Source organism: Microbulbifer maximicatervae (SeqCode) (genome assembly GCF_052467385.1).
Map to the genome: position 1 here is coordinate 1,786,544 of NZ_CP174311.1, position 115,343 is coordinate 1,901,886.

General features: G+C 50.3%; 96 protein-coding genes (2 of these 96 running past the window's edge). 51 read left to right on the forward strand and 45 right to left on the reverse strand.

What is annotated here, in order from left to right; genetic code table 11:
- The 3 genes in view from ACJJIR_RS07770 to ACJJIR_RS07780 are tightly spaced (each overlapping or abutting the next) and all read right to left on the reverse strand, a layout consistent with a single transcriptional unit that may run on beyond the window.
- Positions 1-659: the 5' portion of a hypothetical protein gene (locus tag ACJJIR_RS07770; RefSeq protein WP_444907907.1), read on the reverse strand. 358 nt of this gene lie to the left of the window's left edge; the window shows 659 of its 1,017 coding nt (coding positions 1-659); its start codon is at positions 657-659; its stop codon lies off the left edge, out of view.
- Positions 656-1,354: an ABC transporter ATP-binding protein gene (locus ACJJIR_RS07775; protein WP_444907908.1), complete on the reverse strand. Its 699-nt coding sequence runs from the start codon at positions 1,352-1,354 to the stop codon at positions 656-658. Before ACJJIR_RS07775 ends, ACJJIR_RS07770 begins: the two co-directional genes overlap by 4 nt.
- Positions 1,351-2,199, reverse strand: a complete 849-nt coding sequence (locus tag ACJJIR_RS07780; protein WP_444907909.1) for an ABC transporter permease — start codon at positions 2,197-2,199, stop codon at positions 1,351-1,353. Before ACJJIR_RS07780 ends, ACJJIR_RS07775 begins: the two co-directional genes overlap by 4 nt.
- A gap of 165 nt (positions 2,200-2,364) precedes the next feature.
- On the opposite strand from ACJJIR_RS07780, the gene ACJJIR_RS07785 reads away from it, so the two are divergent.
- The 6 genes from ACJJIR_RS07785 to ACJJIR_RS07810 all read left to right on the forward strand — a co-directional run bounded on the left by ACJJIR_RS07785 (position 2,365) and on the right by ACJJIR_RS07810 (position 9,474).
- Complete coding sequence (locus ACJJIR_RS07785; RefSeq protein ID WP_444907910.1) at positions 2,365-3,486, forward strand: glycosyltransferase; 1,122 nt, start codon at positions 2,365-2,367, stop codon at positions 3,484-3,486.
- Positions 3,479-4,555 carry a glycosyltransferase family 4 protein gene (locus ACJJIR_RS07790; RefSeq protein ID WP_444907911.1) on the forward strand — a complete coding sequence of 359 codons (1,077 nt, stop codon included), beginning with the start codon at positions 3,479-3,481 and terminating at the stop codon, positions 4,553-4,555. The genes ACJJIR_RS07785 and ACJJIR_RS07790 overlap by 8 nt, the downstream gene beginning before the upstream one ends.
- 1,047 nt (positions 4,556-5,602) lie before the next feature.
- Positions 5,603-6,472, forward strand: a complete 870-nt coding sequence (locus ACJJIR_RS07795) for a glycosyltransferase family 2 protein (RefSeq protein ID WP_444907912.1) — start codon at positions 5,603-5,605, stop codon at positions 6,470-6,472.
- 74 nt (positions 6,473-6,546) lie between these two features.
- Positions 6,547-7,662, forward strand: a complete 1,116-nt coding sequence (gmd, locus tag ACJJIR_RS07800) for a GDP-mannose 4,6-dehydratase (protein WP_444907913.1) — start codon at positions 6,547-6,549, stop codon at positions 7,660-7,662.
- 3 nt (positions 7,663-7,665) lie between these two features.
- Complete coding sequence (locus ACJJIR_RS07805; RefSeq protein ID WP_444907914.1) at positions 7,666-8,622, forward strand: GDP-L-fucose synthase family protein; 957 nt, start codon at positions 7,666-7,668, stop codon at positions 8,620-8,622.
- Between the two features lie 81 nt (positions 8,623-8,703).
- Positions 8,704-9,474 carry a glycosyltransferase family 2 protein gene (locus ACJJIR_RS07810; RefSeq protein WP_444907915.1) on the forward strand — a complete coding sequence of 257 codons (771 nt, stop codon included), beginning with the start codon at positions 8,704-8,706 and terminating at the stop codon, positions 9,472-9,474.
- Between the two features lie 38 nt (positions 9,475-9,512).
- Here the strand turns inward: ACJJIR_RS07810 and ACJJIR_RS07815 are convergent, their stop codons facing one another.
- The 6 genes from ACJJIR_RS07815 to ACJJIR_RS07840 all read right to left on the reverse strand — a co-directional run bounded on the left by ACJJIR_RS07815 (position 9,513) and on the right by ACJJIR_RS07840 (position 16,816).
- Complete coding sequence (locus tag ACJJIR_RS07815) at positions 9,513-11,282, reverse strand: BatD family protein (protein WP_444907916.1); 1,770 nt, start codon at positions 11,280-11,282, stop codon at positions 9,513-9,515.
- Positions 11,276-13,159 carry a VWA domain-containing protein gene (locus ACJJIR_RS07820; protein ID WP_444908410.1) on the reverse strand — a complete coding sequence of 628 codons (1,884 nt, stop codon included), beginning with the start codon at positions 13,157-13,159 and terminating at the stop codon, positions 11,276-11,278. The genes ACJJIR_RS07815 and ACJJIR_RS07820 overlap by 7 nt, the downstream gene beginning before the upstream one ends.
- A 2-nt stretch (positions 13,160-13,161) precedes the next feature.
- Positions 13,162-14,202 (reverse strand): vWA domain-containing protein, encoded by a 1,041-nt coding sequence (locus ACJJIR_RS07825; protein WP_444907917.1) that lies wholly within the window; start codon positions 14,200-14,202, stop codon positions 13,162-13,164.
- Positions 14,195-14,740 (reverse strand): DUF4381 domain-containing protein, encoded by a 546-nt coding sequence (locus ACJJIR_RS07830; protein ID WP_444907918.1) that lies wholly within the window; start codon positions 14,738-14,740, stop codon positions 14,195-14,197. Before ACJJIR_RS07830 ends, ACJJIR_RS07825 begins: the two co-directional genes overlap by 8 nt.
- 127 nt (positions 14,741-14,867) lie before the next feature.
- The gene (locus ACJJIR_RS07835; protein WP_444907919.1) at positions 14,868-15,845 is read right to left on the reverse strand and encodes a DUF58 domain-containing protein; all 978 of its coding nucleotides are present in this window, start codon (positions 15,843-15,845) and stop codon (positions 14,868-14,870) included.
- Positions 15,845-16,816 carry an AAA family ATPase gene (locus ACJJIR_RS07840; protein WP_282932305.1) on the reverse strand — a complete coding sequence of 324 codons (972 nt, stop codon included), beginning with the start codon at positions 16,814-16,816 and terminating at the stop codon, positions 15,845-15,847. The genes ACJJIR_RS07835 and ACJJIR_RS07840 overlap by 1 nt, the downstream gene beginning before the upstream one ends.
- 309 nt (positions 16,817-17,125) lie before the next feature.
- Here ACJJIR_RS07840 and ACJJIR_RS07845 point away from each other — a divergent pair, with 309 nt between their 5' ends.
- Both ACJJIR_RS07845 and ACJJIR_RS07850 read left to right on the forward strand, forming a co-directional pair.
- A complete protein-coding gene (locus tag ACJJIR_RS07845) occupies positions 17,126-22,021 on the forward strand; it encodes an NAD-glutamate dehydrogenase (protein WP_444907920.1) in 4,896 nt (1,631 codons plus the stop codon).
- A gap of 104 nt (positions 22,022-22,125) precedes the next feature.
- Positions 22,126-23,163: a quinone-dependent dihydroorotate dehydrogenase gene (locus ACJJIR_RS07850; protein ID WP_444907921.1), complete on the forward strand. Its 1,038-nt coding sequence runs from the start codon at positions 22,126-22,128 to the stop codon at positions 23,161-23,163.
- Between the two features lie 63 nt (positions 23,164-23,226).
- Here the strand turns inward: ACJJIR_RS07850 and rmf are convergent, their stop codons facing one another.
- Positions 23,227-23,478 (reverse strand): ribosome modulation factor, encoded by a 252-nt coding sequence (gene rmf, locus ACJJIR_RS07855; protein WP_108733677.1) that lies wholly within the window; start codon positions 23,476-23,478, stop codon positions 23,227-23,229.
- Positions 23,479-23,912: 434 nt separating this feature from the next.
- On the opposite strand from rmf, the gene rlmKL reads away from it, so the two are divergent.
- A complete protein-coding gene (gene rlmKL / locus ACJJIR_RS07860) occupies positions 23,913-26,111 on the forward strand; it encodes a bifunctional 23S rRNA (guanine(2069)-N(7))-methyltransferase RlmK/23S rRNA (guanine(2445)-N(2))-methyltransferase RlmL (protein WP_444907922.1) in 2,199 nt (732 codons plus the stop codon).
- Between the two features lie 260 nt (positions 26,112-26,371).
- Here the strand turns inward: rlmKL and ACJJIR_RS07865 are convergent, their stop codons facing one another.
- Both ACJJIR_RS07865 and ACJJIR_RS07870 read right to left on the reverse strand, forming a co-directional pair.
- Positions 26,372-28,762, reverse strand: coding sequence for a bifunctional serine/threonine-protein kinase/formylglycine-generating enzyme family protein (locus ACJJIR_RS07865; RefSeq protein WP_444907923.1), 2,391 nt, complete (start codon positions 28,760-28,762; stop codon positions 26,372-26,374).
- Between the two features lie 17 nt (positions 28,763-28,779).
- Complete coding sequence (locus tag ACJJIR_RS07870) at positions 28,780-29,697, reverse strand: PP2C family protein-serine/threonine phosphatase (protein WP_444907924.1); 918 nt, start codon at positions 29,695-29,697, stop codon at positions 28,780-28,782.
- A gap of 319 nt (positions 29,698-30,016) precedes the next feature.
- On the opposite strand from ACJJIR_RS07870, the gene ACJJIR_RS07875 reads away from it, so the two are divergent.
- Positions 30,017-30,877: an FHA domain-containing protein gene (locus ACJJIR_RS07875; protein WP_444907925.1), complete on the forward strand. Its 861-nt coding sequence runs from the start codon at positions 30,017-30,019 to the stop codon at positions 30,875-30,877.
- Positions 30,874-31,128, forward strand: a complete 255-nt coding sequence (locus ACJJIR_RS07880; protein WP_413662439.1) for a glutaredoxin family protein — start codon at positions 30,874-30,876, stop codon at positions 31,126-31,128. The genes ACJJIR_RS07875 and ACJJIR_RS07880 overlap by 4 nt, the downstream gene beginning before the upstream one ends.
- A gap of 1 nt (position 31,129) precedes the next feature.
- Here the strand turns inward: ACJJIR_RS07880 and ACJJIR_RS07885 are convergent, their stop codons facing one another.
- The gene (locus ACJJIR_RS07885; protein WP_444907926.1) at positions 31,130-33,136 is read right to left on the reverse strand and encodes a transglycosylase SLT domain-containing protein; all 2,007 of its coding nucleotides are present in this window, start codon (positions 33,134-33,136) and stop codon (positions 31,130-31,132) included.
- 156 nt (positions 33,137-33,292) lie between these two features.
- Here ACJJIR_RS07885 and ACJJIR_RS07890 point away from each other — a divergent pair, with 156 nt between their 5' ends.
- Entirely contained in the window at positions 33,293-35,158 is a 1,866-nt protein-coding gene (locus ACJJIR_RS07890; RefSeq protein ID WP_444907927.1) for an ATP-binding cassette domain-containing protein, read from the forward strand.
- Between the two features lie 53 nt (positions 35,159-35,211).
- On the opposite strand, the gene ACJJIR_RS07895 is transcribed toward ACJJIR_RS07890, so the two are convergent.
- Positions 35,212-35,655, reverse strand: a complete 444-nt coding sequence (locus ACJJIR_RS07895) for a universal stress protein (protein WP_282932316.1) — start codon at positions 35,653-35,655, stop codon at positions 35,212-35,214.
- Positions 35,656-35,800: 145 nt separating this feature from the next.
- Here ACJJIR_RS07895 and ACJJIR_RS07900 point away from each other — a divergent pair, with 145 nt between their 5' ends.
- The 4 genes from ACJJIR_RS07900 (at position 35,801) to ACJJIR_RS07915 (ending at position 40,333) form a co-directional block, all read left to right on the forward strand.
- Complete coding sequence (locus ACJJIR_RS07900) at positions 35,801-36,331, forward strand: hypothetical protein (RefSeq protein ID WP_444907928.1); 531 nt, start codon at positions 35,801-35,803, stop codon at positions 36,329-36,331.
- 207 nt (positions 36,332-36,538) lie between these two features.
- Positions 36,539-39,226, forward strand: coding sequence for a type I DNA topoisomerase (gene topA / locus ACJJIR_RS07905; RefSeq protein ID WP_282932318.1), 2,688 nt, complete (start codon positions 36,539-36,541; stop codon positions 39,224-39,226).
- Positions 39,227-39,229: 3 nt separating this feature from the next.
- The gene (locus tag ACJJIR_RS07910; RefSeq protein ID WP_444907929.1) at positions 39,230-39,721 is read left to right on the forward strand and encodes a DUF6586 family protein; all 492 of its coding nucleotides are present in this window, start codon (positions 39,230-39,232) and stop codon (positions 39,719-39,721) included.
- 354 nt (positions 39,722-40,075) lie between these two features.
- Positions 40,076-40,333 (forward strand): hypothetical protein, encoded by a 258-nt coding sequence (locus ACJJIR_RS07915; RefSeq protein WP_282932320.1) that lies wholly within the window; start codon positions 40,076-40,078, stop codon positions 40,331-40,333.
- Between the two features lie 63 nt (positions 40,334-40,396).
- Here ACJJIR_RS07915 and lexA read toward each other — a convergent pair whose 3' ends face one another.
- Positions 40,397-41,002: a transcriptional repressor LexA gene (lexA, locus tag ACJJIR_RS07920; RefSeq protein WP_444893501.1), complete on the reverse strand. Its 606-nt coding sequence runs from the start codon at positions 41,000-41,002 to the stop codon at positions 40,397-40,399.
- A 160-nt stretch (positions 41,003-41,162) separates the two neighbouring features.
- Between lexA and ACJJIR_RS07925 the strand changes: the two genes are divergently transcribed.
- From ACJJIR_RS07925 to ACJJIR_RS07945, 5 genes are all read left to right on the forward strand, one after another.
- Positions 41,163-41,801, forward strand: coding sequence for an LOG family protein (locus ACJJIR_RS07925; protein ID WP_282932322.1), 639 nt, complete (start codon positions 41,163-41,165; stop codon positions 41,799-41,801).
- A 284-nt stretch (positions 41,802-42,085) separates the two neighbouring features.
- The gene (locus ACJJIR_RS07930) at positions 42,086-42,715 is read left to right on the forward strand and encodes a TetR/AcrR family transcriptional regulator (protein WP_282932323.1); all 630 of its coding nucleotides are present in this window, start codon (positions 42,086-42,088) and stop codon (positions 42,713-42,715) included.
- Positions 42,716-42,748: 33 nt separating this feature from the next.
- A complete protein-coding gene (nagZ, locus tag ACJJIR_RS07935; RefSeq protein WP_444907930.1) occupies positions 42,749-43,765 on the forward strand; it encodes a beta-N-acetylhexosaminidase in 1,017 nt (338 codons plus the stop codon).
- A gap of 81 nt (positions 43,766-43,846) precedes the next feature.
- Complete coding sequence (locus ACJJIR_RS07940) at positions 43,847-44,953, forward strand: mechanosensitive ion channel family protein (RefSeq protein ID WP_413662432.1); 1,107 nt, start codon at positions 43,847-43,849, stop codon at positions 44,951-44,953.
- A 299-nt stretch (positions 44,954-45,252) separates the two neighbouring features.
- Positions 45,253-45,468 (forward strand): cold-shock protein, encoded by a 216-nt coding sequence (locus ACJJIR_RS07945; RefSeq protein WP_020413094.1) that lies wholly within the window; start codon positions 45,253-45,255, stop codon positions 45,466-45,468.
- A 512-nt stretch (positions 45,469-45,980) separates the two neighbouring features.
- On the opposite strand, the gene ACJJIR_RS07950 is transcribed toward ACJJIR_RS07945, so the two are convergent.
- Both ACJJIR_RS07950 and mfd read right to left on the reverse strand, forming a co-directional pair.
- Entirely contained in the window at positions 45,981-46,976 is a 996-nt protein-coding gene (locus ACJJIR_RS07950; protein WP_444907931.1) for a CsiV family protein, read from the reverse strand.
- Positions 46,977-47,099: 123 nt separating this feature from the next.
- The gene (mfd, locus tag ACJJIR_RS07955; RefSeq protein WP_444907932.1) at positions 47,100-50,579 is read right to left on the reverse strand and encodes a transcription-repair coupling factor; all 3,480 of its coding nucleotides are present in this window, start codon (positions 50,577-50,579) and stop codon (positions 47,100-47,102) included.
- A 379-nt stretch (positions 50,580-50,958) separates the two neighbouring features.
- Between mfd and ACJJIR_RS07960 the strand changes: the two genes are divergently transcribed.
- The 14 genes from ACJJIR_RS07960 (at position 50,959) to ACJJIR_RS08025 (ending at position 66,309) form a co-directional block, all read left to right on the forward strand.
- Entirely contained in the window at positions 50,959-52,344 is a 1,386-nt protein-coding gene (locus tag ACJJIR_RS07960; RefSeq protein WP_444908411.1) for a glyceraldehyde-3-phosphate dehydrogenase, read from the forward strand.
- A 373-nt stretch (positions 52,345-52,717) separates the two neighbouring features.
- Positions 52,718-54,058, forward strand: coding sequence for a Na(+)-translocating NADH-quinone reductase subunit A (locus ACJJIR_RS07965; RefSeq protein WP_282932329.1), 1,341 nt, complete (start codon positions 52,718-52,720; stop codon positions 54,056-54,058).
- Positions 54,059-54,060: 2 nt separating this feature from the next.
- A complete protein-coding gene (locus ACJJIR_RS07970) occupies positions 54,061-55,275 on the forward strand; it encodes an NADH:ubiquinone reductase (Na(+)-transporting) subunit B (RefSeq protein ID WP_444907933.1) in 1,215 nt (404 codons plus the stop codon).
- Positions 55,268-56,050, forward strand: a complete 783-nt coding sequence (locus tag ACJJIR_RS07975) for a Na(+)-translocating NADH-quinone reductase subunit C (RefSeq protein ID WP_444907934.1) — start codon at positions 55,268-55,270, stop codon at positions 56,048-56,050. Before ACJJIR_RS07970 ends, ACJJIR_RS07975 begins: the two co-directional genes overlap by 8 nt.
- Positions 56,051-56,052: 2 nt before the next feature.
- The gene (locus tag ACJJIR_RS07980) at positions 56,053-56,709 is read left to right on the forward strand and encodes an NADH:ubiquinone reductase (Na(+)-transporting) subunit D (RefSeq protein ID WP_282932331.1); all 657 of its coding nucleotides are present in this window, start codon (positions 56,053-56,055) and stop codon (positions 56,707-56,709) included.
- Positions 56,710-56,760: 51 nt separating this feature from the next.
- A complete protein-coding gene (gene nqrE, locus ACJJIR_RS07985; protein WP_370452159.1) occupies positions 56,761-57,321 on the forward strand; it encodes an NADH:ubiquinone reductase (Na(+)-transporting) subunit E in 561 nt (186 codons plus the stop codon).
- Positions 57,322-57,338: 17 nt separating this feature from the next.
- Positions 57,339-58,562 carry an NADH:ubiquinone reductase (Na(+)-transporting) subunit F gene (gene nqrF, locus ACJJIR_RS07990; protein ID WP_108733652.1) on the forward strand — a complete coding sequence of 408 codons (1,224 nt, stop codon included), beginning with the start codon at positions 57,339-57,341 and terminating at the stop codon, positions 58,560-58,562.
- Positions 58,563-58,576: 14 nt separating this feature from the next.
- Positions 58,577-59,638, forward strand: a complete 1,062-nt coding sequence (locus ACJJIR_RS07995; RefSeq protein WP_282932333.1) for an FAD:protein FMN transferase — start codon at positions 58,577-58,579, stop codon at positions 59,636-59,638.
- A complete protein-coding gene (gene nqrM / locus ACJJIR_RS08000) occupies positions 59,635-59,877 on the forward strand; it encodes a (Na+)-NQR maturation NqrM (RefSeq protein WP_282932334.1) in 243 nt (80 codons plus the stop codon). Before ACJJIR_RS07995 ends, nqrM begins: the two co-directional genes overlap by 4 nt.
- A gap of 147 nt (positions 59,878-60,024) precedes the next feature.
- Complete coding sequence (gene sthA, locus ACJJIR_RS08005; protein WP_108733649.1) at positions 60,025-61,422, forward strand: Si-specific NAD(P)(+) transhydrogenase; 1,398 nt, start codon at positions 60,025-60,027, stop codon at positions 61,420-61,422.
- On the forward strand, positions 61,419-61,883 hold the full coding sequence (locus tag ACJJIR_RS08010) for a thioesterase family protein (protein ID WP_282932335.1): 465 nt from the start codon (positions 61,419-61,421) through the stop codon (positions 61,881-61,883). Before sthA ends, ACJJIR_RS08010 begins: the two co-directional genes overlap by 4 nt.
- Before the next feature lie 83 nt (positions 61,884-61,966).
- Entirely contained in the window at positions 61,967-62,605 is a 639-nt protein-coding gene (locus ACJJIR_RS08015) for a LysE family translocator (protein ID WP_444907935.1), read from the forward strand.
- Between the two features lie 775 nt (positions 62,606-63,380).
- A complete protein-coding gene (locus ACJJIR_RS08020; protein WP_444907936.1) occupies positions 63,381-64,082 on the forward strand; it encodes a YopT-type cysteine protease domain-containing protein in 702 nt (233 codons plus the stop codon).
- A 643-nt stretch (positions 64,083-64,725) separates the two neighbouring features.
- A complete protein-coding gene (locus ACJJIR_RS08025; protein WP_444907937.1) occupies positions 64,726-66,309 on the forward strand; it encodes a bifunctional AfsR/SARP family transcriptional regulator/alpha/beta hydrolase in 1,584 nt (527 codons plus the stop codon).
- A 99-nt stretch (positions 66,310-66,408) separates the two neighbouring features.
- Here ACJJIR_RS08025 and ACJJIR_RS08030 read toward each other — a convergent pair whose 3' ends face one another.
- Positions 66,409-66,744, reverse strand: a complete 336-nt coding sequence (locus ACJJIR_RS08030; RefSeq protein WP_413662424.1) for a hypothetical protein — start codon at positions 66,742-66,744, stop codon at positions 66,409-66,411.
- 1,045 nt (positions 66,745-67,789) lie between these two features.
- Between ACJJIR_RS08030 and ACJJIR_RS08035 the strand changes: the two genes are divergently transcribed.
- Together ACJJIR_RS08035 and ACJJIR_RS08040 are read left to right on the forward strand one after the other, a co-directional pair.
- Positions 67,790-68,743 carry a helix-turn-helix transcriptional regulator gene (locus tag ACJJIR_RS08035; RefSeq protein WP_444907938.1) on the forward strand — a complete coding sequence of 318 codons (954 nt, stop codon included), beginning with the start codon at positions 67,790-67,792 and terminating at the stop codon, positions 68,741-68,743.
- A gap of 104 nt (positions 68,744-68,847) precedes the next feature.
- Positions 68,848-69,297 carry a GyrI-like domain-containing protein gene (locus ACJJIR_RS08040; RefSeq protein WP_444907939.1) on the forward strand — a complete coding sequence of 150 codons (450 nt, stop codon included), beginning with the start codon at positions 68,848-68,850 and terminating at the stop codon, positions 69,295-69,297.
- A gap of 299 nt (positions 69,298-69,596) precedes the next feature.
- Here the strand turns inward: ACJJIR_RS08040 and ACJJIR_RS08045 are convergent, their stop codons facing one another.
- On the reverse strand, positions 69,597-71,564 hold the full coding sequence (locus ACJJIR_RS08045; protein WP_444907940.1) for a DUF3604 domain-containing protein: 1,968 nt from the start codon (positions 71,562-71,564) through the stop codon (positions 69,597-69,599).
- 282 nt (positions 71,565-71,846) lie between these two features.
- On the opposite strand from ACJJIR_RS08045, the gene ACJJIR_RS08050 reads away from it, so the two are divergent.
- Positions 71,847-73,526, forward strand: a complete 1,680-nt coding sequence (locus ACJJIR_RS08050) for an NAD-dependent malic enzyme (protein WP_444907941.1) — start codon at positions 71,847-71,849, stop codon at positions 73,524-73,526.
- A 44-nt stretch (positions 73,527-73,570) separates the two neighbouring features.
- Here the strand turns inward: ACJJIR_RS08050 and ACJJIR_RS08055 are convergent, their stop codons facing one another.
- The 9 genes from ACJJIR_RS08055 to ACJJIR_RS08095 all read right to left on the reverse strand — a co-directional run bounded on the left by ACJJIR_RS08055 (position 73,571) and on the right by ACJJIR_RS08095 (position 86,935).
- On the reverse strand, positions 73,571-74,875 hold the full coding sequence (locus ACJJIR_RS08055) for a patatin-like phospholipase family protein (RefSeq protein ID WP_444893513.1): 1,305 nt from the start codon (positions 74,873-74,875) through the stop codon (positions 73,571-73,573).
- 48 nt (positions 74,876-74,923) lie between these two features.
- Positions 74,924-75,718, reverse strand: coding sequence for a M48 family metallopeptidase (locus tag ACJJIR_RS08060; RefSeq protein ID WP_444907942.1), 795 nt, complete (start codon positions 75,716-75,718; stop codon positions 74,924-74,926).
- A gap of 7 nt (positions 75,719-75,725) precedes the next feature.
- Positions 75,726-79,025, reverse strand: a complete 3,300-nt coding sequence (locus ACJJIR_RS08065) for a type I restriction endonuclease subunit R (protein WP_444908412.1) — start codon at positions 79,023-79,025, stop codon at positions 75,726-75,728.
- A gap of 38 nt (positions 79,026-79,063) precedes the next feature.
- Positions 79,064-80,404 (reverse strand): McrC family protein, encoded by a 1,341-nt coding sequence (locus ACJJIR_RS08070; RefSeq protein ID WP_444907943.1) that lies wholly within the window; start codon positions 80,402-80,404, stop codon positions 79,064-79,066.
- Positions 80,401-82,677, reverse strand: coding sequence for a DUF8426 domain-containing protein (locus ACJJIR_RS08075; RefSeq protein WP_444907944.1), 2,277 nt, complete (start codon positions 82,675-82,677; stop codon positions 80,401-80,403). The genes ACJJIR_RS08070 and ACJJIR_RS08075 overlap by 4 nt, the downstream gene beginning before the upstream one ends.
- A 65-nt stretch (positions 82,678-82,742) precedes the next feature.
- Entirely contained in the window at positions 82,743-83,438 is a 696-nt protein-coding gene (locus tag ACJJIR_RS08080) for a UPF0149 family protein (RefSeq protein WP_444907945.1), read from the reverse strand.
- Positions 83,435-84,661, reverse strand: a complete 1,227-nt coding sequence (locus ACJJIR_RS08085) for a restriction endonuclease subunit S (protein ID WP_444907946.1) — start codon at positions 84,659-84,661, stop codon at positions 83,435-83,437. Before ACJJIR_RS08085 ends, ACJJIR_RS08080 begins: the two co-directional genes overlap by 4 nt.
- Positions 84,648-86,189, reverse strand: a complete 1,542-nt coding sequence (locus tag ACJJIR_RS08090; RefSeq protein ID WP_444907947.1) for a type I restriction-modification system subunit M — start codon at positions 86,187-86,189, stop codon at positions 84,648-84,650. Before ACJJIR_RS08090 ends, ACJJIR_RS08085 begins: the two co-directional genes overlap by 14 nt.
- 485 nt (positions 86,190-86,674) lie before the next feature.
- On the reverse strand, positions 86,675-86,935 hold the full coding sequence (locus ACJJIR_RS08095) for a hypothetical protein (RefSeq protein WP_444907948.1): 261 nt from the start codon (positions 86,933-86,935) through the stop codon (positions 86,675-86,677).
- A gap of 304 nt (positions 86,936-87,239) precedes the next feature.
- Between ACJJIR_RS08095 and ACJJIR_RS08100 the strand changes: the two genes are divergently transcribed.
- Positions 87,240-87,791: a hypothetical protein gene (locus ACJJIR_RS08100; protein ID WP_444907949.1), complete on the forward strand. Its 552-nt coding sequence runs from the start codon at positions 87,240-87,242 to the stop codon at positions 87,789-87,791.
- A gap of 46 nt (positions 87,792-87,837) precedes the next feature.
- Here ACJJIR_RS08100 and ACJJIR_RS08105 read toward each other — a convergent pair whose 3' ends face one another.
- The 3 genes from ACJJIR_RS08105 to ACJJIR_RS08115 form a co-directional block, all read right to left on the reverse strand.
- Positions 87,838-88,584, reverse strand: a complete 747-nt coding sequence (locus tag ACJJIR_RS08105; RefSeq protein WP_444907950.1) for a siderophore-interacting protein — start codon at positions 88,582-88,584, stop codon at positions 87,838-87,840.
- A 5-nt stretch (positions 88,585-88,589) separates the two neighbouring features.
- Complete coding sequence (locus tag ACJJIR_RS08110; protein ID WP_444907951.1) at positions 88,590-89,039, reverse strand: MarR family winged helix-turn-helix transcriptional regulator; 450 nt, start codon at positions 89,037-89,039, stop codon at positions 88,590-88,592.
- Between the two features lie 168 nt (positions 89,040-89,207).
- On the reverse strand, positions 89,208-90,932 hold the full coding sequence (locus tag ACJJIR_RS08115; RefSeq protein WP_444907952.1) for a hypothetical protein: 1,725 nt from the start codon (positions 90,930-90,932) through the stop codon (positions 89,208-89,210).
- A gap of 438 nt (positions 90,933-91,370) precedes the next feature.
- Here ACJJIR_RS08115 and ACJJIR_RS08120 point away from each other — a divergent pair, with 438 nt between their 5' ends.
- The 5 genes from ACJJIR_RS08120 to ACJJIR_RS08140 all read left to right on the forward strand — a co-directional run bounded on the left by ACJJIR_RS08120 (position 91,371) and on the right by ACJJIR_RS08140 (position 95,079).
- Positions 91,371-91,646 (forward strand): hypothetical protein, encoded by a 276-nt coding sequence (locus tag ACJJIR_RS08120; protein ID WP_444907953.1) that lies wholly within the window; start codon positions 91,371-91,373, stop codon positions 91,644-91,646.
- Between the two features lie 301 nt (positions 91,647-91,947).
- Positions 91,948-92,382: a type 1 glutamine amidotransferase family protein gene (locus ACJJIR_RS08125; RefSeq protein ID WP_444907954.1), complete on the forward strand. Its 435-nt coding sequence runs from the start codon at positions 91,948-91,950 to the stop codon at positions 92,380-92,382.
- Between the two features lie 260 nt (positions 92,383-92,642).
- Positions 92,643-92,987, forward strand: a complete 345-nt coding sequence (locus tag ACJJIR_RS08130; RefSeq protein ID WP_444907955.1) for a type 1 glutamine amidotransferase family protein — start codon at positions 92,643-92,645, stop codon at positions 92,985-92,987.
- A gap of 956 nt (positions 92,988-93,943) precedes the next feature.
- Positions 93,944-94,369 carry a hypothetical protein gene (locus tag ACJJIR_RS08135; protein WP_444907956.1) on the forward strand — a complete coding sequence of 142 codons (426 nt, stop codon included), beginning with the start codon at positions 93,944-93,946 and terminating at the stop codon, positions 94,367-94,369.
- Positions 94,370-94,644: 275 nt separating this feature from the next.
- Positions 94,645-95,079 carry a hypothetical protein gene (locus tag ACJJIR_RS08140; RefSeq protein ID WP_444907957.1) on the forward strand — a complete coding sequence of 145 codons (435 nt, stop codon included), beginning with the start codon at positions 94,645-94,647 and terminating at the stop codon, positions 95,077-95,079.
- Positions 95,080-95,161: 82 nt separating this feature from the next.
- On the opposite strand, the gene greB is transcribed toward ACJJIR_RS08140, so the two are convergent.
- Positions 95,162-95,662 carry a transcription elongation factor GreB gene (gene greB / locus ACJJIR_RS08145; RefSeq protein WP_444907958.1) on the reverse strand — a complete coding sequence of 167 codons (501 nt, stop codon included), beginning with the start codon at positions 95,660-95,662 and terminating at the stop codon, positions 95,162-95,164.
- A 39-nt stretch (positions 95,663-95,701) separates the two neighbouring features.
- A complete protein-coding gene (locus ACJJIR_RS08150; protein WP_444907959.1) occupies positions 95,702-97,648 on the reverse strand; it encodes a S9 family peptidase in 1,947 nt (648 codons plus the stop codon).
- A 92-nt stretch (positions 97,649-97,740) separates the two neighbouring features.
- Here ACJJIR_RS08150 and ACJJIR_RS08155 point away from each other — a divergent pair, with 92 nt between their 5' ends.
- Both ACJJIR_RS08155 and ACJJIR_RS08160 read left to right on the forward strand, forming a co-directional pair.
- Positions 97,741-98,766, forward strand: coding sequence for a beta-keto acid cleavage family enzyme (locus ACJJIR_RS08155; protein ID WP_444907960.1), 1,026 nt, complete (start codon positions 97,741-97,743; stop codon positions 98,764-98,766).
- A 247-nt stretch (positions 98,767-99,013) separates the two neighbouring features.
- The gene (locus ACJJIR_RS08160) at positions 99,014-100,480 is read left to right on the forward strand and encodes an alanine/glycine:cation symporter family protein (protein ID WP_444907961.1); all 1,467 of its coding nucleotides are present in this window, start codon (positions 99,014-99,016) and stop codon (positions 100,478-100,480) included.
- 43 nt (positions 100,481-100,523) lie between these two features.
- Here ACJJIR_RS08160 and ACJJIR_RS08165 read toward each other — a convergent pair whose 3' ends face one another.
- A complete protein-coding gene (locus tag ACJJIR_RS08165) occupies positions 100,524-100,898 on the reverse strand; it encodes a SirB2 family protein (RefSeq protein WP_108733614.1) in 375 nt (124 codons plus the stop codon).
- 255 nt (positions 100,899-101,153) lie between these two features.
- Positions 101,154-102,026, reverse strand: coding sequence for a M91 family zinc metallopeptidase (locus ACJJIR_RS08170; protein WP_413662402.1), 873 nt, complete (start codon positions 102,024-102,026; stop codon positions 101,154-101,156).
- A 677-nt stretch (positions 102,027-102,703) separates the two neighbouring features.
- Between ACJJIR_RS08170 and ACJJIR_RS08175 the strand changes: the two genes are divergently transcribed.
- The 4 genes from ACJJIR_RS08175 to ACJJIR_RS08190 all read left to right on the forward strand — a co-directional run bounded on the left by ACJJIR_RS08175 (position 102,704) and on the right by ACJJIR_RS08190 (position 106,916).
- On the forward strand, positions 102,704-103,357 hold the full coding sequence (locus tag ACJJIR_RS08175; RefSeq protein ID WP_444907962.1) for a hypothetical protein: 654 nt from the start codon (positions 102,704-102,706) through the stop codon (positions 103,355-103,357).
- 270 nt (positions 103,358-103,627) lie between these two features.
- Positions 103,628-104,623, forward strand: coding sequence for a zinc-dependent alcohol dehydrogenase family protein (locus ACJJIR_RS08180; protein WP_444897661.1), 996 nt, complete (start codon positions 103,628-103,630; stop codon positions 104,621-104,623).
- Positions 104,624-104,873: 250 nt separating this feature from the next.
- A complete protein-coding gene (locus ACJJIR_RS08185; RefSeq protein WP_444907963.1) occupies positions 104,874-105,830 on the forward strand; it encodes an antibiotic biosynthesis monooxygenase in 957 nt (318 codons plus the stop codon).
- A gap of 138 nt (positions 105,831-105,968) precedes the next feature.
- Positions 105,969-106,916 (forward strand): DUF5996 family protein, encoded by a 948-nt coding sequence (locus ACJJIR_RS08190; protein ID WP_444907964.1) that lies wholly within the window; start codon positions 105,969-105,971, stop codon positions 106,914-106,916.
- Between the two features lie 19 nt (positions 106,917-106,935).
- Here the strand turns inward: ACJJIR_RS08190 and ACJJIR_RS08195 are convergent, their stop codons facing one another.
- The 4 genes from ACJJIR_RS08195 to ACJJIR_RS08210 all read right to left on the reverse strand — a co-directional run bounded on the left by ACJJIR_RS08195 (position 106,936) and on the right by ACJJIR_RS08210 (position 110,002).
- Positions 106,936-107,415: a low molecular weight protein-tyrosine-phosphatase gene (locus tag ACJJIR_RS08195; protein ID WP_444907965.1), complete on the reverse strand. Its 480-nt coding sequence runs from the start codon at positions 107,413-107,415 to the stop codon at positions 106,936-106,938.
- A gap of 41 nt (positions 107,416-107,456) precedes the next feature.
- Positions 107,457-108,185: a hypothetical protein gene (locus tag ACJJIR_RS08200; protein WP_444907966.1), complete on the reverse strand. Its 729-nt coding sequence runs from the start codon at positions 108,183-108,185 to the stop codon at positions 107,457-107,459.
- Between the two features lie 24 nt (positions 108,186-108,209).
- Positions 108,210-108,878 carry a class I SAM-dependent methyltransferase gene (locus ACJJIR_RS08205; protein ID WP_444907967.1) on the reverse strand — a complete coding sequence of 223 codons (669 nt, stop codon included), beginning with the start codon at positions 108,876-108,878 and terminating at the stop codon, positions 108,210-108,212.
- Between the two features lie 212 nt (positions 108,879-109,090).
- A complete protein-coding gene (locus tag ACJJIR_RS08210; protein WP_444907968.1) occupies positions 109,091-110,002 on the reverse strand; it encodes a LysR family transcriptional regulator in 912 nt (303 codons plus the stop codon).
- Positions 110,003-110,108: 106 nt separating this feature from the next.
- Here ACJJIR_RS08210 and ACJJIR_RS08215 point away from each other — a divergent pair, with 106 nt between their 5' ends.
- Entirely contained in the window at positions 110,109-110,408 is a 300-nt protein-coding gene (locus ACJJIR_RS08215) for a GFA family protein (RefSeq protein WP_444907969.1), read from the forward strand.
- A gap of 67 nt (positions 110,409-110,475) precedes the next feature.
- Here the strand turns inward: ACJJIR_RS08215 and ACJJIR_RS08220 are convergent, their stop codons facing one another.
- The 6 genes from ACJJIR_RS08220 to ACJJIR_RS08245 all read right to left on the reverse strand — a co-directional run.
- Positions 110,476-110,919, reverse strand: coding sequence for a YtoQ family protein (locus tag ACJJIR_RS08220; protein WP_444893547.1), 444 nt, complete (start codon positions 110,917-110,919; stop codon positions 110,476-110,478).
- Between the two features lie 156 nt (positions 110,920-111,075).
- Complete coding sequence (locus ACJJIR_RS08225; RefSeq protein WP_444907970.1) at positions 111,076-111,543, reverse strand: nuclear transport factor 2 family protein; 468 nt, start codon at positions 111,541-111,543, stop codon at positions 111,076-111,078.
- Positions 111,544-111,698: 155 nt separating this feature from the next.
- Positions 111,699-112,580: a phosphotransferase gene (locus ACJJIR_RS08230; RefSeq protein WP_444907971.1), complete on the reverse strand. Its 882-nt coding sequence runs from the start codon at positions 112,578-112,580 to the stop codon at positions 111,699-111,701.
- Between the two features lie 12 nt (positions 112,581-112,592).
- Positions 112,593-113,243: a nicotinamide riboside transporter PnuC gene (pnuC, locus tag ACJJIR_RS08235; RefSeq protein ID WP_444907972.1), complete on the reverse strand. Its 651-nt coding sequence runs from the start codon at positions 113,241-113,243 to the stop codon at positions 112,593-112,595.
- On the reverse strand, positions 113,236-113,499 hold the full coding sequence (locus ACJJIR_RS08240) for a hypothetical protein (RefSeq protein WP_444897651.1): 264 nt from the start codon (positions 113,497-113,499) through the stop codon (positions 113,236-113,238). Before ACJJIR_RS08240 ends, pnuC begins: the two co-directional genes overlap by 8 nt.
- Before the next feature lie 61 nt (positions 113,500-113,560).
- On the reverse strand, positions 113,561-115,343 hold the 3' portion of the coding sequence (locus tag ACJJIR_RS08245) for a TonB-dependent receptor (RefSeq protein ID WP_444907973.1). 350 nt of this gene lie beyond the right edge of the window; 1,783 of the gene's 2,133 nt are visible here — the last part of the coding sequence; its start codon lies beyond the right edge, outside the window; its stop codon occupies positions 113,561-113,563.

Genomic DNA, 115,343 nt, shown 5'->3' on the forward strand with positions numbered 1-115,343 from the left:
AAAACTGTGTAGATATTTGGAGTTATATTTCGTTTTTTTCCTGAATAATCCAGTTTGCTAGTTAGGTCGCGTAAACCAATAGCTTGCATGAAATCGGAAATCAATGAGTGACCTATCCATTGCTCACTGCAATAAGGGCGGACTATCATATTCTCTTTTCCGAATACTTTTGCCCAGCAAAATACAAACTTTGGTTTTAATGCCGACCAGTAGACAAAAGGATTGATGATAGCTGGAACCCATTTCACGGCCCGATACAAGCGGAAAAAATCTTGTCTTGACTTGCTGCTTTTAAGTTGTTGCATTATGCCAGACTCTAGATATTGGTCTGCACTTCGGATATATGCGACTATACTGACCTCATGATTAGCAAGCCACTTTTTGAGTAACGCTATTTCTTGCCTTTTAAGAGTGCACAATTTCTCAGAGCTAATAACTAAACATTTTGAGTTACTGTTAAGTGCTGATCGGAGCCTTTGCCAGGCAGGGCCTTGCTTTCCAGCTAGAAGCTCCTCTACTAATAATTCATGATGTACAAACGTTCCAATTTTTGGATAAATCACTTCCTTTTCTTTGAGGATGTCTTGATTGGACGAAAGAGTATTTTGAATGGTTGTTGTTCCAGTTTTATCGGAGCCAATATGCAAAATAACTTTCATGAATGGGCTACTTCTTGAGAGTAACATTCTAGTACAGCCTCAACCGATCCTGACATTTTGATTTGCCCTTTATCTATCCATATAAGCCTATTGCAAAGTTTTCGTAGTGTGTTTGTTGAGTGGGATACTAGCACTACTGTTTGATTGGACTTGATTCTTTTCGTAAGTTCATTATATGAACGCTCTCGAAACCTCTGGTCGCCAACACCTAGGACCTCGTCCAGTAAGAGGATTTCGGGTGCGGTATGCATAGCGATTGAAAAAGATAGCCTTGCCCGCTCCCCCGCAGAGTATGTGCCAGCGGGCTGCTCCATTAGGTGTTCTATCTCACCGAATTTTGCGATACTAGATGCCTGGGACTTCGCTTCCGATATTTTCATTCCTTGAGTTACTAACGAAATTATAGTGTTGTCGTAACCGCTGAGCTTTTTATTGAACCCTAAATTTAGAGACAGCAATTGAGATCTTATGTGTCTGGCTTTAGTAATTTTTCCGCAGTCTGGGTCAATAATGCCTGCCAGCAATTTCAAAAGGGTAGACTTGCCTGCCCCATTATGACCAACTATGCCCAAAGTCTCCCCTTTTATTAGGTCAAAATTTATTTCATGCAGGACCTGCTGTTTTTTTGCAAATGGACTTAAGCTGCGTTTAAGCTTAACACCTACATTTTCAAATGTTATTACCCTATCTGTCACAGGAGCGTCCTTGGATAAAATCGGTCAAATTTCTTTAAGATTAAAATGCCCAGAATGAATGCGCAGAAAGAGAATAGGTATGGATAAATTAGTAGTTCCGCATCCAGTAACTCTCCTCTGAGTAATATGGCTCGATAACTATCGAATATTGTTACAAACGGGTTTAATCGTAAAATGTCCTGTATATGCTCGGGGCGGCTGTTTACATCAAAAAAAATACCAGATGAGAACAGTATTGCGGTCATGCCCAAGCTTATAATATTCCTTACATCTGGAATCAAAGGAACTATGGCTGCAGCGACATAGCTAAACCCAAGGTTTACGAAAAGTTGACAGACTATTAATGGAATGAGCTGCAGCCAATAGATATTTGGTTTGAAGCCGTTGAGTGCGCAAAACATAGCGAGAATAGGTAGTACAATTAAAAACCGTAATAGCATTGACAGGTTGACAGAGGAGGGAAATATCCATTTAGGCAAGTAAAACTGGTTGAGTATCCCTTTATTGTTACTTATCGAAGTGCCGCTAATAGTGATAGATGACGAAGTCCACTTGAAAGGAATAAGCGCGCAAACTAGAAAAAAAACAAAATTTGAGCCTGAATGTCCACCTCGTAATCCGCTTGAAAAAGCAACATAAAATAATGCAGTCAACAGGACAGGTTCTAGCACCCACCATATGGAGCCTAGGTAAGAGTTTTCTGAATCCGCTTTCAGAGCGCCAACTCCGCGAACCCAGACAATGCTCAAGTAATTCTTTAACATCTGATTGATGAGCTCATTGTTGATAGGTCTTACGCCACCAGAAAACTGGCCTCTACCTATATCAGTAGTGACCGTTGTCATAGTCGCTACTAGTTGTTAGTCTTTACCAAACAGCTAAATATACAAGATTTTTAGTTAAAACAGTACCCTGTTGTTGCTGACGTGCTACGGCTGGCCAGTCATCTAGATGCTGGGGCGTTAAGCAGCTCACACATATTTATTGGGCTAGACACGAGAGGTAATTCATTGGATAGCTCGGCCAAGGTCTTACAGTGCTACAGAACATTTTTTCCCGAAAGTCAAGGGGGAGTTGAGCAGGTTATATTTGAACTTGCTCGCAATACGGACGGCGAAGTGCTGACCCTGTCTAGGACTCCGATGTATGGCGGTGTTTTTTTGGGGGTTAAATATGAAGCTATGCGGCGCTGGTTTTCTATTGCTTCATGCTGCGTTGGGCTGGGCTTGTTGCCGAGACTTTTTCAAAAGACTCCGGACATTCTCCACTTCCATTTCCCTTGGCCATTTGGTGATGTAAGTTATTTGCTTGCTGGACGATCTCGACCCTTAGTTGTTACATATCACTCGGATATAATTCGCCAGCGCTTTCTTGGGGCGATTTACCGTCCTTTGATGAATTATTTTCTCCGCCGCGCAGATCGGATCGTAGCGACGTCTAGAGCATATGCGAATACAAGCAAGGTACTCTCAGCATACTCCGATAAGGTGGAAGTAATACCGCTTGGTATTTCTGAAAGCAACTATCCCTGTCCGGACAGTCAGACCATTGAGTCAGTTGAGTCAAGGTTTGGCAGGGACTTCATGCTTTTTGTTGGTGTGCTTCGTTATTATAAAGGCCTCGATTACCTAGTTAGGGCTGCTGTCGGTCAGCCATATCGTGTTGTGATAGCGGGTAGGGGTCCTGAGATGGATCGCCTCATGGCGCTAGCAAAACGTTTGGGAGCTAAAAATGTAGTTTTCGCTGGATTTGTCAGTGAAGCGGAGAAAATGGCCCTTTTTTCACTTTGTCGAGCAGTGGTCTTTCCGTCTCATCTTCGCTCTGAAGCATTCGGGGTGACTCTGCTAGAGGGGTTGATGAGTGGTAGACCTCTAATATCATGTGAGATAGGTACGGGAACAAGCTATGTGAACTCACATGGTGAGACAGGATATGTAGTGAAAGCCGCTGATGTAGATGAGTTAAAGAATGCCATGTGTAAGTTATGGTGTGAGCCCGGTGTTGCTTTTTCAATGGGGTTAGCGGGGAAACGCCGCTTTAAAAGGCTATTCACGGCAGAGAGGATGGCTACCTCTTATCAGCGGTTATATGAGGAGGTGTTGGAGGAGAGAGGGGTGGCTAGTGGTGGCTAGAATAGCTGTGGATGCTCGGCCTCTTGCGGCAGTAACAACTGGAATTGGTCGCTATACATATGCTTTGCTCGAGCGCATGTTTAAAAGTGATCATGAATGGTATCTTTATAGTCACGCACCACTGTTGAGAGATTTCTCGGGCTTAGACAATGTTACCGTACGGTGTGGCAATGTCCCGTGGGGAAGTATGAGCTCGCCGTTTGCGCAAGTTGTTTTTCCAATCTGGGCTCGACGTGATCGAGTTGAAGTTTTCTGGTCTCCCCGCCATCACCTACCAGTTTTTTTGCCAACAAATATTACGAAAGTAGTAACTATTCATGATCTTGTTTGGCGGAACTTTCCTCAGACCATGTCTCGACTTGGGTGGCTGCTTGAAAGTTTGCTGATGCCTCCTACATTGAGGTTAGCTGACTCAGTAATTGCTGTTTCTGAAAGTACGATGCTGGAGTTGGTAGAGTTTTTTGATCACTGCGAAGGTAAAGTTAGCGTGATACAGGAAGCTCCATTCCTAGGTGGGGGTGGTGTTCCTGTAGTTTTAGGGGACTATTTCTTATTTGTGGGTACGTTGGAACCGCGTAAAAATTTAAACCGCCTCCTTTATGCATTTAAAAGATATATCAACTTGGTTGATAATCCTCTTCCTCTTAAAGTTTGTGGCGGTAAAGGTTGGGGTGGGGTTGAGGTTGATGAGATAGTTTCAGAACTGGGGCTTGAGGGATATGTGGAGGTTCTTGGGTATGTTGAGGACTATAAGTTGGCAGAGCTTTATAGAAATGCCAGGGCCCTATTGATCCCCTCATTGTACGAGGGTTTTGGTCTCCCCATCGTTGAAGCTTTTAGTCAGGGAACGCCTGTACTCACCTCCAATCGTGGAGCGATGAAAGAGGTTGGTGGTGATGGGGCTTTCTTGATTGATCCTGAGGCGCCTGAGGCTATAGCTCAAGCTTTAAAAAGTCTTTCTGAAGATATCTCAATTGTTAGAGAATTGCAGAAGTGTGCACTTGTTAGGGCGGGGCAGTTTTCTTGGGGGCGGGCTGCTAAAGATACCCTCTCGATATTGGAAAGGTGATCTTTGCTTGACCGGTAGATTGATTTTGCTACCGTGTATTTTTTCGAGATTGCTTCTGCAAATCTTTTCTTGCGTAATGAGCAATCTCAAATTCTGTTTGATCATACTTTATTGTATTAGATAGTTACTAATGATTTGGTCAGCCATCTATGATGGGTAAATGGCCGAGAAGTGGTATTCTTTCTTCATGCAGGCTTCAAACATCTTTTTCGAATATATTAAGTATCCCAGTAGTTATCCATAATAATTCATGCCCTATCATCTGCTAAGGTCCTGGTTTTTGACGGAGTTGGCTGCCCATATGCCAATCATTACCGGGGTAGAATATATACTTAATACTCCCAAGTTATCTCCGGTGTTGAAGAGTTTTTACTAATGCCCCGGTGGTGACATCTAATGTGGAGCTGCAAGTGAAGTGGTTGGGGGCTATTTTGGTTGATCCTTTTCGGTTTAGGTCTGGTTGATAGCAATAATCAGTTGTATTTAAATATGGATTTGGCCAATAGCCTTCAGCAGGCTGCGGGTACAAGGGGGATAGAGTTCTCTTGAGTCAGGTGGCAAGTACTACTTTGAAGGTGTTGGAATCGGCTGTCCTAGCTGTTAGAAGGCTCTTCAGTCTCTCTTTTGAGGTTACAACTTTTCGAGTTGCGCTTGACTTAGTGTTTGCCCCTGAGATTTTTACTGGCGGCCTAAGCTCTTCGAAGTATGCTTTCAGTCCATTAAAGTTTGGTTATCTACTGCTCAGCGCTTGTTTTGTATTGGAATTTTCTGTTATTAGGTTGAGTAGTGCGCGTAGAAGTTGAGTTAAAATTTAACCGAAAGCATTTTTCTATCAGTATCTGCTGTATAAATTTAACCACTTAAGACCCGCCTTACTCTGAAAGCTATCATAGTTTTTACCAGTTCCTTTTATATCAATATGTTGAAAAGACTGCCGATCCTGCTTGGCAACTGTTGCTGAAGGTTGCTAATTCCAAGTGTTGTGCTAATCGTTTAGTCAGTGCGTGATGATTCAAATGTCTAACAATATCTGCAATTGGTGTTGCTATGCGGGTTAAATTTTCCGTGATTGTTCCGGTCTATCAGCAGTGGCACTTTATTGAGGAGTTGGTTTGTTGCTTGGAGTCTCAAGTCATTTCAAAAGACCTTTTTGAGCTTGTACTGATATCAAATGACGGGAATTCTCCGTCCTTTTTAGGGGGGGGGAGTTTTCAGATTAAGACAGGAAAGTGCAAAAAGCCTGGGTCTTATGCGGCAAGAAACAAAGGGGCAGAGTTAGCTGAAGGAGATTGGCTTATATTTACGGATGCTGATTGCCTGCCGGATTCAAAGTGGATAGCTGGAATTGATAGGGCGATCGGGTGTTGGGGAGGGAGTGTAAAGTTATTTGCCGGTGATGTGCGAAGTCAAAAGCAATATGGATTTTCCAATATCTATGAAGTCTATGACTTTATGAGAGGGATACCACAAGAAGTTTACGTATCTGCAGGAGTTGCGGCTACAGCGAATATGGTAGTTGATCGGTTTTTGTTTCTGAAGTTTGGCGGCTTTAGTGAGAATTTCTTTTCGAGTGGTGATTTTGAGTTTTGCAGAAGGTTGAGGGTGAAAGGGCACCAAGTCTTATTTCTGAAATCCGCTTTTGTCCATCATCGAGTTAGATGTTCCTGGCAATCTGTAGCGACAAAAGCAAGGCGGATAAAGGGAGGGCAGTTTTTCCTCTCTCAAGGGGTAGGGAGGATTAAGCTGATTCTATATACCCTTCTTCCGCCGGTAAGGGTGGTCGTATTTTTTTGGAGGAAAAGGGAAATTTATATTGGTTATAGATTGATGGCAACTTTCGTTCAGATAAGGTTGTGGGGGGTTGAAATACGGGAGATGGCTCGCTTGATGTTAGGGGCGAAACCTGAGCGACATTGATCTTTGTAAATGTTTGGGCGGTATTGATTGTGAAGAGGTGAGCTTGTATACCAATAATTCTAACAGGCTGAGACATGAAAAAAGCATTAATAACGGGTGTAACAGGCCAGGATGGTTCTTATTTAGCTGAATTTTTATTGGCGAAAGGGTACGAGGTTCATGGGGTTAAAAGAAGGTCCTCTTCATTTAATACGAGCCGCATAGATCACTTGTACCAAGGGCCGCAAGATGATAGTAGAAGGTTTTTTCTTCACTATGGAGACCTTACCGATACGAATAATTTGACCCGAATTCTTCAGGAGGTGCGGCCTGATGAAATCTATAATTTGGGTGCTCAGTCTCATGTTGCGGTCAGTTTTGAATGCCCTGAATATACTGCAAATGTGAACGGGCTTGGAACCCTCAGAATACTTGAGGGGATGCGTCTTCTGGGGTTGGATAAAACCAGGTTTTATCAAGCCTCAACATCGGAGCTTTATGGTGCTGCCAAAGTTTCCCCTCAGAATGAAAACACTCCTTTTTACCCTCGCTCTCCATACTCAATTGCAAAGTTGTTTGCTTATTGGACCGTGGTCAATTTCCGCGAGGCCTATGGCTTATATGCTTGCAATGGAATCTTATTTAATCACGAGTCATCACGGCGTGGTGAAACTTTTGTTACTCGAAAGATAAGCCGGGGTTTGGCAAATGTTGCCCAAGGTTTAGAGCGGTGCCTGTATTTGGGGGAGCTGAATGCACTGAGGGACTGGGGCCATGCTAGAGACTATGTTGAAATGCAATGGTTGATGTTGCAGCAAGAAAGTCCTAGGGATTTTATCATCTCTACAGGGCTGCAATACTCCGTTCGAGATTTTGTTCGTAATTGTGCTCAAGAGTTGGGGATAGAGGTAGAGTTTCATGGAGAGGGGCAGAAAGAGGTAGGTGTTGTTGCTTCAATTGTGGGAGAAGATGCTCCAGCAGTTAAGTGTGGAGATGTAATTGTTAAAGTGGACTCTCGTTATTTTCGCCCGACAGAAGTGGTGTCACTAGTAGGTGACGCCTCATTGGCTCGGCAAGAGCTGGGGTGGGCACCTAAAACAACCTTGAAAGATTTAGTTGGGGAGATGGTTAAGTATGATTTGAGGGAAGCGAAGCGGAATTTGTTGTTGGCTGGGAATGGTTATCGCACTGAGCCTATTTTTGAGGAGTAGGTAGTGAAATACTCCCAGAGAGTTTTTGTCGCAGGTCATCGGGGCATGGTTGGTTCGGCATTAATTCAGAGGCTGAAACCGGTAAAAAACTGTGAAGTCATTACCTGCCCTCGAGATTCGCTGGACTTGACAGATGCTGATGCTGTTTCTGATTTTTTTAATTCGGAGTCGATTGATACTGTTTATTTGGCTGCGGCAAAGGTGGGGGGCATATTGGCGAATAGCAAGCTCCCAGCTGATTTTATTTACCAGAATCTGATGATTCAGTGCAATGTAATCCATCAGGCTCACAAGGCCGATATCCAAAATTTGCTGTTTATTGGGTCGTCTTGTATTTATCCAAGGGATTCCCCCCAACCGATACGGGAGCAGGACCTGCTTGGGGGCAGGTTGGAGGCGACTAACGAGCCTTACGCTATTGCCAAGATTGCCGGAATTAAGTTATGCGAGTCGTACTCAAGGCAGTATGGACGTAACTATCGCAGTGTTATGCCGACAAACCTTTATGGTCCACATGACAACTTTGACTCTGCAAATTCACACGCTATCCCTGCATTAATACATCGTTTCCATAAGGCCAAAAATGAAGGGGTGCAGAATGTCAGGGTTTGGGGGAGTGGTGATGTTCGACGAGAATTTCTGTATGTAGAGGATATGGTTGATGCGTTGGTGTTTGTAATGGGTTTGGAAGATCGAGTATATCGATCCGTGACAGAGCCTATGTGCTCCCACCTAAATGTGGGTACTGGGGTGGATTGTACTGTTAAGGAGCTGGCTTATTTAATCGCCGAGATCATTGGGTTTGAGGGAAATATTACATTTGACAGGTCAATGCCTGATGGTGTGCCGCGGAAGTTGCTAGACACCTCAAAGCTATCGAAGTTGGGGTGGGCTTCCCAGACTTCCTTGGGGGTAGGGTTAAAGAAAACATACGACTGGTATAGAAGTATTTTATGTTGATCGAATGTCAGACATTGTAATTTGTACTAAAGTTCTCAGAAGAGGTTTTACTTTTCACGAAACGACAACTTGAGAATTTTTGTGATAAAAATAAGCCTGATAACGGTTTGTCTAAATAGTGCTGACACCATTCGCGACACAATACTATCCGTGTTGGCTCAAGATTATGCAAATATTGAGCATATAATTATTGATGGTGGCTCTACTGATGGCACGCTAGAGATAATATCTGAGTTTAAAGACCAAGTCGCGGCAGTTGTGTCTGAAAAAGACTCGGGTATTTATGATGCTATGAATAAAGGCATATGCATGGCGTCTGGCGATATAGTCGGCACTATTAACTCTGATGATGTCTATTCTGATAATCGTGTAATTTCAAATGTTGTTAATGAATTTTTGGTTTCGGGAGCCCAATCTGTCTATGCAGATCTGGAGATTGTGGCTCGCAACAACTTAAGCCAAAGAGTGCGTTTTTATGGCTCCAGTAAATTTAGGGTGTCTAAATTTCGCTGGGGCTGGATGCCACCCCATCCTACATTTTTTGTGCGGCGAGACTGTTACAAAAAGCTAGGTTTATATAAAACCAACTACCGTGTTGCGGCAGATTTTGAATTGCTAGCTCGTTTTCTTTATCGGGATAAAATCAGCTTCAGGCGCTTGCCAAAATGCATTGTGAAAATGCGTGAAGGGGGTGTTAGTTCCCAGGGCGTTTGGGGGCGGATTCATCAAAACCTGGAAATTGTTAGGGCTTGCAAAGAAAATCATATCTACACAAACTTTTTCCTGATTCTATTTAAAGTACCTCTTAAACTGCTCGAATACACAGGAATTGGCCTTACCCATAGGCGGTGAAGGCCAACCTTTCCCTGTTTGATTTGAAGTGGCTCCTGTTAAGAGAACAGTGAGGGCAGGGCGCTATCCGTTTCACTGGGTTCACTTTCAGGTTTCGCGTTCACTAGTAAGTCGACTATTGCTTTCACCTTATTGATGTCCAAAGGACTAGCCGGTGACTTGTAAATAGCGGCGTCCAGAACTGCTTGGAGCTGATCCAGCTCGGGGATGTTCAGTTGCCTCGCGGTCTCAGCCAAGCTCTTACCATTTACTTGCGGCCACTTTGCAGTAAGCCACTTTAAAGTGGCTTGCTGGATATGGATGGGGTTCTCACTCTCCAGAGCTTTTTTAAGGGCACGGGTTTCACGTTGTAAGTCGGGAGCCTGGGTGTGGTTGCTCGGTATTTGCTGGGCGGGTTTGCGCCTCTGAAAGAAAAAGTACAGGACCCACAGTAAGTGAGAGGCAATCGCGATAATAGCCAGGTTGCGCCAAAAATGGCTCACAGTACCGACTTGTTCGGTGGGTGTAGCTGACTGAGGTACTTTAGCACTGGTTTCATTGTCGCTGGTTACTGCAGCAGCAGTACCGGAAACTGAGAAGCGGAATGCCGGTAGTTGAGTGGTGCGTTGTCGTTGGCTTTTTGTATCCCACCAGGTCACAGTGACGGGAGGAAGCTCGTAGTCCCCGGGTTGTGTAGCCACAATCGCGGTTGTCTCAATACGGCTTCCGGTAACGCCGTTGGGCCCAACCTGGTCTTCTTGTTGCGGTTGATCGGGGTAAGTTTTAAGGCCATCCACGTTGAGTTTGGGAAGTGGGGGCAACTGTGCGGCCCTGAGCCCTTCGGCACGTACGGTAAGAATTCGGGTAATAGGTTCGCCTACGGCAAAGGTGTCCGGGTCCTGGCTCCAGCTTTGAACAATGCCGAGACTGGCAGCGGGCAGCCATTGGCTGCCAGAGTAGTCAGCGGGTTTTGGCAGCACTTCGATAGGCTTCTCTTGGGAGCGAAGTCGAAGCCTTTGGCTGTTGCGATTAAATAGGGAGAAGGGGTCCCTGCGCCCAGCGATGGCCACGTAGGTTAGTGCGGGGATGCTGAGCTTGCCTGAGCTATCAGGGAAAACGGCGTAGGTAACTTCGTAAACCGCATGGCTCACATCATTGAGCTTGCGCTCATATCGCTGCTCATCGACTTTTTCTGCATGAGCGCCGGCAACCTTGAGAGGTTCTGTTGCGATATCGTGTAAGCCGATAGTGGTGTACAGGCGAATTTTTACCAGCAGTTGCTCTTGGACATAGACCTTTTCCTTGTCGAGTGTTACTTCCAGAAAAGCCTGCTTTTCACCGCCGTTAGGTCCACTTTGCGCCTCGGTGACCGTGACGGGAACCGCATCGGAAACCTCTCCTTGATAGTTAAAAGAGGGGATAAACAGTTTGCCTTCCCGTTTGGGGGCTAGCGCCAGTACCCACTCGACAAAACTCTCTGCACGGCCATTGATAACGCGATACTGGTTGGACTGTTGGCGTGAGAGAATATCGAAATCCTGTTCCAACAAGTCAAAGTCCGGTTGTCCACCACTTTTGTCTCCTGAATAGCGCACACGTAAATTGACTGTCTCATCAATTCCAATCTTATCTCTATCGACCGTTGCGCTGAGATCGCTTGCTAAAACCGGTGTCGACAGACAAAGTGCTATTGCAATAAGTAGCAAAGCGAAGGCGTGGCTGAGTGGGAGGCTCCAAAGTTTTATTCGGTTGTTAATGATTGCGTCCATAGGCATTTTTGAAATCAGTGTCCTTGAATCCAGCGACATTGCTCTACTGTTCTTTACCATCTTTGTGTCGCCCCATTTTCCGGTGGCTCCCACTCTCCGCTGCGATAGGCACGGCGCCTTTGCAGGCTCTCGTATTTGAACTTCTCGCGCATCAGGCCGGCTGGATCATCGGGAATTTGACGGAGCCATTGGTCCAGGGCTTGTTGGGTTTCCTGGTCGAGTGGGCTTTCTTCAGCGCCAGTAGGTTGCGATTCCCCTTGCTGCGGCTGTTCTTCACCCTGTTGTTCGCCTTGCTGTTGTTGTTCGCTCTCCTGCTCTTCCTGGCCCTTTTCTTGGGAGCCCTGCTGCTCCTCACCTTGAGGCTGTTGCTCAGAGGACTCTGGTGAACCAGAGGGCTGTTGATTATTGCGCTGTTGTTGCTGCTCGCTGGACTGCTGTTCGTTGTTCTTAGCTTGCTGCTCTTGGTTTTGCTGTTGTTCCTGGCTCTGCTGCTGGCCCTGCTGGTTCTGTTCCTGCTCGCTTTGCTGTTGTTCACCGGACTGCTGTTGGGATTGCTGCTGTTTTTCTTGCAACTCTTTCAGCTTTTCAGCAATTTCCCGATTGTGCTCGGCATCGGCAAACTCGGGCTGCTTTTGCAGGGCTTCATCGTAAGCTTCGATAGCTTTATCGTAGTCCCCCTGTTGCACCAGGCTGTTGCCAAGATTGTACAAGCTCTGTGAATTATTACGTTGGGCGAAATTTTCCTGGGCCTCTGCGTAATTGCCTGCGCGATAGTTGGCAGTGCCTTTCCATTCGGGATTGTGAAATTCTTGCGCGGCCTCTGCCGGCTGTCCCTCTTCTAATAGGCGCTGGCCCTGCTGGTCTTTGCGTTGCCATAAATCCTGCCACTCAATAGCCTGGCTTTCACTTGAAATCCCAGTTAGCAACAGTAAGGGCAGGGCGCATGCCAGAGCTCCCCGACGGAAGAGTAGGGCTGCAAAAGGTAGTATTAAAAGGAGTAATAGCGGCCCTTCATCCCGCCATTGGTCGAACTCCCTTTCAGTGAGCTGCGCTTGTTGCGGGCTGTCAGTTTGAGGCAGTAAATAGTCGATATCGCTGTCATTTACCGTAATTTTGGCAAAACGCCCTCCGCTGGACTGGGCGAGCTGGCGAAGCTCAGCGGCATTGAAATTGGAGATGACGATGGCCCCTTTACTATCGGTCACAAATCCACCGGTATTTCCCCTAGGGATGGGGCTGCCCTCGCCGCTGCCCACGGCGAGTATGCTCATCTCGACTTTTGCGTTGGATAGAGCTTTGGCGACCTCATCGGCGGCCATTGAGTCTATGCCGTCGGTAACGGCAAGTAATTGCCCGCGCCCAGCAGCTCCGTCCTTTAACAGGCGAATCCCGGTATCGACGGCCATTTCGATATTGCTGCCGGGGACTGGCATGATTGAGGGCGATAACGCGGGTACCAGATTGGCGATTGTAGCCGTGTCCTCGGTAAGAGGGGTGACGACATGGGCTTCTCCAGCATAGGCGACGAGTGCGGTGAGGCCGTCTTTTCTCTGGCGCAAAATATCCAAAATTTTAAGGCGGGCGCGGGTTAGTCGATTGGGTGAGAGATCTGTCGCCATCATGGACGGTGACAAGTCTAGCAGTATGACCAGGGCATCCTGGTTGCTGTACACCGGGGTTGGCAGCTTGCGCCAGGCAGGGCCGGCCAGAGCGATAATCATCGCGACCAGCAGCGCAAATATTAATGCGAATAACCAGGGTCTTTTACTGCCACCGCGCAGTAGAAGGTGGGGCAGCAGATCTGGGTCTATGACCTTTTGCAGTTGAGCGCTGTTGAGCACCATCTTTGCTAACCCCCAACAGAGTAGTGCTGCGGGAATTAGCAGCCACAGAACCCCAGGGCGCAGGAAGTGGAAGGATTGGATTAGGTCGAGCATATTCACTGGGCTTGACCTCCATTGTTACGACTTACCTCTTCTCGTCTGGCAGGGAGCTGAAAATTGCTCGCCAGGGGAATCAGGGCCCAAATTCCAGCCAGCAGTAGGGCGATACTAAGGGGCCAGGTGAACAGGGACTTCATGGGGCGGTAACTTTCCGCTTCTTGTTCGACAGGTTCTAATTTATCCAGTTCGGCATAGATTTCTGCCAGCTCCTGCGGATTGAGGGCGCGGAAATAGCGGCCTCCGGTTTTGTCGGCAATTTCCTTGAGTGTCTTGCTGTCGAGATCTCGCGAAGGGTTAATTCTACGGCTGCCAAAACGGCTCCCCAGAAGGCCAGGTTGAACCATTTCGTCGGCACCTACACCGATGGTGTAAACCGTAATGCCCGCTTGTTGTGCCAGCTCGGCAGCTTTGAGCGGGGAGACTTCCCCCGCAGTGTTGGCGCCATCGGTGAGGAGTATCAGCACGCGTTGCTCTGCGGGGCGTTGGGTCAGGCGTTTGACCGATAACCCAATGGCATCGCCGATGGCAGTTCCCTGTCCAGCAAAGCCGATCTGGGCCTCTTTTAGTAGAGTTTCTACCGTCTCTCTGTCGTAGGTAAGTGGGGCTTGCAGGTAGGCGCGAGTACCAAACAGTACCAGCCCCAAACGGTCACCTTTGCGCCGTTCAACAAAGTCACCAACCACTTGTTTTACTGCATTGATACGCATCGCCGGTCGGCCATTAATTACCATATCGGGCGTTTCCATGCTGCCTGAAATATCTACGGCAATAAGGAGATCCCTTGCGCTGCTGGGTTGAGATATCGGCTCCCCATACCACCGGGGGCGGGCTGCGGCGCTAATTAAAAGCAGCCAGATCAGAATCAGCAAAAACAGATTGAGCAGATTGCTTTGTTCGCCGCCGCCGCGTTGGGATAGCTCCGAATAAAATGGTACCTTCAGGGCGCTGCTCATGGGTTTGGAGCGGGGTAGCAGCCAGCGGGCGAGTAGCGGGAATGGGGCTAAAAAGAAAACCCATGGCCAGGCGAATTCAAACATGCGCGGCCTCCCCGCCCTGGTGTTGTGGGCTGTTTTTTGTGGGTTGTCCGTGCTGCTTCACCCATAAAATGGCATATTCCTGTAGCACTCGGTTTTTGTCTGGGTCACAGCTGCCGCGATAGAGGTTTTCGACGAGTGCTTGTTGCGCATCAGAGGGGCACTCGAGTGGGGCTGACTTTTTCAGGAATTCGACCCATGCTGTGCCGATAAGATTGCCGCACTCTGTACGGCTATAGGTTGTAACTGCCACTCGCTTAAGTATTTCATTAATTTCTGGTACTGCATCCGCCTCCTCAGTATTTACTGCGGCGAGCAGTGAAGCTGCTTCGACACGATAGCGATTGCGTTCAACTTTTTTGCGCCGCTGCCGCCACCATAGGACAGCGGCGGCCACACAGACAAGAATTAATACGGCCAACATCCACCAGCCTGGAGCGGGTGGCCACCAATTAACCGCATTGGGCTCTTGTATATCGCGGAGTTGCGATAACAATTCCTGGGCCTCGGGCGAAGGCGCTTGCGGTGTTGGGGATTGCATTTGTTTTGCCAGAAGACTTCCTTTTATCACGACTGGCCCTCAATTAAATTGCCAGTGCGTTTTGCCTTCGCTCCTTGGTTCGCCAAAACATTGGCGACTAGCTTTTTCTGCACTTTCAAACTCATTACTACTTGGGCCTTCTCGTATTTTGCCAGCCATTATTTCTTTGCCGCGAGCCGTAGACGGACATCAGTGCTGGAATAAGCGGTTGGGTGTTATCAAAGTCCAGCAACGGCAGCCGATAACGTCGGCACAGTTGTTCAACCTCGGCGCGGGCTCGGGCTTGCTTTTCGGCAAAATGTTCGTGAACCGGCCGATTGCCGGCATGAAGGAATGTGCGCTGGCGACCGTCAGATATAGTGAGGGATTGGCCGGGCAGATGTTGCTCCAGCGGGTCCGATACCCTCAGCACCTGCAGGTCGGCATGACGGGATAAAAGGTAGAGTGGCTGCGAGCAGCTCTCGTCGAGATCATGGCAATCACTGATTAAAAAGAGCGCACTTCCAGGGCGTGCGATTCTTCGCGCTTCCTCCAGCAATGTTTTTAGTGTTTGGCTGCCCTGTTCGGGGACGGGGCTGCTCAGTTCCGCAGCGCGGGCAACCGTACTGTGAATCATCGAAAGTACGGCGTGGTGGCTGCGGCGCGGGCGCACTGTGTCTATTTCCCGGTCGGAGAAAAGTAGCGCCCCGATCCGATCGCTGTGCTGTAAACCAGCCCAACCCAGCGCCGCAGCGATGCCGCTTGCCGTCACCGATTTAAATGCTCTTTGGCTGCCAAAAAACATCGGCGAGCGCAAATCCAACAGGATAACTACCGGGCGTTCGCGCTCCTCTTGGTAAAGTTTGGTGTGGGTTTGGCCGGTTCGAGCTGTTACGCGCCAGTCAATGGAGCGTACATCATCGCCGGCCTGGTAGTTCCGCACTTCCTCAAAATTCATGCCGCGGCCGCGGTAGCGAGTGAGCAGGCTGCCGGCCTGATCACTGCGGGCCAGGCGCGGTTTGAATAATTGCAACTGCCGTGCGGCGTAGCGCATTTGTACCAACGGCGTTACTTCGGGATAAGCCCCGCGCAGTTCGAGCTCAGTTGGGGATGCTTCAGCGGACATCAGATCGCAGGCACCTGTTGAAGTAATCGCTCAATTACCTGGTCGGTAGTAATTCCCGCCGCTTCCGCCTCAAAACTCAACAGGAGTCGGTGGCGTAAAATATCGGGAGCGACATTCATCACATCATCTGGGGTGACATAATCGCGCCCGGCGAGCCAAGCGTGAGCGCGCGCGCAGCGATCCAATGCAATTGTTGCTCTCGGACTTGCACCAAAATCTAGCCATGACGCCAGCTCGCTGTCATACTTCGCCGGCTCGCGAGTAGCAATGACAAGTTGGACAGTATAGGTTTCCACGGCCTCAACCATCTGCATTTCCAGAATTTGGTTGCGCGCCTGAAGAATGGTTTCTTGGCTGATAATTTCAGTGGGGCGATTTTCGCCAAGGCTAGCCTCGGATCTGGCCAGGCGCAGGATTTTTGCTTCCGCCTCCGCATTGGGATAGGCAAGATTTACCTGCATTAGGAATCTATCTAATTGTGCCTCTGGCAGAGGATAAGTCCCTTCCTGCTCAATAGGGTTTTGGGTAGCCATTACCAAAAATAACTGGGGAAGGGGATAAGTTTTTCGGCCGACACTGATCTGCCGTTCTGCCATAGCTTCGAGCAGCGCCGACTGAACTTTGGCTGGCGCGCGGTTAATCTCATCGGCCAGTATCAGGTTGTGAAACACTGGACCTGGTTGAAAATGGAACTCTCCGGTTTCCGGCCGGTAAATGTCGGTGCCGGTAATATCCGCCGGAAGCAGATCTGGCGTAAATTGAACGCGATGGAAGTCACCCTCAATAGCTTCGCCCAGTGTTTTAATGGCCTTGGTTTTGGCCAGGCCTGGCGCTCCCTCCACCAAAAGGTGGCCATCGGCCAGCATGGCGATCAGCAATCGGTTAACCAATCTCTCTTGACCGATAATCTGCTCTTCCAACCAATCGCCCAAAGCGGCGATATGATCCCTAATAGTCTGGTTTGCTTCCATAGTATCTCTTCTTCTGAGAATTTAGCCGCCGCACGGACCTGGCTGGCTTTCTACCATCTATATATAGTCGCCGCCGAGAAGGTGGCGACTGATGATTTTAGCGGCACCAAATGAAGAGGCAACTCTTGAGACGTAGGCCTCTGCCGAGCCGACTAGATTCTGAGGTGGAATGGACTTCTCCTCACTGTCTGACTGAAAGTGTAATTTTTAGGACTCGACCCTGCAGCTGCGTATGGGCTGAGATGATGACCTTTTCGGATCTACAGTGTTTGGATTCGATGTGACAAAAATGAGATTGGGAGGTTCCCCGTGAATATGGCGACGGTTATTACCGACAGCCGTGAAGAATTAGTTGCGCAGATTTGCGAGCTGATTCGTGACAAGCTGACCAGCGAAGCCGAACCCGTTGTGGCTTTTGCCCAGCAGTTCCTCAATCAGTACCCATTAGAGGATCTGGCCGGTCGTCGTCTTGTTGACGTCTATGGCTGCATATACACCTGGTGGAACTTTATTCAACAACGCCCGGGCGGCCTACCCAAGGTGAAGGTTTTTAACCCCCGCCTCGAAGACGATGGTTGGGAGTGCTCGCATACGGTCATTGGTGTGCTGCAGCGGGATATGCCATTCCTGGTGGACTCCATTCGCATGGAGATCAATCGCCGAAATACAGTGACTCATTCGATAAAGAGTACGGTAGTTCGAGTCGAGCGCGATGCCAAGGGGAAACTGACTCGCCTGTTGCCGCCAGAGGAAGAGTTACTGGGTGAAAAGCCGCAGGCAAAAGGGAAGCGCATTACTAACGAAGCGATGATTTATGTCGAGATTAATCACGACACTTCATCTGAGTTCGCTTCAGGCATGATGACTGGCTTAAAAGACGTACTCGGCGATGTGGAGCTGGTAGTGGACGACTATGTCCCGATGCTGGAAACCTGCAGCGCAATGGAGGGACAGTTACAGGCGGGACTTCCAGACGAAGACACCAACCTATTGGAAGCCAGTGCATTTTTGCAGTGGATGCGCGACGGTAACTTCACCTTCCTGGGGTATCGCGAATACGAGTTCAGTGTTGTCGGGGATAAAAAAATCCTCAATGAAGTTGAAGACCGCAGGCTCGGTATTTTCAAAAAGCTGGAAGAAGCCGCGCCGATGCTGGAAACCTCTTTTAGTGAGGGCAAGCAGCGTTTCTACCAAGGGCCCAATTACCTGACATTTGCCAAGTCCTCCGTTAAGTCCCGGGTGCACCGCACGGCCTATTCGGACTACGTGATGATTAAGCGCTACAACACCGAGGGCGAGGTGATTGGTGAAGCGGCGTTTATGGGGCTTTATACCTCGCCGGTTTACACCGAGAGCCCGGCGAAAATTCCGATTATTCGCCGCAAGATGGCCTCGATCATAGAGTCTAGCGGTCTCTCCGGGCAGGGGCACGATGGCAAAGCCCTGCGCCGGATTCTCGATACCTTCCCAAGGGATGAACTTTTCCAGGGCAGCACCAAAGAGCTGTTTGACGTGGTAATTGGTGTGCTGCAGTTAAATGAGCGGGCTCACCTTCGTCTGTTTATGCGTCGCGACCCCTTTGGTAAATTCGTTACTGCCACGGTATACGTTCCCCGTGAGCTGTTTAACAGTGATGTGCGCGAGGTGATTTGCGCGCATATTGCCAAAGCGATTAATGCGAAGGACTCGGACTTCACCACTTTCTTCTCCGAATCCATTCTTGCGCGGGTTCATTTTGTTTTCCGCGTGTCCCCCGATGAGCCTGTTGATTTTGATGTCGCGCTGCTGGAGGCGCAAATTGTGGATATTACCCGCTCCTGGGAAGATGTTTTCCAAAGATCACTAATTGAAAATAGCGGGGAAGAAGAGGGCAGCCGTCTCTATCGTACTTTTGGCCGCGCCTTCCCGGCGGGGTACCGTGAAGACTTTGAGCCTCGTATTGCGGTGCAGGATGTAGCAGCCGTTCAGAGTCTCAGTGAAGATAACCGGGTAGCAATGAGTTTCTACCAGCCGGTGGGGGCCGCCCAGGGCAGCCTGCGGTTCAAGGTATTCAACTGGGGCAGCGGCCTGACGCTCTCCGACGTGATTCCCGTGCTGGAAAATCTGGGCTTGCGGGTTATTGGTGAATTCCCCTATACGATTCGCCCCCGTGGCTATACCGATGTGTGGATGCACGAATTCCATCTGGAATTTGGTCTGCCCACCAAAATTGATGCGCAAGCATCCCGTGGCCTGTTCCAGGATGCGTTCGCGGCGATCTGGAATCACACGGCGGAAAGCGATGCCTTCAATCGCCTAGTGCTGGCCGCCCGCCTTAACTGGCGCGAAGTATCCATGCTTCGTGCCTACGCCCGTTACCTGAAGCAAACCAAGTCCGGTGCCAGCCAGAGCTATATTGCCGCTACCCTGGCCAGCCACGTGGATATCACCCGCAACCTGGTAGCCTTGTTTAGGGCGATGTTCGATCCCCGTTTAAGCACTGGTAAGCAGGAGCAGCCCCGTGTCGAGCGCTTGATCGCTAAAATTCACGATGGTTTGGATACGGTTGATAACCTGAATGAAGATTTGGTTCTGCGCCGTTATTTGGAATTAATCCTGGCGACCCTGCGCACTAACTTCTTCCAGGTGGATGATGAAGGGCAGCCCAAGGATTATATTTCGATCAAATTCAGTCCCCGGGATATTCCCGGCATTCCCGAACCCCGCCCGGAGTTTGAGATTTTTGTTTACTCCCCTCGCGTGGAAGGTGTGCACTTGCGCGGCAGTAAAGTCGCTCGTGGAGGCCTGCGTTGGTCTGACCGACTGGAAGATTTCCGCACAGAAGTTCTGGGCCTGGTAAAAGCCCAAGCGGTGAAAAATGCAGTTATTGTACCCAGTGGTGCAAAAGGTGGATTTGTCGTTCGACGTCCGCCTACCGATGGCAGCCGCGAAACCATGATGGAAGAGGGAGTCTCCTGCTACAAAACCTTTATTCGTGGCCTTTTGGATATCACTGACAATCTAAAAGATGGCGAAGTTGTACCGCCCAAATATGTTGTTCGTCGGGATGAGGATGACCCCTACCTGGTAGTAGCTGCGGATAAAGGGACGGCAACTTTCTCAGATATTGCCAACGGCATTGCCGGGGAGTATGGCTTCTGGATGGGCGACGCTTTCGCCTCCGGTGGCAGCCAGGGATACGACCATAAGAAAATGGGCATTACAGCCCGTGGAGCCTGGGTATCGGTGCAGCGCCACTTCCGTGAGATGGGGGTGGATGTCCAGAAAGAAAACTTCTCTGTTGTCGGTATTGGCGATATGGGCGGAGATGTTTTTGGTAACGGCATGCTGTTGTCTGAGCATATCTGCCTGAAAGCAGCCTTTAACCACCTGCATATTTTTGTGGACCCCAATCCGGATGCAGAATCCAGCTTTAAAGAGCGTCAGCGTTTGTTCGACTTGCCCCGGTCGAGCTGGAGGGATTACGAGCGTAAATTAATTTCCAAAGGTGGCGGTATCTTCGAGCGTCGCGCCAAGGCCATTGCTATAACGCCTGAAATGAAAGAAGCGTTTGATATCAAACAGGATCAACTGAACCCCAACGAGCTGATTAGTGCCTTGCTCAGAGCGCCGGTGGATCTGATCTGGAATGGCGGTATTGGCACTTATGTTAAGGCTACTGCCGAGACGGACTCCGAAGTTGGTGACAAGTCCAATGATCACTTGCGCGTTGATGGTAGGGAGTTGCGTGCCAAAGTCTTTGGCGAGGGCGGCAACCTGGGTATGACCCAGCGTGGGCGTATTGAGTTTGCTCTCAATGGCGGGCGTTGTAACACCGACTTTATCGATAATGCGGCCGGTGTGGATTGTTCTGACCACGAGGTAAATATCAAGATCCTTCTGGATAAAGTTGTTGCCCAGGGTGATTTGACTGAAAAGCAGCGCAATGAGCTGCTGGATGGGATGACCGATGCTGTCGGTGAATTGGTGCTGCACAATAACTATGAGCAGACTTTTGCCCTCAGTGTGGCGGAATATCAGGTTGCCAAGCGCCTGGATGAGTACCGCAGAACCATCAACACTTTGGAAGACGACGGCCGATTGAACCGCGCGTTGGAGTTTATTCCTGATAACGAGCAGATTTCTGAACGCGAGCACAAAGGGCAGTCCCTGACCCGCCCTGAATTATCGGTTCTAATCTCATACGTGAAGGTCAAGTTGAAAGAAGAGCTGCAAAATGCACAAATCACCGACAATGAGCGGGTGCGTTTTGCGGTTGAGTCTGCATTCCCGGAAAAATTGGTCGAGCGTTATCGCGACCAAGTCTATGACCATCCGCTGTTGCGCCAGATTGTGGCTACCCAGGTCGCCAATGAGATGGTTAACAGTATGGGTATCACCTTCTACAACCGTATCGGTACAGCCACTGGCGCCGATGTGAACGATGTAACTGCCGCTTATGTCAGCGCTCGTGATGTGTACGAGATGCACGACTTCCAGGAGCAGCTGGCTGCGCTGGACTACAAGGTGCCAGCGGAGCTGCAAACAGAACTGCTGAACTCGATGATAGGCCGTGTGCGCCGGGCAACCCGGTGGTTCCTGCGCAATCGCCGCAATGAGTTGGAGCCAGCTACCAACTGCGAGCTGTTCCAGGAGCCGGTACAGCGGGTTATTACAGCGTTGCCGCAGGTCTTAAGTGGCGAGCCCCTTAACGAATGGGAGCAGCGCTACCAGAAACTCCTGGAAGCAGGGGTACCAGAGGCCCTGTCCCTGCTGTCGGCGTCGCCCACCTACCTCTACTCGGCACTGGGTATTTCTGAGTCGGCGCGAGCTAGCGATACGCCCGTAGAGGAAGTTGCCACGGTTTACTTCAGGTTGTCGGATGAGTTGAACCTGCACTGGTTTGGCAATCTGATCGTCGACTTGCCGGTAGACAGCTTCTGGCAGGCGCAGGCCCGGGAGACCAGTATGGATGACCTGGACAGCCAGTTGTCGACACTGGCGGTGAACATTCTCCGCTTGGGCAAGGCTGAAAATCTTGATGTAGAGGGTGCAATGTCCCGCTGGAGCGCTATCATGGCGCCCGCAATTCAACGCTGGCACAATATGATTGCCGAGTTGAAGTCTACTTCTGTCGGTGACTTTGCGATGTTCACTGTGGCTTTGCGCGAGCTAATGTATCTCGCCCACGCCACTGCGGACCGGGAAACTCTGGCAGAACAGTAGCGGAATAGAGCCCAGGGGCCGCTCAAAGGCCCCTGTAGTATCGTCATCACAAGATAGAGCCCTTCGTTTTTCTGAAGGGTTCGCCTCCCCACGTAAGGAAAGGTATGTATTCAACACTGCGTAAAGCCCTGTTTGCGCTTGACCCTGAGCGGGCCCACCATTTGTCGATTGATGCCATTGGCGCTGCAGAGCGCCTCGGTTTGATGTCCCTGTACAAAAAGTCGGTCCCGGATGATCCGGTCGAGTTGATGGGGCTCACTCTACCCAACCCGGTTGGTTTGGCCGCTGGTCTGGATAAGAATGCGCAGGCCTTTAATGGTTTCGGAGCCCTGGGATTCGGGTTTGTTGAAGTGGGCACCGTGACACCGCGCCCCCAACCCGGCAATCCGCTGCCAAGGCTGTTTAGGGTGGAAGAGGCCGATGCGATTATTAACCGTATGGGTTTTAACAACCTCGGTGTTGACTACCTGATTGAAAGAGTGAAAAAGCGCCGTTATAGCGGTGTTTTGGGGATCAATGTGGGTAAGAACTTTGATACTCCAGTGGAAAAGGCCGCCGATGACTACTGCCTGTGTATGGAGAAGGTGTACCGCTACGCCGACTACATCACTGCCAACGTTTCTTCTCCCAATACCAAAGGGCTACGTGACCTCCAGTTTGGTGACAGTCTCAATCGCTTGCTGGGCAGCATCAAAGACAAGCAGATGGAGCTGGCTCAAAAGAGTGATCGCTACGTCCCTGTTGCCGTCAAGATTGCCCCGGATATGGAAGGCGATGCGGTGGCGCAGATAGCCGAGGCGCTGTGTGAGTACGATATCGATGGGGTGATCGCTACCAATACGACGATCGATAAGTCTTCAGTCGCCAAGCTGCCCCATGGTAGCGAAGAGGGCGGTTTGAGCGGAAAACCCCTGAGAGCGCAATCCACCAAGGTCATCGAGCTGTTATCGAAAGAGTTGAGCAAGCAGATCCCGATTATTGGGGTTGGCGGTATTTTTGATGGTGACAGTGCGGCTGAAAAGATTCGTGCTGGGGCGACCGCCGTACAGATGTACACCGGTTTTATCTATCGGGGGCCTGAATTGATTCGTGAGGCGGCAGAGGCAATTGCTTTGGAGCGCCGCCGATCAGAGCAAGGGTAAGCTGTATCAGTTGCTGACTGCTAGGAAAAGGGGGGCTTTTGACGATAAGCCCCCTTGCCATCGCTAAATGGTACTCCACCCGTCAGGGTATTGGATGTCGGTAGAAACGGCGCCATAAATTTCCAGTTTTTGCGCCTTGGTCACTCTGTCGAAGCCATTCCAGTAATCTTCCCGCCCCTCACGCCAACCGTTGATCCACTCCTGATGAGGATCCTCTTCGACAAATGGGCAGCTATCCATAGACTTGTTGTTCAGGGCTGCCAAATAGCCCTTGTAAAATGCCCTGTCGGCGTGATTTCGTTTTTGGCGTTTCATCGTATACGGCACCTCTACTTTGTCGGTCTGTGGACAGTTTGTCGGCAGGTTCGCAAACGGCTCTATTTGGGGGTGTCTCTCAATGAATTTTAGTGAAGGAAATAAGTCTTTGAACGGACCGACCCAATCCACCTTATTAGTAAGAGTAAAGTGGCTGCGTGGGAATCGGAAAACATCTCTAGTTGACAGTATGACTTATGGGGCAGGTAGTAATTAACGGCAGGGCGTATTCTCTTCTGCCACAAAATGGGATAATCGTCCTCTTTTGGGCAAGGCGATAATGCTCAATTTCCCTAGTTGGGGGCGGTAAAGGTTTTGCCTCCAAGTTTTATTTGTGCGTACTGGCGGCGCAGACGTTGCCGGCAGCTTTAAGTGGGCGGTCTTTATTGGCGCACAAAACTTCCTCCACAGGAGGAGCTTAATGAGTAAGTATTTTGACAGATTTACAAACCGAAGAATTTGAGTTTACGGCTACGTGTCCCAAGGGAATAGAGGGACTGCTCGCTAATGAATTACGTGACCTGGGTGCAGGGTCTGTAAGGGAGCAGCCGGCGGCAGTGTATTTTTCCGGCCCCCTGAAGTTGGCTTACCGCTGCTGTCTGTGGAGTCGCTTGGCAAACCGCATTATGTTGCGTTTGTCGCAGGTGCATGTAGCCACCGCTGAAGACCTGTACCGAGCAGTTGCCGAGCAACCCTGGGAGCTCCACATTCGCTCCTCGGGCAAGCTGTGGATGCAATTCTCTGGGACCAACCGAGAGATCCGCAATAGTCAGTTCGGTGCTCAAAAAGCAAAAGATGCCATTGTCGACCGCCTTCGCCGCCAGTCGGGAGCCCGCCCAAGTATTGATAAACATCATCCAGATTTGATGGTTGCCCTGCGCTTGCATCGGGATAAGTTGGATATCGCCATCGATCTAAGCGGTGACAGCTTGCATCGCCGTGGCTACCGAACCCATATCGGTGCAGCCCCGCTGAAAGAGAACCTTGCGGCAGCACTGTTGCTGCGAGCCGGCTGGCCAAAGATTGCTGAGCAGGGTGGAGCCTTGCTCGACCCGATGTGTGGCTCGGGCACTATTCTGGTGGAGGCGGCGATGATCGCTGCGGATATGGCACCGGGATTAATGCGGGATAGCTTTGGTTTTGAGCGCTGGCTAAATCATCAAAGCGATATTTGGAACGAGCTTCGCGAAGAGGCATTGCAGCGTCAAGGCGTTGGCCTGGCGCGCGAACTGCCAGAGATTCGCGGTTACGATGCCGATGCGAAAGTCTTGTTTGCGGCTGAGGCTAATATTGCCCGGGCCGGTCTGGAGCGCCAGGTGCGAGTGAGTTGCCGCCCAGTAGCAGGATTTAGGGTACCGAGCCATAGAGAAGTCAAAGCGGGATTGGTTTTGACAAACCCGCCCTACGGTGAGCGCTTGGGTGAGCAGGAAGCTCTGCGGGAGACCTATTTTGAACTGGGGCGGCAGTTAAAGGCGGAGTTCCCGGGCTGGTTGGTCGGTGTGTTTACCGGCAATCCGGAACTGGGTTATGCCACCGGTTTACGCTCTCATAAGCAGTACCAGTTATACAATGGCAGTATCCCCAGTCAGTTGCTGATGTTTGAGGTTCGCGGGCAAAGCGGAGCGGCGGCGAGTGAAGATACTGGGCCGAAGCTTTCACCCCAGGCGGAGATGGTAGCGAACCGCTTACGCAAAAATCTGCGCACTACGGGTAAATGGGCCGCGAGGGGTGGCGTGGATTGTTATCGCCTCTACGATGCGGACTTGCCTGAGTATGCTGCGGCTATCGATATCTATAAAACCCTGGATGGCGCCGTGTACGCGCATTTGCAGGAGTATCGTCCGCCGGCCACTATCGAGGAAGAGAAGGCTCGGGGGCGCTTGCGCGATTTGTTAAGGGCCCTTCAGTCCGTGCTCGAATTGCCTCGCGCGAATATCAGTATTAAAGAGCGCCGTCGCCACAGCCACAAGGGCGGAGGTAAGGGTGGAAGTCAGTATCAGAAGCAGACCGAATCCAGAAAGGGACTCTGGGTTGGGGAGTATGGTGCTGAGTTGGCGGTAGATCTGTGGAGCTACCTGGATACAGGGCTTTTCCTCGATCATCGCCCGGTGCGCAAATATCTACGAGAGATTTCTGCCGGTAAAACATTCCTAAACCTTTTCTGCTATACCGCCAGTGCGACGGTCCAAGCGGCTCTGGGTGGTTGCAAGCAAAGCACTAGTGTCGATATGTCGCGAACCTATCAAAACTGGGCGGGACAAAATTTCCGTGCTAATAACATGGATCCTTATCGCCATCAGTTGGTCGAGGCCGATTGTTTGCAGTGGCTTGAATCTGCTCAACAGAATAGGAAAGGCCATTACGATTTAATATTTATGGACCCCCCGAGTTTCTCCAATTCCGCGAAGATGAGCGGGGTATTAGATATTCAGAGGGACCACGGGAAATTGATTCGTCAGTGTATGTCCCTGTTGTCGCCTCAAGGTCGCTTGGTGTTTTCCAACAACTTGCGCAGCTTTAAGATGGACGAGGACGTTTCCAGTGAATATTCGGTAGAGAAGCTGAACCTTTTGGATAAGGATTTTCAGCGCAACCCAAAAATTCACAATGTTTGGGAGCTCCGGCTGAAGTAGGGTGGTACTAACGCTTTAGTGATTTATGGCCGGCTTGATTTAATAGCCGGCCTAAAATACCTAAGGTCGAATAGGTTTTGACCATTGAAATTGAGGGATTTTACAAGCTGGAGGTAAATCGCCGTCCAGTGTCAATTTACTTGTAATTCAATTCTAGGTTAATTTGGGCCAGCGGCTTTCAGCTAAAACTTTGCATAAATAAAAAGATAGCGAAAGTTGACGGTACAACCACAGAAACCCGATTCGCTGTGAGCTCGGATCTATTCATTCAGATCCATTACAACCCGTATCCCCACATCCTTTGAGCGCGCGGTTTCATTGAGGCCTTTTCGGTAGTCAGAAGAAATCTTACTAGAGGTATCACGCATTGAGCCGCCCCTTACAGAATGAAGTTGGCAGCCGTTAATCTTTATAGGTGCTGAAGTAGTTTTTGTTGGGTTGTAGCCAGCTTGGTAACAGTCTTCCACCCACTCAGCCACGTTTCCTGCTGTGTCAAAAAGGCCAAAAGGATTCGCCTGATAATGACCTACGGGAGCTGTACTGATGCTGAACAGCTTTGTGAATTCGCTAGAGCAACCTCTGCGACAATTGGCTTTTCCTCGGACGTCGCTGGAAGCCCACCAGTATTGGTGGGTACTGCCTCCCCGGGCTGCGTACTCCCATTCGGCTTCACTGGCCAGCCGATACTGCTTGCCAGACTCCTTTGACAGCCACTTCACATACCTTTGTGCGTCCCGCCAGGTCACATTAATTACCGGTCTATCGCCGCGCCCCCAGCCTGCATCGCTGGGTTTAGCACTACCGGTGGCCTCGGCAAAACGATCGTATTCGGCAAAGGTGACCTCATAGATGGATATAGCAAAGTCCTGCTCTACATTTACTCTGTGCGCAGGGCTGGCCAGTCGCCGCTGGTTATTGCCCATGGTAAAGCTGCCTGCTCCCACTGCGACCATTTTCGGGCCCAGGCCACCTGAGGACAATTCAGATTGAAATCGCTTGCCGATAAAGTAGGCAGGTTCCAGCTCGATCGCCACTTCGAGGTTTTGTTCTTCCAGCAAGACCCACTGGCGAGCTTTACTGAAGCCCCGTTTACTAACTTCCACATCATATTTGCCTGGGCTCAATTCAAGCCCCGGCTGGTAGCGGGGGGCTATGTTCATAATCCGCACACGGGCATCAGAAGGCTGTGTATTAATCGTTAGGCTGTACAGCTTGGGTTGGTTCTCTGCTCTTGGCTCTGCAGGCTCAGGCGTGAGTACTTTTGGGGGCTCAATATTACTCCTGGCAATCAGTGCCTGATTACCACTGAGGGGTAGTTGTGCATCTGCATTGAGCGAGAAAGGTAGATTTAGCTGGGTAACTTGTACCTGTGAGTTTAGGGCATCTGCTGCTGATTTAGTTGGCGCAGACTCTGTATTTGAATTTGGAGCAATATTGGCAGGCTGCTCCGCGGTACCTAGTAGGGTGGCAGCTGTAAAATCGGCAGCGCCGTCCAATATAGGTAGTCCAAGTTGCCAGCCGGCCTTGTGATCAACGATGCTATACAGGCCCCAGGTTGAGGTAAGGCCAACAGCGATAAAGCTGCTCATAAGCCAGGAGCGCTTGTGTTTTGTTGGCTCAGCGAGGAACTGCCGCAGGCGTACAACAGTATCCTGCTCCTTACGCTCTGGCTTCTCGGGCGTTTCCTTCCGTTTCCAACTGGAAGCAACTCTCCCGAGTTGGTCTGCCACACTGCCGTAAATGGTCAGTACAAGTGCTTTTGCCAAGCTGGAAGTTTTTAAAGTTGAATTGTTGAGCTGGCTGATTTGGTTGGCCGGCTTTCCAGCGAGGGCTGCAACCAAATCATCTGCGGCATCGGCGATATCCAGGCCGCGTTGAAATCGCTTATCCGGATCTTTGGCCAGGAAGTGATCAAGTAGAGCCTGATAAAGTGCGTAGCGGGCAGGCAGTCGTGGTATTGGGTCGGTGAGGTGCTTTATTGCAATGGCGACGGCTTCGTCTGCTTGATAGGGAACAGCTCCTGTGAGCATTTCATAGAAAACAACTCCCAGGCTATACAGGTCGGCACGACCGTCAACCGCTGCTCCGCGAGCCTGTTCCGGGCTCATATAGTGAGGGGTTCCCACAACCATCCCACTGTTAGTCATACGGGTGGTTCTCGCGATAGCCCGGGCAACCCCAAAATCGCTGAGCACGGCCGATCCATCTTCGCGAAACAGGATATTCTCCGGTTTCAGGTCTCGGTGTACATAGCCCTTGCTGTGGGAGTGGTCTAGGGCCATGGCTATCTGGCGCACAACATTAAGCGCCTCAAGAGGCTCAAGCCCACCTTTGCTTAAACGCTCTGCAACCGAGCCCCCAGGCATGTAGTCCATGGCGATATAGTTCAGGCTGCGGTAGCGGCCAATATCGTGAATACCGACGATATTTGGGTGTGACAGCTGCCCAACGATATTTGCTTCCCGCTGGAACCGCTCACTGAAGATTGGATCAGCGTTCAGTACTGGCGACATAACTTTTAGTGCCACCTGCCGGCCCACACTGCGCTGTATAGCCAGGTAGACTGAGGACATTCCCCCCTGATTGATCTTCTTGAGGATGCGGTAGCCCGGTATCTGCAGTGAAGAGGTGCCGCTATTGACGACTTCCATGAAGTGCTTTCCCTATCTTAAAGCAGAGTTGAAAGTCCGTAGGCAACTGCGGTGGCTAAGGCGGCTGTGAAGAGGAGAATGAAGGGGCGATACTTTCTGAGTGTGGAGCCGGGCAGGGTGGGCTCGCTAATTGGGGTGAGGGATGCGGTAGAAGAAGGTTGCGCTGTGGATGGGGCATCTATGACCTGAACAGTGACATTATCTTTGCCTCCTGCATCCAATGCTGCAGCGATTAGAAGTTCTGTTGCTCTGTGGGTATCACTGTTTTCCGTCAATATCTGGTTGATTGAGTTTGCTGGTACTTCCGAACTAAGTCCATCGCTGCAGATGAGTAGTCTCTGTCCTGCTGCCCAGCGATAGGAGACTCGGTCCACTTCGAGTTTGGGATTGGTACTACCGCCGATACATCGGGTAATTACATGCCGGTTGGGGTGAATCGCGGCTTCTTCGGAGTTGATAGCGCCTGAATCCATCAGCATCTGTACGTAGGAGTGGTCGCTGGTTAGTTGGGTGAGTTTCCCTATTGTGCCTTCGGGAGCCCAGAGGTAAGCGCGGCTGTCTCCAACCCAGTAGATATGAAAGTAGTCACCTTCTTCAGCAACAACGACCGCAGTAGAGCCCATATTGGCTGTGGTTTGTTCATCGCCCAGTAAAAGGGCGTGCGCTTTTTGCAAGGCACGCTCGTAGTGCTTGTCAGTTTCCGCTGACTTTTGGATTTCTTCAACAACAGTTTTGCTCGCGAGTTCACCAGCGTGGTGACCGCCAAGGCCATCGGCTACAACCCAGATACCTTTGTCTTCCGCAGCCCAATAGGCATCTTCGTTCTGTTCACGCTTATAGCCGGTATGGGTTGCGCCGGCACTGCGTGTAGCGTCTTTGCTATGCTGAACTATCCCGCTGTGCCGTGATACTTCGCGTACTTTGGCTTCACTCACTGGCGTGCAACTACCTGTAATTTATTTAATCTTTCTAACGGTGATAACCCTCCGGTAATCACACGCCTCTTCCCTGTTGTGCTCTCGGCTTATTCAAGTTGCCGATCACTTTGTAGGTCATCGCTGAATCTGTTAAATACTAGACCTTTGGGCCATTTTAAGCTGCAAACCGAATCACACGCTAATGATATCGCCCATGATAAACTCAACTTTATCAATAAAAGTGAGTGTTTCGGCTGCTTTTTAACATTAGTTAAGCTCACTGTCTTCAATAATTGGCCAATTTCACACGGCCATTTTGGCTTTAGGAGCGATTTCGATGCTCAAACTTTGTGATGTCAATGATCTCAGCCAGAGCGTATGGCTGGTATCGCCGGGAGTAACTGTGGGGCGGGCGCAGAGTAGTGACTTGTGTATTACCGATGATTCCGTAGCGAAGTCGCACCTTAAAATTGCAGTTAATGGCGATGTTCTGACTTTGCACAATTTGTCGGGCGCGGCCCGTGTTTTGCTTAATGGTCAGCCAACTGGTACACCGTGCCAGTTAAAAATAAACGATCAGGTCAAAGTGGGCAGCCGTTTACTCCAGGTAATCGACCCGAAGGTAACTAAGCTCAAGTCTGGCCCCCCTAAGGCTGCTTCGAATCAGGGCGTTGCCTGGGCGCTAAGAGCCAATCACCGGGCTATTGCAGGAAAGGTGTTCCCTGTGAAAGAGAGTGCGGTAATTGGGCGCTCCGATGAGTGTGATATAACTTTTTCGCTTTCTCATCTTTCGCGTAGGCACGCTCGTCTCGAAGTAAGGGAGGGCTTACTGTTCGTTATTGACTTAGGTTCGGCAAATGGGACTTTTGTCAATAATAGAAAGGTTAGTGAGAGTCGAGTGCGCAGGGGCGATGAGCTTCGACTCGACACTTTAAGTTTTTCAATTGTCGGCCCAGCTGACGATAACAACCGCACGGCTGTACGCCCGGCTTTGCCGGAGTTCGAATTGCCCAGTTCTACCTCCGTCTCTGGAGAAGCCGATACAGTCCCCTATGCGGTGCAACCCAGTTTGTCTGAGGAGGTACCTGAGGGAGTCGATAAGCCAAAGGCTAAAAGTAAAACGTGGCTTTTAATAGTGGGGCTTGCGCTAAGTGTTGCGGGATATCTCTGGGGCAGCAGCCAGGGGGTTTTTGGATGAGCGATATAAAAGAGCTTTTGCTCTACACCACTTTGGGTTGCGGCCTGTGCGAAAAAGCCAAAATTGAAATTTGGCCTGCGCTGGAAAAATTCAACTTGCGTCTTCGCGAGGTGGATATCGCCGAGGATGAAGCGTTAATGGAGCGCTTTTCTATCCGCATTCCGGTGGTTGGCCTTGGAGACCCCGACGATGTTTGCGGTTGGCCGTTTGACCAGGTGCAATTGCAAGATTGGCTGAAGGAGCGGCTTTAAATTACAGTCGGCTCGCAGCTTCACTCTCCCTTAATAGCTGCAGCTTGGTGCCGCTTCGGTAAGCGTAAATTACTGAATAGGCGAGTACATTTTGCACATAATTGCGCGTTTCCCTGAAAGGAATGGTTTCAATCCATACATCATAGGGCAGCTGTTTTCGGGTCTCTTTTAGCCATCCCGCTACGCGGGTTGGCCCGGCATTATAGGCGGCGGCTGCCAGAAAACGGTTATTGTCAAAGCGGTTAAGTAAGCTACTTAAGTAAAAGCTGCCCAGCGCAATATTGGTGTTGGGGCTCAATAGGTCCCAGCTGCGTCGATAGCGCACCCCCGCTCTGCGCGCAGTAGCTTTTGCGGTCGATGGGAGCAATTGCATAAGTCCCAGGGCCCCGGAGCTGGATTTTGCATCGTGACTAAAGTGACTCTCTTGTCGTGCTACAGCGTAAATCAGATAAGGTTCTAGTGCCGAGCTCTGGGCACCGACCTGTTTGCTCACATCGTGAACAATATCGGAAAAGGCGAGTGGGAATCGCAGTTCCAAGTCGTCGAGGTAGTCAGCCGCAAGCACTGACTGGATTGATTTGTGGTACCAGCCCCAGGCGCTAGCTACTTTGCCGGCCGCAAGCAATTCCTGGTGGTCCATAGTTCTTGTGGCATAGCTCCACTCCCTTCGGGCATGGAAGAGTTCGCCTATGGCTTGTAATTCTCGGGCTCTCAGCAGTTCGGGACGCTTTGCCATCTCCTGCACTTGAATGGGGGTGATTGGTGCCGGCCGGTGCTCAAAGCTGTACTGTTGCCCCAAGGTATCAGCGGCAAGGAAACCGTAGTAACTGCGATTGCGGGCGGCTTTGCGGTAAAGGTGAGAGGAAGCTTCGGAACTTCCTGTGCCATAAAGTTCTTCCAGTGAGCGGGCTTTCCAATATACCCACCGGTCGAGTTGTTGTTTCTCCTCTGGCAGGCGGTCAATCCAGAACGCGACCTGTTGCCAATTTAATTCACGTAGGGATTGTCTGGCTAGCCACTCGATGGTGCGGCTATCGGTCACTGTGTGATGTTCAACCAGCTGTTGCAAGCGCTGCATATTATCCTGGCGAGCAAATTGACGCGCCAAGTGCTTGAACATGGCTTCTTGTTGGGCATCGGAAAACAAGTAGCTGGCCTGATAGCGGTGCCAGGCAGTTTCTGCTTTGATCGCGTCTTTTTTCGCCAATTGGTGCAATCCGTGCAACACGATATCGCGATATTCCAATGGGTTGTAGGCGAATTTGGTGTCAGTGAGAAGCTTCTGTGGGGTGAGATGGACCGAGCGTAAAAGTTTGGCTTTCTCTGCTTGGGGTGGCGTCATTTTTTTGGCGATATAGCGTGCCAAATTGAGGTTGCCTTCTTCGACTGCCAGCAGGTGCCGCTTCCAAGCGAGTTCCTGCGTCAAGCCGCCGTTTTTCATCCAGCGGGCAAAAACGGGGTCGCACTCCTCGACTTGGGACCGTCCAACAAGCCAGAGTTCTGATATCAACTGCTGTGTTTCTGCCTGATAGCCGTCTCGGCGCGATAGGGCATCGGCGTAATAGCAGCGGAGGGAGGTACGACTGTGTTGCGAAGGTTGGTAATAGCGCAGGTAAGTCGAGAACTTTTTTTGACTACCGAGTTGGCGCAACAACCTGACCATCATCCAGTCGCCAATAGCCGTGCCTCTGTTGCTCTCCAGGAATTGATCAACTTCTTTTAAGGGCAGTTGGTACAGTTTTTCACTGAGCGCCCAATAGTCAATATAAGCAGCGAGGGGATAATCTTTGAGCTCAGCTTTAAGTGCTCGAAGTTGCCGTCGATCCCTGTATTTTATCGCCTGCCGGGCCTGGCGGAGCTTTTCTCTCTGCGCCGCACGATCATCTTCGGATACTTCCGGTGCGATAGCGGTTGCCTGAACAGGTTGTGCATTTGTGGGCACGGCTGTGCAGAGACAGGTGATGATTAGGGCAGAAAGAAGCGCGATTCCTTTTGCGTCAGCTGACATCTCAATTACCTCAGTTGGACGTGTGTTTCCAGCTATGACTGACTATACGGTAAAAACGCGTAAAATAGCTGATTTTTCACAGAACCCGAAAGAGCCGACTTCGCTTCTTTCATCAGCGGGATTGAGGTTCGGGTTTGATAATTGTAGTGCCTATTTATGTTGCTTCTATTGGATGGGGTCAGTCTTCGTTACGGGACCCAGGTACTGGCAGACAATGTCAGCGCAAAAGTTGAGCGTGGAGATCGTATATGCCTTGTGGGGCGTAATGGGGAGGGGAAATCCAGCCTGTTGCGCTTGATCGCGGGGCAAGTTGACGCGGACAGCGGCGAGATTGTTCGTGCCAGCGGTATGGTTCAAGCGGTTTTGGAGCAGGAGTTACCTGCCGATTGCGCCGACTCTGTCTACGGATATGTGGCTATGGGGTTGGGCGAAATAGGCGCTGTTTTGTCGGCGTACAGGGACTCCCCCACAGCAGAGCTACAAGCCAAAATCGAAGCGGCTCACGGTTGGGAGCTGCTGCCGAAAGTGGACAGTGTATTAGATCGTTTGGGGCTCGATGCAGACGAAAAGGTTGCCGACCTTTCCGGTGGCTGGCAGCGCCGTGCTGCTCTGGCTCGCGCCTTGGTGGTGGAGCCTGATCTGCTGATACTGGATGAGCCAACCAACCACCTGGATATTGCTGCAGTCGAATGGCTTGAGAATTTCCTCGCCAGCTATCGTGGAGCTCTTTTGTTTGTGAGCCATGATCGTGCATTGGCACAACGTTTGGCCACCAGTGTATGGGATTTAGATCGAGGACACTTGCGGACTTTTCGCTGCAAGTTTGATCGTTACCAGGAAGAAAAAGAGAAGCTTCTCGAAGAGGAGGCAAAAAACGAGGCCTTGTTTGACAAAAAATTGGCGCAGGAAGAAACCTGGATTCGGCAGGGAATTAAAGCGCGCCGAACCCGTAATGAGGGGCGGGTAAGAGCGCTTCAAGCACTGCGTCGCCAAAGGGAAGCGCGCCGGTCCCAGCAGGGTATAGCCAAGATGGCCCTGGATAGCGGTGAGATGTCCGGCAAATTGGTCGCTGAGTTGAAGGGCGTCACTTTTGCTTACCCCGATGAGCAACCGTTGATTAGGGATTTATCATTCACGCTGATGCGTGGAGACCGCGTTGGCCTAATAGGCCCCAATGGTGTCGGCAAAAGTACCCTGATCAAATTGCTGCTGGGAGAGCTAAAGTCCCAGGGGGGGAGTGTGCGCCTGGGTACCAAGCAGCAAGTGGCCTATTTCGATCAGCGCCGGGATCAGCTGAATCCCGATTTGACTGTGCTCGATAATGTCGCCGAAGGGCGCGACTCAGTGACTATTGGTGGTAAAAGCCGCCACGTAATGTCTTATTTGGCCGATTTTCTTTTTAGTGGTGTTAAAGCCCGTACTAAAGTCAGCGCCTTGAGTGGTGGAGAGAGAAATCGCGCCTTGCTGGCAAAATTGTTTAGCCAGCCCGCCAATATTTTGGTGCTTGACGAGCCCACCAATGACCTGGATGTAGAAACCCTGGAGCTGCTTGAGCAGTTACTCCTGGACTTTGGCGGAACGGTTCTGCTGGTGAGCCATGACCGTGCTTTCCTGGATAATGTGGTGGGCTCATGCCTCGCATTTGAGGGGGATGGCCGCATCCGTGAATACGTGGGCGGTTATGGGGATTTTGTGCGCCAAGGTGGCAGCTTTGTCGCTGAGCTGAAAGAAGTTAAGCCAGCTGCTAGAAAACCAAAGGAAAAGCCCCAGTCCCAGGAGGCGGCTCCGGCGAAGAAAAAGAAACTGAGCTATAAGCTTCAAAGAGAGCTGGATAGCCTGCCCGCCTTGATTGAGTCTTTGGAAGAAGAGATAGGGGCTATTGAGCAAGAGGTTGCCGACCCCAGTTTTTATCAGCAGGAGCAGGCGTTGGTGCAGGCTAAGCTGAACACCCTGACGGAAAGACAAGCCCAGCTCGAAGAGGCATTTGAACGCTGGTCAGAGCTGGAGGGGGGAGACGACTAAGTTGAAGGGGAAGCTGCAATTATTGCTGCTTCCCCCTCCCCAATTTTGAAGGATTATTCGTCTTCCATATGTACCCGAATCGCCAGAACATCGCATTTGGCGCCATGGAGAACGCCGTTGGCGGTAGAGCCGAGTAGTAGCGCTAAGCCGTGACGACCGTGGCTGCCAATAATGATTAGGTCAGCTTCGATATCTTTGGCTAAGCGATGAATCTCAGTAGATGGCTGGCCGAGTATTACGTGTTGGCGATCTGCGGGGATATCCAGCCGATCGGCGGCTTTTTGCAATTGCTCCTTGGCCTGGGATTGTAGTTGGTCCTGTACCTCGGAGAGGTCCATTGGGATGTCGCCGCCATAGGCAAAAGTCAGGGGCTCAATGGCGTGAAGTAAGCTTAGCTCTGCACCAAATGCTTCAGCCATATCAGCGGCCCTATCAAGCACCTGAGAAGATTCTTTTGACAGGTCCAAGCCCACGAGGATGTGTCGGTATTTCGCCATAATTTACCTGCTCCTATCCCTTTTATTGACTGTGAAAAACACCCTTGTGACACCTATTTTGAGTCTACCGCAAAAAAAACCGATTGACATAGATCACGCGGAACACCGCACAATAGTCACTTTTTTCCACTGATGAGGAGTGGTTATGTCTGATTGGTTGCCGGTGATTATCGTCGGATTTGCCATCGCTTTGGTGCTGGGGCCGGTGATGTGGCTCAAGCCCAATGCCCGTGACAGCCGTCTTGCAGATTTGCGTAGCCGGGCGGCCCAGGCTGGCATTACCGTACAAATCCAAGCGCTGCCTGCGGCGTTGGGTGATGGGACTGCGGCTGTCTATTATCACCGCTGGCAGAACCGCAAAGGCCTGAGTGTGGGGTGGGTTTTGGATAAACAACGGATTGAGCACGAACTGAATTTTTCCGGTGTTTGGGATTGGGCTGATGGCCAGCCAGCTCCGCAAGGGGCATGGAAATATTTGCGCGAGCTACTGGAGAGAATCCCTCGGGACGCCTGTGCGATTACTGCAACACCAGTGGGTCTCGGTATTCAGTGGCCGGAGTCAGGAGGCAATCAAGCCTTCCAGAAACTGATGGCGTCGCTCGATGAGTACACCCCCTTAATAGAAGAAGCTATTCGAAAAGTGAGTTCACGCGCGGCGACTGAGGGGCTGTCTTGATTGCCGTATTAGCGGTGTAAAAGAGCGTCTACTGAGTCGCATTTAGGCGGACTGCCCAGTGCCAAATTTGGTGACTGTGAGTGGAAAATTGTCAGCTTTGCTTGACCGCGCTTGAAGTGAGGCTTATATATTCGCGCAGCACAAGCCCGATAAGAGGGCTTGAAAGACTTGCAATAGCAGTAAATTTTCATTTGAAATCAAAGGCTTATGGGTAAATCACTGGTCATCGTCGAATCACCGGCCAAAGCGAAAACCATCAATAAATATCTCGGCAAGGACTTTGTTGTGAAGTCCAGTGTCGGCCATATTCGCGATTTGCCCACAGGTGGGGGCAATAAACAACCGGTTGACGCAAAGGAGCGCGCCCGTCGTGCAGCGGAAACACGCAAGCTTTCCCCCGAGGCGAAAGAGGCTTACAAGCGGAAGAAAAACCGCGATCAGCTGATTAAGCGTATGGGGATCGACCCGGATCACGAGTGGCAAGCCCACTACGAGATACTGCCGGGTAAAGAGAAAGTGGTGAGTGAGTTACAAAAACTCGCCGAAGGCGCCGATCATATCTATCTCGCAACGGACTTGGATCGCGAGGGAGAGGCAATTGCCTGGCATTTGCGTGAAGCAATTGGTGGCGATAACGATCGCTACCGCCGGGTAGTATTTAATGAAATTACCAAGTCTGCGATTCAGGAGGCCTTCAAAGATCCCGGCCGTCTGAATATTAATCGGGTAAACGCCCAGCAAGCACGCCGTTTCCTCGATCGAATCGTTGGCTATATGGTATCCCCTCTACTGTGGGAAAAAGTGGCCAGAGGCTTGTCTGCGGGGCGTGTGCAATCTGTTGCGGTCCGTCTCGTAGTTGAGCGGGAGCGGGAGATTCGCGCGTTTATCCCGGAAGAGTACTGGACTCTGTTTGCCGATACGGCGACGGCAAAGGCTTCCAAGCTGCGCCTCGAGGTGAAAAAGCAGGCTGGTGAGGCTTTCCGTCCTACCAACGAAGAGCTGGCAATGAGTGCTGCCAAGCAGCTTCAGTCCAGTGAGTTTGTTGTTTCCGCCCGTGACGATAAGCCAACCAGCTCCAAGCCCAGCGCACCATTTATTACTTCCACCTTGCAGCAGGCGGCCAGTAACCGTCTCGGCTTCAGTGTGAAGAAGACCATGACCCTGGCCCAGCGCTTGTATGAAGCCGGTCATATCACCTACATGCGTACAGATTCCACTAATCTCAGTAAAGAGGCTGTGGAATCTGCACGGGATTATATTGCCGAGAATTACGGCGATAAGTATCTTCCAGAAAGCCCCAATAGCTACAGCAGTAAAGAGGGCGCTCAAGAGGCGCACGAAGCGATTCGCCCGTCCGATGTTCGTATCGCCCCAAATATGTTGTCCGGTGTCGAGCGGGATGCGGAGAGGTTATACAACCTGATTTGGCAGCAGTTCGTGGCCTGCCAGATGACTCCCGCCCAATTTACCTCCTCTTCAATCGTGGTCAGCGCTGGTGACTTTGAGTTGCGTGCGCGGGGTCGAGTTATTCGTTTCGATGGTTTCCTGAAAGTTGCGCCACCGAGCGGCAAAAAAGATGAAGATTTGGTGCTTCCAGATGTGAAGGTCGGCGAAAAGCTATCCCTGCAACAGCTGGATCCCAAGCAGCACTTTACCAAGCCGCCTGCGCGGTTTAGTGAAGCGGCCCTGGTTAAGGAGCTGGAGAAGCGCGGTATCGGCCGCCCCTCCACCTATGCTTCCATTATTTCCACGATCCAGGATCGCGGTTATGTCCGCTTGGAAAACCGTCGTTTTTACGCTGAGAAAATGGGGGATATTGTTACTGACCGTCTCAGCGAAAGTTTCAAGAACCTGATGGACTACGGATTTACCGCAAACCTGGAGGAATCCCTGGATGCGGTTGCCGACGGTGATAAGGGTTGGAAGCAACTGCTCGATGAGTTTTATCAGGACTTTTCCGGGCGCCTGGAAAAAGCCCAGTCTGCCGATGCAGGTATGCGTCGCAATACGCCGACAGACACCGATATTGAGTGCACCAAATGTGGCCGCCATATGCAGATCCGCACTGGCTCCACCGGTGTATTCCTTGGGTGCTCTGGATACGCACTGCCGCCAAAAGAGCGTTGTACCAATACCATGAACCTGGTTTCTGGTGATGAGGCGGTCGATGCGGATAAGGACGAGGAAGCTGAATCCAGGTTGCTGCGGGAGAAGCGCCGCTGCGGCAAGTGCGGCACGGCTATGGATAGCTACCTGTTAGATGAGCAGCGTAAATTGCATATCTGTGGCAATAACCCGGATTGCAATGGCTACGAGATTGAGCAGGGCACTTTTAAAATTAAAGGCTATGACGGCCCCATTATTGAGTGCGATAAGTGTGGCAGTGATATGCAGTTGAAGTCTGGTCGCTTTGGCAAGTACTTCGGCTGTACCAATGAAGACTGTAAAAACACCCGCAAGCTGCTGAAAAATGGGCAGCCGGCGCCGCCGAAAATGGACCCGGTTCCCATGCCGGAATTGGCCTGTATCAAAGTTGAGGATCACTATATCCTGCGCGATGGTGCCTCGGGTCTATTCCTGGCTGCCAGCCAGTTCCCGAAAAACCGTGAGACCCGTGCGCCCCTGGTTAAAGAGCTGCTGCCTCACCAGAGTGAGATCGATCCAAAATACAGCTTCCTATTCTCTGCTCCGACGCAAGATGACAGTGGGCGGGATACCGTAGTTCGATTCAGCCGCAAAACCCAGGAGCAATATGTTCAATCTGAGGAAGAGGGCAAGGCGACCGGTTGGCGTGCTTTTTATCGCGATGGTGGTTGGAAAGTAGAGGCCTCCACCAAGAGCACTGCTGCCAAGCGCAAGAAACCCGCAGCTAAAAAGACAGCGGCAAAGAAGTAGGTAATGAGTAACTCTTACACGATTCATGTCACTTCGGCTCTGCGCAAGAGCCAGCTGTTGCTGCAACAGCCGTGGGACTTGCCTCTCCAGCGCGATGCGCTGGAAGAGGCAGCGTTGATGCAATTGTGCAAGGCCTATCGGGCTTTTCTTGCAGAGCAGGCCGCCCAGCTTCAGCTGGGATTTGAACCGGAGTCTCCGCAGTTGATCATTGATGCGCTGGGCGTTCAGGGTAGGGCTAGTGCGGAGGCCAATGAGCTGTCCGGCCTGGTCGGCGATCCGCAGAGTTGGTTATCCCATATGCTTTACGCCTGGGAAGAGCAGCAGAAAATATCTGTGGGTGCTGATGAAAAACAGCAACAGGTTAATTTAATCCCGCTACACAACGAAGTTGCCAAGCCCGAGTTTGCACATTTGTCCAAAGAGTTATTGCTTCAGTGGCATCGTTCTCTGAGTGAGTTGGTGGTGAGGCAGCGCGCTCACTTGGATGAGTGTTAACTAATACGCTTACTCGACCTCGGTGAACTTCTGAATAGATTCGTAATATTCCTGCGAATTTTGAAGGTTGTTGATATTAGGCGCACCTCTGCGGGAAAGTCCGCTGTCCTTTGAGTGAGTCACAATAGAGTAGTTGTGGCCCACTCGACATAACCCGCAACCGGTGCAACGTGCAAAGCAATTCACTTTTCTCTTGTGATCTCTTGAGTGGTTTAGGTAATTCTTTGATATAGCGTACTGGTAATAGACTGCCTCGAAAGTCAGGAGCCAGAAGCCCTCAAATTGGATGAATGAAACTTATCGCAAGCCTGTGGTACACTGGGCGCAAACTGTTGTGCCGTGAAGGAAAAGCGAATGTCCTCCGAAACTTTTGAAATAATCGAGCTGGCTAATGGCGATGTAGCTTTGCGTCGTGCTGGCCATAAAGAGGACCCTTTGGTAAGCATTTCTTTTTCTGCAGAAAGCCTTCAGTTTCTGCGCAAGAACAAGGTTGCTGTGGCAAGGGCTATGTTGGAAGCGGGCATTGAAGCCGTACAAAATCTAGACGATCTTGAGGCTGGTTACTTCGAGGAAGAAGACGATTTAATGCCGGTAAATCATACTATTCACTAACATCAGCGTTAGTTCGAGTCTTATCAACAGCGGCCAATGGCCGCTGTTGTCGTTTTTAGGGGCTTAAGGCGTTTGGCGAATAACCCCTACGGCTAATCCCTCAATCACAAAGTTCTTATCTCTCATATCGACTTGAATTAACTCAAAGTCATCATTTTCAGGTAGCAACTGAACGGTTGCCTGATTTCCCTTGCGGCGAAAGCGCTTCACAGTGACTTCATCATCGATACGGGCAACCACGATTTGGCCATTGCGCACCTGCTCGGTCTTTTGCACTGCCAGCAAGTCTCCATCGAGAATGCCCGCATCTCGCATACTCATACCATGCACCCTCAACAAATAATCTGCGGGAGGATGGAAGAAGCTCGCGGGCAAGTCGCAATAATCTTCAATATGTTCGCTGGCGAGTATGGGATTCCCTGCAGCTACTCTACCCACAATCGGCAAGCCGGATTGGTGATCCGGAATTCGAATGCCTCGGGAAGCGCCGGCAACCATCTCAATGGCGCCTTTTCTGGCGAGCGCTTTCAGGTGTTCCTCGGCGGCATTGGGTGAGCGGAAGCCGAGCTCCTGGGCAATTTCTGCCCGCGTTGGCGGGTAGCCTGTTTCATCCAGGTAGGACTTGATCAGGTCGAGAACCTGGGACTGACGAGCGGTGAGATTGGTCATAGATTTACCTAGTTTTCTGTATTTATATACAGTTGCTGGAATTATATACAGATTTATTGTTCGCGCAATCCTCAGGTTTTAGTCTTTGTGAGCTGCTACATTGATGGAGAAAGCAAGGAGAGAAGAAAGCGTTGAAGGAACTGACAAAGAGGGAAAAATAATGTTGGATGCAAAAATGCCGGAAGCCTGGAGAGTGCTTCGTATTCAGTCTGAATTGGTAGATGGGATAGAGCGGCTGATAGCGTTAGGTGGTGCAGTGACAGTGTTTGGAGGGGCGAGATTTACAGAGGACAGTCCTGAATATCAGCAGGGGGTAAAGTTGGGAGAGTTGCTCGCGGCTGAAGGGATCCCCGTGATTACCGGTGGTGGGCCGGGGCTGATGGAGGCTTGTAACCGAGGGGCTTTCGGGCAGCCCGGCGCATCAATTGGGTTAAACATAGAGCTGCCTTTTGAACAGGCGGCAAATCCATATCAGGACATCAGTTTGAACTTCCGATACTTTTTTGTACGGAAATTTATGTTTGTAAAACACGCACTTGGATTCGTTGGACTTCCCGGTGGCTACGGCACGTTGGATGAGTTGTTTGAAGCTCTTACCTTGGTGCAAACGCAGAAAGTGCGGCGTTTCCCAATTGTGTTGGTAGGTAAGCGTTACTGGAGTGGGCTGTACGATTGGTTGGTAGATACAGTGTTAGAGCGCGATTGTATCGATGCCAGTGATCTAGACCTTTTTCATATCGTTGATAGTGTGGAGGAGGCTGCGGCCCTGATTATGAAATATATGCAGGTGAAAGAATAATTAATCGGGTGATCTTAAAATACCGAAAAAATTTTCAAAGTTATTTTTGTTAAAGCTACCCCCCGGACTAAAAGGCTATGCCGGCTGGTGGGGTGGCGTACTTGCACAAGTTGGCGGGAGATCAACTCCTGCAGTATTGATCTTACCGCCTGACATACATTTCCCTGTTATTTTTACTCTTGTACCTTGCTGAGTGGAGAGCTTAGCTGGCGGGCTCTAGATCAGTGAGAATATGCTACTCTGGCGTCGATTAAACGTATGTTTTAAATGGTGGTTTGATACTTATGAGCCAGATAGATACGGTCAGCCGGATACTCGATGCAGCGGAAGTGCTGTTTGCTGAACGGGGTTTTCCTGAAACCTCATTGAGAACAATTACGAGCACGGCCGGGGTTAATCTGGCGGCAGTTAACTACCATTTCGGCTCCAAGAAAGAATTGATACAGGCGGTATTTGAACGCTTTCTAACGCCTTTCACTAACGCTCTGGAAGAAGAGCTTGATCGCCGTATTGCCCTGGGGCAGCCCCTGGGGGTGGAGGAGCTGATCGAATGCCTGTATCGAGTTGGGTTGGGAAGCCTCGGGTTGGAGGGAAAGGATCCACAGCGATTTATGCGTCTTTTAGGATTGGCCTATACCCAGTTCCAGGGGCATTTGCGTCGATTTATCGTATCTCGATACGGGGATACTTACCGTCGTTTTGCAGGATTGCTGGCTGAAGCGTTACCGGGCTTGGACCCAGAAACTTTCTATTGGCGCCTCTACTTTATGCTGGGAGCGACCATTTTCACACTGTCGAGCCACGATGCGATTGAGGCTATCCTGCGGGAGGATTTCGGTTCTGACAGTACCCTGACCCAGACTCTTGAGCGATTGGTACCCGCTGCTTCGGCCATGTTGAAGGTAGATAATTAGTGGGCGCACTCTTAAATCGATAAGGAACTTAATATGTCTTTACCACCCGGACCGGTCATGGTGGATATCGAGGGGCTTGAACTCACCGAGGAAGACTGTGAGTTACTTCGGCATCCGATGGTGGGCGGGCTGATCTTTTTTGCGAGAAACTATCGGGATCGCCAGCAGCTTATCCAATTGGTTAACTCCATCCGTGCGGTGCGACCAGAGATCCTGCTAGCGGTAGATCAGGAGGGTGGTAGGGTTCAGCGGTTTCGCGATGACTTTACGCGAATACCCTCAATGCAGGCCCTCAGTGCTGTCGCCAGTAACGAGCAGTTGCAGGATGTGGGGTGGCTGCTGGCCGCAGAGTTGCTGGCTGTAGGAGTGGATTTTAGCTTTGCGCCGGTTTTGGATGCGGATGACAGTCACAGCAGGGTGATCGGCGATCGGAGTTTTTGCCCCGACCCCGCCCAGTTAACCGCACTGGCTCGCCCCTTTATCCAAGGGATGCGCGAAGCGGGAATGGCCACGACAGGCAAGCATTTTCCGGGGCATGGCCACGTGCTGGAAGACAGTCATGTGGAGTTGCCAGAGGATAAGCGCTCGTTGGATCAGGTCTTGGCAACCGATGCACTTCCGTTTATCGATTGTATTGGAACCCAGGAACTTACCGCGGTGATGCCGGCCCATATCCGCTTCATCAACATTGATAGCCAGCCGGTGGGCTTTTCTCGCTATTGGTTACAGGATGTTTTGCGGGGGCAGCTGGGATTTACCGGAGTAATTTTTAGTGATGATCTGTCTATGGAGGGAGCGGGTGCAGCCGGAGGCTATGGCGATAGGATTCGGGCAGCCCTGGAAGCCGGTTGTGATATGGGGATCGTATGCAACAATCGCATAGGTGCTTTTGAGGCCCTGGCGGCACTGGATACCTATGTGCCCAAGCCCGAGTCCACTCATCGGTTGTCAGCCATGAGTGGGAGGTCGGTGATCGGCTCTTGGGAAGAGCTTGAGAAGAGTGCGCGTTGGCACAGAACCAGGGAATGGTTAGCTTCCATAATGCGCTGAGATAAGTTGTTGAAATCCGTCGTCTATTGAGAAGGCGCTATACGGATATTACTGATTGTTGGTTAAAGCGGAGGGGTTCGAGTGGAGTCCGTTGAGAGCGTGCTGTTGTCCTGGCTTGGTGAGAACCGGGTCTGGATAGTTTCTGTTTTCCTCATAGTACTTGCGTCTGGGGTACTGGCCTGGTTATTTGGCCGCTTTGTGCAGCGCATGGCCATTAAAGCGGAAAAGACGGTTAATCCCTGGGATGATGCTTTGGTTGGGGCGCTCTCCCCTCCCGGGCAGGTACTGGTATGGCTGTTGGGCTTGACTGTCGCTGCCCAGCGAGCGGGGGACGCCACTGGTGCCGAGATATTCTCCCTGGCTGCACCGACGCGGGAAATAGGCTTGATCCTGGTGATGGCCTGGTTTGCCTGGCGATTCTCACACAGCGTGGAACACAATCTGTGCGATCCGCGCTATATGGGCAAGCCGATGGATGCCACTACGGTACGTGCGATCGGCAAACTGGTCAGGGCCTCAATCGTGATCACGGCGGGAATTGTGGTCATGCAGTTCCTGGGTTACAGCGTCAGCGGTGTTTTGGCATTTGGTGGTATTGGTGGACTGGCTGTCGGTTTTGCGGCCAAGGACCTGCTGGCAAACTTTTTCGGTGGCCTGATGATCTATCTGGATCGGCCCTTTGCGGTGGGCGATTGGATTCGCTCCCCCGATAAGGAGATTGAGGGGACCGTGGAAGATATCGGTTGGCGCCTGACTAGAATCCGCACTTTTGATATGCGACCCGTCTATGTTCCCAATGGCATCTTCACCCAGATTGCGGTAGAAAATCCTTCCCGTATGTTAAATCGTAGGATTTTTGAAACGATTGGTATTCGTTATGAAGATGCCCATCATATGGCGGCAATCGTGGCGGATGTTAAAAATATGTTACAGGAACATCCGGAAATTGATTCTAATCGTACGCTTATTGTTAATTTTAATAGTTTTGCTTCCTCTTCTTTGGATTTCTTTATATATACGTTTACCCGCACTACCGATTGGGTTCGTTATCATGAAGTAAAACAGGATGTTCTATTAACGATTCTTAAAATAATTGAGGGATATGGGGCATCCTGTGCATTCCCAACCTCAACATTACATATTGCCGATATACCTTCATTAACGCGAGAGGCCGCGTTAGACAGTTGAGGAATGGGAGTGCAATAAGGTACAAATGATTAGTTTCTAATTGAGCACTATTGAAGATTTTGACGGTTAATTACGCATATTGGGAAAAACGTAGTATTTATTTCACATAGAAAACTAGACACTGGCGCTGTTTTATCTAAGAATCAGGGTACGTCCTTTGAGTATATGCTCATCGGATTAAGCAAGATAGCATTCTGCATGGAGCAGTTTGTTAACAATGGGGTGGCGTTTGCCCCTCTTGCCGAATTGAGCAGTGAGGTAAAAGAGGTAGGCGCAATAACAATAATGAGGTTTTCTCAATGAGTGATCGCGTTACAGGTACAGTGAAGTGGTTTAATAACGCACGGGGTTATGGCTTCATCACCTGTGGAGAAGGAACTGAAGATATTTTCGTTCACTATCGCAGCATTCGCGGCGAGGGCTACAAAACCCTTAATGAGGGGCAGGCGGTAGAGTTCGAAATGCAACAAGGTGACAAAGGACTGCTGGCGGAAGATGTTGTTCCCTGTGAGTGATTTATAGATCACTCGTTGAAAGAACTGTTGTCGTGTAGGGTCCTGCGGCTCAATTGACGCCGGCCCTGTCAGCGCCTCTGAAAAGCGGATCTTTATGATCCGCTTTTTTGTTTGCTACTTTGCAGTGGATATAGGCTTTTCTTCTTTAAGTTGCATTTGTGTCCCTCTTTGTAGATTTGGTCATATCCCGCCCCGCCTAAAGCCCCCAATGTAATTGTGTGTATATGAGTGAGTCTATTGTGCTCAATACCGCTGTGCTAATTATTACTTTAATGCTCCCGGAATATTGGTCTACTGATAGTAATTTTTTGTTGTTGTGGGGTGGCGGTATTTGCTTGTTTGTTGGCTGTATTTTGATTAAAGATAAATTGATTAAATATCGGCTGGGGGGTGTGCTTGCAGTGATGGTGAAATTAATTCGTTTGAGGTGAAGAGTTTTAAAGGTATATTTAAAATAAAAGCCCCGACAAGATTTGCTGGGGCTTTTGGCGAAAGTCGATTATTTAAATAAATTAACTTTCCGTGCGGTTATCTTTTTCTTGGTCGGGATTAAGCATATCCATATTTTGCGAATCTTCTTTGGGTTTGGCTACAGTGCGCACTTCAATAAGAATTCCAAATGCAGGGTGGTCGATATAATGAAGTTGTCCGCTACGTAAACGTCTCTCGTGTTGCAGTCTTGCAGCATGGGCTACATATAATGGCTCTTCTTTTATAAATTCCGGCTCGCCCAGTGTGAGTGGCTCAGTTGTGTTAATTGCGCCCTGACTATTTTCGATATCAAACCCGTTATTTTGTGAATATGAATTTTCAATATCACTGTAATTACCGGTTAGGATTTGTAGTGGCTTTTCGATTTTATTTTGTGGGCGCTGAGGAAGAAGAATACTGTGTTCCCCGGGTTGCGTATAAAAATCGCTGAGCCACAAATTAGTACTGATATGTAAATAGCGAGCGACACTCAGGGTGATAGATCCCTCAAGCTGGCTGTGGCCGCTGAGCTGGCTACCGCCATCAATCAGAATGGCCGGGGAGTTTCTCTTGGTTTTTAAAACCTGGCGCCAGGCCTTGTGAAACAGGACCCTGTCACCAGCCCTGGAAATTGCGGCGGCTTTGTTGTCCAGCAGCCTGGGTACTGGTCTTAGCAGCAAGTTTCTTGGTGCTTGCTCAGAGTTCTGCAAGCTAGTAGATGCGTCGCCCTCAAGTTCCGATGATTCAATATCGGCTGGGCCGCTCGTTTCTGGGCTCGAGATGATGTCTTCAAGCGATAACGCCTCATCCTCTGTTGGCTGAACTGGGGTGCGCAGGGTGTCAAAGTCGATCCACTTTGATGGATACTGAAGACGGGGTGCCGTCGGCCAGGTCTCTGCGGTTCTTTCCATCCCCTGGGGGCGCTCGAATACGATCATTTCTATTTCGAAAGTATTGCCAGCGTAGTTGACGGCCTGGGCACTGGTTGCTGCCAGCGTGAGCGCCAGGGTTGAGCAGAGGCTAATTATCCTTTTCATGGGTTTACCACTTAAACAATTCTATTTGGGTGCCGAGGGTGTCATTGCTGACAGGCCGTTTAAGCGGGAGTAGGAGACTAATTAGTTTTGCCGCCAGCTCCCGCTGCTGCCTGCCGGATGGTATCACTGTGCAAGCTTTTCCAGAACTTCGTTAATTTCCTGGAGCTTGCGATCAGTACCCTCCTCATCGAGACTGAAATTCAGTTGGTTTGCGCCGGCCAGCTGGTAGCGTCCCGGCTGGGTTTGCACCATCTTAACCAAAGTGAGCGGATCTACACGGGTATTCTCCGCAAATTCGATACGCCCTCTTGCCGCAGAGGCCTCAAGTTTGCGGATGCCCATATTCTCGGCCTTTAACTTGATCTCCGTGGTGCGGAACAAGTGTTTTACCGATTCCGGCAGTAGCCCGAAACGGTCGATCATCTCTACCTGAAGTTCTTTCAGTTGCTGCCCGTCAGTGGCATTGGCAATGCGTTTGTACATGATCAGTCGGCCGTGGACATCGGGCAGGTAGTCCTCGGGAATCAGCGCAGCAACCCGCAGATTGACGTCCACCGCAGGGGATTCGAGGGGTTCGTCAATATTCGGTGTGCGGCCCTCGCGAATGGCCTTCACTGCCTTGTCGAGCATCTCCATATACAAGTTGAAACCGACACTCTGAATCTGCCCGCTTTGTTCCTCACCTAGCAGTTCGCCTGCACCGCGAATTTCCAGGTCGTGGGTAGCCAGGGTAAAGCCTGCACCTAAATCCTGGGCCTCGCTAATCGCTTCCAGGCGCTTCACGGCGTCATTGGTCATGGAGCGTTTGTTGGGAGTCAGTAGGTAGGCGTAGGCCTGGTGGTGCGAGCGTCCCACGCGACCGCGCAACTGGTGAAGCTGGGCCAGGCCGAACTTGTCTGCGCGCTCGATCAGTATCGTGTTGGCTGTGGGGACGTCGATACCGGTTTCGATAATGGTGGTACAGACCAGGACATTAAAGCGCTTGTGATAGAAGTCACTCATTACCTGTTCCAGCTCCCGTTCGCGCATCTGGCCGTGGCCTATGCCGATACGGGCCTCGGGAATCATCTCCTGTAGCTCCCGCGCGATTCGCTCAATGCTTTTGACTTCGTTGTGTAGGAAATACACCTGACCGCCGCGCAATATCTCCCGCAGGATAGCCTCTTTTACCAGGGCATCATCGCGCTCGCGCACGAAGGTTTTCACGGAGAGACGCCGTGCTGGTGGGGTGGCGATCACCGATAGATCGCGAATACCGGCCATGGCCATATTCAGGGTGCGGGGAATAGGGGTGGCGGTAAGGTTGAGGATATCCACCTCGGAGCGCAGGCTCTTCAGACGCTCCTTCTGCCGGACGCCAAAGCGGTGCTCTTCGTCGATAATCAGCAGGCCGAGATTTTTAAAGTCCAGATCGCTTTGCAACAGCTTGTGGGTGCCAACCAGGATGTCCACCTTGCCACTGGCAACCTTCTCTTTCACGCTGTCCACTTCCTTGCCGGACCGGAAGCGGGAGATCACCTCGATATTGATCGGCCAATCGGCAAAGCGATCCTGGAAGGATTGATAGTGTTGCTGGGCCAACAGGGTGGTGGGAACCAGCATGGCCACTTGCATACCTGCGTGGGCCGAGACAAATGCAGCTCGCATGGCCACTTCTGTCTTGCCGAATCCCACGTCGCCGCAAACCAGTCGGTCCATCGGCTTATCTGAGAGCATATCCCCCAGAACTGCCTCGATAGCCTGTTGTTGATCCGGTGTTTCCTCGAAGGGGAAACCTGCGGAAAACTCCCGGTAGGCCAATTGAGGGTTATCGAAGGCATGGCCAATACGGGCTTCGCGGCGGGCGTAGATATCCAGCAGCTCTGCAGCTGCATCGCGGACTTTCTCGGCGGCTTTGCGTTTGGCTTTTTGCCACTGTTCACTGCCCATTCTGTGCAGCGGGGCCAGGGCTTCATCGGCACCGGAGTAGCGGCTGATCAAGTGCAGGCTGGCTACCGGTACGTAGAGTTTGGCATCGTCGGCATATTCAAGGGTCAGGAATTCTGCCGGTTGCCCGTCGATCTCCAGATGCTGTAGGCCGCGATAACGACCTACGCCGTGATCAATGTGAACGACGGGAGTGCCCATGCGCAGTTCAGCCAGGTTTTTAACCGCGTTGTCCGCTTCATCTTTGGCTTTTTTACGGCGGCGTTGCTGCAGTACCCGCTCACCAAATAACTGCGGTTCCGCGATCAAGTTGATTTGCGGGTCCTTAAGCAGCAGCCCTTGATCGATGGGGGCTACGGTAATCCCGATAGTGTCCTTTGCGGCGAGGAAGTCCTGCCAGCTTTGGAAGCTGGGAGGGCTTAGCCGTATGCCCTTTAATAGCTCCAGCAGCGCTTCGCGGCGCCCGCTACTTTCAGCACAAAATAGCACCCGACCGGAGTATTCCATCAGGTAGCTTTCCAGTGCAGCCAGGGGTTGTTCGGACTTGCCATCTACTGGCAGTGAGGGGGGTACTGAAGTGTCAAAATTACAGTTGCCCTGGGCTTCCGGAAGACTCTCCGCAGAGAAGGTTGCCCGGGGCATGGACTTCAGGGCACCGTTAAGCTCATCAATTTCCAGTAAAATCTGGCGCGGTGGCAATATGGGGCGGGTCAGGTCGCCGCGACGACTTTCATAGCGATTGCTGACTTCGCGCCAGAAATTGTCCAGCGGCTGTTGGATATCTCCCTGTAAAAATGCCTGGCTGCCCTCGGGCAGATAGTCGAACAGGCTTGAGCAGTTCCCATCGAAGAACAGGGGCAGGTAATACTCAATGCCCGCCGGGGCAATTCCTGCACTGATATCCTGGTAAATTGGCACTTGGCTGGGATCGCTATCGAATTCACCGTGCCAATTTTGCAGAAACCCTGACAGGGCAGCCTTGTGCAAAGGGAATTCCCGCGCAGGTAAAAGGTGAATGGTTTTCACCTTGTCGATGGTGCGTTGGGTTTCCGGGTCAAAGGTGCGCAGGGATTCAATTTCATCGTCGAAAAGATCGATGCGGTAGGGCAGGGGGCTGCCCATTGGAAAAATATCCATCAGTGAGCCGCGCACAGCGAATTCGCCGTGTTCGTAGACGGTGTCTACGCAGTGGTAGCCGGCCTGCTCCAGCAGTCTCCGCTGGATATCGATATCAAACTGCTGCCCCTCCTCCAATATCAGCGCATTGCCAGCAATATAATTGCAGGGTGGTAGCCGGTGCATCAGGGTGCTGACTGGGATTATGACGATCCCGGCCCCCATTTTCGGCAGCTGGTAAAGGGTGGCGAGGCGATCCGAGATGATGTCCTGGTGGGGAGAGAAGGTGTCGTAGGGGAGAATTTCCCAGTCGGGAAAATGGAAAATTTCCAGCTCCCCGTTTTCCCCCTTATCTCGCCGCGCTTTGTTAAAAAATTTCAATTGCACCTCTAAACGGTGCGCTTCGAGACTGTCCTTTGTGATTAACAGGGTGGGCGCTTTGTTATTGCGTGCCGCGTTGAGGATGGCGAGCGCGGCAGCTGCGCCATGCAGTTGTCCCCAAAATTGTCGGTCACTGGAGGAGCGAAACTTCGGTGGGGTCAGGGGCTGTATTTCTGTCATCTTTCCTTATATATCCGCGCATTCATTCGAGATGTCTTCGAGGTCGGCTATTGTAGCCGCGAACAGTTTTGCTTGCAGGGAATGTTAACCCTGCCTGTGTTTCCAGTCGGGAACAACTACGCTTTTTTATGGATTGCGCAATGTCGCTCGGGTGGACTACAAAAAGGTAGTTTTACTACATTTTTTTGGCTCTTTTTTGCTCAGTTGCGCAGTGTAAAGCGAACACTATAATGCGCAGCCATGCGGTCCTGAGTGGTTTCAAGGCCGTATTTCTTGCCTACTAAATACATTGCAGAGGTGTCCGATAGTGACTCAGAAGCGACCGAAGCCCGCGGACTTTTTCAAGGACTGGAAACAGCGTGAAGCACTGGCTGAATCCATGATCCCGATGATTGGAAAGCTCAACCGTGAGAGCAACGTCGGTATTTATATGTACGGCCGCAACCTGGTTAATCGCTCAGTTCTGAGCATTATGAAAGCGCACCGTTTCGTGCGTCAGGTTGAGGAAAATGAACTCTCCGAGTTTGAAACCTTCCCTGTATTGGAAGCCATCTGCAAGATGGAGCTGGGTCCCGTACATATCGACCTGGGAACCATGACCAACAAGTACATGCGCGACGATCGCGGCTTGTCTGTGGACGAGTTTGTACGTGAAGAGCTGTCCGACGCAGCGGGTGCCGGCAAGCCTCTGCCCGAATCCAAAGATGTTGTGATCTACGGTTTTGGTCGTATCGGCCGTCTGGTTGCCCGCCTGCTGATCGACAAGGCTGGTAGTGGTGATGTTCTGCGTCTGCGCGCTATCGTACTGCGCAAGGGCAAGGCCCCCAACGACTTGGTGAAGCGCGCTTCTCTGCTGCGCCGCGACTCCGTACATGGCGCCTTCCAGGGCACTATCCGTGTGGACGAGGAGACCAACTCCCTGATCTGTAACGGTAACGAAATCAAGATCATCTACGCCAACTCCCCTCAGGAAGTGGATTACACCCAGCACGGTATCGACGATGCGATTATCGTTGACAGCACCGGTGTATGGCGCGATGAAGAAGGTCTGAGCCAGCACCTGCAGAGCCCAGGCGCTTCCAAGGTGCTGCTGACTGCACCGGGCAAGGGCGATATCAAGAATATCGTTTACGGTATCAACAGCAGCGACATCAAGCCGGAAGACAAGGTACTGTCCGCCGCTTCCTGTACCACTAACGCCATCGTGCCTGTCCTGAAAGCGATGATGGATGGCTACGGCGTTGAGCACGGCCACGTAGAAACCGTACACGCCTACACCAACGACCAGAACCTGATCGACAACTACCACAAAGGTGAGCGTCGCGGTCGCGCAGCAGCGCTGAATATGGTTCTGACTGAAACTGGTGCTGCCAAGGCGGTTGCCAAAGCGCTGCCCGAGTTGAAAGGTAAGCTCACCGGCAACGCAATTCGCGTTCCGACCCCTAATGTTTCCATGGCGATCCTTAACCTGAACCTGGGTAAAGAGACCACCAAGGAAGAGCTGAACGAATATATGCGCGATGTGGCACTGCACTCGCCGCTGCGTCAGCAGATCGATTTCACCAACTCCCCGGAAGTGGTGTCCAGCGATTTTGTTGGCTCCCGCGTTGCCTGCGTATTCGATTCCACTGCGACTATCGTGGATGGCAAGAACGCTGTGCTCTACTGCTGGTATGACAACGAGTTTGGTTATAGCTGTCAGGTAGTTCGCTGCCTGGAAGATATGGCTGGCGTTCGTTATAAGCAGTTCCCCAAAGAAGACTAAGGCGTCAAGCCTCCTTGCCGCAGTCGGTACCCAGAGCCGACTGCGGGGTTCCGGCGACTGTCCCAGTCGCCGCGCCATGCCTCCCCAAATCCCTGTTTTTTCAACAGAAATTTCCGATCTTAGTGCCACTTAACGACTTTCCAGGCTGGTAATGACTCTGGCCCGTCTTTATAATGCGCGCGATTTTGCGGGGCGGCCGTGCGCCGAGAAGTTAGCGCGCACAACCAATTAGTCAGCTTCCTTCCTCCCGGTTCACGGGTGATACGGCATAAGCCCTCGCAGCACGGAATTCCACAATAGGACCCGTCATCCCAGGCATGGGACGGTGGGTCCTATTGCAATTTTTTTAAACTAGAAACTTAGGCATAGGCGTATGAGAAAGATCCGTCGGGGATTGGACTTACCCATATCCGGCGCGCCCGAGCAGGTCATTCAAAAAGGACCTGCGATCAAGACCGTTGCTGTTCTCGGCCCCGATTATCACGGGATGAAGCCGACAATGGCAGTGGCTGTAGGGGATCGCGTCAATCTTGGTCAGCTGTTGTTTAGCGACAAAAAAACTGAAGGCGTGCGCTACACAGCGCCTGCTGCCGGTCGTGTTGTTGCGATTAACCGTGGCGCTCGTCGTGTTCTGCAATCCGTCGTGATTGGCATAGACGGCGATGCAGCGGAACAGTTCCAAAGCTACAGCGCAGATAAACTGTCTGGTCTGACTCGCGAACAGGTCGTTGAAAACCTGGTTGAGTCCGGCATGTGGACCGCACTGCGCACCCGCCCGTTCAGCCGCGTTCCCGCCCTGGACGCTGAGCCGGTAGCTGTGTTTATCAATGCGATGGACACCAACCCTCTGGCAGCCAATCCAGAAGTAGTGATTGCTGAGAATCCCAAAGCCTTCTCCCAGGGCGTTGAGATTCTTTCCAAACTGGCAGAAACCACTTACGTCTGTACTGCTCCAGATACGGATATTCCAGTACCGAACGCAGCGAATATTCGCCGCGAAACCTTTGCCGGGCCCCATCCGGCAGGTCTGTCCGGTACCCACATCCACTACCTGAAGCCAGTTTCTGGCAACCGCAGTGTATTTACCATTAATTACCAGGATGTGATCGCTGTAGGCAAACTGTTTACCACCGGTAAGCTGTTTACCGATCGTGTCGTTTCCCTGGCAGGCCCTCAGGTCAAGCAGCCGCGTCTGCTGCGCACCCGCCTCGGTGCCAGTCTGGAAACCCTGACTTCTGATGAGCTGAAAGGCGATAACGATCGCATCATCTCCGGCTCTGTATTTGGTGGCCGCACCGCTGCTGGCCCGATGGCTTACCTGGGTCGCTACCACAACCAGATTTCTGTACTGGAAGAGGGCGATGAGCGTCCGTTCCTGCACTATCTGCGTGCGGGTAATAAGCGTTTCTCTGTATTCCCGATTTATCTGTCGCGCCTGGTGAAGAACAAGCTGTTCAACTTCACCACCAGCACCAACGGTTCTGAGCGTGCCATGGTACCCGTCGGTAGTTATGAGAAAGTCATGCCGCTGGATGTACTACCCACTCAGTTGCTGCGCTCCCTGATCGTTGGCGATACTGCAATGGCTCAGAAGCTGGGTGCACTGGAGCTGGACGAAGAAGATCTGGCGTTGTGCACCTTTGTGTGTCCGGGCAAGTACGAGTACGGCCCCATTTTGCGGGACAACCTGACCCGTATTGAGAAGGAGGGGTAAGTATGTTGCGTAAATTCCTCGATTCGATCGAACCCAAGTTTCACAAAGGCGGTAAGTTCGAAAAGTTCTACGCCCTGTTTGAAGCGATTGACACCGGTCTGTTCCAGCCGGCAGACAAGACCAAAACCACTGCTCACGTGCGCGACGGTATCGACCTGAAGCGTATTATGATCACCGTTTGGGCTTGTGCCATGATCCCGGCGTTCTACGGTATGTGGAATATCGGTTTCCAGTCCAACACCATTCTGGAAGGTATGACCAACCCGGATCTGTCCGGCTGGCGTCACGCCATTATCGGCGCTCTGACTTCCTACAACCCAGCTAGCCTGTGGGACAACTTTGTCTACGGCGCTATGTACTTCCTGCCTATTTATGCGGTCACTTTTATTGTGGGCGGTATCTGGGAAGTCCTGTTTGCTGCGGTGCGCGGTCACGAAGTCAACGAAGGCTTCTTTGTAACCTCCATCCTGTTCGCATTGACCTGTCCGCCGGATCTGCCTCTGTGGATGGTGGCTATGGGCATCAGCTTCGGTGTGGTTATCGGTAAGGAAGTATTCGGTGGTACCGGCAAGAACTTCCTCAACCCGGCTCTTACCGGCCGTGCCTTCGTATTCTTTGCCTATCCGGCAGCAATGTCTGGAGATGCGGTTTGGACTGCGGTTGACGGTTATACCGGTGCTACTGCGCTGTCTGTTATGGCCAGTGAAGGTATCCAGAACGGTATCGTCAATGCTGCTGTTGGCCAGGTAACCTGGTTTGACGCTTTCTTCGGTCAGATCCATGGTTCCATTGGTGAAACTTCTACCCTGGCTATCCTGATTGCCGGCGTAATCCTGATGGGCATGAAGATCGCCAGCTGGCGCATCGTAGCCGGCACTCTGCTGGGTATGATGGCCACTTCCTTCATGTTCAACATGATTGCTACCGACGCTAGCAACCCGATGTTCCATGTACCCTGGTACTGGCACCTGGTAGTGGGCGGTTTTGCCTTCGGTCTGATCTTTATGACTACGGACCCTGTATCCGCTGCGATGACCAACACTGGTCGCTGGTGGTACGGCATCCTGATCGGGGTGATGGTTGTCCTGATTCGTGTGGTGAACCCGGCCTTCCCGGAAGGCATGATGCTGGCGATCCTGTTCGCCAACCTGTTCGCTCCGCTGTTTGACCACTTTGTGGTGCAGTCCAATATCAAACGGAGGTTGGCACGTGGCTAATAAAGATTCCGTAACCGGTACTCTGATTGTCGCGCTGGTAATGTGCCTGGTGTGCTCCGTAGTGGTATCCACCGCTGCGGTAATGCTGAAGCCTGCCCAGCAGGCGAATGCCGAGCTGGACATGAAGCGCAACGTACTGATGGCTGGCGGCCTGTTGAAAGACTCTCACGCTGATAAAGCGGAAGTCGAAAAGGCCTTCGCCGACGTGAAAATCAAATACGTCGACCTGAATACCGGTAAGTTTACCGATCAGGCTCCGGCTGGTGGCAGCGGTCGCGCTGCTGCCAAGATCCCGTCTGACAGTGAAAAACTGCCGGCTAAAGAGGATACTGCCAAAATTATCCGCCGGGAAAATACCAAAGAGGTATATCTGGTAGAGAAAGACGGCAAGCTGGACAAGATCATTCTACCGATTCGCGGTTATGGCCTGTGGGGCACCCTGTACGGCTTCCTCGCTCTGGAGAGCAACCTCGACACCGTAGCGGGCCTCGGCTTCTACGAGCACAAGGAAACTCCGGGACTGGGTGGTGAAGTTGACAACCCCAACTGGAAAGCTCAGTGGATTGGTAAGAAAGTCTTCAACAACCAGGGCGACGTGGATATCGCAGTGATTAAGGGTCAGGTTAACCCCAACAGCCCAGACGCGATTCACGAAGTAGATGGTCTGTCTGGTGCAACTCTGACCAGTAAGGGCGTTAGCAACCTGGTGAACTTCTGGTTGGGTAACCAGGGTTATGGACCCTTCCTGAAAAACCTGAAAGCAGGGGAGGCATAAGCATGAAAATTAAAGATACTCTGCTAGAGCCGATTTTTAACAACAACCCGATCGCGCTGCAGATCCTGGGTATCTGTTCTGCACTGGCTGTTACCAGCTCGCTGCAGGTTACCCTGGTAATGTGTATCGCACTGACCTCGGTTGTGGCCTGTTCCAACGTTGCGGTATCCCTGATCCGCAAACAGATCCCGAACAGCATCCGTATCATTGTACAGATGACCGTGATTGCCTCTTTGGTAATCCTGGTAGACCAGCTGATCAAGGCCCTGGCTTACGACATCTCCAAGCAGCTGTCTGTATTCGTTGGTCTGATCATTACCAACTGTATCGTAATGGGCCGTGCGGAAGCCTTCGCTATGAAGAACCCGCCGCTGCCCAGCTTCTTCGACGGTCTTGGTAACGGTCTGGGATACAGTGTGATCCTGATCGGTCTCGCGGTGGTTCGTGAACTCTTCGGCGCCGGCAAACTGTTCGGTGTAGATATCCTGACTACCGTGAGCAACGGCGGTTGGTATATCCCCAACGGCCTGCTGCTGTTGCCGCCGAGTGCATTCTTCCTGATCGGCCTGTTCATCTGGGCGATCCGTGCCTGGAAACCGGCACAGGTGGAAGAAGATGAGTTCAAGATTGCGCCTAATTCCCAAGCGCAGGAGGCCTAATCCGTGGAACATTATATTTCTTTGATTATCCGCGCCGTTTTCGTTGAAAACATGGCGCTGGCCTTCTTCCTCGGTATGTGTACCTTCCTGGCGGTATCGAAGAAGATCGAGGCCGCTATTGGCCTGGGTGTTGCGGTTATCGTGGTGCTGACTCTGACAGTACCGGTGAACAACCTGATCTACACCTACCTGCTGAAAGACGGTGCACTGGCATGGGCCGGTTACCCCGACGTGGACCTGAGCTTCCTCGGCCTGTTGTCCTACATCGGCGTAATTGCGGCACTGGTACAGATCCTGGAGATGTTCCTGGATAAATATGTACCGGCTCTCTACAACGCGCTGGGTGTATTCCTGCCGCTGATTACCGTGAACTGCGCCATCATGGGTGCTTCCTTGTTCATGGTCGAGCGCGAGTACGCGTTTGGCGAGAGTGTTGCCTATGGCTTCGGTGCCGGCCTCGGCTGGGCACTGGCGATTACCGCTCTGGCCGGTATTCGTGAAAAGCTGAAGTACAGTGACGTTCCGGATGGTCTGAAAGGTCTGGGTATCACCTTCGTAACTGTTGGTCTGATGTCCCTGGGCTTCATGTCCTTCGGCGGCATCGATATCTAAGCGGGGAAAACAATAGAATGAGTATTGAAATTATCCTCGGCGTAGCGATGTTTACCGTCATCGTATTGGCGCTGGTAGCGGTGATCCTTGCGGCCCGCTCGCGCCTGGTAAACACCGGCAACGTCAACATCCTGGTTAACGGTGAGAAGACTCTCACCGTACCGGCCGGCGGCAAGCTGCTGCAAACCCTGGCTGCCAACAACCTGTTCCTGGCCTCCGCCTGTGGTGGCGGCGGCAGCTGTGCGCAGTGTATCTGTAAGGTGAATTCCGGTGGTGGCGATATGCTGCCGACTGAAGCGGCTCACTTTACCCCGCGCGATGCAAAAGAAGGCAAGCGTCTTTCCTGTCAGGTTGCGGTTAAGCAAGACATGGAAATCGAAGTGCCGGAAGAGGTGTTTGGTGTTAAGCAGTGGGAGTGCACTGTGGAATCCAACCCGAACGTGGCCACCTTTATTAAGGAGCTGACCCTGCGTCTGCCCGAAGGTGAAAACGTTGACTTCCGCGCTGGTGGTTACGTACAGCTGGAAGCTCCGGCTCACCATGTCAAGTTTGCTGACTTCGATGTCGAAGAGCAGTACCGTGGCGACTGGGAGCACTTTGGCTTCTTCAAGCTGGAGTCCAAAGTGACCGAGCCTGTGGTTCGCGCTTACTCCATGGCTAACTACCCGGAAGAGAAAGGTGTTGTTAAGTTCAACATCCGTATCGCGACTCCGCCGCCCCGTACTGAGGGCATTCCGCCGGGTCAGATGTCTTCCTACGTTTTCAGCCTGAAGGCAGGTGACAAGATTAAGGTGTACGGTCCCTTTGGTGAGTTCTTCGCCAAGGAAACTGACAACGAGATGGTATTTATCGGTGGTGGTGCCGGTATGGCGCCAATGCGTTCACACATCTTTGATCAGCTCAAGCGCCTGAATTCCACCCGTAAGATCAGCTTCTGGTACGGTGCGCGCTCCCTGCGCGAGATGTTCTACGAAGATGACTACAACGGTCTGGCTTCCGAGTTCGATAACTTCCAGTGGCATGTGGCTCTGTCCGACCCACAGCCGGAAGACAATTGGACGGGTTACACCGGATTCATCCACAACGTGGTATATGAAAACTACCTGAAGGACCACCCGGCTCCGGAAGATTGTGAGTACTACATGTGTGGGCCGCCCATGATGAACGCGGCAGTCATCAATATGCTCAAGGACTTGGGTGTAGAAGATGAAAATATCCTGCTGGATGACTTCGGCGGATAATTGGAGGGCTTAGCTTGCTAAAAGCAATCACAGGCCCGACAAACTCAAAAACAGGGCCCGTCTTTACGGCCCTGTTTTTGCTTTGGGCGGCTGTAATTTTATCGGCTTGCGCTCCTTCGCCGGAGTCCTGGCAGTTGGCTGGCCGCACCATGGGAACCAGCTATCACATCACCGTCGTTCAGGTGCCCTCTGGGCTGGAGCAGGGTGAGTTGCAGCAGTTGATCGACGATGAGTTGCAGCAGGTCAACCAGGAGATGTCGACCTATATCGACGACTCTGAGTTAATGCGCTTTAACCAAAGCCCGGTAGGGCAGGCGATCCCGGTTAGCCAACACTTGGCAGATGTACTGGAAATGTCCCTGGATATTTATCGCCGCAGTGAGGGCGCTTTCGAGGTGACGGTCGGCCCTCTGGTCAACTTGTGGGGTTTTGGTCCCCAGCCCGAACCGGAGCATATCCCCTCAGATAAAGACATTGCCGATCTGCTAACCGTCGTCGGTTCCGATGCGTTAACCCTGACCCGTAAGCCAGACACTGTTATCAAGAGCCGCCCCGTTGAGGTGGATCTTTCAGCGATTGCCAAGGGCCATGGCGTTGATCGGGTTGCCGAGCTATTGGAAGACCTGGGTATTCGAAACTACTTGGTCGAAATTGGCGGTGAACTGCGAACTAAGGGTGTGAATCCAAAGGGTAAGACCTGGGTAATTGGCATTGAAGTACCCAGCGTGGCAGGTCAGATGGTGCAGGAGCCAATTGCGGTGAGTGGGAAGGCAGTAGCTACGAGTGGAGACTATCGCAACTACTACGAAAGGGATGGTGTTCGTTACTCCCATAGCATTGACCCACGCTCCGGGCGGTCCATCAAGCACAAGTTGGCATCGGTAACCGTTATTGCGGAAACCTGTGCTGAAGCCGATGGTCTGGCTACCGCGATCAATGTCCTCGGTGCTGATGCCGGCATGGCGCTGGCAGAAAGAGATAATCTAGCCGTCTTTATGGTGGTGAAAACTGATTCAGGTTTCGAAGAGCGTTCTAGCTCTGGCTTTAAACCTTATGTAGAGAGGTCTGAGAAGTGACAATTTTCATATTTGCCTTTGTGGCCATGTTGCTCGTTGTTGCCGGTATGGCGATCGGGGCCATGGTTCAGAACAAACCGTTAAAAGGAACTTGTGGCGGGCTCAACAATATCGGCATGAAGCAGGATTGCACAGTCTGTGGTGGCGATGACGATGAGTGTGAAAAGGAACAGGAGAGGCAAAGACAGCAGCAGATGACTGCCGAAGATCTCGCTTACGACGCATCTAAACGCAAGTAAGCTTTCCTTCTCCAACAAGCCCGTGATCAACGGGCTTGTTGTTTTATGTCATTGGCACAAGTGGTGTCGATAACCGTATATTTAGTATTGAGTAAATGGTGTTAGCGCGCTGTGGACTCCGTTTGGAAAATAGAATTAGAGCATTTAATGGCAGAGCAAAAGTTTGACCTGGTAGTAATTGGTTCTGGCCCGGCTGGAGAGGCCGCCGCAATGAGCGCAGCAAAAAAGGGCATGCGCGTTGCGGTTATTGAAAAGCGCCAAGTGGTTGGTGGTAATTGTACTCACAAAGGTACCATTCCCTCCAAGGCGCTGCGCCACTCTGTCAAACAGTTGATGCGTTATAACACCCAGAGCGTTTTTCGCGCATTGGGTGAACCCCGCCGCCTTACTTTCCCCCAGGTAATGCAGACGGTGAATAAAGTCATTTCCTATCAGGTGGAAATGCACACTTCATTTTATGCCCGCAACCGGGTTGAGCTGATCGTCGGCGAAGCTAAGTTCCGCGATGAACATACTGTCGAGGTGCTTATGCCCGATGGTGCGGCGGAAACTATTACAGCGAAGAAATTTATTATTGCTACTGGCTCACGCCCTTATCGCCCCGCCGATGTAGACTTTGATCACGAACGGGTCTACGACAGCGATATGATCCTGGACATGCAGCACACCCCTCACTCCATTATGATCTATGGTGCTGGTGTTATCGGCTGTGAATACGCGTCTATCTTCGCTGGCCTCGGCGTTAAGGTGGATTTGATTAATACCCGTAACAGCCTGCTGGAATTTCTTGATGATGAGATTTCTGATGCACTGAGCTATCACCTGCGCGATATGGGCGTGACTGTTCGCCACCAGGAGGAGTATGCGCGGGTACTGCCCAATGAGCAGGGCGTAATTATGGAGATGCAGTCTGGCAAACGTATTCATGCGGATGCACTGCTCTGGTGTAATGGCCGTACTGGCAACACCAGCTCCCTCGGCCTGGAGAATGTCGGCCTGGAAGCGAACCATCGCGGACAATTGAGCGTTGACGATCACTACTGTACCGAAATTGAAAATATCTTTGCGGTAGGTGATGTGATTGGGTGGCCGAGCCTTGCCAGTGCCTCTTATGACCAGGGGCGTGCGGTTGCAGCAGCGATTGCGGGCCGTGGCCATCGAGTAATTGAAGATGCGCCTACCGGGATTTATACCCTTCCAGAGATTTCCTCTGTAGGTAAAACCGAATCAGAGCTAACCGCAGCCAAAGTACCCTACGAAGTGGGCCGCGCACTGTTCAAGCACACTGCGCGGGCGCAGATTTCTGGTGAGCGCGTAGGCATGCTCAAGATTTTGTTCCATATCGAGACTCACGAAATCCTGGGCATTCACTGCTTTGGGGCAGAGGCAGCTGAGATTGTGCATATTGGCCAGGCCATTATGAAACAGCCAGCACCGAATAATTCAATCGATTATTTCGTTAATACCACCTTTAACTACCCCACCATGGCAGAGGCATATCGCAGTGCTGCGCTGGATGGGCTCAACCGGGTTGCCCGCCTATGACAGAACCCTCACCCAGTGAGTTTCAGGCGTTGGTAAAGGAGTTTTTTGAGCAGATTCCTTTTAATCAACAAATTGGACTTGAGATGCGCGACCTGGACCTGGAGGCGCTCACACTTTCCGCAGGCTTTGAACTGAACCCACAGTTGATCGGCAATGTGTGGAAGAACATCCTGCACGGTGGCGTAATTGCCACCGCCCTGGATACGGTTGGTGGTTTGACCGCAATGGTCGCCGCCTACCAGCATCTGGGAGATGTGCACTGGAAAGAAAAAGTGGACCGCCTATTAAAGCTGGGTACGGTCGACATGCGTGTTGACTACCTAAAGCCGGGCAGGGGAGAACACTTTCTCTGCCATGGCTCAATTCTGCGCACCGGTAACAAGCTGGTTGTAACGAGAATGGAGTTGATTAACGACACGGATGAATTGATTGCTACCGGTACGGCAACTTACCTGTATTGACCTTAGTCCGAGCCAACCCTTGGCTCGGAGACCTCCTTAGATATACCCCTTATCCACTGGCTTTCTTTAAGGTGTTTATTGTTATGAGTGAAATCCTCGCATTTGCTGCAATCTCTCTTTTGTTGGTTATTTCACCAGGGCCGAACAGCGTCCTGATTCTTAAAACAGTAGCTAGTAGGGGGCTGAGGCCGGGAGTAGAGAATATTTTTGGGCTGGTTTCAGCAACATTTGCCCATGGTGCCATTTCAATTTTGGGCTTGTCGGCGATTATATTGCAGTCGTCTGAGGTTTATACAATTATCAAATATCTTGGGGCTGCCTACCTGGTTTATTTGGGTGTGAAAACGATATTAGCCACGCTGTCAAAATCGTCCGTGAAGGATACAGGGGATGAATTGTCACCAATTACAGCAGCTCCTGGGAGCTCGTATCGAAATTTTGGTGAGGGCTTTCTAACCCAGATTCTTAACCCCAAGGTATCGATGTTTTATCTCGCGGCCTTTCCGCAGTTTATCTCAGTTGGCAGCTCTAGTTACTATGAGGCTTTCCTGCTGGTCTCACTTCATGCATCAATAATATTCCTGTGGTTTCTGGCACTTGCGACTATGTTGTCGAAGTGGAAAGTGGCTTCCATTGGTGGGAATATGCAAAGATGGGTTCAGCGTTTTAGTGGTGGCCTATTGATTGGTTTTGGCAGTTTAGTGGTTCGCCAGGATACTTAAGATTCTCTCGTGTAACTGATGTTGCTTCCAGAGCTTCCAGTATTTACTCCTTCCGCCCTAGGTTAAAACTTCCCCTGGCGGGTATGGAGCACAACAGTAGCAATATCCCTCCGAGACAAAAAAGAGCCACGATGTAGTGGCTCTTTAGCCTTTTTGATCCAAGTTCATTGATTCTTACTTCTGATCGTTTGTTTATGTCTCTTTTGAGTACGTTATGCGGTGTAGCGAAAGGTACGGATTGGTGCCTGTTTACCGAGGGTAATTAAATCAATGTGTTGATTTAAAATTAACTGGGTGTTTAGTCAAATTGCTGTACTGATAAGTATATTTAAAACCAGTCTCTATTCAGAGGCCCCTTAAGTAAACCGAAATACCTTGTTGCCTATAGTGAATTTTAAATAACAGTAATTATTTTGTGGTTGTTTTGCCTGATGGCGACATTGATCGCTTATCGTGGACTTGTAGTCTGTAAAAATATAGCATGTTGAAAACGTTATATTTTCGACCATTCAAACTAATATAGTCATTGCTAAGCTGCGTTTTAATTTTAAGGTTCTCTTAAAGGTGGGTGATACCTCAGTGTTTTGTTTGTCACTTTCTTGTGATGAGTTGATCGGTTGAGGTGCATTCTTTGAATTTTGTCGTGGTTTTTAAAGGAAATGTTCGGGTGATATTTTTTCTAATAATAATTAATCACTAAATTTGCACATTGCTTGCATAAAGCCCGGATAATATAAATAAAGCCGAATATTCGGTTGTGATGTGAGGATAAAAAATGCCAAGTTTACTGAATAGTGATGCAAGTGCGTCCAATTACGGTGGGCAGTTAACCTGGAAGTTCAGTCAGGGAAGCTATTCAAAAATTACCAAAAAGCATCCGCATACCAAGGGTGGGATTTGTGAGGCTCTGTCAGTTAGCTGGGTCAGTAAAGCCCTTCAGTCGGGGCTTCAGGATGCGTTAACTACCGGTGGCAGTATTGATGATACAAAAATAGCCGTGGTCGCTCAGAGATTTGCCTCTATGTATCGATTTAAGTTTGCAAATGGAACTGAGGGTAGGCCTAGCACATCTTTTGAGATGATTAAGGAGACTAAACAATATTTGGAATCTCAGGGGTTTCGCAATATTGGGCAGGCGGGTAGCGGTATTGCACAGAAGAAGAAAAGTCCTTCGTTGAAAGATCAGTTTGCTGCGTCTTTTGATGCTCTTGAATCCAAAGATTGCTTCAAGCAGCAGTCTAATACCATCCACTGTATGTTGAGAACTGCAGGTACTGGGTGGGGGCATGCGATGGCATTTCGCATTGAGCCATCTGCGGATAAGGTAAGCTACTTTTTTGACCCCAATAAGGGTGAGTTTAAGTTTCTGAAATATGCACAATTTAGAAAGTGGTATGAGCATTATCACAGTGATTCTAGATTGTATAGAACTTCAAGGGCTCTGGGATTTGATATCTTTGTGCACAGTGACAGATAGTTGAGACTTGTAAGGTAGCGCTTGCGCATTTGCAAAGTGTTTTAGGTAGTTGGGCGGGGTGTTCACAGGTTGTAAGCCTGGCGAAGTCGCTCTCCCTTCTACTTTTGGCTCATACGATTCTTTATTGATAACCCTTCCGTAAGTTTGTTTTAGTATGAGTTTCTAAGGGCCTTTTGTGAGTCAAAGCTCCAAATATTGGCCTAGGCTATAAGACCCATACTGACATGGTTTTGATTTTGAAAATGGGTTTTTAACTCCTTTCCGATACGGTTGTCCGGCTCCTCAATATGTTTGCTCTACTTCTTGTAGATGCCCATTATATATTGGGGGATCTAGCCCTTCACTGGGGTCCATTTGGGGCATTTTCAGAATCTCCTGATAAGACTATCGAGCCAGACTAATTCTTCGATTCCACTCTAACCCCTAAAGAAGCCCAATGGAGTGTGCTTTCTTGGCCAGATTTAAGCTTCACTGCGCCGTTGGTATTCTCATTGCTGTCTATCTTGGAATAAGCGTTTTTGGCAGAGGGTTTCACATCTTTCGCGAGCGGTGTTTGCAGCTAACAATTATCCTTGAGAAAATCACCGGCGCCTTTCTCTGAGAACTGCTAGTACCTTACATTTCAGGGGTTAATAACTTATCAATGGGAATCTCAATCCAAATGCTGGGCGACCTGCTGGTCTCCCGAGATGGCAGCCCAGTTAATCTACCACCTTCAAGAAAAACTCGAGCACTTTTGGCTTTCTTACTGTTGGCTGCGAGACCTCACAGGAGAGATCGCTTATGTGAGATATTTTGGGAGCTGCCCGATGATCCGCGTGCCTCCCTGCGCTGGTCTTTGAGTAAAATTCGATCCATTGTCAACGACCCAGAAATAGAGCGCCTCATTGCTGATAGAGAGCGTGTCAGCTTGGATACGGAAGGCATTTGTATTGATGTTGCCGAAATAGCACTTAAGCTTGATTCCCCCGGCGTTCTGGCAGCAGAGCTGGAAGATATCCATCGACAGCTGCAGGAGCCTTTCCTGGATGGGATCGATCTGCCCGATCAAGAACTATTTCAACGGTGGTTGCTGTCTGAACGTCAAGAGATTGTTCAATTGCAAGGGAGGGTGCTGTCCCGCTTGTCCTCTCACCCTGGCGTTCCTATACCGGACCAGTTAACTTGGGCCCGCAGCTGGGTGGCATTGGAGCCCTATAACCCAAACGCTGCAACGCAGTTACTGCATTTGTTGAGCTCATTGGGATTGAGTGGTGAAGTGGAGTTCGAACGGACAAGGCTTGCTGACCGATTCCGCAAAGCAGGCATTACATGGTCGCCCTGCAGGCTTGGTGAGTCGGTAGTTCAGAAATCCGGTGATGATTTAGCTACGGGGCGTAAACTGCTAACTCAACAGAAGGTTGAGTTTTGTACGGCCAGCGATGGTGTGCGTATTGCCTATGCCAAGATGGGAGAGGGGCTTCCTATAGTTAAAGCCGCAAACTGGTTGAGTCATTTAGAGCATGACTGGGACTCTCCGATATGGAGTCCATTGTTTCGGGAGCTTTCTGTCGACCACCAGTTTATTCGTTACGATGAGCGTGGGAATGGCCTGTCGGATTGGGAAGTTGAAAATATCTCTTTTGAGTCGTTTGTTACAGACCTTGAGACAGTCGTCGATGCCTGTGAAGTTGATAACTTTACTTTGCTAGGTATATCGCAAGGAGCGGCAGTATCTATTGAATATGCAGTAAGACACCCAGAGCGTGTTAGGCAGCTGATTTTGTTTGGGGGTTATCACGCAGGTTGGCGAATAGGTGCCAGTGAGGCCACGATAAAAGAGCGTGAAGCAGTAATGACCCTGACAGCGACGGGCTGGGGGCAGGATAACCCTGCTTATCGGCAGATTTTTTCCACGACATTTATGCCAAGCGCGAATGCCAGCGAATTAGAGTGGTTTAATGAGTTTCAGCGGCTGACTACTTCGCCGGAAAATGCTGTCCGCTTCCTATCGGTTTTTGGCAGTATTGATGTGCGGGACAAGCTCAAAGAGATTAGTGTGCCCACTTTAGTGATCCATTCACTAGGAGACCAGCGTATTCCTGTTCAAACGGGCTGTGAAATTGCTTCTGCTATACCTGGCGCTCGATTTGTTGGTCTCAATAGCGACGGTCACTTACTCCTGGGGCGTGAGCCTGCCTCCAATGTATTTGTGGAGGAAGTTCGTCAATTTATATCAAAGCATTAATTGCCGATAGTGTGACCTATAGAAATAATATGAGGGAGGGCGGTTCTGCAGTGCAGCCACCCTGCTCAAAAACCAACAACTAAAGCTCTTAAGGGTTGGCTATAGGTAAACAGCCAGTTCTTTAGCTGAAAGATAGCGAATAGATGCTTCTGGAAATTTTCGAATGATATCGAGGGCGGCAGAGCGGGCATCGGCCTCATCGGCATATATATTAGGGAGCTTAACATTGGAGGTTGTTCTACCAGATATATAGCGCATTACCACGATATATCGCCCTTTCCATTTGCCCCAAAAAACGTCATTAGGAGCGTTGTTGACTGAGGACTTTTCAGGGGCTGCTTCTTTCTCTTCCTGGGGCTTAAGCTCCAACTCCGCTTCTTGCTCCCACATAAGTTGGGCAAGCCGATTTAATTCTTTAGAGTAACTAGTTGACATAAATCTCAAAGGCTTAAGAGTTTATTGGTTTAGGGTGTTTTGCTGATTACTAATACTGGCAAATTAAAGAGTTAACAGAAAAGATCTTAATAAATACTAATCTATAATTGAAATATAGAAGTTAAGTATTGGTATGATCTTATCCGCTAGCATAGTTTATATATAAAACTTCTCTCAATTTATCAATAAATATTCCACTTGGTTCCATGGCACCTATTTGGTGCAGAGTCCGTCATGACGAGCCGAGGGATATTGTTAAAAGCTATCTTCTCACATTTTAGAAAAAAATCATACCTGGTACAAATCAAATGTTTATTAAGTTTAAAGATAGTTAAGTTAACAGCTGCATTACCCGGCAGTATCTTTGTGATTACCTAGCGGTTTTGGGTGATTACACCAGAGTGAGGGGCTTAATCAGGCAAATTGTTTGGGTTTTCCATAATTTACAAAGCCAGTAGATGGTTATGGGGCCTGTTTTAGATATCTTTTGCCAAATACCTGAGGTCTCTCATTGCCGAGCTACTAGTGAATACTTAGAGTTTTTAAGTCAGTAATTTTCATATGATGACACTGTTTCTAATAGAATAGGCGATGCTTAAACCTCACAATCCCTCACTCTCAGAGACTCTTCTTGTTCCGTTTAAGGTAGTGTAAATAAATGTAAAGGGTGCATTGGGGTGTCTACTTGCTATGTCGCGCATGAAGAATAATTGAATTTTTCGGAAGGGCCCGCTATGTAGTGCAGGATTGTATGCTCCTGTTTATAGGTTAATTTACGAGACTTCCCCCTTATCCTGGCTAATAAAGTTGCCCTTCCCAAAGGGGGTGGCACTTTAGTCCTGCAAATAGTTTTACTGTATCCGCCTTTCAAATGATTCTTCAAACGCTCAATTCAACGATTGTGAGTTTTAATGACTGAACTCGAAAGCGGCTTTGTCTCCCCCTTGGTGACCACGCACCCCGTGCACGGATCTCTTGATGAGTGCTCCCTGAGCACAGTGGAAACAAAAGTGTCGTGATTGGAGCTTGGCTTCAGCTGAGTCAGGTGAAGCGTAAAGATACAGAAGAAGTAAATTTAGTGGTGAATTCCATGATTGCCCCTCGCCAAAAGGATTTGGACGCTCACATAAGGCAAAATGTCTTATTTGAAAGTCAGTATTTAGGTGACTTGTTTCGGTTTCAAAAGATACTTGTTTCACCAAATGGAAATGTTTCAATTGGGTTTTCTTCAGATTTTAATCTGACAATGGTGATTTCAGGTGTTGCTGATATCAATAGTGATGCTTGCGAATTCCCTATGGCTTCGGGGGAGATCTGGTTATCGGGTGAAATGAGCCATGTTTCAGTTGATAATTTGTCTGAGGGAGAAGACCTAATAATCATCTGTGCGAGTATCAGCCCGGTCATGCTGACACGATTTTATGAGCGACACACTCGCGTACTGATTAAAGCAAAGAATGCCCTTGCATCCAGCGTGACAACGCTCCCCAAAAGTGTGCCTTTTGTTTTTCCAGAGTGTGATCTCACACGCTTTACTCTGGACTCACTGAGTGCATTTAGCAAGTTAAATGATGAGAGTTTGAATTATTTAAAGCTGGAAGAATTACTTCTCTTAAAGCTGAAGGGTGCTTGCGGTTGTCGCTTAGCTGACGAGCTGCTTCGGCATGTTAATCCGGTGAACGAGCGTTTCCGTCGATTTATGGAGGAAAATGCTACTCAGCACTGGTCTGTAGCAAATTATGCTAAACAGATTGGGATGAGTCTTACATCATTCAAGAATAAGTTTGGCCAAGTCTTTAAAGCTGAGTCACCAAAGGCTTGGATTAACGAACGTAGGTTACAACATGCTGATATTCAGTTGAAGACTACCAATAAGCGTTTAGTCGATATAGCTCTGGAGAGCGGATTCTCAAGTCAATCTTATTTTACCCAGCTTTATAAATCGATGTATGGGTACCCCCCTTCAGAGGTAAGGCAGAAATCCGTAAAGTCAGCTTGAAAAGGTACTTGTGATTTCTTGTGACCGTATGCGCCTGGCCAGTTCCCGGAGAGCTGTTATAGTATTCGGCACTCTACGAATAACTAAATAATTGGTCCATAGAAATGGAAGTTAGAGAATTAGAAGGCCTGGAATTAGTGGGTTTTTATACCCGCACTAAGAACGCCAATGAGTCTGACCCAAAAACAGCAAAGATAACGCCAATGTGGGATAGGTTCGGCGCAGAGGCGGCCCCCAAATTAAGGGGCAACCCTAAAGTATTTGGTGTTTACTCCAACTACGAATCTGACCATACCGGCTTTTTTGATGTGTATGCATGTTCAGATATGTTATCGAAGGATATGTCTGAGGATTTCAAGTCGATTCAAATACTGCCCGGCAAATACCTGATGTTTTCCGCTAAAGGGGAAATGCCTCAGGTCGCAATTGATTTGTGGGGCGAGGTTTGGAGTTATTTCGCTGCGGAGGATTGCCCCCATCAGCGAGCTTTCACCACAGATTTTGAGCAGTATGTGGATGGAAACGAGGTTCAGATTGCCATATCCATCAAGTAGTTGAATCGCGTATATATACGGGCTATTTAAGGAGCCTCTGAATAACTCCGTAATGCCTCTGCGAGTCTTGAAGGCTGCAGATGTTAGGCGCAGCTCGCCGCGAATGGCCGTAGCCCTTTACAAGAGCTGCAACGCAGCAGGTGCGGCCTTCAAGGCCCGCCCTTCGGGGCTTGCAGAGCGATTCACACTCCGCGTTGCGACTTCTTGAAAGGTCTAGACATTCCTGCGAAGCCGCGCCTTGATTGTGAACCGCTCTGAAAGCCAGAGGTATCACGGAGTTATTCAGAGGCTCCTTAACTCTAGGGTGAATACCAAATTGGCGAGCTGAATGCTCGTCCCTGCTGGGTAAGGGGTACTTTTTCATCCATTTCAATACCGAAGCGTACCTTGTCAAATAGAGTCCATCGGGGTGTGGGTATCTCCAGGGCGCGCAGGTAATAGACGGCTCTTTCCTTGGGGTTAAAGTCGGGATCTTTGAATACCGCGATTAGCTGAGGGGAGCCGATGGAGTTGGTGTATTCCGCCGTCTTCATATCCACAGTAGTCCCAACCGGGGGTAGTTTTCCCTCGGTATCCAGTTTACGGCTTCCAGACCACTTCACATTAAAGATCTTCTCCCGGGTGAGTCCGCTGCTATCCAGCCAGCCCTTGATGATTTGAATACGGTCCAGGTTGGCGCCCTCAGGGTCTTTCAGTGCTGCGATAAGGAATGTCGGTGCCTGTCCCTCACTGGCTTGAGGTAGTTTCCCGCCCATCGGCACGCCTTTTTTATAGCCATTGGCGACCAGATCACCGTGAATATCCTCATCGTTATAGTCATAGCCTCCAAAGAAGCGAACTGAGATCCGGGGGCCTGTGGTGGCGAAAGTCTCCTTGCGGTACATCGCATCCCATATTGCCTCCCGGGTATTCTCGTTGGCCCAGACTCCCGTAACGCCTGAGGCAGCTTGTTCCCAGCCGAAGTACTCTCCACCAACCCCCTTGAGCAGGGGAAATGCCCAGCGCTCCTTGTTGCTGGGTTCCAGGGTCTTGAACTTGCCAAAGAAGTTGCCCTGATCCGGTGTCGAAAGTCCGGTATGGGTGTCGGTGGCTGCGTTTGCGCCTAGCACGAAAGGGTTGGTGCCCAGCTTCTCTTCCAGGCGTAGGCCAGACTTGAGTGCCTCCCTCCAGTACTCGTATTGCAGGGCACCGGGGGGCTTGGGCTTTAAGATCAGGTTGCCTCTATCCCACAGATCCCAGTTGGCAAATTCATCTTCCGGGGAGAGGGCAGGATGGGACTCACTTTGTCCCTTTACCTGTACCAGCTCGTAGAGGGGTTCATAACGGGCGCGCATTTGTGCCCACTCCGGAGTGAGTTCGGAGCCATCAAACTGCCGCTCGATAAACATACGGCCATTAGACATATTGCCGTTGTGGGGAATGGCGAGTACCCGGCCGCCGGTTTTGTCTTCGTAGGCTTTCATCCACTCCCAGAGTTTTACCGGGTTCTCGGTATCAAAGGTGGTTAGGGGGAGCAGGGTCTTAGTGCGGTCTGCGCCATCACGAAAAATAATATTGCGGTGCAGGTTGTCGCCACCATCGGCGTTAACTGTCCACTCAAAGGCGATAAAGGTAGAAAACTCTCCGGGTTTGTAATATTTCTCTGCGGCTTCAACAGTTTTTTCCCAGGCGGATTTCATCCATTTGGGGTCCATTACCTGCTCGGGCAGTTTGCCTTCTGATTGGAGCACGATGACTTCACTTTTTGCTTCATTGGTCGCTTCTTCACTGCCTGAAATTAATGCCTCGCGCCATTTTTTCAAGGTGGCATTGGACATCATTTCCGGATTGCCATCGACGATCTCGCTGATAACTCCCATACCGTCTGAATGATCGGTGATCATGAACCAGTCGTAAGGGCGGCTGAGCTTGGCTTTCAGTCCGCTGTTGGAGGTAACAGTTTCTCCCAGGGCAAATCGATAGGCGTCATCTGGAGTAAGAATTGCGCCATCCAACCCCGCATCTACCGACCAGCCAGTATGGACATGTGTATCGCCAAAATAGACATTGCGAGCGATGCGTTTATTGCTGTCCCGTTGGGCTTCCAGCTCCGCTTCTATCTCCGGTGCCATCGCCGTGAGCGGCCGTTGTTTTTCTGGAGTGGCGTCCTCTGTCTGTCGGGCGTTTGAATTTGTATTTTTATCTCCGTCGGGCTTTTTACTGCAACTATAAAGGCTGAGTACAAGAATAAAGAGGAGCAGGGTTAATCCAGCTTTGCTCTTGTGCATCGATGGCGGCTCCATTTCCTGAATGTGTCGGATCGCTTTTTAACTTAAAAGAATTCGTTGCGAAGAGAAGATAAATTACAGCTAGCATAGTTGAGCGACTCTGTTTATTCGCGAATTGGGCCACACCGGGGGCCTTGTTATCTATCGGCACAATAGATAGTCTTCGGCTCAAGTTGAGTTAGCACATTTATGCAACTTCAAGAACATGGTTGGCTAATTCAGTCATATTGAAATATGGCTACGCAATAATCATCGCTTCGGGCGATAGGCAAAAGCAGGCATATGAGTAACAACGAAAAGCGTCCACTTTACATCCCCCACGCAGGCCCCTCCCTACTGGAAATACCACTGCTCAATAAAGGCAGCGCATTTAGCTTGGAAGAGCGTCTCGAGTTTAATTTGGTCGGTCTTCTGCCGAATACCGTTGAGACGATTGAAGAGCAAGCCAAGCGCGCTTACCTCCAATTCCAGCAGTGTAAGACTGGCTTGGAAAAACATATCTACCTGAGGGGAATCCAGGACGACAACGAGACGTTGTTCTTCTATCTGATCGAACATCATACGGAAGAGATGCTGCCGATTATCTACACCCCCACTGTAGGTGCAGCTTGTGAAGAGTTTTCCAGTATTTATCGCAACCACCGGGGATTATTTGTCTCCTATCCGGACCGGGAATATATCGACGATATTCTGCGCAGCGCCACTAAAGAGAACGTCAAAGTTATTGTGGTGACCGATGGCGAGCGGATACTCGGGTTGGGTGATCAGGGTATCGGCGGCATGGGTATCCCTATTGGCAAGCTCTCCCTGTATACCGCCTGTGGCGGCATAAGCCCGGCTTATACCCTGCCTGTCACCTTGGATGTTGGCACCAATAACCGCACTTTGCTGAATGATCCCATGTATATGGGGTGGCGCCATGAGCGGATTTCCCAGGAAGAGTACGATGAATTCCTGGAGCAATTTATTGAAGCGGTAAAGCGTCGCTGGCCCAAGGTATTGGTTCAGTTTGAGGACTTTGCCCAAACCAATGCCACGCCGTTGTTAGAGCGCTATCGCGACCGCCTGTGCTGTTTTAATGATGATATTCAGGGCACGGCGTCTGTAGCACTGGGTACTATCCTGGCTGCCTGCAAGACCTGGCAAGAGACCCTCGCCGCGCAGAAGGTGACGATCGTGGGTGCCGGCTCAGCCGGGTGTGGTATTGCCGAGCAAATCGTCAGTGCAAAAGTGCAGGCTGGCCTCTCCGATGCAGAGGCTCGTGAACAGATCTTTATGTTCGATCGCTACGGGCTTGTGACTTCCGATATGAAAGGACTGCACGACTTCCAGGCAGCCTTAGCCCAGGACCCAAGCAAGTACGATGGGGTTTCCAGCTGGGACCTTGAGACGCTGATCGGCAATGTCGAGCCCAGCATCCTGATTGGTGTGTCGGGGCAGGGGGGCCTGTTTACCCAGCCTGTAATCGAAGCGCTGCATAAAGGGCATCGCCGTCCTTTGGTGATGCCACTGTCAAACCCCACTTCCCGTGCTGAAGCGACTCCAACTGAGATATTCAGCTGGACCAAGGGCGAGGCTCTGGTGGCTACCGGCAGCCCCTTTGCAGCGGTAGAAATCGATGGTCATCACTATGCGGTAGCGCAATGTAACAATGTCTACATATTCCCGGGCATTGGCCTCGGCGTGATTGCTTCCGGTGCTTCCAAAGTGACTGACGGTATGTTGATGGCAGCATCCAACGCCCTGGCAGAGCAGGCGCCGGTGGTGAAAGATGGTGAAGGCGCCTTATTGCCACACCTGAATGATATTCGCGATGTGAGCATGCATATTGCTCGGGCAGTGGCTGCCCAAGCGCAATTGGATGGCGTTGCGCCCAAGGTCAGCCGCGAGCATTTAGAGCGTTTGCTAGAGCGTAACTTCTGGCGTGCAGATTACCGCTCTTACCGTCGTCGCTCTTTCTAAATAAGAGCGCTGGGCCCGTTGCGACTATCGCATCGGGCCTGCATTTAAGCCAGCTTTTCCCCGGTATAGAAAGAATCCGGCTGGCGCAACACCAAGTAATCCTCCCAGTGGAATCCCTGATTCAAAAACTCAATTGCTGCATTGACGCCAGATAAGAACAGGTGTTCGCAGTGGTGGTCCGGCATGGAAAAATCCAGCCAGTGCGGATTTTCTCCGGTATCGGTGGGATTGATGGGGATTTCTTTTACCAGCGCATGGTATTCCGCGTTCAAGCTCGCGCGCACATGGTTGTCGAGCATATTGCGACAAGTGCTGATCAGCCCCATCGCAAACCTTCCTACCTTATCTGATTTTGGCTGGTATAGATCCACTTCCAGCTTGATCCCAAAGGTTGGCAATTTGGGGGTGCCTATGGGTTTATGGAAGATATCGAAAGGGAAGTTGGAGACGAGGCCGCCGTCGACAAATTCAATATCTTTGGGAAAGCCAGCGCGGAAAAATCGCTTGGGATCACCGATGCCTTTAATGCTGCGCCAATTCTCGGCGACAGTATTGCACTCACTTAATTGGGGGATGCCCTTTACAGTATAGGGCTTAAAGAAGCCGGGTACCGACATCGAGGCACGTACGAACTCTGCTGGGTTTACTGCGCTCGGATTATCAAAGTAGAGCGGCGCCTTGGCTGGAAATACCGCGCGGGTCTCGGTAGTTATATCCGCTGCCACCAGTGCAACCTCGCCGCTACCAATCAGGTGGTCCGGTGTGCCGCGGTACAGAAGTTGTGGGAACTGGTTAATTCTCTGGTTGAGCTGGGCGGTGTTGGTAATGCCCAGCTGTTTCAACTCCGTTTGTAACCACTGGGTAAAGGTATCTCCCGGGTTTAGCCCCTTATGTCTGAGCAGGTGCCGCAAGGTGCGGATAGAATCGAAGGGGTGCAATGCCAAACTACTCATCAAGCCTTTGCCCTTGAGCAGGCGCTGTACCGTTTTGCGCGCATAGCGCTCGCCATCTTCAAAACTGGCAAAGTCCGCATTAGCCAGGATACCCAAGAGCTTTTCGCTCTTGCCAGTGCTCGGTGTACCGGCCGCTGCCAAGAAGAGCGCATTGATGGCACCCGCTGAGGTTCCTGCAATTTTGCGAAACCGAATTCCCGCCTTTTCCAAAATGTAGGTATATCCCACCAGGGCGATCCCCAGCATACCGCCACCTTCCATCACGATATCGACATACTGAAGGCCCTGGTTGTCCTGTACATCACTGAATACTTTTCCTTCAATGGTGGACTTGGATGCCTGCCAGTGTGCATCCGCTTTTGCGATGGCGTTTTCTACCCAGGGTGATTTTTGCATGTCGGCTTTCCGTACTGTGACAGCGATCTACAAGAGAATTTAGACAATTTATCCGCTTGTAGGTGAAAAAGGCAGGGTATCACCCAGAATCAAATTCGCCATAGCATCCAGCTGGTTTTTCGTGCCTTCCCACTTGGGCATCACCTGATTCATTAAACGGTAAAACCGCTCGCTGTGGTTGTGTTCAGCGATATGGCAGAGTTCGTGCAAAATCACGTAATCGATGCACTGGCGCGGTGCTTTTACCAGATGGGGGTTGAGGGTAATACGCCCTTGTGGCGAGCAGCTGCCCCACTGGGTTTTCATACTCAGGGTACGCAGGGGCGGGCGCCCGGAGACCCACAAGGTTTGCTCCAGCAGCGCGTCCAGGCGGCGGTGAAAAACTTCTTTGGCGCGCGCCTTATACCATTCGGCCAATAGCAGGCGCACAGTCTCGGGATCTTTTTTACGCACGGAAACTTCCAGCTTGCCGCGCAATAATTTGACCTGCTGCTGGGTGTCTTCTGACTCAATGACTTTTAGCAGGTATTGCCTGCCCAGATAGTAGTGGCTCTCGCCACTGATATATTGCCGTGGCGTTATATATTCCAGCGCCTTGCGGAAATCCCGCAGCTGTTGGTAAATCCAGCGCCCTCGCTTTTTTACCGCTTTTAATACGGCATCGTTATCGAAAGGTTCGGGTGCGCTGACCACCACACGGCAGTCTGGGTGCACTTTGATCAGCACTCGCCCTTTGGCCTGGGAGCGGGGCTGGCATTCAAAAGTAATGCGCTCATCCCCATAGGCAAAGCTCAGTTGCCGGGAGTTGGGGTTATTTGGGGGGGAAGTAATAGGCACATTCATGCCGGGATTAGTCTCCGCTTAAACCAACGCGGGTGATCTGTAGGATCATCTCCACCATTTTCCTGGTTTGATCCATACCACTGCCGATGGATTTACACTCCATAAATAATTTGGGTGTCAGCTTTTTTTTGATCTCTGACTCGATATTTTCCGGGTTGATGGAGTGTTCCATTACGGCCTGGTTCACAGCCGTATCCACCTCGAAAGCCAGCTTGATCCACTTATCCTGTACCTGGCTATCGCCTACTGCGAAAACCTCCGGCAGGTTTTTCTTGAATACACCAAAGTAGGCCTGGGCGTGGCGATTATCGGCAAAGGCATTGGGAATTTCATCCAGGTTGCGGGCTTTTACCTGGGCTTCCAGCGCTTCGAACAGTAAGTACTGCTTGTGTGGGTGATCGAACAGTTTTTCCGCCTCCTCAATCGCCTGTAGCAGTAATTTGGAGAAGGCTTCCTGGGCGTAGGGATCGTCGCGCAACTCCTGCTCGATCATGCGGGTCACGCGGGTTTTGATAATGTCGGTTTCGTTGCGGGTTTTGTCCTCCCCCCAATCTTCAGGCCGCTCCGCCTTGCCCATTTTATTGACTTCGTATTTGCCTTCGGGCTGTAAGATTTCTACCCCCACCACATGCTTATCCAACAGGTTTTTAACCTGGGCCGCGTAGTGGTCGTAGTCCACAGACTTTTCGGTTTGCTGTAGCGCCCACTGGCGTAGTTTGGCGAACTCTTTAATTGTCTGTTTGTAGTGCTTGCGGTCACTATCGCTAAAGCTTTTATCTTCGAAAAAGGTGGCCGATTGCAGGGCTACTTTCAGGCAGGTGGTGAAGTGGGTGAGTGCCTCGTAGAAGTCCTCGCGCACTTTTAGGTTCACATCGACTAGCTCACCGTTGCGCTGTTCAATTTTTGGAACTATTACTTGGCGCAGTTGCTCGGTGTCCTGCTTGTTTTTTACGCCGGCGAAAATGCCCCAAAGATTTTTATACAGCAGGGGCAGGCGCTTGTACTCGCTGCTCATGGGGCTATAAAGCCCGGCGATATCGTCGATGTCGTAACCGCCCTGGGTGCGCGCGGCCAGATCCTGGTATTTCTGCAGGGTGGTATCCAGCTCTGCCAGGATGCCCCGGTAATCGATTAGCAGGCCGAACTTTTTATCCGGGTGCAGCCGGTTGACCCGGGCGATCGCCTGGATCAGGTTGTGTTCCTTGAGTGGTTTATCGATATACAGCACCGTATTTTTGGGCTCATCGAATCCGGTTAGCAGCTTGTCCACTACAATCAGCAGTTTCAGGGTATCGTCTTTATCGAAGCGCTCAATCACTCCCTGGGTGTAGTGTTGCTCATTTTGCGAGCCCACATTGTCCTTCCACCACTTCACCACCTCCGGCATGGAGGACTCATCCACCGCTTCGTTGCCCTCGCGGGTATCCGGTGCACTGATCACTACCGCCGATTCAAATTTCTGTGCTTCTGGCCAGTGCTGTTGGGCCTCATCCAGGTACTTTTTATATTGGATGGCAGTGGCTTTGCTATCGCAGGCCAGCTGGCCTTTTAAGCCCGCGTCGATGTTTTTAACAAAGTGGGTGGCGATATCGGTAGCAATCAGTCGAATGCGGTCGTCGGCGGTGTAAATCTCCCCTTTGCGGGCAAACTTGCGTTTTAAATCCGCCTGCTGCTCCTCACTTAACCCCACCGTAATGCGCTCAAACCAGCGGTCAATTGCGCGTTCGTTTACATTCAGGTCCGGGATGCGCTCTTCGTACAACAGCGGGGTTACGGTGCGATCCTCCACCGCGCGCTGCATGGTATAGGCGTGGACTATGGGGCCGAATTTATTGGTGGTCTTATCGTCTTTCAATAGGGGCGTGCCGGTAAAGGCCACAAAGGCGGCATTGGGCAGGGCCTGGCGCATACGGATATGGTTCTCGCCACCCTGGCTGCGGTGGCCCTCGTCGATCAGCACAATCAAGTCGGCACTGTCGTTGCGACACTCCGGCAGGGCGGTGGCGCCGGTAAATTTTTGCACCAAAGAAAAGATAATGCGCTCATTGCCGCTGCCAATCTGCTGGGCCAAGCGTTTGCCGGAAGTGGCCATCGCCGCTTCCTTATCTTTCTTGCCCGCCAGTTCCCCGCCGCTGGCAAAGGTATTGCTGAGCTGGCGCTCCAGATCCACCCGGTCGGTGACAATAACCAGGCGGCTCTGTTTGAGACTCGGCTGGAAGATCAGCGCCTTGCTTAAAAACACCATGGTGAAGGATTTGCCGGAGCCGGTGGTATGCCAGATCACACCGCCCTCCCGCGCGCCGTCATTGCCGCGTTGGGCAATGCGCTCCAACAGTCGTTTGATACCGAATACCTGCTGGTAGCGGGCGACGATTTTGCCGGCCTTTTTATCGAACAGGGTAAAGTAACGGACCATCTCCAGTAGCCGCTGGGGCGATAGCAAGCTGATTAACAACCGATCCTGGCCGCCTAAGGCCAGCTCGCCGCCGGCGATCAGGGTCTGGTACCAGTCCAGGTCCGCCGGGGAGCGCTGTTTAAACAGGGTTTGGATTTGTTCGCTGGAAAGGGGGCGGTTTTTGATCGCCAGCATTTCCCCATCGGCAATATCTTCCTCGCGCCAGGCCGCCCAGAATTTTGCCGGCGTGTTACAGGTGCCGTAGCGGCCCTCGGCGCCGTTCACCGACAACAACAACTGGCTGTACGCGAACAGTTGCGGGATTTGATCGTTGCGCTGGTTGCGCAGGCTCTGGGAAATGCCCTCGTCGATAGAGGGGCCTTTCTTGCCATCCGGGCGCTTGGCCTCGATCACTACCAGGGGAATACCGTTGACGAAACACACCATATCCGGGCGGCGGGTCTCTACGCCGCTGGCACGGGTTACGCTGAATTCCTCGGTAAAGGCAAAGTGATTGTTTTCGATGGTGTGCCAGTCGATCAGGGCAATGGTGGGGGTAGCTTTTTTGCCATCGACAAACTCGGTCACCGAAATGCCGTAGAGCAGGTGGTTGTACAGCTCTTCGTTGGCTGCTAGCAGCCCTTTGTTAAGCGCCGGGTTGCACACGATGCCAATCAGGTGGTCGATGGATTTTTGCGAGAGCGGCTGCTCTTTACCGGCGAAATGGAAGGTCCGTTTGCCCAGCTCCCGGCGCAGTATCTCCGTGAGCACCACCTGATCCTGGCGCCCACTACGGGCTTGGTTGGCCTCGGTGGGAGGTAAAAACGACCAGCCCAGATTGCATAACAGGGCCAGGGCGGGGATCTTTGCGGCGTATTCTTCTTGGAATTTCGGTACTGCTGTGTAATCCATTTCCACGGTAATACATGTCTCCAAAGGGAAATCCGTTTTTATTGGGATAAAAGTGTCTCTGTTTCCGGGCTGTGGAGCAAGCTGGGAAAATACGCTTGCCAGTCTCCGGCCACCAATTGTTGGCTATGCAGATTAAAAGGCAGCGCCCAAAGATGTAGGTTGTCGGAAAAACTAAAGCGCGGCAGGGGTTGGCAAAAATCCCCGTGGGCGGGAAAGATCAGGGCCATATGGCCGCGGCCATCCATGTAATAGTTGCCGTAGGCAAAGAGCTGGTAGAGATCAGCTTGGCTCAGTTTGTATTTCTCGTTGCTGCTGGCGCGGCTATTTAATAATTTCCACTTGGTATCCATCACGGATACTTGTGGTCGACCTTTTTCCATGGTGTCACTTTCCAGCAACAAATCCGGGCGCAGTTGAAACCAGCGGTTATCGGTTTCTGTGCCCTCGGGCCTGTGCTTTAACAGGTATTGGCTGCTTGCCTGGGTGCGCAGGTGGCTGCTGGGCGGTAATGTTTGTTGCAGGCTGTGCGCCACATAATTTTCAAATAACCGCTCCATGGGGAAAAGCAGGGCGATACCGCGATGCTCGCCCTGGGTAAAACTGGCGTTGAGGTTTTGTAAAATTAAACGGCACCAGGGTTTGATCGCCTCATAGCTTTGCATCAACCGGTCCGAGCGCCATTTTGGCAGTTCGGCCAGTGGCACCGGGTTTGCCGGCACCGCCGCCATTTGTTGATTAAAGCTATTGGCCAAGCGCCAGTTATCGGCATTGGCGCAGAGCTTCAGGGTAATTTCCAGGGCGCTTTTGAGCAGGCGGTTTTCACGGATTTGAGGGCTGAAAATATCGTGCTCAATATGGAACCAGGTGGCCCTGTCCGGCGTTTGTTGTGCCTGCCGGGCCACGTTAAGGCGGCCACGAATAAACCGGCTCTCCTCCGCCCGGCGCTGGTAGTCACTGCGCAGCCCGCGTTTTAACAGCCGGCTCAGGGCTTGTAAGAACTGTGAAAAAATCCACTCGTGCAGGGGCAGCGGTTGTTGCTGCAAATTGGCCGGGCCGGCACTGCGGGGGGTAATTCCCAGGCTGATGGCGAGCATTTTCTGCAACAGTTGCCGGCTCCGCTGCGCTTCAGTGGCAGAGGGTGGTTGCCGGTGGGTTTTCGGCAGGATTTCGATGGCTTCCCCTGTGGGGCTTTGCAGAAACCCCACATAGCTGCCCAGTTGGATGCTGTGGGCGCCGCTATCCCGAATAAAACGACTACCTTGGCTCTGCCCCAGTTCCCGCAGCCATGCCAGGGTTTGTGACGAAACCCGCGCACTATCCAGGGTGGCGAAGCTGGTTTGATCGCTGTGCAGAGTGGCGTACTCGCGAACCTGGATCATACCGCTACTTCGCTTTCGGCTTTTTCCAATGCTGGCGACTTCGGTGATGCAGTGGCGGTAGCTGGGGGCAGTATGCCGCGATAGGCATCGGCTTGGATAAAGGCCTCTGTATTGAGGGAAAAACGCCGCTCATTGATTTGGCTGGCGATATCCGCAGGGAATAATTCGTTTAAAGGTTGTTGGCCACCCTCAATGATAAAGCGGTTGTGCGGATGTTTCGCCGGGTCATTAAGTACCCAGCCGATGCGCTGCCAGTCATCAAAAAAATACTCTTGTAATAGCGGCAGTATCTGCTGCTGGAAAATAGTGGCCAGTTTACTTTCGCGCTCTTCTAAAGGGAGACTGCACAGAGGCAAAAAGTAGCTGTGGCCAATCAGGTGATCTCGATCTAACAGAGCCTCGATACGCTGGTTTAGGCTTGTGAGCAACTCACCGATATCAATACCGTAAACCTGTGTACCTGCCAATAATTCAGGACTGGGGGGCATTTCTACAAAGCTAAAGCGGCGGCGCAGGGCCAGGTCCAGTTGAGCCAGGGATTTATCGGCGGTGTTCATGGTGCCGATTACGTACACATTGGGCGGCACGGCGAAGGTTTTTTTGGAGTAAGGCAGTATCACTTCGCGGGCATCCTCGGCACCCTTGCGCTTGGCAGGTTCCAGCAGGGTGATCAGTTCACCAAAAATCCGCGAAATATTGCCGCGATTGATTTCGTCGATAATCAAAACTAATGGCTTTTGCTGTGGCTCGCTAATATCCTGCGGTGCCAACAGCTCTGCAAGTTTGTCTATATCAATGGTGGAAGGACGCAGCTCGTAGAGTGTCATTTGTGAGAGTGCTTTTTTAAACAGTTGCTCACGGGGTAGGCTGGGTTCGTACTGCCGGTGCCATTTTACCGGGCGCGCCTGCTGGTAACCGGTGCGCTCATCGGTTTCCAGGCGTTGGTAGTCGCCGGTGATTTCCGCAATTGCGCGAAACTTGCGGTTGCCATCGGAAATAACCACCAAATCCCCAACTCGAAGAGTATTGCGGAAGTTATGTACAGCAGTGATGGGGTAGTCAGACTGCTGAATCTCTAGGCTATTGGCCGTCTCAAACTGTTTGCGCACGGAATCGCGGCTAGTACAGCGAGAAAAATCGATACTCTCGCCATAGCCCAACAAGACATAATTATTTTCCAGGCACTCCTGATAAATATCGTCGTTGTCTTCCAGGGTATTACCCAGGGACATTTTCCAAAAACGGCGGCCATTAAGGTCAATCTGTTCGCCGCTCTGGCGGGTAACTTTGGCATCGGCGGACTCGCATAACTCCTTAAATACACCGTCCTGAACGGAATAATTTAGTTGCCCGTTGTCACTACTCTCCGCGCGGATACCCTCAATAAAGTCCTCGTAGGCAAAACTCTGGTGAAAGGTGGTAAAGACAATGCGCTTTTCTGCCTGTAGAGCGTCGTAGCGCTCTCTCACTGCGCGATTATCGGGCTCATCTTGATTGGCGTACCACTGCGGGTCGGCGATCTGTACGGCCAGGCGGGTGGTATTGTAGGTTTTGCCGGTGCCGGGAGGGCCGAACAGGATTTGGTTGAGAGGCTGGATAGGTAAGTTAGCGAGGGGGAGTTTCTCATCCATAAGCTTATTCTCTTGCGAATCGTTCTCTGCGTAGAGCCGCCAGATCAGAATATTGGTTTGCACATCATCAAAAGTTTCCGGCTTGTACTGGTTGATAATTTTCTTGAGAGCTTTATTACTCGCCAACCAATGCTCTTTTCCATCAGGAAGGTCTATATTCCATCGCCGATGGATTTCATTTAAAAGCAGTCTAAAAATATTGGGGGATACCACAGTGGTACATTGGTTGGGGTGAGCGGCAGCAAAGACCCGGTTAATCACTGAGTGCAATACGCCAATAACCAAGCCCTGGGATTTAAAAGCAATAAAGCTATCGACAACCTGACGGTGTGTTGCTTCTGAGCCATCAGAAAAAATTTGCCAAGTTAGGCTGCGAAACTCTTGTTGTAATTGTTCGAGCGCTTTCCGTGAGAGGGCTCCTGTCTTTATGGTGGCGACGCCATTGCTGCGGGTCCACCATAAGTCTTCCAGTAGCTTATCGGAAATAGTAGCGGTTTCTCGCGCCTCCTGAATACGGGAAAGTAGATCTTTATAATCTGCTTCCCACTGGGCTTTCGAATCGAGAAAGGTTATTCCGGCAGCGCCAAAAAGTGTAGCAACGGCGCTAGAGAGTTTGCGGGCGCTGGTGGTTTCCGTATCCATCTATATCATCCCTGTAACTGGTTATTTTCTTGGTTTGGGCTGCCCCGGATTTCTAGCTGGAGTGCTTAATGCAAACAGCAGCGTTTAAATTTTTTGCCGCTGCCACAGGGGCAGGGGTCGTTGCGGCCGGTTTTGGGTTCTGCTCGGTGGGGGCCGGAATTGGTTGAGAGTTCCGGGGCCCGTTGTTGCAACCAGTGGCGGTGCAGGGCGCGGGCGGCGGGTTCTATTTGGGTGATGCTGTGCTGATGCTCCGTATCGGTGAGGGTGCCGAGGTGATCGAAGTGTTCCTCGCGGCCGTGTAGGGCGATGGCTTGCAGCTGGGTGTCGAGTTCTGCGGGCAGGCTGGGCCATTGGCCCAGGTCGACGGCGCGCATATAGCCGAAGCACCACTCCCCAGGGAAGGTAAAAGAGGGCTCGCCCTCTTTATTGGCCTCATGGAATAGGGCTTCGAACGCTTCGGGGTCTTCCGTTAGCACCATGGCATTACTGTTCATCAACTGGAATAGCAGCGCTATAAAGCGCTCCATCTCCTCCTCGGATTCCCACTCCGGTTCATTGCCGGGGCCGCCCCAGAGGGCGGAGAACCAGCGGCTGGGGGGGATCATCTCCGGGCCGGAGACCAGGGCGGTGAGAAAACCATCCAGCTCGCAGGTATCCAGTATCGAGTCGTCGTTGCCGTATTTGTGCAGTACTTTGTCTATATAATCCAGATCGGCTTCACGGATGGGCGTACTGAAATCGACGGTTTCGCTAAATGTCATTGGGCTTCCTCTACTTGGACCCGGCGCTTGCCGGTGAGCAGCTGCTGCATCAGGGCTTTTTTCTCCTGCTTTAAGCCGTCGAGTTTTTGTTGCAGGGTTTCGATTTCTCGATCGGCGCTGGATAGGGTTGCGGCGATTTTTTGTTGTTCTTCGACGTTGGGCGTTGGAATCTTAATTTTAAGCAGGTCATTTGGGTTTACACGACGTGCTTTCCTGCCCCCGTTGGCGAGCCCAAGGTTGGCTGAATAAAATTCCTCACGAGATATATAGTAGAAAAACCATGAGGTATTGAAGCCAGAAAGAAAGTCAAAGGCTGGAAGGTCTAGAGTAGATTCGTATCCATCTAGTTCGTTTGGGATAATACCAAATGCACCATTTAAGAAATCAAGCTTGCTGTAAATAAACTGCCCAGCTGATCTTTTGTAGTATTTTGTTGAGTTGCTTCCGGCTCGCTTTTCTTCTTTAGGAACTACACCTCGGCCATATAATTTAATTGTTATTTTTTTTGCTGTCTCGCCAGAGTTTCCAGGCACACGACTTTCTTTGATAAAGCTATCTATTGCAGTATTAATCCACTCCCCACTAAACCGAACCCCATTCTTATCCCGCAGGCGCTTTTTGCCGGTCAGCAGTTGCTGCATCAGGGCCTTTTTCTGCTGGCGGCTGTTGGCGAGCAGTTTTTCGCTGGTGTCGATGGCCTTATCCCAGGTGGATAGGATTTGGGCGATCTTTTCTTGTTCGGGCAGTGGTGGCACCAGTAATGGGATTTTCTCAAGTGAGGCTTTGTTGAGTTTATACCTTCCAGCACCTTGACGACTCAAGAAGCTAAATATATCCCTATGCATGAAATAATAATAAAACCATTCTCTCGTCGAGGCAGTTGTGCCTTCGATAATATGAGCGTGGTTGTTTACTGTGCACTTTCCCTCAACTAATTGAGTCATAGACTGTTTTTGATACTTTAGGAAGTGGTCTCCATCCTCGCCTATTAGTGCGTACTTTCCTTCTTGCTCGTAAGACCCAATATATCCTTGAACTTTTGTGGGGCCGTAGTACGGGTACTTGCCCGGGTTTTTTACCCTTTCATTTTCGCTTATAGGCTTTCGTAAATTGTTTTTAATTGTAAATGTTTTACCCACATATGAAAAAGTCCAATCCTCAGGAACTGATTTTACTCGTGCTTGCATAAGGTCAAGAGCAGAGAATTTATTAATTATTGCCATAACCCAACTCCTGCAAATACTGCTCCATTTCCTCTTCCAGTTCGCTTAGCTGGGCCTTAAGCTGCTGCCGCTCGGCGCGCACTGCCAGCAGGTCGATCTCTTCCTCCTCCTCGAAGGTATCCACATAGCGGGGGATATTCAGGTTGTAATCGTTACCCTGAATTTCCTTGTGGCTGGCCACATAGGCGTATTTGTCCAGGTCGGCGCCCTGGCGGTAGGTGGCCACCACTTTGTCGATATTGTCCTGGGTAAGCAGGTTCTGGTTTTTGCCCGCTTTAAATTCACGCGAGGCATCGATAAACATGACGCTGTCGTCCTGCTTGTCGCGGGCGAAGATCAGGATGGCGGCGGGGATGCCGGTGCCGTAAAAGAGTTTTTCCGGCAGGCCGATCACCGCGTCCAGCAGGTTTTCCTCGATCAGCTGCTTGCGGATCTTGCCCTCGGCGGCGCCGCGGAACAGCACGCCGTGGGGCACTACTACGCCCATGCGCCCGCTCTTGGGATTGAGGGTTTCGATCATATGCAGGATAAAGGCGTAGTCCCCTTTGGTTTTCGGCGGCACGCCGCGATGAAAGCGGCCGAAGGGGTCGTTGCCGGCTTCGTCGTGGCCCCATTTGTCCAGGGAGAAGGGCGGGTTGGCAGTGACGATATCGAACAGGTCCAGGTTGCCGTTTTTGTCCAGCAGCTTGGGGTTGCGAATGGTATCGCCCCATTCGATTTTGTGGTTGTCCTCGCCGTGCAGGAACATGTTCATCTTGGCTAAAGACCAGGTGGAGCCGATGGCTTCCTGGCCGTAGAGCTCGTACTGCTTGCTGTTGTGGTGTTCCCGCACCTTGCGCCCGCACTTCATCAGCAGGGAGGCGGAGCCGCACGTAGGATCGCAGATGCGGTCGCCGGGGCGGGGGTCGAGCAATTCGGCGATCAGCTCGGACACTTCCGGTGGGGTGTAGAACTCGCCGGCCTTCTGGCCGCCGCTGGCGGCGAAGTTCTTGATCAGGTATTCGTAGCCGTTGCCGATCACATCCAGGTTGCCCACGCGGCTGGGGCGCAGGTTCAGCTCGGTTTTGGCAAAGTCTTCCAGCAGGTGGCGCAGAATGGTGTTCTTCTGCTTTTCCTCGCCCAGCTTATCGGTATTGAAGGAGATATCCTGGAACACGCTCTTGCCGGCGTCCTTGAGCTTGGTGCCGTTGGCCTCTTCGATGGCGTGTAGGGCCTGATCGATGCGCTCGCCATTGCCGGGTTCGTGGCGGTGCTCGTACAGGGTGTAGAAGCTGGCGCTCTGCGGCAGTACAAAGCGCTCGCTCTTCATCATCTCTTCGATAAGCTCCGGCTCGTCGCCGTAGGTTTCCACATACTCCTCGTAGTGGTCCTGCCACACATCGGAGATGTACTTGAGGAACAGCATGGTGAGGATAAAGTCTTTGTAGGTATCGGCGCTGATGGTACCGCGAAAGGTATCGCAGGCACTCCACAGGGCCTTGTTGATGCTGTCCTGACTGATTTGTTCGGCGGCGCTATTGCTGCTCATGGGGTGCTTCTTGTCCTTTGTGTACTGCTGGGGCGCTGTGGCCCAGTCGAATTCGGTTTGCGCTGGCATTGCTAAGGTGTTGTCGCGGGCGTTGTTACCCGGTTTTCCGGTGCTATCTGTTTGGGTGGCTCGCTGGTCGGGCCTGCTCTGGAACGGTTGCCCGACGGTGTGGAAGCTTCCCAGACAAGGCCGGGACAAACCCGCATTGCGCTAAATGTTGGGGATGGTGATTCAGCTGCCGGATGGCGTCAAGGGTTGGGGGACCGCTTGTCTCTTTAGGGGAATCGGGTTGGTTGTTTATTGCTCAGTGATAAGTGAGGTCAATTAGTGAGATGCAGTCTGGTTTGGAGGGGCTGGCCTGTCTGGTTGCCCCTTTTTAGAGTGAGGGATTTATAACTGCTACTGGTGCGCTATTCAATTTCAGCGGCTATCAATAGATAGCTGCTGTCGAAGAGTTCAAGCCTGTCAGAATTGAACTGTTCGCTTTAATTGGTTTCGGTAGATTCAACAATGATTGAGATAGGCATCCAGCCCAGATAATTGTGGGCATTTTCATAGTGGTCCATGCCAACTTCCCAGGTGCGCGTAATAACACCATTAGAGCTATTGGTGGATTTCCATATGACTCGGACGTAGCCGCGAGAGGTCGCATCAGATTGCTCGGGCAAGCGTTCTTGGCAATTAATCCATTGGGGCAATTCTAAGTTGGGTACACCTTTGGCAGAGGGTGACAGATCTTGGCTCAATGGGAGTCTCCAGTTCGAATTTTTAAGAAATATATCAGTTTTTCTGTCTTTTTCTAGGTTGTTTTTTTAGACGTCCCTATTTTTTATTTTTAAAATTTATTCGGGTATCGCTTTTAGATTTACGGGTTGATTTGTGGTAGTGGTTTTTTTACTTTCAATTTGAAAAAGCAGGTTATGTGTAACCACTTTTTGTTCGGCCTTAAGGGGTAGGTTTGATCAAACTAAAGTGGATGCTTCTGGTATTTATGGTGTATTGAATCTTCAGTTAGGTGGTCGGCTTATTTTTTATTAAAGGAGAGTATTTATGCAGAAAAACTTGGGTGCAGCAGTTTTGGGTTTTGTATTCTTCTTTGCTGCAATAAATTACGCTAACTCTGAAGATAAAAAAGTGGGAGAGTTAAGCGTTCTCACTAGTCCTTTCGACTACTGTGCAGCGGTGGTAAATGATGACAACCCAGTTCAGCGCTTTGCCGGACAAGCTATGCCAGAGGAAATCGTTGATGGTATCAGAAGAGCGGCCAATCTCGGTGCAGAGGCGCCTGAAGATTGGATCGCGAGGGGGACCTATTGGCGATGTATGGATGGAAGTGTCTATGCCTGCTTTGTTGGGGCTAATCTCCCCTGTGATGAGAAAGCTGACACCAGTCGGGAGCCGAGTGGTGCGATGCTTTCATATTGCAACGATAATCAAAGTTCCGGGACCGTTCCTGCGGTAGTGGCTGGCCGTGCCTCTATGTATGAATGGCGCTGTAGGTCGGGTGCCCCGGAAATTATCAGGCAGATTTCTAAGCCCGATGCCCGGGGTTTTTTGTCTAATTATTGGTACCGGTTAGATAGGCCCGTTTCTGTTGAGTAGGGAAAGCCTATAATCAGAACGCTTTCTCTTCCCGCCTATCTATAAGTTATCCCTGTCCTTCCATCTTTTCATTGTCCATGCGCTTGGCGAGTTTGTGGCCTTCGTCTGACTGCCCAATTTTCCAGTAACTGGAGATATAAATATGGGTTTTGGGGATTACTCTTTCCTGCTTAAAGAATTGCCGTAGGGTGCGCATGCTGTCGAACTCACAGGCGGCCCATACGGAGGCCTGTCCATCGAGCCAGGTTAGTGCCTGTAATTTTTCCAGGAGTTTCTCGCCGGATGGAGCCGGATTGATAATCCATTGGATTTGCAGGTTCTCTGGGTGTTCTAGCTCCTGAATATCAGCTTCACTGGAGACCTCAATTAATGCGTATCCCTTTGCATCCTTGGGTAGCTCCGCAAGGTTTACGCTGATGGCTGGCAGTGCAGTCATGTCCCCCAATAGTAAAAACCAGTCTGCCTCGGGATTGGTCATTTTTTTGGGGCCGGGGCCGCGGGTTAAGATCGTATCGCCGGGCTGTGTTTTAAGTGCCCAGCTTAGAGCGGGCCCTTCGTGTTCATGCAGGGCGAAGTCGATATCAATTTCAGTTTCACGCTGGTGTCTGATGGTATAGCTTCGCAATAGCGGGCGCTCGCTTCCAGCTTGTGGAAACAGAAATTTGATATAGGCGCTTTCCTGATTGGGGGCGAGAGTTTTTAGATCATCGCCACCGAGGGTGATGCGCAGCATATTTTCAGTAACTTGTGTCCTGCGAATAACGACCAATTCTCTGGTAACTTTCTCGGCCATAGGGTTTAGCTCCTTTCGTCAGGGGTGGGGTGCTCTTTCATATTGGCGACCATAACGCTGGCAATGCGGGCGAAGTTTTCTAGCTCTTCAGTACTCAAGTTGCGAGTCATTTGCCTGGCCACTTCAGCTTCTTGTCCGCTCACTTTTTCCAGCGTGCTTATTCCGTCTGTAGTTAGTGTCAAAAACTGGCTGCGCCGGTCATTGGGGTTGTCGGTCTTTGCGATTAGCCCAGAGTGCACCAGGTCGTTTAGCACTCGTGTTACTTGGGCTTTGTCCAAACTCATCCGCTGGGCAATTGACCGGGCAGTACTCAGTGGAAATTTGAAGACACCTTTGAGTACCCGTATATGGCTTACCGGCAAGCCAATTTGCTGCTCCTGTATGCCAGCTCGCAAGCGCCGTTTGTAGGCGTGAATAAGCTGGTGGAGGGATTCATTGATTGCGGTATCTTTCATGGCGCCATGCTAACTGGTTGATAGTGTCAACTTTATTGATATTGGTTGACTCTGTCAACTAAGCTCAGATGGAAGGAGGTTGGGTTGATAGTCTGTGGAGGGTAATTTGGTTGGGGGTACAGGGAGGCTGGGAAGGGGGTATCCCCTTCCCGTGAGCTTAATTAGGTTCTACCAAGTCAAGCTGATATCGGTTCCATCAAACTTTACATCTGAATCGTACACATACTTCAAGGTGCCTTTCCAGAAGGAGCCGTGCCATTCCCAGTCGGCATCGTAACTGACCTCATTGAGCACCTTCTGTCTAAAAGCATCAAAGCTGCCGTAGCGCTCTTCACTTCCCATAATGACGACCCAGGTCTGCTCGTTCCAATCACAGGTCACAGTGTTGGAGTCACCATTGCCACAGGGGTAGCGGACGGCCACGTATCCATCATCTTCCCTACCAAACTTCCAGTTACCGCTGCGGGACTCCTCCTCGAACTCTTCGGGCCACTGTAGAGCGACATCGGAGCCGCCGGAGTGAAACAGTTCTATCTCCGGGTAGGGGTTGTACTGGATCACGGCGACATTGTTTACCTGCTTTATTTTCGGCAGGTGGTCATTTTGCATGGTGCTATTGCCGTCACCGACTTTTGCCCAGATAGATTGGGAACCGGTGGTGGCTATCCAGGGGGTTTGCTGGTAGCCCTGGCGGCCTCCCCAATAATTCTGGATGGAGTGCATCATGACTCCGCCATCTTTGTACATGGAGAAGTTGGCCGAGGAGAGGACAGAGCTGCGGCTGAATACAGCCCCGGCCTTGGCGGCCGCAGGGGCGGCTGCTTCGGATAGTCCCAGGAACTGGTCAAATGCTTTGAGCCCCTCATAACCTTCGAGTTGGTATTTGCTGGCGAACCAGGCGGTATCCGCTGCGACATCGGGGTGGAAGTAGGCTCCCTGGCTCCAATAGAAGGGTACGCGCTCTTCCCGGGGAAAGTCTGCATAGATCTCGTTTCTGGCATCCCCCAGCGAATGGCCGACTGAATAATTTATGTTGAGATCTTTACCGAAATATTCGAAAACCTCATCGGTGATTTCCAACCCGGATGTGGCGAGCATTACGCCGGCGGGACTGGGGGTGCGTACTGACTCTTTGCCCAGACCTGTCAGGAGGTAGATAATCCGGTTGATATTCCCTCCGGACCCATTGCGGCGGTAGCCGTCATTACTGCGCCCGGCTGCGGCGAAGTTGATCCCCTGGTCGTTGGTCACCAATAAAATATCTTGCAGCAAGCGATGAGCAGCGCCGATTGCAAGTTCACGCATTTCCTCATCCTCTGCAAAGTCTACGAGGTTTAGCAGTGCCGAGAGGGTATAGGGGTAGTAAACAGGGGAGTAGAACTCATAGAAACCATATTGGTTCTTCACTTCCAGATAGCGCTTTAGGCGCTTATAAGTTCTGTCGTCCTCAAATGCCCCATATTTCTCCTGGAGGAGATATTGGGCAGAGGTGTACATGATCATATGGTTTTCTGAAGCAAAGACATGGTCACCCGTCCCGCCTTCTTTAAACCAGAAGTGATAGCCGTCGAGTGCGGCAAAGAGTTCGTCTTTTATTTCGGGGCGGAAGAATAAGATGCGGATTAGGCGGGTGAGAGTGAAGTCAGAATTTTTCTTGCCGCCGTTGCGGAGTACATCCAGGTTCTTATTTAGCGCATCCCAGTTGAGATCATCACCGGTGTATGCCTGAAGTACGACGGCAGTATCGTTGGTAGAGGTGACTCCTTCCTCAATATATTGCAGCTGCCTGTCAATATAGGCGTTCTCATCAAAGGACTGGGCTTGAGACGTCGCTGACTGAATCGCCAATCCTAATAAAATCGGGTACAGCACTCCTGCTGATGGCACTTTCATAAGTACTAGTTCCTATTTGGTTTTAATTGATTTATAAAATAAATACAAGCGTACCACTTATCTATTACATAAATTTGGCGCTTGAGAAGCTAGTTATTTTCTTTCGGGATTAGTTGCAAAAACGATCAGTGGATATTGCTGGTTCTCAAATTGAAAATATTTTTTAAGTAGTCATTCTTGAGAAGTAGGGGGCTGGTGCTTTATCTAATTTTTCTGGCGTTTCCGCTGTGTCTAATTGGTACGCAGACGTACTCAAGATAAATCTGGTTTATGCTCTGTATTATTGGGTGGGTAAAGTAGAAAAGTTACTCTGTCATCTCGGGTGGGGTTGTGATTCGTACGAGAGGTTATTTTCCGTTGAGTGACGATGGTTCTTCTATATTGTGGTTTGATTCGCCAGTAAATATTGCAGTGTTTCTACAGCTCTAGGAGAGGGAGATGAAAAACCTACTGATATTCTTCGCAGCCGGAAGCCTCGGTGCTTTGGCAAACAGTATTGCGGTGTGGCTATTTGGCCAGTTGGGGATTAATGCCGCTTTGGGCGTATCAATTGCCCCTCCTCTATCTCCTGAGTGGCTTTATCCTCGTATTGTTTGGGGTGGCTTGTGGGGACTGCTATTTATTCTTCCGTTCTGGTCATCAAAGTTACTTGTAAAAGGAGCTCTTCTTAGTTTTTTCCCTCTGCATTTCAATTGTTTGTGGTTTTCCCTGTGATGGCAGGGAAGGGTGTTGCCGGATTTGAGTTGGGAGTCTTAACACCAGTCCTGGTGTTACTTTTCAATTGGATTTGGGGTGTTGTTACTGCCCTAACTATTAAGGCTGCTCGGTAATAGGGTGTTAACTTTGTGGTGGTAGGCTTGGCGCTATAGAAATGTTGGCCGTTGTTACTTCAGGGGCAGTTTGATCTCGCTATATCGCTTTTCTCCTGCAAACTATCGATCTTATGACAAGGTTGTACGTTACTCATGTAATCTATCTATTTCGTATCAAAGTTATTCGAATGGGGAAGTTAAACGTGAGAAAAACGGCAAAAATCTGTAGCCTTATCTGCTCTATGATAATTCTTGTGACGGGCTTTATTACACCTTCACAAGCAGCTGAGACTAAGCGGATACTAATCGTTGCTTCTAATCTTCAGGATATGGGTGATCCGGAGAAACACGATGCGAGAAATAATTTGTGGGAGTACGCTCCGCCTTACCATATTTTTGTTTCCCATGGGTATGAAGTGGACTTTGTTTCGCCAAAAGGTGGCGTGGTCCCGTTTATGATGGATCCACTGGGGATTAGTAGTTACACCATCAAACATGAAGGTTTTTTAGAACGGGCAAATAGTTCACTAAAGCCTGAGCAAGTAGTTATAGAGAATTATGCAGCTGTTTATATCGGTGGAGGCTATGGAACCTTATTTGATGTGGCATCCAATGGTGAGCTGCTAAGGAGCCTCTGAATAACTCCGTAATGCCTCTGCGGGTCTTGAAGGCTGCAGATGTTAGGCGCAGCTCGCCGCGAATGGCCGTAGCCCTTTGCAAGAGCTGCAACGCAGCAGCTGTGGCCTTCAAGGCCCGCCCTTCGGGGCTTGCAGAGCGATTCACACTCCGCGTTGCGACTTCTTGAAAGGTCTAGACATTCCTGCGAAGCCGCGCCTTGATTGTGAACCGCTCTGCATGCCAGAGGTATCACGGAGTTATTCAGAGGCTCCCTAATATTATGGGTGAGATTTACCAGAAAGGGGGAGTTGTGGGCAGCTGTGGCCATGGGGCAGGTGCGTTTGCTGATGTGAAACTGAAAGATGGCCATTATATGGTAAAGGGTAAGAAGGTTGCCGGTTTCCCGGACTCCACAAAAAAAGAGAAGTCTTGGGCTAAGCAGGGCACTTTATTACCGTTCTTGGTAGAGGAACGCCTTCGAGAGAATGGAGCCATTATTATTAATAAGGATAATGTTGCTGATAAGCATGATGTCATATCCGATCAGCGTATTGTTTCTACAATGTTTTTACCTTCTTCTGCCCTGGTTGCAAAAGAAATGCTGGGTTTAATTGAGAGCAACTAAATTGCTCCAGTATTTTTGTGTATTTGCTCTATCGTTAGGCAGTCACTCTGCGGGTCAAGCTCTAACGAGTTTGGCCTCGATGCGACCAATCTCTACCTGTTGGTTTCAATATGCTATAGCGAGGGCATACCAACTCGGGATCACTCGATCGCCCTGTAGCTAAATCTTGTCTCTGCATATTTATCTACCATTCTTTCTAAAGGGAACTGAAATCGGCGGCAGTGAATATGCGTCCATTTATTGTATTAATAATATCGGTAACTTTGGGGAAGCTGGCCTATATGTTTAGCCCCTCTCTGGGGAATAATGTAATAGTGGCCTTATTGGCCCTATTGGGTGTGGTTCCCTATTTGTTAATGCCGATTAGATCCGAGTTTTTCCGGGCGCAAATTCTTCAATGGGCTAAACAGAATGATATTGGCGTTTTGAGACTCGAGAGTAGGGGGTTTTCCAAAGGACGATTGTTTTGGCGTGTATCTGATGCGCAAAGCGTATTCTGTGTTACCTCAAGAGAAGTCACTTACTGGGTGGCCTGCGGCTCGTGGCTGCTGGGTTCTTATAGTCGGAAGCTAATCATATATAAAGAGGTTGGGGGTGCCTTGGATTTGATTGCAGCATTTGACGGAGATAGTTGCCAGGCCGAGTGATTCTGATCGGTGCTTACTGGACTAGAGGGTTTGATTTGATAGCAGCAATGTGAATATAAATGTATTTTTTCTTGCGATTCATTATAAGAAGCAATCTATCTCGACAATTCTGTAGAGGATTCCCTTGCTGACGAGCAGAAAGTTGCTGATCTAAAGCAGGATATCAAGAATTTACAGGCAGATATTAAATCCCTGACTGCCAGCATCGTTGCGCTGGGTATTGCCGATGCCACTGCTATCTCTCTGGGCACGGTTGCTTCTATCGTGGCTTTTCCGGAGGGCTTGTTGACCTGGTTTGTGATGGGGCCGGTGGCTGCTGCAAAAATTGTTGCGGATCAAAAGAGTATTCAGGATAAACAGGCAGAGATGGACCTGATCACTGCTGATGTATCCACTTTACAAATACTGTCTCAGAGCTTTGGGCAGCTAGCAGAAGAAACCCAGCAAGTTGAAGATTATTTACAGGTCGTATTGCAAGAGTGGCAAAGAATTGAAAGTGATATTTCTGATGTAATAAGTGATATTCAAACTGCGATCTCTGATGAAGAGGGGGCAAACTATACAGCAGTTATTAATGGCCTCAACGAAGCGGTGTCCGAGTGGAATGATGCGTATTCCCAAGTGGGAAGCCTTTTTATTGAGCTCAACGTGAACAATGCAGACTTGAAAATTAGAATGAGTTCAGAACAGGTTAAATCTGATTTTTCTGCTGGAAGCACTATTGGTGTGAATTAGTATTATAATACTCTATAAGAAGTATTTTTTAGTTTTACTGAAGGCTTACCTAAAAGGTAAGCCTTTTTTGGCTTTTGATAGGGGGTACAGGTTCGCTTTCTAAGGTGGTTACAGAATGGCCATCGATTCTTATCTGGGGCTCACGCCATTTCTATAGGCACATTTCAAATCGTGTATTTGTAAGCGATTCTAAATTGTTCATCTAATGTTTTTGAAAGCGCTGAACTGAGATACTATAGTCGCACTTCGGCAGCCCCTGAAAGCGTACAAGCCACATGAGTGATATTTATAAAGCCCCTAAAAGTGAATTAAATACAAGTAAGTACCACTCTTTGATTGAGAGGTTACTGAAAGAACAGAGTATGCCCCTCGCGATATTTGCGGTGTTGTTAGGTACTTTGGGTACGCTCGTTTTGCTCTCATTTGCCCGCGGTATTATCCCTTTGTATGTTTATGTGATCCCAGGGTTTATTGCAGGTATCCTCGTTAAGTTTATGGGGCGGCCTGTTACAGCATCCTACCGTGTGATTCCTGGGTTATTGGGTGGGGTGATCGTCTCTATCTGGGTGAGCTTAGGAGGGATTTCCATTTACACATTTTTACTTCCACTATTAAACATCTTGTGTTGTCTGGCTGTGTCAAGGCGCCGATTAAACTATGAGGAAGAGAAAGCGTTGTATAAGTACCGGCATGGATTGGTGAAGTTATGACAATGATTATCTCAGCTTGGTTGTTTAGAGGCCGTATTTAGTTCTATAAGTACGACCTCTTCATAGGCTCTGGAGACCGAAACTACTCCTCGTAACGAATGTCAGTAATATAAAAAGTCTGCCACCTTTCCCCCTGACGGATATCCACTTCATCATCGAGCTTGCGCCCTAATAAGGCACGGGCAACGGGGGAGTCCATGGATATCAAGCCTGCTTTTACATCGAATTCATCGGGTCCTACAATGCGGTAGCAAACGCTCTCTCCCTCATCATCTTCAAGCGTTACCCAGGCTCCAAAAAAGACCTTTTCCTTATCGTCCGGTATTCGATCTACAACAGTAATCTCTTCCAGGCGCTTGGTGAGAAAGCGCACGCGGCTGTCGATTTCCCGCAGTCTTTTTTTACCGTAGATATAGTCTGCGTTTTCCGAGCGATCTCCCAGCTTGGCGGCGTCGCTAACCGCCTGGGTTACCCGGGGGCGTTCCTCCTCCCAGAGGTGCTTAACTTCGGCGCGCATACGCTGCGCGCCCTCTGCGGTGATGTAGCGGGAGCCGCGTGGACGCGGCGGTCTCCATCTTCCCATAGTACTTTTTTAATCTCTTTCTAATACAATATTATTTAATTATAGGTTTTCGATGGTAATTCCCGGGCCGGGTTCCGCGAGAGGGAAATTAAATATGCGGCTGTAGAATTCAAGCTCTCCCTCCAGAGCCAACTTGATACTGTCGCCACTGCGGAAGCCATGCCCCTCATTTGCAAATGTAATATAAGACACCGGAATACCACGTTCCCTCAGGGCATCCACCATGGTTTCGGCTTGGTTGGGTGGTACTACCTTGTCCTCCATGCCCTGGAAGAAAATCACGGGGCAATTCAACTTTTCGACATCGTTAATGGGGGAGCGCTGAAGGTAGATTTTTTCTGCGGAAGGCCAGGGTCCTACCAGTTTATCCAGGTAGCGGGACTCAAACTTGTGGGTGTCTTTGGCGAGGCTGCTCAACTCCCCAATTCCATAATGGCTGGCACCCGCTTTAAAGGTATCGTGGTAGGTCAACGCCGCCAGGACTGTGTAACCGCCGGCACTACCACCTTTGATCAGCAGGCGATTGGGGTCGGCGAGCCCATCTTCTACCAGGTATTCTGCGCCGGCGCAGACATCTTCCACGTCGTAGATGCCCCACTTATCGGCGAGGCGGTCCCGATACTTGCGGCCATAGCCGGTACTGCCGGAGTAGTTAACGTCCAGAATGGCGAATCCCCGGCTTGTCCAGTATTGAACTTTCAGGCTGAGGCCTGCTGATGTAGCGCCGGTGGGGCCCCCATGACTAAATACAATTAGCGGTGGCTTATCGCCACTAGGTGCTTGGAAGTTGGGGTTGTGGGGTGGGTAATAAAACCCGTGTACCGCGCGATTATCCACTTGGAAAGTGACGGCTTGAGCGATGGAGAACAAATCGGTTGGCAGCGAGCTGCTATTGCTACTGGCAATCTGTTCCGTTTTACCCGTCTTTTGGTTAAAGCTAATAACAGCGGGAAAGCTCTCTGCACCTGCGGCAATCATCACCCCGTTGCCATTTTCACAGTGCAGGCTTTCGATATCACAATAAGGCTGGGGAAGAGTTTGATGCTCTCCGCTTTTTATGTCGACCTTTCCAAGGTGCCAAGTGCCATTCTGGGTGTAGGTACAGAGGATTTCCGTGGGGCTAATAAAGCCGTAAGTGGACATTCCAAATACCCACTGTGGTGTGGCGAATTCTGCTTCTTTTTCCCACAAGGGTTCGCTTTGTCCCAGCCTATATAGGTTCCACCAGTTGTTGCGATCAGAGACATAGCAGAGTTCGCCCTCAGGAGACCACTGGGGCTGAAAGACGGATTCATTCTCACCGCCGGCTACTTGGGTGACTTCACCGATATCCCCCACCTGATCGAGTTTGGCGATACAGAGCTCTGTCGCGTCCCAGGGGAGGTTAGGGTGGTGCCAGCGCAGAAAAGCCAGTTGATCACCGGCCGGATTCAGGGTCGGGTTCGAATAAAAGTCTGCGCCTTCTTGAAGGATTATCGGTGGATTAGCCAGTGGGTTGTTTAGGTCTACCGCGATAATGCGCGCACGGGGTTCCTCGCCCTGCTGGTGGCCACTGGTATCTTCCTCGACACAAATTAATCGATTTCTCAGGGGATCGATAATCAGATCGGCGTAGCGGGAGCTATTTTCTGCGGTGATTGCTTCGGGGATCGCATTGTCGAGCTTCATGCGATAAATGCGCTGATCTTCTGCCAGTACGAAATAGGCGGTGTCACCGTAAACAAGATAACTGCCGCCTCCGTATTCATGGGCTTTGGTGCGCACGGCGATTGGGGCGGGGGTGAGATCTTTGCGGCCATTTTTTGGGCAATACTGCACCAGTACATTCCTGCCGTTTTCAGACGGGCGGGACTCCAGCCAGTAATAGCGGCCATCTACTAAATTGGCTTCTGCCAGGCGAACGCTGCCCTCCACGAGAAGTTCTGCGTTGATTGCAGATTTCCAGCTACCGTAAGGGGCGATGGTTGGAGTGATAGTCTCGCTCATGAGGTACTTACTTCCTTATTGGGTTTTTTCGCATTCTGCCGAGATGAATCCGGGGAAACAAGGTGCCTTGGCGGGGGCCCTATGATAGTCTCGTGCAGCCAAGCAAGCGCTTGGTGCTGTATTTTGTCGATGCACTATCCAGAATCAGCTCTTCCACTCGCTATGGTCCTTTTACGATCAGTTGGTGTTGTAGGAGCGACGCGCACACGCTGGATAGCCCTGTAAACAGCGGCCTTAACAAAGATAATTCAGGAGAGCCAGCGATGTCTGATGAAGTGGTGATTACTTGCGCCCTAACCGGAGTGCTTACCAACCCCCTGCAGCACCCGGTCCCGGTAACCCCCAAGGAAATGGCGGAATCCGCCCGTGAAGCCTACGATGCGGGGGCTTCCGTTATGCATGTTCATTTCCGCGCGCAAGAGGAAAATAAAGGCCATTTACCCACCTGGGACCCGCAAATAGCCTTGGAAATTGCCGATGCAATTCGCGATAAATGCCCTGGCGTTATTCTAAATTTTTCAACTGGCACTATCGGACGGGATCAGCAAGGCCCCTTGAGTTGTGTGCGTGCCGGTAAGCCGGAAATTGCCGCCTGTAATGCGGGAAGCCTGAACTATTTAAAGGCGCGATCCAACGGCACCTGGGCTTGGCCACCCATGGTATTTGATAATCCGGTCGATAAGGTAGAGGAGCTGTTGGCAGTTTGTCGGGAGACCGGTACCCGCCCGGAATTTGAGTGCTTTGATATCGGTATCGTTCGCTCTGTGGGAATGTATGCGGATGTAGGGATGGTGGATAAGCCCAACTACAACCTGGTGATGGGAGTGGCTTCAGGTATGCCTGCCGATCCCGATTTGCTGGAAATTATTCCAAAATATATGAAGCCCGGCAGCTTATGGCAGAGCACAGTGATCGGCCGTGAGGAAATCTGGCCGGTGCATCGCAAGACTGCAGAATTGGGCGGCCATTTGCGCACAGGGGTTGAAGATACCTTTTACTTGCCGGGAGGAGAGCGGACTTCAGGGAATGGTCAATTGATTGAGGCTCTTGCGGCTGTAGCTGAAGAGACTGGGCGAAAGGTGGTGTCCCCGAGTCGGGCGCGAGAGATTTTCTGCTAAAAGCAGCATGCGCCAATGATTGCGTCCGGCCCCTTGCTGCGGAATTACTTTCCGAGGCTGTAGACTGTCAGCTATTACTTTTCTTCCTTTTGGGCCGCGTCAGAATACTGATGCGGCTCTGTTATATGGAGCCGATGGGCTCTGTTTTTCCAGCATTAACTCTAAGGTGACTAGTAGATTGGCCTGCTAGTCTTAGAGCCAAATAACAGATTTGTTTAATAACGATAAGTTGTCCTGGGAGTGGTCAATGCAAGGGTTTCTGGATCATTTCACTACCCTAATCGAGTGGGCAAACCTGCTCGCCTGGGGCGGACTCGGTGGCATCTGGTGGCTTGGAATCTTGATTCTGGGTTTGCTGCCGGCGGGGCTCTACTTTTCTATTCGCACTCGCTTTATACAATTTCGTCACTTTGGTCATATGGTCAAAGTCATGATTCGTGGCATCCATAAGGAAAATGAAAACTCGGTAACTGCCTTTCAAGCATTTGCCACCAGCGCAGCTGCGAGAATCGGCACCGGAAATATTGCTGGTGTGGCTGTGGCTATAACCGCTGGCGGGCCCGGAGCGGTGTTTTGGATGTGGCTGGTGGCCTTGCTGGGAATGGCTACCAGTTTGGTGGAGAATACTCTCGCGCAAACTTACAAAGAGTGCGGCGATGTTCCTGGGGCGTTTCGCGGCGGGCCTGCCTATTATATTGAAAAGGGGCTGGGACCACAGTGGAAATGGCTGTCCCTGACTTTTTCAGTTTTTCTCATGATTTGTTACGGATTTACCTTTAATGCTGTGCAGTCAAATACGATGGCTGCCGCATTGTATGGGGCTTGGGGTGTAAGCCCTTTATGGGTGGGTTTTTTTATTGCGCTCTTTGCCGGGATTATTGTTTTTGGCGGTATTCGTTCAATTGCGCGCTTTGCCGGTATTGTTGTCCCTTTTATGGCAATAGGTTACTTGTTGGTAGCATTCTATGTGTTGGTCGCCAATATTGCTGAATTACCTGGGGTGCTGTTGGAAATTCTGGCAAATGCCTTCGGGTTTCAGGAGGCTGGGGCGGGGGCCTTTGGTGCGGCGGTGGCCAATGGAATCAAGCGGGGCCTGTTTTCCAATGAAGCTGGACTTGGCTCCTCGCCCAATGTCGCTGCTGCTGCAGATGTAAAACACCCAATGGTGCAGGGATACGTGCAAATGGCATCGGTATTTCTCGATACCATTATTATCTGCACTTCCACGGCAGCAATTATCTTGGTGGCAGATGTCTTTATGGTCGGTAATTTGGAAGGGGTTGAGTTGGTTCAAGACGCGCTGGCGAGCGAGGTGGGTACCTGGGGAAGCAGTTTTATTGCTACTGCATTGATGTTTTTTGCCTTTACATCAATTATCGGTAACTACTATTACGGCGAAACCAATATTTATTACCTCTACCATACCCGAACATCCATTTTATGTTATCGGCTATTGTTTTTGATGTTCGTACTTTTTGGGGCTTGGGTGGCAGATACGGGAAGTGCAGAAAACTTTGTCTTTCTTTGGCGTATGGCCGATGTCTCGATGGGTTTTATGGCATCGGCAAACCTTATAGCTATCTTACTTTTGTCTGGTGTGGCCTTTAAGGTAATGGCAGATTACGAGAGTCAGTTGTCTTCCGGGGTGCGTGAGCCGGTGTTCAATGGAAGTAAATTTAAAATAAAAGGCATTGAGCACGATGTTTGGGGTTGATACCAGTTTGAGGTTGATACCAAGAGTGCTCAATGCCATCCAGTTACAAGCTGGGCTTGTGCATCGCCAGATAGAAAATAGCGACTACTTGCAGGAAGGCAAGTACACAGGCAGTGATTCTAATTGGCTTGGAAAAGTTGGGGCGCAGAGCAAAGACGCCAGCAATAATGTAGCCAAATACCAGGGCTACTTTCGCAGCTAGCCAGGGTGATGTGCCCGGGTTCCAGCTGCCGAGAACCACTAGTCCGGCAGCCGCAGCTAACAGCAAAGTGTCGTTGAGGTGTGGCACCCAGCGCAGAGGGCCATTTCGCCAGCCCGTGTTGTGGCTGAACTCCAATCCCACTCTGATGGTAAACAGCAGGATACTGAGCGCTGCGGCGGTCATGTGGACGTGTTTTATAAGGGCATAATCAATCATGGTTATGATCTGGCTGTATGTTGACCAAGGTGTTCCGTGTGCCTTCCAGACAAAGGGAAGGTGTGATTCTAGCCGCCAAAGCATAACGACATGCTGTGGTCGGATGCAATATGCAAAGCGGGGAAGGCAAGAAACTTACTGCTAGCGATATCTTATAAGTTAATACCGCTAGCAGTAGGTACAGATCATATCTGTCAGTTTGCTTTGGTGGGACGGCCTCAGGTTTTGGTGCCGGTGAGGCGCATATGCACGAGATTAGTTCAGGTTTCTGATCTGGCCATACTTCATCCGCTGCGCTACGCCATGTTCAGCCCGAATCATATTTTCGTTAATGGCTAGCGGGTCAGTAGGTACATTACCGTCATCGTCACTGAGCCCGACAGTGGCGATCTCCTCACGCAATTCCATGGAGCCACCTACCCAAATCCAGCCGCTAGTTCTGGTTGAGATCAGGTTGTTGCGGTTCGGGATAGTTATATTGTTATAAACAATATTTAGACCGCCATTGGCAATGCGGGCCATGGTTAAGGGGGCATTTTGCTGGCGGAGCACTCTACCCATGGGTGCCTGGCGTTCATCCGCCAGGAAAGTGGAATTAGCACTGCCCGATAGGTATCGCCCACGATTACAGCGGTCAGCGTGAACCAATTCATGGGCCAGGGTGATATAGCTGGGGCAATTCCCCATTGCTACGGTGCCGTTGTTGGCCAGGTTGGCGGTTTGCAGGGCTGTATTGTTCCACATTACTACGCCGCTGGAGCCACTGCTCATCACTTTGGCCATAAAGCCTCTGTCTGGGCTTACTAGTGGGAGGTAGCTCTTAAAGCCGCTCCATACCTGATCCATCAGCCACTGGTCGGGACGAAATCCGAGAGCGTGGTGCTCAGTAATTCTGGTGTCGTGGCGGCTGGTAATTAGTCGGCGTAGCAGAGTGGTGCTGTTTGCCCTCAAACCAGCTGCAGTCAAAATACCAACTCCCTCTGTAATTCGCAGCACATGTCGCCCCCCGGTTCGGTATCGCTCCTGTGTATAGGTAAGCGCGGTACCGACACCGCCGACAAGAGTATTCAGGGCAGCCCTTACTTGTGTGATAAACGTGATATTACTGGAGTCAATGCAGAGTCCCATTGTTATTCTCCCGTCCTGCTCGCAATACGAATTATCGTGGCTGAGAAAAGCTGTGACTTTTTGAAGTTTCTTAAATGGAAATTAATACGTAAGCAGCATAAAGCTAAAGGTATTAATCGATATGATTTTGATAATAGTGTTCTGTACTTGCCTAGAATTTCTGAACTGAAAAGTTCTCTTTGGTCAGGTTGTATGTTTTGTAAGCGAGGCAGGATGAATTCCTGGAAAATTAAATTTTTTTTTGTAATTTTTTTGAAATACATCTTGTAACTATCTAAATGATTATTTTAGGGATGCCTCTACGACTCTACTCCCAACTGGTACGTTTTGCTATATATTTTATTTTCCATGATGATTATTTTAATAAATTTAAATAATTGCCTGTTGAGCAGTGTTGGAGAGCGCTATTTGGCAACTTACTACTGGGGTGGAAGGAAAGAATACACCGCACTCGAGACACGCTGTGAATACATCCCTGTAAGCTCCTAATCGGCATCCATGCCTCATAGGGTCCCAAGCGCGGTGTATTCTTTCCTTCTCCCTTTTTAGTATGTGCTTGTCTGCTTTTGGGTACTGCGAAATGCTAAGTTTGGCTTGCATTGTGTGTTTTCTTGGTTCTGCTTGGGCCTCAAGGGATGTAGCTGTGACGTATTAAGGAAAGTATTTGGGGGAGAGGTGTGGGATTAACCATTAAATTAGCGCTGGTGTTAGTTGTTGTTGCGGTTTTGATTCTGGTATATGCAACTGTTTCCTATAGAAAATATAAATGGATAGCGGTTGAGTATCCTGTTGATGTTACAAAAAAGTGGAGAAGTAAATTTAACTTCCGATCGCAATTAAGTGTGCCCTACGAGCTGGAGTTGCAGACAGAAAGGGTGCTTGATTTTCACGAGCAAAATTGTCGGTTGGGTATTCAATTTCTTGATAAGGAAAAGTGTAAAGATTATTCTGAAACGCTGGCTATCGATTGGGCAATTTTAGAGGAGGGGGTTGAGGTTGCAGTGGGTAAGAGCGGTGACAAGGCCTCAGGATTTTGGAGGTCAACAATGGGAAAAACACTGCATGTATTCGAAACAATAAAGGGCAGGAATTATACCATTCTAGCTTCTGTGATAGAGCCTGACCCTGCATTTGCTGTTGCGGACCCGGTGCTTAAGGCGGTAATTGATCGGGTAGAACACAAAAGTGCCGTTATTTACTTCGGCCTGCTTAATTTAACTTCTTTTCTGCTTATTGTTATCGCTGCTGCAATTTGCTTCATTGGACTTACTACTGGGGTGGAAGGAAAGAATACACCGCACTCGAGACACGCTGTGAATACATCCCTGTAAGCTCCTAATCGGCATCCATGCCTCATAGGGTCCCAAGTGCGGTGTATTCTTCCCTTCTCCCTTTTTAGTATCTTCAAGTGGCTGACTTGAAATTGCTAGCTTGAACCACACATAAGTAGATCCAAATGGCGATTTGTAAATGGGTTTGATTTATCAGGAGGAAGCTAAATGGCCCCACTGTTAATAAGCGTCAAACTCTAGTGTTCATGGTACATTTTGTACAGAGTGAAGGTCGTTGTTCATAATCAATCGGAAAAAGGATACGGCGATATGTTAAAGGCGGAATATCAAGAGCGCGGACCAGTGCCGCAGGATGTTATTGAGGCGGTGTCCTTTGATACCCCTGAACTTCAAGAGGGGCAGGTGTTGCTGGAGATGCTGGCAGCTCCAATTAACCCTTCAGATGTTCTGACCCTGACGGGCGATTATGGGATGTTGCCTCCTCTTCCTGCGGTTGGAGGCAATGAAGGTGTTGCCAAGGTCGTCAAACATGGACCTAATGTTACCGCGCCAGCCATTGGCCAAGTCGTTCTCCTGCCGGTAGGAAGCGGCACCTGGGCTACACATATGGTGGCCAATGCCCAGGGGCTGATTCCGCTCCCGAATAATGTAGACCCCCTACAGCTTTCCATGATAACGATTAATCCGCCAACAGCTTACTTGCTGTTGAGCGAATTTGTAGATCTCAAGGAGGGGGATTGGGTTATTCAGAATGCCGCAAATTCCGGTGTGGGGTCTTATCTGACAACCCTGGCCAAGTTGCGGGGCCTGAAAGTGATCAATGTTGTCCGCCGTGAGTCTTTGATTGAGCCGATGAAGGCCGCAGGCGCTGATGTGGTTCTCGTGGATGGTGAGCACCTGGGTAAGCGAGTGGCTGAGGCTACTGGTGGTGCTGAGATCAAGCTAGGCATTGATGCTGTTGGTGGAATGGCAACTGCTCGTATGGGCGAAGCTCTGTCAAATGGCGCAACCTTAGTGAATTATGGCGCGCTTAGTGGGGAACCCTGCGTTATCGCACCGGGGATGATCATCTTTAAAGATATCACCGTGCGCGGGTTCTGGCTGGCCAAATGGTTCGGCTCGGCATCCCCAGAGCGGCAACAGGAAGTTTTTGGCACTATCACAAAGCTTGTAGCGGAAGGTAAGTTATCTGCACCAGTTCATGGCACATACCCTCTGTCTGAAATTAAAGAAGCGGTACGAATAGCTGCGGCAGGCGGGCGTGACGGCAAAGTACTGGTTGTTAGTGAAAGCCTGACTAGCTGATTGCTCGCGCATTTATTTTTCTAGCGGAAGTGTCACCCAAATAGGCGACACTTCTGCAGATCGCTTCGTCATTCGTACGGAGCGTTACTTCCCAAATGCTACCCTTGATGTCAGTCCTGACATTTCGTCTAAGTTTGTTTGTTGCGATAGTTTTCAGCAAAAGCATTCGTTCGCAAAAATGAACACAAATACATTCTGCTTGAATAATACTTTGATCTCTAGTTCATCCGCCGGAGGCTGCTACCAGATAATGGAAGAGGGTTCCAGTGCTTGTCTTGTATTGTCTCAAGAGGTGCCAAAGTACCTGGGGGATGAGTATCGATCATGGCATCAGAAACTGGTGGATGTTGCGCTAGATTGTGATGGGCTGCTCGAGGTGAATTTGTTAGAGCCCGTTTCTAATATCCAAAATGAGTGGGTTCAAATATTTCAATTTGATACGGTTGCTCACCTTGAAACGTTTCTTGGAAATAACTTACTTAAAGACCTAATTGCTTTTTTAGAGAAGAAATTCTCGGTTGAAGTAGTATCTCAAGTTATCGCTGGTGCAGATCAACTAACAGTGCCCGTAACGATTGTGATATCCAAAAAAGTGAAGCCGGAATTTTTTCGCGAATATATGCAGTGGCAGAAAGAGATTGATAAAGCACTTAAAAAATATCCAGGCTTCTTGGGCGCTGGTCTAACTAAGCCAATAAAGGGTATTCAAGAGGAATGGGTTGCAATATTTCGATTTGACTCCAACAAGCATTTAGACAACTGGCTTAATTCTGATGAACATAAGCGATTGGTAAAACGTGGTGAAGGATTTTTTGAAGATGTAAAAATAAAGCGGATAGGGCATGGCTTTGAGGATTGGTTTTCTCGGGCTCGTGGCCGAGCTCAAGACACTGCGCCCTCGCAGTGGAAAATGGCCATGCTCATTTTATTGATGTTATATCCGATAGTTATGGTTGTTACGATGTGGTTGTTACCTTTGGTAGAGAGTTGGCCCTTTGCGACGACTAACTTCTTTATCAACTTATTAATTGTTACGTCGCTTACTTGGGTGGCGATGCCGCTGATAACTAGAGCTTTTAATACTTGGTTGTCTGACAAGTCAGGAAAGCTAACAAAAATCAACACTATCGGAACCCTTATCATTATTGTTCTCTATGGGGTCTCGATAATGCTTGTTGCTTGGCTGTCGAGCCTGAATTTAAAGTAGTCTTTCATGATGATCAAAAGAGAGCTGTTTATCTGTTTTTAGTTTTTTTCGGACGGGGTATTTTTAGTGGTCTAAGCTTGGCGGTTAACAGAAGGCACTAGGTATCGAGCGAGTCAAAGAATAGATGGAGCACGTATAGTGAGCAACTTAAAGAATCGGTCTGAGAGTAAAGACTGGCCAGAGTTACCCTACGCTGAGTCGGTAAATACGATTGCCACCCTGCATATGTGGATGCAAGTTATTGGCAAGATTCGCCTGGTACAAACCCCTTGGATCAATCACTCCTGGCATGTTCCTTTATATATTACCGCCAGAGGGCTGGAGACATCCCTTATCCCTTATGGAGGGCGGTCGTTTTCTATTGGCTTTGATTTCTATCATCACGTACTGAAGCTGTTGACCACTGAGGGGGGAGAATGGGTATTACCCTTGGAGTCCCGCACAGTTTCTGATTTCTACTGGGAAGTGATGGCTGCACTCAAGCAGCTAGGTATACCGGTTGAGATTAACACTATGCCATCCGAAGTGGCGGATGCGATACCCTTTGAGAGGGATCAGGATAACTACGAGTATGATCCGGATTATGCTAGACAGCTTTGGCAGGCGTTGGTGCAAATTCATCGGGTTTTCACTGAGTTTCGCAGTCGTTTTATTGGCAAGTGCAGTCCAATTCATTTTTTTTGGGGAAGTTTTGATTTAGCACTTACCCGTTTTTCTGGCAGGGAGGCGCCTCCGCACCCTGGAGGCGTTCCACATTTTCCCGATTGGGTGGCCAGGGAAGCCTACTCCCATGAGGTTAGCAGTGCCGGTTTTTGGCCTGGTGGTGGTGGTGTAGATGGCGCTTGCTTCTATTCGTATACTTACCCAGAGCCCCAAGGGTTTCCCGAAGCAAGGGTGGCGCCGGCCTCAGCTTACTATTCCAAAGATTTGGGTGAGTTCTTGCTGCCCTATGATGCGGTGAGAGCTTCACGCTCCCCTGATGAGGCGCTGTTTGATTTTTTGCAGAGTACTTATGAAGCCGCAGCCGATAAGGGAATGTGGGATAGGTCTGCCTTGGAGGAAAGTTTCCCCCCACAAGCCCGGTAGAATTTGTGGGGGGCTTTGCTTATTCTCTGCTTTTAAGCTGCTCGATAAATGCATCAGATGCTTGTTCTATAAGCTGGAGAATATGTTGAAACCCTTCAATACCACCATAGTAAGGATCGGGTACTTCAGCGAAATCACTATCTTGCAACACTGATAAAAATAACCCTAGTTGAGCGTCTGATGAGTCAGGCTGCAAGGATTGCAGTGCTTCCAGGTTATCTTTGTCCATCGCAAAGATATGATCATATTTTGTAAAGTCGGTGGTGGCTACCTGGCGAGCGTAGCTATTTTCAAATGAATAGCCATTTTCTTCACCAATAGCCAAAGTTCGCGGATCTGGTCGCTTACCCGCGTGGTAGCTGATAATGCCCGCAGAGTCGACGGAAACAGGAATACCCGCCTGCTGTGCCTTGGTGCGGAAAACGGCTTCGGCTAAGGGGGAACGACAAATATTACCGAGGCAGACAAATAATATCGAGAGATCTGAATTGGCTGTCAAAATAGCTCCAAGATATTTCGGGTACATTAAAGAGGGGTATTTTAATCAAAATATCGAATGTTTACACGCTGGCTATCAGGGGCAATAGAGAGCACAGCTTCAGTCTCAAGATAAAAGGGCTGATTTTCATTTGAAAAATAGTTGGGGTTAAGCTGCTTTTGTGTGAAAGAGACTGTATTTTCTGTAGCCCAGTAAGCTTGCTCTGGTCCCCAGTTTTCAGGCTTTAGCTCGTATAGCAAGTCCAAAGTATTTTCAGATAGCTTGTAAACTTGTAAGGCATTTTCATTAAAACCGGCATCCAGGTCTTGTTCGGCAACAAAAAGATATCCGCCTTGCGGAGACAGTAAAGGGTAGCCGGCAAGAGAATATTCATTGCTGTTTCTCAAGTCGAGCAAAATATAGGAGTGTGCTTCCCAGAGCTGTTGATGTATCAATAGCAGGTAATCAGTTATTTGATCAATTGCAGAGTAGGCTATATGTTCTGCGGGATTATTAGCGGGAAGGACATCTGTGTAGGTCAGTGATTTCCCGCTATTCAGGGTTATAGTCAGGTGCCCTGGTTGCGTCCGCTGGATATGGTTGACCTGATCACTCAATCCACTTTCGATTGACCGTGCACAGTTTAGAGAATTGTAAATATCAAGGCATTCAAATTTATCTTCAAATACACTGAAATGCAGGCCCAGGCAATAATTGGGAACTACCGCTAAAGCTAACAAGGTAATGAATATCAGTGGACTTCTCAGCCCCAACTTAAACGAGAATTTCATCCTCATAAGTACCCTTGAGATATTCTAGCCAGTGATTTTGTGCCGCGCACTGAATAGTGCTACACACCCGCGAACTTCTATTTTGTACTCTTTAAATCGACTGGCAAGGAATGTATCGAGGTCCTCTTCACAATCCTGAGTATTAGAAAATATCCCTTTCTTATTGTAGATAGCCATTAATTTCTTGGCAGCTCCACTTTTCGGTACTCCTTCAGACAGGATGGTGGAACCAAATACAGTGCCTGATTCCGATAGCAGGGTTGCGACATTGTCTAGCGCAACCAATTTTTCTGACAGCTTGCCGGGGAGGCAGTGAAATAGGTAATTTAAGGAAATTGAATCAAAAACCTCAGTCTCTAAAGTGATTTTATCCAGGACATTGCAGCGGAACTGTGCTGGATTATACCGGGCCACTCTTTGCGCTGATATATCCAGGCTGTTTTGATTCAGGTCCATCAGGGCGAGGCGGACTTTGTCGGAGGGGAAATGGCACCTGTCCATAAAGTAGCCCGTTCCAACACCTACATCCAAGTGGTTGGAGGATATATTTCGATTGAAGTGCTCTAATATTCCAGGAGTTGGGCACTTCCAAATAAAGCGGTTTGATATGCCCAAAACCCACATATCATAAAGCCAAAGTACGGGTTTGGAATAGACAGCTTGGCCTTGTTCGACCTCTTTAGTGATTGTCACTTCAATCTCCAGTGTATGACTGTTGTGCGGCTTTACCAATTAAGGAGAGGGGATGTATCCACAGTGTGCTTCGAGAGTAGTGCTTTCACTCTCTTAGGCCCCAGTAGTAAGTCGCTTATTATTGTTCTATGGTACCACCTAATGTGGTGCTAAACAGCTGAGTGTTTCACAGAGGATCTCTAATCGCTGCAGAGCTCTTTAGTGGCACATTCTCACTCATCAAACAGGCTAAAGTCATACTCCTGCAAGCGCTCTTGTGCAAAGTTCAAAAACACGTCAATTTTCTTTGAATCTTTTCGCTTTACTTTATAGATAGCGCCTACAGTTTTATCTTTTCGCTCCAAGTCAGGGAGTACCTCTACCAGTCGCCCCTTTTTGATATCCCGTTGGCAAAAATAGGAGGGAAGCTTGGCAATGCCATTCCCGTTTAATGCGGCTGCTCGGGTATGGAAAGTTTTGTTGGATATTAAATTTCCATTGAATTGATAGAACTTCCCATCAATTGACCAGCCATCTTCCAGGCCGTCAAGGCGGGTTAGCATGATGTTGTGTTGGCTGAGCTCGGTAATGGATTTGGGGCAGCCGTGTTCTTCCAGATAGGTCGGCGCGGCAATAAAAATAGGGCGGATACTAAATAGGGGCTGGGCGTAAAACTGGCAATCGGGCAGGGTTTCCCAGACGCGAAAAGCAATATCGATATCGTCCTCGATTAAATCTAGGTGATAGGGGCTGAAGATAAGCTCCAAGCTGAAATCGGGGAATGCTTTCTGAAAATCATTGCAGATATGACTGAATACTTTTAGGCCGAGGGTTTCCGGAAAAGTGATTTTTAATTTTCCTCGGGTGAGCGTTGCCGCCTCTGCAATCTGGTCTTCCAGCTCGGTGAATGAGCTGATTATTTTTTGCCCTTTCTGGTAGGCAATCCTTCCGGCGTCTGTGACAGCGATTGCCCGGGTGGTGCGATTGAGTAACACCTGACCAAGGGCCTGTTCAAGTTGGGCGAGAGTCTTGCTTACGGTGGGCGTAGACAGGCCCAAGTGCTTGGCAGCTTTGCTTAAGGAGCCGTGATCAACAACACTGCAAAAAACGTTGATCAAGTGGTATTTGTCGTACTCTCTGCGCATAGACTGTTTCCTTAAAGCTAAAAGATCTTTTCAATATATCCCCTTTGTTAAATTAAAGTAAATAGTAAACTCCTTCTCCATACTAATCGACCAGGGAGATAAGGCTATGAATCCGTTAACTTGTCATTGTGGAGCGATTCATTTCAACAAGCTTATAGATGCCCTGTTTGTACCAGCGGGCCAAAGCGGGCACGCTGATACTGAAGTCGCTATCCATATCAGCGATCCTGAAAAGTCACTGCGCAAATATCACTTTAAAGAGGGGGCTTTACGGGAGAAGGCATTCTGCAAGCACTGCGGTGCGGAAATCTATGCGATCAATCGTAGCGGCGAGGTAGTGCACAACCCATCATCAGAGGCAGCCTCTCGGCCGAACTATGCCGGTGTCCTTAATTACGGCTTTTAGCTAGCGACACCTACTGATTGTGCAGTTTTGTCAGTAGATGCCTGCCGGCTTGCTATCCAGAGGCTCCTTAGGCCTGAGTGGTTAAGTACTTCAGGATATCGACAACCTGTGCGGGGGTCTGTGCCCAGGCCTGGGCGGCACCGTCCACTTCCTTGAGTGCGTGCACCAAGGATTCATCGTGAAGTGTGATATAGGACTTGCCTAAGGCTGCACAAAAGCCGGCATCAAATGCGGCGTTCCACTGTTTGTATTTCTCGCCAAATCGAATCACTGCTAAATCACAGTTTTCAATCAGGTGCTTGATTCGGATTGCGTTAACTTTGGCAGATTTGTGATCCCGCCAGAAAGCGTTCTGCTCCTCACCCAGGCCATCACCAGCGGCATCGCTGGCATCGTGGTTGGTGACTGCGGAAGAGAAGGAGATATCCAGCCCTTCTTTTTGGCAACCTTCGATAATTTGCGCACGCCAATCGGAGTGGATTTCGCCGGAGAGGTAAACTTTAAGCTTCATTGAGTGGCCCTTTAGAACTGGAGACTAATATGCAATTTAGAGTCACATACTAGCACTTGGAAGCTTTGAAATCCGGTAGTTGTTCCAGTTGGGAGGGACCTGAGAGAGATCAAATGGACACAGGCCCTGTGCGGGCAGGGCCTGTAAGGCATTTTATTAGAGGACTTGCTGCTCAAACTGGACGTCTTTGGGGAATTTCTCTGCGGGCAGGCGGGTTGAGTGCAATTGGGCTACTAGCCACTTGCCATCGATTTTCTTAACAATGGCGCTTTCCAACCACACCGCTTCTTTATTGCCATCCTCGGATTTAAAAATGGACTTGGTCCAGTAGTTGATGGTCAGCAGGTTCTCACGCTCTTCAAAATTGATAATGCTGAAGTAGTTGATTCTTTCCAGCTTTGAGGGCTTGGGTTTCATTACGGCGATAAGGTCTTCAATATCCCAGACTTCACCGTGCTCAAGGAGTATAAAATCGTCGCTGACACCGTCTCGCATAGCCTGGTGGTCCAGGTTTGAAAGCGCAGCAAACAGCCCGTCTATCGTTTTAAAACCTTCGGGTTTCTCTACCGCTTGTGCGTTGATAGCGATAAAGGTAAGTAGTATTGCAAAAAATGATCTGATCACAGGAGTACCTCTGTGGTTATTTTAGGGGTGTGAAAAAAGGGGGGGTATTTTAGCCGAGTCGGGCCCTAGTTGAATTACTTCGAAAGCAACTTGGATTGCGCCGTAGTGACTGAAAGTCGCTTCTTGGGGATTGGGCCTATTCTAGCAGGGATTACTCAGCTGAGGCTGTGAGCCGATAGGCCTTTCAATAACTGTTGGGCTTTTTTCCCGATATATCTCCCTTGCCCCGGGGACCTTTGGGTTTGGTTACTCCATTGTACCCCGTGCCAGAGAATACAAAGGTAACCGTAGATCAGCTGCCATAACCCCAAGCGCTGATTGTCTTCAGGTGACACAGTGCGATTAAGATAGCACTCCAGCAAACTATTTTGCTCTCGCTGATTCAAGTTGTGTTCCTCTACCAAAACAGCGAGGTCATAGAATTTATCCCCCATTGCTGCGTACTCCCAGTCGATAGCGTATAGCTTGTCAGAGGGAGCCCAGATCAGGTTGCCAACCGTTAGATCGTTGTGACACAGGCAAAATTCGTCGCCCATCCGATAAGCTGCGTCAATTAATTGCGGAAGTTTCTCTTGCAGTGTGTCGAGCAAGTGGAAATAACTGGCTCGTTTGTCGATAAACTGCCTGTAACTAGAGATTTTCTCACCGATGTTTAATTGGGCATCAATTGCAGGGGAGCCGTGTATACGGCGCAGCAGATCGGCAAGTTTTTCCAAACTGTGGGCGACATTTTTATCCCAGGGAGTGCCTTCAATATAGCGGGTCAGCAAATATCGGTAATGCGGGTCACAGTAAACCAAAGGGGCACAACTATCGGAATATGTGGCAGCTTGTAGCGCCTGCTGTTCAGCAGCCCTGTCGAGATTGAGTTGATCACTGATGCTGGAGTTTATCCGAAGCACCATCCGCTGATCGGCGGACTCAACCAGAAAGGCGTTATTGGTTAGCCCCCCAGCCAGGGCCCTGACCACCGTGGGCCGGGCCTTGCTCCAATGATGCCAATCGTTGGGGGTGATGTTGCTCAAGTCCTGGCTCATATCAGTTGGTCACTATGCCGCTGCCATTGTTTGAGGAGTGCTTGCGGTTTGTAGTTTCTCTTTTCGGAAAATGGCTAACCACTGGAAATAGCCAATCACAACCAGCACCAGGTACAGCATAAACAATACGGCAGTAAGATAGAGTTCTCTGTCCAGGTAGAGATAGATTGAAGCTCCGTCTACGACAATCCAGTAAAGCCAGTTCTCCAGTACCTTCCGGGTGACCATATAGGTGGTGACGATTGCCCCCAGAGTCGTGAATGAATCCAGGTAGGGGAGGGCGGCACTGGTGTTGCGATCCAGTAGGTAGCCGATCAGTAACGTCAGTATCAGGGTAGCGCCAATAACTATTGAGTGGGTTTTTCCGCTCCAGCGATGGATCTTTAAATCGTCCTGCTGGTTGCGGTGATTTCGCCATTGCCACCAGCCATAAACTGCCATCAGCAGATAGAAAACCTGTAGTGCAGACTCCATTAACAGGCTGACATCCCAAAACAGAAAAAGATAGATCGCCGTACTGACAAAGGCGGCATACCAGCAGCTGATTTTCTCTCCCATGGCCAGAAGTAAATAAGCCAGAGCCAGTATTACAGCGGCTACTTCCCAGAGGGACATGGCCGCAATCGAAGCGCTGATTGCGGTGATGATATCCTGGTCAAACATGCGCTTCTCCCGGGGCCAGGTCGCCGTCGATAAACTTGCATACAAAAATGGCGCGGCCAAACTGTTCGTAGGATTTTCGCATTTCCAACTTGAGCATATCCATCAGCAGATCGTAATCGCCAAACACCTGAGTACTCATTGTATTGGTGATTACCTTGAGTTCTGGGTGGCTGTTTAACTGTGCGATAAACGCTTGAATAGCCGGGATGTATTCGTCCTTTAACGGATACATACTGATTTCGACAGAGAGCTGCATAATTTCCCTCTTGATAGAGAGTTCTGGAGCAGCGAAACGCTGCCCCAAAGTCACTGAGTGATTAGAAGGTGTAGGTGCCTGTTACCCCGGCAATCCGTGGCTCACCATACTGATAGTAGGGCTCGGGTGCGTAGCCATTGGCCGGGTTGTTGCCATACTGGTTACTGAAGTAAAACCCGCGCACATAGTAATCTTCGTCAGTGAGGTTTCTTCCCCACAGGGCAACATCCCAGTTATCTCCCTGGTAGGTCAGGCGAGCATTGACCAGTTCGTAGGCTGTGGATTTTTCGTCGTGGCTGTTTGAGAAGTAGAACTCGTCTTTACCCTCAAGCTCCAATCGTAAGATCAGGTTTGGAAGCAGATCGATTTCTGTACCGGTAAAGAACTGGTAGTTGGGGGCGTGAGCGATATCACGGCCATCCAGATCAACCGCAGCCAACACTGTTCCTGCGTAGTCATCGCGGGCATCGACGTGGGAACTGCTTTTGTAGTCTTTAAATTCCGCATTCAGCCAGCCAGCAGAGGCGAAAAAGCGCAGGGCGTCGGTAGCCTGATAGTTCAGTTCCACCTCAAGACCAGTAGTGCTTCCGCCGGCTGCATTGGCAAGGTAGTCACTAAATGAGTAGTCGGCAGGGTTAAAGATAGAAACCTTGGCCTGAACGTCATCTCGATCCTGGTAGAAAGCCGCAACCTGAGCTTGCAAACGATTCTCCAGCCAGCTGCCTTTAATACCTAATTCATAGTTGAGCAGTTGTTCGGTATCGAACTCGAACATGTCACTGTTGATCTCAGTGTTGCTTGTTGATTCTGAGATGATTCTGCCGTTTACCCCGCCGGCTTTATAGCCCCGGGAAACCGTAGCGTAGAGCAGGGTGTTGTCGGTGTAATGGTATTGCAGGGAGATATTGCCGCCCCACAGGTTTTCTCCATTATCTGCATCGATGTTATAGGAATCTGAGTAATCGGCCTCGCGTCTTTCCAGTCTCAGACCGGTGATCAAGTTGATCGCAGGGGTGATTTCCGTAGAGAGCTGGCCGTAGATGGCAGAGTTTTCAGTATCAAAAGTGCTGCGGAAGCTCTGGTTGCGATTCAGGTCCTCGCGCTCCGTGCGGCCATAAAGGCCCATAACCCAGTGACTGCGATCCCAGAATAACTTGGACTCTTCGGTAGAGAGTGCGCGAAGGTCAATGCTGATATTGTCTTTATCGCGCTGGTAATTATCCGTGGAGCTGTATTCCCAGGGATGAAAGCCGACATAGCTCCAATCCTCATCGTAGCCATATTCTGTATCTGAATCGGCGAGGCTGAGGGTGCCTTCTAGGGTAAAGTTCTCGTTACCAGACCATTGAGTAGTCAATGCGCCGGCAAAGGTTTCCTGGCGATCCCAGCCGGGCTGGTCAGATTGGGTTTCGCGAGTGTTATAGAGAGAGAAAGCATCGTAGCCGTTATCAACGTCGATATAGAAGAGGGTAACGCCCAGCTTTAAATCGTCGGACGGGGAGTAGGCCAGCTTACCGCGCAGTACAGACTCATCAATATTGCTGGTGTCATCTCGGTTGAGATACACATTCTCGGTATAGCCGTCGGATTTGCGTTTGCTGGCAGCCAGTCGATAGCCAAGAGCATCGCTCAAAGAACCACTGGTAGTCGCGGACAGGCTCTGTCCATTGTACTCACTCAGCTCGGAGGACACCTTGGTGGTTGACTCACTGGTGGGCGCTGCACTGGTCATGTTGATCAGGCCGGCCAGGGCATTAGCGCCGTACACCGTGCCCTGTGGGCCCCGCAGGATTTCCACTTGATCGATATCCAGGGTGCTGGCTGCGAGCCCCAGGCCAGTAAAG

What these genes read in the sequence shown, in the direction of transcription:
- ACJJIR_RS07950 (WP_444907931.1), bottom strand. Translation starts at nt 46,976, where the DNA reads ATGAAAAGGATAATTAGCCTCTGCTCAACCCTGGCGCTCACGCTGGCA.
- ACJJIR_RS08180 (WP_444897661.1), top strand. Translation starts at nt 103,628, where the DNA reads ATGTTAAAGGCGGAATATCAAGAGCGCGGACCAGTGCCGCAGGATGTT.
- ACJJIR_RS08080 (WP_444907945.1), bottom strand. Translation starts at nt 83,438, where the DNA reads ATGACATTTAGCGAAACCGTCGATTTCAGTACGCCCATCCGTGAAGCC.
- nqrF (WP_108733652.1), top strand. Translation starts at nt 57,339, where the DNA reads ATGAGTATTGAAATTATCCTCGGCGTAGCGATGTTTACCGTCATCGTA.
- ACJJIR_RS08030 (WP_413662424.1), bottom strand. Translation starts at nt 66,744, where the DNA reads ATGTCAACTAGTTACTCTAAAGAATTAAATCGGCTTGCCCAACTTATG.
- ACJJIR_RS07840 (WP_282932305.1), bottom strand. Translation starts at nt 16,816, where the DNA reads ATGGAAGCAAACCAGACTATTAGGGATCATATCGCCGCTTTGGGCGAT.
- lexA (WP_444893501.1), bottom strand. Translation starts at nt 41,002, where the DNA reads ATGACCAATCTCACCGCTCGTCAGTCCCAGGTTCTCGACCTGATCAAG.
- ACJJIR_RS07830 (WP_444907918.1), bottom strand. Translation starts at nt 14,740, where the DNA reads ATGCAATCCCCAACACCGCAAGCGCCTTCGCCCGAGGCCCAGGAATTG.
- ACJJIR_RS08200 (WP_444907966.1), bottom strand. Translation starts at nt 108,185, where the DNA reads ATGAAATTCTCGTTTAAGTTGGGGCTGAGAAGTCCACTGATATTCATT.
- ACJJIR_RS07875 (WP_444907925.1), top strand. Translation starts at nt 30,017, where the DNA reads ATGCTCAAACTTTGTGATGTCAATGATCTCAGCCAGAGCGTATGGCTG.
- ACJJIR_RS08150 (WP_444907959.1), bottom strand. Translation starts at nt 97,648, where the DNA reads ATGAGCGAGACTATCACTCCAACCATCGCCCCTTACGGTAGCTGGAAA.
- ACJJIR_RS07945 (WP_020413094.1), top strand. Translation starts at nt 45,253, where the DNA reads ATGAGTGATCGCGTTACAGGTACAGTGAAGTGGTTTAATAACGCACGG.
- ACJJIR_RS07910 (WP_444907929.1), top strand. Translation starts at nt 39,230, where the DNA reads ATGAGTAACTCTTACACGATTCATGTCACTTCGGCTCTGCGCAAGAGC.
- ACJJIR_RS08105 (WP_444907950.1), bottom strand. Translation starts at nt 88,584, where the DNA reads ATGGCCGAGAAAGTTACCAGAGAATTGGTCGTTATTCGCAGGACACAA.
- ACJJIR_RS07885 (WP_444907926.1), bottom strand. Translation starts at nt 33,136, where the DNA reads ATGTCAGCTGACGCAAAAGGAATCGCGCTTCTTTCTGCCCTAATCATC.
- ACJJIR_RS07965 (WP_282932329.1), top strand. Translation starts at nt 52,718, where the DNA reads ATGAGAAAGATCCGTCGGGGATTGGACTTACCCATATCCGGCGCGCCC.
- ACJJIR_RS07865 (WP_444907923.1), bottom strand. Translation starts at nt 28,762, where the DNA reads ATGGAAGTCGTCAATAGCGGCACCTCTTCACTGCAGATACCGGGCTAC.
- ACJJIR_RS07850 (WP_444907921.1), top strand. Translation starts at nt 22,126, where the DNA reads ATGTATTCAACACTGCGTAAAGCCCTGTTTGCGCTTGACCCTGAGCGG.
- ACJJIR_RS08060 (WP_444907942.1), bottom strand. Translation starts at nt 75,718, where the DNA reads ATGAATGTGCCTATTACTTCCCCCCCAAATAACCCCAACTCCCGGCAA.
- ACJJIR_RS07825 (WP_444907917.1), bottom strand. Translation starts at nt 14,202, where the DNA reads ATGTTTGAATTCGCCTGGCCATGGGTTTTCTTTTTAGCCCCATTCCCG.
- ACJJIR_RS07960 (WP_444908411.1), top strand. Translation starts at nt 50,959, where the DNA reads ATGATCCCGATGATTGGAAAGCTCAACCGTGAGAGCAACGTCGGTATT.
- ACJJIR_RS08015 (WP_444907935.1), top strand. Translation starts at nt 61,967, where the DNA reads ATGAGTGAAATCCTCGCATTTGCTGCAATCTCTCTTTTGTTGGTTATT.
- ACJJIR_RS07820 (WP_444908410.1), bottom strand. Translation starts at nt 13,159, where the DNA reads ATGCTCGACCTAATCCAATCCTTCCACTTCCTGCGCCCTGGGGTTCTG.
- greB (WP_444907958.1), bottom strand. Translation starts at nt 95,662, where the DNA reads ATGGGAAGATGGAGACCGCCGCGTCCACGCGGCTCCCGCTACATCACC.
- ACJJIR_RS07890 (WP_444907927.1), top strand. Translation starts at nt 33,293, where the DNA reads ATGTTGCTTCTATTGGATGGGGTCAGTCTTCGTTACGGGACCCAGGTA.
- ACJJIR_RS08165 (WP_108733614.1), bottom strand. Translation starts at nt 100,898, where the DNA reads ATGATTGATTATGCCCTTATAAAACACGTCCACATGACCGCCGCAGCG.
- ACJJIR_RS08090 (WP_444907947.1), bottom strand. Translation starts at nt 86,189, where the DNA reads ATGAGCAGCAATAGCGCCGCCGAACAAATCAGTCAGGACAGCATCAAC.
- ACJJIR_RS08100 (WP_444907949.1), top strand. Translation starts at nt 87,240, where the DNA reads ATGCAGAAAAACTTGGGTGCAGCAGTTTTGGGTTTTGTATTCTTCTTT.
- ACJJIR_RS08215 (WP_444907969.1), top strand. Translation starts at nt 110,109, where the DNA reads ATGAATCCGTTAACTTGTCATTGTGGAGCGATTCATTTCAACAAGCTT.
- topA (WP_282932318.1), top strand. Translation starts at nt 36,539, where the DNA reads ATGGGTAAATCACTGGTCATCGTCGAATCACCGGCCAAAGCGAAAACC.
- ACJJIR_RS07925 (WP_282932322.1), top strand. Translation starts at nt 41,163, where the DNA reads ATGTTGGATGCAAAAATGCCGGAAGCCTGGAGAGTGCTTCGTATTCAG.
- ACJJIR_RS07780 (WP_444907909.1), bottom strand. Translation starts at nt 2,199, where the DNA reads ATGACAACGGTCACTACTGATATAGGTAGAGGCCAGTTTTCTGGTGGC.
- ACJJIR_RS08010 (WP_282932335.1), top strand. Translation starts at nt 61,419, where the DNA reads ATGACAGAACCCTCACCCAGTGAGTTTCAGGCGTTGGTAAAGGAGTTT.
- ACJJIR_RS07835 (WP_444907919.1), bottom strand. Translation starts at nt 15,845, where the DNA reads ATGTCCGCTGAAGCATCCCCAACTGAGCTCGAACTGCGCGGGGCTTAT.
- ACJJIR_RS08040 (WP_444907939.1), top strand. Translation starts at nt 68,848, where the DNA reads ATGGAAGTTAGAGAATTAGAAGGCCTGGAATTAGTGGGTTTTTATACC.
- ACJJIR_RS08075 (WP_444907944.1), bottom strand. Translation starts at nt 82,677, where the DNA reads ATGGATACGGAAACCACCAGCGCCCGCAAACTCTCTAGCGCCGTTGCT.
- ACJJIR_RS07930 (WP_282932323.1), top strand. Translation starts at nt 42,086, where the DNA reads ATGAGCCAGATAGATACGGTCAGCCGGATACTCGATGCAGCGGAAGTG.
- ACJJIR_RS08240 (WP_444897651.1), bottom strand. Translation starts at nt 113,499, where the DNA reads ATGCAGCTCTCTGTCGAAATCAGTATGTATCCGTTAAAGGACGAATAC.
- ACJJIR_RS08085 (WP_444907946.1), bottom strand. Translation starts at nt 84,661, where the DNA reads ATGGCAATAATTAATAAATTCTCTGCTCTTGACCTTATGCAAGCACGA.
- pnuC (WP_444907972.1), bottom strand. Translation starts at nt 113,243, where the DNA reads ATGTTTGACCAGGATATCATCACCGCAATCAGCGCTTCGATTGCGGCC.
- ACJJIR_RS07880 (WP_413662439.1), top strand. Translation starts at nt 30,874, where the DNA reads ATGAGCGATATAAAAGAGCTTTTGCTCTACACCACTTTGGGTTGCGGC.
- ACJJIR_RS08050 (WP_444907941.1), top strand. Translation starts at nt 71,847, where the DNA reads ATGAGTAACAACGAAAAGCGTCCACTTTACATCCCCCACGCAGGCCCC.
- ACJJIR_RS08115 (WP_444907952.1), bottom strand. Translation starts at nt 90,932, where the DNA reads ATGAAAGTGCCATCAGCAGGAGTGCTGTACCCGATTTTATTAGGATTG.
- ACJJIR_RS08230 (WP_444907971.1), bottom strand. Translation starts at nt 112,580, where the DNA reads ATGAGCCAGGACTTGAGCAACATCACCCCCAACGATTGGCATCATTGG.
- ACJJIR_RS07915 (WP_282932320.1), top strand. Translation starts at nt 40,076, where the DNA reads ATGTCCTCCGAAACTTTTGAAATAATCGAGCTGGCTAATGGCGATGTA.
- ACJJIR_RS07795 (WP_444907912.1), top strand. Translation starts at nt 5,603, where the DNA reads ATGCGGGTTAAATTTTCCGTGATTGTTCCGGTCTATCAGCAGTGGCAC.
- mfd (WP_444907932.1), bottom strand. Translation starts at nt 50,579, where the DNA reads ATGACAGAAATACAGCCCCTGACCCCACCGAAGTTTCGCTCCTCCAGT.
- rmf (WP_108733677.1), bottom strand. Translation starts at nt 23,478, where the DNA reads ATGAAACGCCAAAAACGAAATCACGCCGACAGGGCATTTTACAAGGGC.
- ACJJIR_RS08025 (WP_444907937.1), top strand. Translation starts at nt 64,726, where the DNA reads ATGGGAATCTCAATCCAAATGCTGGGCGACCTGCTGGTCTCCCGAGAT.
- ACJJIR_RS08130 (WP_444907955.1), top strand. Translation starts at nt 92,643, where the DNA reads ATGGGTGAGATTTACCAGAAAGGGGGAGTTGTGGGCAGCTGTGGCCAT.
- ACJJIR_RS07980 (WP_282932331.1), top strand. Translation starts at nt 56,053, where the DNA reads ATGAAAATTAAAGATACTCTGCTAGAGCCGATTTTTAACAACAACCCG.
- ACJJIR_RS07895 (WP_282932316.1), bottom strand. Translation starts at nt 35,655, where the DNA reads ATGGCGAAATACCGACACATCCTCGTGGGCTTGGACCTGTCAAAAGAA.
- nqrE (WP_370452159.1), top strand. Translation starts at nt 56,761, where the DNA reads ATGGCGCTGGCCTTCTTCCTCGGTATGTGTACCTTCCTGGCGGTATCG.
- ACJJIR_RS08120 (WP_444907953.1), top strand. Translation starts at nt 91,371, where the DNA reads ATGAAAAACCTACTGATATTCTTCGCAGCCGGAAGCCTCGGTGCTTTG.
- ACJJIR_RS08170 (WP_413662402.1), bottom strand. Translation starts at nt 102,026, where the DNA reads ATGGGACTCTGCATTGACTCCAGTAATATCACGTTTATCACACAAGTA.
- ACJJIR_RS08220 (WP_444893547.1), bottom strand. Translation starts at nt 110,919, where the DNA reads ATGAAGCTTAAAGTTTACCTCTCCGGCGAAATCCACTCCGATTGGCGT.
- sthA (WP_108733649.1), top strand. Translation starts at nt 60,025, where the DNA reads ATGGCAGAGCAAAAGTTTGACCTGGTAGTAATTGGTTCTGGCCCGGCT.
- ACJJIR_RS08140 (WP_444907957.1), top strand. Translation starts at nt 94,645, where the DNA reads ATGAGTGATATTTATAAAGCCCCTAAAAGTGAATTAAATACAAGTAAG.
- ACJJIR_RS07900 (WP_444907928.1), top strand. Translation starts at nt 35,801, where the DNA reads ATGTCTGATTGGTTGCCGGTGATTATCGTCGGATTTGCCATCGCTTTG.
- ACJJIR_RS08210 (WP_444907968.1), bottom strand. Translation starts at nt 110,002, where the DNA reads ATGCGCAGAGAGTACGACAAATACCACTTGATCAACGTTTTTTGCAGT.
- nagZ (WP_444907930.1), top strand. Translation starts at nt 42,749, where the DNA reads ATGTCTTTACCACCCGGACCGGTCATGGTGGATATCGAGGGGCTTGAA.
- ACJJIR_RS08185 (WP_444907963.1), top strand. Translation starts at nt 104,874, where the DNA reads ATGGAAGAGGGTTCCAGTGCTTGTCTTGTATTGTCTCAAGAGGTGCCA.
- ACJJIR_RS07815 (WP_444907916.1), bottom strand. Translation starts at nt 11,282, where the DNA reads ATGGTAAAGAACAGTAGAGCAATGTCGCTGGATTCAAGGACACTGATT.
- ACJJIR_RS08045 (WP_444907940.1), bottom strand. Translation starts at nt 71,564, where the DNA reads ATGCACAAGAGCAAAGCTGGATTAACCCTGCTCCTCTTTATTCTTGTA.
- ACJJIR_RS08055 (WP_444893513.1), bottom strand. Translation starts at nt 74,875, where the DNA reads ATGCAAAAATCACCCTGGGTAGAAAACGCCATCGCAAAAGCGGATGCA.
- ACJJIR_RS08065 (WP_444908412.1), bottom strand. Translation starts at nt 79,025, where the DNA reads ATGGATTACACAGCAGTACCGAAATTCCAAGAAGAATACGCCGCAAAG.
- ACJJIR_RS08070 (WP_444907943.1), bottom strand. Translation starts at nt 80,404, where the DNA reads ATGATCCAGGTTCGCGAGTACGCCACTCTGCACAGCGATCAAACCAGC.
- ACJJIR_RS08020 (WP_444907936.1), top strand. Translation starts at nt 63,381, where the DNA reads ATGCCAAGTTTACTGAATAGTGATGCAAGTGCGTCCAATTACGGTGGG.
- ACJJIR_RS08110 (WP_444907951.1), bottom strand. Translation starts at nt 89,039, where the DNA reads ATGAAAGATACCGCAATCAATGAATCCCTCCACCAGCTTATTCACGCC.
- ACJJIR_RS08160 (WP_444907961.1), top strand. Translation starts at nt 99,014, where the DNA reads ATGCAAGGGTTTCTGGATCATTTCACTACCCTAATCGAGTGGGCAAAC.
- ACJJIR_RS07970 (WP_444907933.1), top strand. Translation starts at nt 54,061, where the DNA reads ATGTTGCGTAAATTCCTCGATTCGATCGAACCCAAGTTTCACAAAGGC.
- gmd (WP_444907913.1), top strand. Translation starts at nt 6,547, where the DNA reads ATGAAAAAAGCATTAATAACGGGTGTAACAGGCCAGGATGGTTCTTAT.